We start from the raw sequence: 111,261 nt of genomic DNA, 5'->3' as shown, positions 1-111,261 counted from the left end.
GCGATGTCTTCGAACTTGCGCCAGCGGTCGGAAATATCCTTGTCCTTGGCCAGTGTGTTGGTGATGAGGGTGAAGACCCGCAGATTATTGGTGAAGGTGGTGCTGAGCGCCTGCGCTGCCTTCTTGCGAGTTTCCGGCTCCGGCTCCTGAAGCATATTGAGCGTTACTTCCAGCGAAAGGCTTGCGCCGTCTATGTCGAAGCGCAGGTCGGCCATCGTCTCATCGAACAGGCGGTTGAACGCGCTGGCACTCGTCATCGATTTTTCGAGGAATAGCTGTTCGAGCTGGTCATCGAGCTGGTGCGGCTTGTCCTTACGCAAATCCACCAGCCACGGCCTGTAGTGCCCAGCTAAGGCATCGTTTGCCATGCAGGCATCCATTACGGCGTCGTCGATGCGGTTCAGTTCAAGCGTAAAGAACAGCAGATGGGCGGAAATATCCGTCAGTTTCGCCTGGGCGTCGCCGTAAAGCTTGCCGTTTGCCGGGTTGGAGGTATCTGAAAAATACGTCAGCCCCGCAAAGGAACCGATGCGGCCGATAAGATCGTCCAACGCTTCATATTCCTTGAGAGCAGCGCCGATGCCGTTGGCGCCCGTCGCCTTTGCAGCGTCTTCAAGCTTGCCCTTCCATTTATCCTCGAAAGCCGCCGCCAGCGCCGCCGCCTTCTCAATGTCGCCCTTGTATTCCGGCGAATCGCCCGAGGGATAGAGATCCGAGAGTTTCCAGCCGGGCAGGTCGCCAAGGGCAGGGCCGGAGGTTTCGGCAAGCGAAAATACGGGGTGCGGTGTTGGGCGATTGAGGGTCATCGAACGCGTCCTTGTCGTTATGCCTGCGCAGCATATGGGGCCTTTGTTTCCCGCAGCAATGGATAAAATGCAAGCAAATCTCAAAACTGGATGTTCAAATCTCCCGTGCCAGAGTGCGCCACAAGGGACCGCATGACGCAGGTCCATAAACCGGAAACCGGAGCCAAAAATGACCGCGCATGTTCTCGTGATAGACGATGATCCCGTCCAGCGCCGCCTGCTCAAAAATGCGGTGGAACGTTATGGGCATCTGGCCTTGCTTGCAGAAAACGGCAGGGCGGGGCTGGAGCTGCTCAAGCAATATAGCGGCGAGATCAATGTTGTCGTCCTCGACCTGATGATGCCGGAAATGGATGGCCTCGCCTTCCTGAAAGCCGTTGGCGAACTCGGCACCGACGTCCCGGTCATCGTCCAGACGGGGCAGGGCGGCATCGATACCGTCGTGCAGGCCATGCGCGCCGGCGCCTTCGATTTCGTCGTCAAGCCGGTCTCGCCGGAACGGATCGGCGCCGCCATCTCCAATGCCCTCAAGCTCGACAGGAGAGAGGCAAAGGCCCGCACGGGCAGGCGCGGACGGAGCAATGCCGTGAATTTTACTGATATCGTTTCCGCAAGCCCGGCCATGCTGAGGGTGATAGAACTGGCGCAGCGCGCCGCCCAGTCCAGCATTCCCGTGGTACTGGAAGGCGAATCCGGCGTCGGCAAGGAAATGGTCGCCCGTGCAATCCAGTCGGCTGGCGACAGGGCGAACAAACCATTCATCACCGTCAATTGCGGCGCTATCCCGCACAATCTGGTGGAGAGTATTCTTTTCGGTCACGAGAAGGGCGCTTTTACCGGAGCCACGGAAAAACACGTTGGCAAGTTCATGGAAGCCGATGGCGGAACGCTGTTCCTCGATGAAATCGGTGATCTGCCGCTCGACGTGCAGGTAAAGCTACTGCGGGCGGTTCAGCAGGGCGAAATCGAAACTGTCGGTTCCGCGCGTGTGCAGAAGGTGAATGTCCGCCTGATTTCCGCCACCAACAAGAATCTCATCGAAGAGGTGAAGGAAGGCCGCTTCCGCGAGGACCTGTATTATCGCCTCAACGTCTTTCCTATCACCATTCCGGCGTTGCGCCGGCGCAAGGAGGATATTCCCCATCTGGCACGGGTGTTCGCGGAGCGTTTTTCGGTGGAACAGAAATTGCCAAATCCCGTCGGCCTCGATGCTAGCGCGCTGGCACTGCTAACGGCCTATGACTGGCCGGGCAATATCCGCCAGCTTGAAAATGCGGTCTTCCGCGCCGTCGTGCTGTCGCAGGGCGAGGAACTGGCTGATTCCGATTTTCCGCAAATCGCGCTGCAATTGCCAGAATTCGCAGGTGGGGACGATGCGGGTGAGTCGATCCGGTCGCCGTCTGGATCGTCGCTGAAACTCGCCGCATATTCTCCGCCGCCGCCGGTCGCCGAAAGTCACGCCATTCTGGATGAGGCGTCAGATATTTCCACCACGATATACCGGGGAGGAAACCTGATCTCCAGCATGGACGACTCAGGCAATATCAGGAAGCTGGCCGAGATCGAAGAGGAGCTTATCCGTTTTGCCCTTCGTTTTTATCGCGGGCAGATGAGTCAGGTCGCAAGGAAACTTGGTATCGGCCGCTCGACGCTTTATCGCAAGCTGAAGGACTATGGCATTGATCCGGACGATCCGTTGCGGGATGCGGCCTGATTGCACAAACCGCCTGTTCGACGGCAGATAGCAAGATTCGTTAACTTCTGAGCAAGGATATCCGCTTACCGTCTATAAACCTCTTGTTAGTGGCTGATTCACTATATAGAGGAAGGTTGCATCTGTGTGGCAATTTTGCCATCGTGTCACCGTATTTGACGTTCATTTGAGGCAATGTGACAGAAATTGTCTTCCAGGCGGGGATCGAATTGCCATATCTGCATCGAAATATCGCGCTGTCGACCAAGATCGCGCGCGGCTTGATCAAGGATATATGCACGAAGCTGTCGGCACGCGCTGTCACTTTTGCCTGCTTGATGCTCGCCGCAATGCCATTCGCAGGTGTCTCGGCGACGGAAGCTTTCGCCGAAACGCGCAGTCTCAAACTGTATTATATCCATACACGCGAGAAGGCGGTCATAACCTTCAAGCGCAACGGAAAATACGACCAGAAGGGTCTGCAGGAGCTGAACCGCTTTTTGCGTGACTGGCGTCGTAACCAGCCGACGCGGATGGATCCGCGTCTTTTCGATCTTGTCTGGGAAGTCTACCGCCGCAGTGGCGCGACCGATTACATCAACGTTGTGTCGGCCTTCCGTTCGCCTGAGACTAACGGCCTCCTGCGCACGCGCACCAAGGGCGTGGCGGAAAAAAGCCAGCATATGCTCGGCAAGGCAATGGATTTCTACATTCCGGGCGTGAAGCTTTCCACACTGCGCGAAATCGGCATGCAGATGCAGATTGGCGGCGTAGGTTTCTACCCGACCTCGGGTTCTCCCTTCGTGCACATGGATGTCGGCGGCGTTCGTGCCTGGCCGCGCATGAGCCGTCAGGAACTCGTGCGTATCTTCCCCAAGGGCAATACGCTGCACGTTCCTTCCGATGGCAATCCGCTTCCCGGTTATGAACAGGCCTTGGCTGACTACAAGAAGCGCGTCAATTCCTCTTCCATTCAGGTTGCTTCCAGCGCCGGTGCCGGCCCTGCGTCCTCCGGTGGTGGCGGCAAGCGCAAGACACTGTTGCAGGCGCTCTTTGGCGGAGGCGACGAGGATGAAGATCCCGATAGCATCGCTACGCCGCAGCCCGCAGAACGTCCGGCTGTCGCTCGCCCTGCAACGCCACCGCCTGCTGCACCTGAGCCAGAACCGACGATCGCCGTTGCTTCCGCCCAACCGCTTCCCGGTGTGAGCACTGCGCCGCTGCCCATTGCACGTCCAGCTTTCGGCAACCAGCCTCCGGCCAATACGGGCCTTGCCACCGCGCTTTATTCTCCAGCCCGTAATGCGGCGCAGGATGCACTCCAGGCTGCGACAACACCGACGCCAACCTCTGCTCCGGCCGAGCGTCAGCAGTTTGCCGATCTGGCTGAGGTATCCGTGCCTGTGCCGACGCTTCTTGGGCCGCGTGGCATGCGTGGCGACGCTGAAGGATCGATCCTGACCGCATCCGCAGATGGTGCGACACCCGCAGCGACGGGCGAACTTGCGTCTATTCCGGTGCCGGCCAATCGTCCGGCTGTGGCGGAAGCCCTGCTGGCACAGGCCAATGCTGATCCGGAAGGCGACGAAGATCTCGCCGAAGAGCGGAAAGATACGCTTTCGCCGACTGTGGTTGCTGCTCTGGAACAGAGCGGTCAGGCCGCCCGTTCGCAGATCAATTCCGCTACCGTGCCGACAGCCGCGCCGTTCCCGGCTGCCGTCAACCACAAGGTTACAGTCGCGCCCGCCGAAACGGCTAAGGCTGAGCCAGAGGCAGGTTTCGGTGACGCCTTTGATCTGAAACCTTCCATCAATGGTGGGCTGACGGCCGGCTTACCGACCAAGGGCTCACGCCCGAGCAGGCAGGATGCCGCCGTTTCCCATCAGGCCATGGTCGGCGGTGGTCGTCTGACGCAGGATCTGATCTCTGACTGGGCGCTCAACCAGAACAAGGGCTCGACCGGCCGTTCGGTGAAGGCGCCGCGCGTCGTCGCCAACCGTATGCTCAGCCACGACATGTCGGCTTCCGCCACATCGGCTAGCTTCAAGCCCGGTGCAGCGGCGATCGAGTCCAGCCGTTTCAGCACGCCGGTGAAGATGCACTGAGCCCCGCTTTCTGCAATGCGGCCGAAAGGCCAACAAAAAACCCGCCGGTGACGGCGGGTTTTTTATTATGCTTGATATCGCGATATCAGACGCCGCTCTGGCCGTCCGAACCGATATAGGCGATGCGCACCATGTTGGTCGCGCCCGGGGTGCCGAGCGGCACGCCGGCGGAGATGATGATGCGGTCGCCCGGCTTGCCGAAACCTTCGGACACGACGATGCGACAAGCGCGGTTCACCATATCGTCCAGATCGCTGGCGTCACCGGTAACCACGCAATGCAGGCCCCAGACGACCGACAGGCGGCGTGCGGTCTGGATGATCGGCGAAAGCGCAATGATCGGAACCTGTGGCCGCTCGCGCGCGGCGCGCAGACCCGTTGTGCCGGACGAGGTGTAGGTGACGATCGCGGCGAGCTTCAACGTTTCGGCAATCTGGCGGGCAGCAAGCGAAATGGCGTCTGCACCCGTCGCTTCCGGCTGTGGGCGCTGCGCGTAGATGATGTTGGAATAATAGGGGTCCTGTTCCACCGTGCTGGCGATGGATGCCATGGTCGATACGGCTTCGATCGGATAATCGCCGGAAGCGGACTCGGCCGAGAGCATGATGGCGTCGGCGCCTTCGAATACGGCAGTCGCAACGTCCGAAACTTCCGCACGGGTCGGAACCGGAGCTGTGATCATCGATTCCAGCATCTGTGTGGCAACGACAACCGGCTTGCCGGCACGACGGCAGGCGCGGGTCAGCTGTTTCTGGATGCCCGGAACTGCTTCCAGCGGCATTTCCACGCCGAGATCGCCGCGTGCGACCATCAATGCGTCGGAAAGCTCGATGATTTCTTCGATGCGCTCAATAGCCTGCGGCTTCTCGATCTTGGACATCAGGCCAACGCGACCGCGCGAAATCTTGCGCACTTCGGCCAGGTCTTCCGGGCGCTGAACGAAGGAAAGGGCAACCCAGTCCACTTCGTTGGTTGCAAGAACGGCGTCGAGGTCGACGCGGTCCTTGTCGGTCAGAACGCCGACGCCGAGCAGGGTGTCGGGCAGGCTAATGCCCTTGCGGTCGGAAATCCGGGTGCCCGAAACAACAGTGGTGACGATGCTCTTGCCGTCGCTCTTCTCAGCGCGCAGATGCAGCTTGCCGTCATCGATCAGCAGGCGGTGGCCAGGCTTGACCGCTTCGAGAATTTCAGGATGCGGCAGGAAAACGCGGGTGTTGTCGCCGGGCGTATCGTTATTGTCCAGCGTAAACGTCTGGCCGGGAACGAGATCAACCTTGGTCTCGGCAAATTTACCGACGCGCAGCTTGGGACCCTGCAAGTCGGCCAGAATGCCGATGGGACGGCCGTTACGGCTTTCGACGGAGCGAATACGCTCAATCAGCGTCCGCATCACGTCGTGGCTCGCATGGCTCATGTTGATGCGGAAGAGATCGGCGCCGGCCAGATGCAGCTTTTCGATCATTGCCTCGTCGGAAGAGGCGGGGCCGAGAGTTGCAAGAATTTTGACTTTGCGGTTACGCTTCATCAGTTTTGATTTCCCTGTGTGCCTGGCGTATCGGAAAGCTGGACCATCCAGCTGCCCTGTCTGCCCGTGTCATATTCCTTGAAACCCATTCTCTGGAAGCTGCGGGCATAACAATCGTCTACGCCGGCGATTTTGAACTCGTTTTCCGCCACGCACATGTTGACGTCACCGGTCCAGCGGCCGCCGTGAGCGGCGTCCTCGGCATAAAGATAATAATAACGCGACTGCAACTCACCCTCTATCAGCGTTGCGCAGGTAGAGGAGGGGACCTGCCACCAACCTTCACTGACCCAGCCGTCCTGCGCCCGGTAGCCGATTGCGACCCCCACGAGGTTTTGCGTGCTGTTGCAGACGCGGAAATCCGCATGCGCGGCCTCCACGAAGACAAACGGGGTCAGAAACAATGCCGCTGCGGAGAAAAGACGGGCAAGATGCCGAAAGTGGCGAGGAAGAGCGAGAGATGACTGAGTCACGGCTTCCATCCGGATTCCATGGTTATAATGAACACACTTCTTGGCGTGGCCGCCAAAGAAAGTCAACGCGAGTTTAATCGATTATATTGTTCGTGGGATCGTGAGTGCGATAAGGTAGATGGCTGTTCTGTCGCCGAAACTTGCGCCCGGCCTCAAGCCATGCCATCAAGCTTTTCTCCTCAATCCTGCCCCAGAAAATTATCGATGAACGACTTCATACCCTATGAAATCATAGAAGGCGATTATGACAAAGGCATGGTTCTTCTGGCGGACCATGCCATGAACCTCCTGCCGGCACACTACGGCAAACTTGGCCTTCCGCAAACCGCTTTTCATCGTCACATCGCATTTGATATTGGCATTGAAGGGCTGACGCGCTCTCTTGCGGCCCGCCTCGGCGTGCCGGCCGTGCTTGGACGATTTTCGCGCCTCCTGATCGACCCCAATCGCGGCGAGGACGATCCGACCCTTATCATGAAGATTTCGGACGGGGCGATCATCCCCGGCAACCACCCGATTTCGGATGATGAATGGCAAAGACGGATCGAGTTTTTTCATCGTCCCTATCACAATGCCGTCGATCGCGTGCTCACCGGTGTAGCGCAGTCGTCGGGGGAAGCGCCGCTTGTTCTGTCGCTGCATTCGTACACGCCGTTCTGGAAAGAAACACCGCGTCCCTGGCATGCGGCGGTTCTGTGGGACACGGATAATCGTGCGGTCGATCCGCTTCTGGCGCATCTGCGCGCGACCGGCGACATTCTCGTTGGTGACAACGAACCCTATGACGGGGCGCTGAAGGGCGATACAATGTATCGCCATTGCATGATGAAGGGCATACCGCATGCGCTTCTTGAAGTTCGGCAGGATTTGATCGCGGATGAGGAAGGGATTGCCGAATGGTCGGACCGGCTCGCTCCCATTTTCGCCGCAATGAACGACGATCCCATTTTGCATGAATATGAGCTGTTCACCTCTCGCACCGGCCCCTACTGAGCCTGGAGCTGCCCCATGACGACACCGAATGACAAACAGCAGATTGAATTCGAGGCCGCCGCATTTCGCCGTCTCGTCGAGCATCTTCGCGAGCGTCACGATGTGCAGAACATCGACCTGATGAATCTCGCGGGCTTTTGCCGCAATTGCCTTTCCAACTGGTATGGGGATGCCGCTAACGAGGCCGGCGTTGCACTCACCAAGGAGCAATCCCGGGAAATCGTCTACGGAATGCCCTATGAGGAGTGGAAGGAAAAATATCAGGCGGAGGCGAGCGACGCCCAGAAAGCTGCCTTTGAGCAGAACAAGCCAACGGAATAACCCCCGATCGACGGAAACGACTTGACGTGAGGCCCGTCAGTGGGCAGGTCACAGGCCGGAATTTTTGCTGCCCGGCTGGCGGCGACCGGCGAAGGCTTCGCCTGGATTTAATGAACAAGGCTCACCCGAGCTGCTACCAATGAAGGATGATATGATGGACGAAACGAGCACCACCGAAACCGTCGCCGCCGCCGAACTGCGTCAATTCATCGAGCGCGTCGAGCGTCTCGAAGAGGAAAAGGCCGCCATTCAGGGAGACATCAAGGATGTCATGGGTGAGGCGAAGGGTCGTGGCTACGATACCAAGGCGATCCGCACCATCATCCGCCTGCGCAAGAAGGACGCCAACGAGCGTATCGAGGAAGAAACCATTCTTCAGACCTATATGGCTGCGCTTGGCATGGAATGATCGGTTGACGGTCCCACAATGAAAAATCGCCGCTTTTGCGGCGATTTTTGTTTGGATCGTCTGCGATATTCAGCTGCGAGTGCCAGCCAGCTTTTCAGAAAGGTCAGCGGCCTCTTTGCGGGCGTCCTTGTCCGCGGGATAGAGCGCGAGATAGCGTTCCCAGGCTTTCAGCGCCAGATCGTCACGGCCTGAGGCTTCGAGGATGTTTGCAAGGCTCGCCAATGCCGGAAAATAGCGCGGCTCCTTCTCCAGCGTCAGATTGATATCCGCCATCGCCTTTCGGGTGTCGCCATCCGCAAAATGCACCATGGCGCGGCGATAGGGCGCCTGCACGTAGTCCGGATCGAGTAAAATAGCCTGGTCGAGAAAATCGTAAGCGGCGGCGTTGCGCTTCTCGTCTGCGGCTTCGCCTGCCCATTGCATCAGGAGATTGATTGTCGCGCTGCCGGAATCGTTCCATTCGGAAGCGATCTGGTTGGCAATGCTGCGCGCCTTGACCGCATTCCGCTCTTTTTTCAGCGATGCGAAAAGACTGTCAACTGTCTTTGCAGGTGAAGGCGCAGCCTCCAGGGCTGCGGGAGGCTGACCATCTGCCGCATGACCAAGGGACGCCATTCCTGAAAGCAGGAGGCCCGAAAGCAGGAAACCCTGAGCGACGATGATAGCCGTGCAAAAACGATTTGGGCGCATGGGTTAAAGCTTAACCCGACTGCGCCCAATATCAAATGCAAAGTTCTGCACTGTCAACAAAGTGATCCGCGATGTGATCGCGAACCGCAGTGGCACTCAATCAGCCCTGACGAGCCTTGAAGCGCGGGTTCTGCTTGTTGATGATGTAGACGCGGCCCTTGCGGCGAACCAGGCGGTTATCGCGATGACGGGCCTTAAGCGCTTTAAGCGAATTCTTGATTTTCATTTTACTGGTCCGCAGTTTTGCACGGCTTTTACCGTGCTTATTCAAACAATCAAAAGCGCGCAACGGGGCGCGCTCTTTTCGGTTGGCAGGCAAATACCCGTTTGACCCCTGCCTGTCAACACTTCCAGACGTCTTTGCCTTAAAAGACTGAGGCTTTTCCTGTGTGCAAAAGCTCGGTCACATGGCCCATCTTGCGGCCAGGCCGTGCTTGTGTCTTGCCGTAAAGATGCACGAGACAGTCTTTTTTCGAAAGCCATGCTGGCACATCGTTGATGTCATCGCCGATGAGGTTCGTCATGACGCAATCCGAATGGCGGGCCGTGCTGCCGGGGACAAGACCGGAGACGGCTCGTATATGCTGTTCGAATTGCGAGACCACGCAGGCCGCTTCCGTCCAGTGGCCGGTATTGTGCACGCGCGGCGCCATTTCATTGGCAACGAGCGAACCATCGGTCAGGACGAAAAACTCGATGCCGATCACGCCGACATAGTCGAGCGCAGCCAGAAGCTTTTCCGCCGATTGCACGGCAACCGCCTTCGCCGCATCGGAGAGTGCTGCCGGCACCGTGGATGTATGCAGAATGCCGTTCAGATGAATGTTTTCGGCCGGATCGTAGCAGGTAACGGTGCCATCCCTGAAACGGGCGGCAATGATCGAGATTTCCCGCTCGAAAGCGACGAAGCTTTCGAGGATGAGCGGCACGCCACCGAGTGTTGCGAAGGCGCCTGCGATGTCCTCACCACCCTTGAAAAGCCTCTGGCCCTTGCCGTCATAGCCCATGCGGCGGGTTTTCAGCACACCCTTGCCACCAAAAGCGGCCAATGCCGCCTCCAGTTCTTCCTGATTATCCACGGCGCGGAAATCGGCGGTCGGAATGCCGCAACCGTTGAGGAAGCGTTTCTCCGTCAGCCTATCCTGCGAGGCGCTGAGAGCCTGCGGCGGGGGATAAACGGGAACAGAAGCGCTCAGCGTCTCGGCTGCGGTGACGGGTACGTTCTCGAATTCGTAGGTCACGACATCGCAAAGGCGAGCGAGTTCCGCAAGCGCCGTCTCGTCACCGTATTCCGCGACGATCTGGCTGTTGCAGACCTGCGCCGCCGGACAATCGGCTTGCGGTTCGAGAACGATGATGCGGTGGTTGAGGCGTGCGGCGGCCATTGCCAGCATGCGGCCAAGCTGCCCGCCGCCGATGATGCCGATGGTGAGATTGTTCGTATTCATCGTCATGTTAGAGGCTGTCACTGGGCGCTGTCCATGGGATATTCGGCAACGGCCGCTGACTGGCGCGCGCGCCATGCATCGAGCCGGTCTGCCAGGTCCTCGTCGCCCAGCGCCAGAACCGCAGCTGCCAGAAGTGCGGCATTGATAGCGCCGGCCTTGCCGATGGCAAGCGTTCCGACGGGAATGCCAGCGGGCATCTGGACGATGGAATAGAGGCTGTCCTGCCCGGACATCGTCTTGGATTGTACCGGGACGCCGAAAACCGGCAGCGGGGTCATGGCGGCGGTCATGCCCGGCAGATGGGCGGCGCCGCCGGCACCCGCGATGATGACCTTGAAGCCTTCGTCTTTCGCGCCATTGGCAAAATCATAAAGGCGATCAGGCGTGCGGTGGGCGGAAATGATGCGGGCTTCGTATTCCACGTCCAGCGCATCCAGCGTATCGGCGGCATTCTTCATGGTCTCCCAGTCGGACTGGCTGCCCATGATGATGGCGACGGGGGGTGTCTCTGCTGTCACTTCGCTTCTCCGGCTTACAGCATAGGCGCAAAAATCGATTTTGATTTCTGCAAGGCACGATGCGTAAATTCAATAGATTAGAGCGTCTCTCGTGCATCCGGCAGGAAGCACGGAAGCCACTCTAGGCAATGATATCGGGAATGACCTGATCTTCGATCTGGGTCATCTTGTCCTTGACGGCCAGCTTTTTCTTTTTCATGCGTTGTATTCTCAGCGCATCGCAGTTGGTCTGGATCATCGCGTTGATCGCAGCGTCATAATCCTCATGCTCCTGGCGCAGCCGCGCCAGCGTAAGCCTGATGTCCGCCTGGTCCTGATCGGGCATCTTGTCATCCCCATTTTATGCCAGCCGGAGAGCCTCCGGCGCGTATGTCATCGGTTCTCGAGCCTCTATCATCAAATCGCGGTAACGGGAAGTTATCCCTTGCGACCAAATTGCCCACTTATTGCCTTCATTTCGCCTTCGACAAGACCAACGATCCATGTCACATTGTCGTCGCAAACCTGAAACTCCAGCGATGGAGAGCTGGAGGTAGGCTTAAAAATGGAAGGACGTGCCGCATGACCATTCAGGCTCATATTGCATCGCTCGAAAAGAAACACGGTGCTCTGGAGGAGGAGCTCGAAAGTATTCTTGCTTCCCCGTCCTCTGACGATAGAGAGATCGCCGATCTCAAACGCCGTAAACTGCGCCTGAAGGATGAACTACAGAGGCTTCGCGCCTCCACAAGGCATTGATTGATGCCATTCCCCAGCCTTCGATGAAGGACTGACGGATTCTTTTTCGGCCCTGGCGGTACGTGCGTGCTGCCAGGGCTTTTTAGTGGCCGCCTTGGGTCTAGAAAGGCAGCCCGTCCCACAGCAGTTTCAGCGCCGCGATCAGCGCCATGGTATACATCAGCGGGTAGAACACTGATGGTTTCAGATATTTCACCACCCTTGCGCCGGCAAGCGTCGCCAGCATTGCCACCGGCAACAGGCTGGCCGATGTCTTGAGGTTGGTGGCATCAAGCGCGCCGAGCGCGAAATAGGGAATGAGCTTGATTGCATTCATGATCGCGAAGAAACGCACGCTCATGCCGGTATAGGTCTTGGGATCGAGCTTCAGCGGCAGAACATAGATCTGGAAGGGTGGGCCACCCGCATGGGCCACGAAACTCGCATAACCGGACAGGCTGGACCAGAGTGTTGCAGCCACCGGACGCTGCGGTCTGGCCGGAATCTCCTGCCCTTTGCGGCTTTTGAAGCTCTCCTGGAAATAACGCAGTACGAACAGGATCGTCACCGAGGCGACGACGAGGCGCATGGCGTCTGCCGAGATGAGGCTTGAGGTCGCCCAGCCGAGAGTAATGCCGGCAATCGCGCCCGGAAGCATGATGAGGAGCGTTTGCCGGTGGTTGTGGTGCCGCCAGGCCCATAGCGCCACAAGATCCATCACGATCAGGATCGGCAAGAAGATTGCCGCCGCCTGCACGGGCGGGATGGCAAGCGCCATCAGCGGCACGCCCATCAGTGCCAGCGCACCGCCCAACCCGCCCTTGGAAAGGCCGACAAGCACGACTGCGGGGATGGCGACGAGGAAAAAATGAAAATCGGTCAGCATGGATGAAGGTTGATCCTTTCGCCGGTCCGGTCTATCGGATTTATCATATCAAAACGAGTGCAGATAACGCCGAAAGTGTCTTCTGCCTGAAATGGACGAACCGATGACCAAAGTTGATAACCGTTGCCGCCTTGTTCTGATCGTCCCGCAATTGGACGACGCGCAAAAGCAGGCGACAGAATTGCAAGAAGCACTGCGAGGCGGCGATGTGGCTTCGGTCATCATTCCGCAATATGATCTGGATGACGCCACTTTCCAGAAACGCGCCGAATTGATCGTGCCGATGGTGCAGGAGGCTGGTGCCGCTGCCCTTATCGCGGGCGACAGCCGCGTTGCGAGCCGGGTGAAGGCGGATGGCCTGCATGTGGCGGGCAATGCCGAGGCGCTTGCGGAGGCCGTGGAAAATTTCGCGCCGAAGCTGATCGTTGGCGGTGGCAATGCCGATGATCGGCATAAGGCTCTGGAGATGGGTGAGTCCAATCCGGACTACGTGTTTTTTGGAAAGCTCGAAGGCGACATCAAGCCGGAAGCGCATCCCAAAAATCTGGCACTCGGCGAATGGTGGGCATCGATGATCGAGATTCCATCCATCGTCATGGGCGGCACCGATATCTCGTCGGTGGTTGCCGTGGCCGAAGCCGGCGTGGAATTCGTGGCGATGCGCAGCGGCGTTTTTGACAATGCCTCGGGTGCTGCCCAGGCCGTTTCTGAAATCAACGCGTTGCTTGACGAAAAAGCGCCACGGTTTGACGGTTGATACAGGCGATGTTGATGCGCTCGGTTCACGTCTGCCTTTCTATTTCGCTGCTGGCGCTGTCTTTAGGCGCGCCGGCGGGCGTTGCTTTTGCCCAATCCGGACCGCAAAGCGAAAGCAACGCGCTTTCCCGCCAGTTGGAGGATGAGGCGCAGCCTTCCCGTCAGGGCAGGGTGCAGTCCGAAGAGCAGAAGGACTTGCAACCGTCGCAGGGCGTCAACGTCTATCAGCGCATGGGCGCGGACCTGCCGGCCTTGCCGCCTGAAAAGGAGTTCAAGGGCCGGGTGGATGAGGCCTATGGGCATTTCCAGCGCGGCGAATATGTCCAGGCGCTCGACAAGGCGCTCAACCGTGCGCAGAACGGCGATGCGGCCGCCCAGACGCTGGTGGCGGAAATGATGTCGCGTGGTCTCGGCATCGCCCGCGACGAAAAGACCGCGGCCTTCTGGTACCAGCAGGCGGCACAGGGTGGCGATCCCGTCGCGATGTTCAAATTCGCCCTCATTTTGATGGAGGGCAAGTTCGTTACCCGCGACAAGGCGAAGGCCGACGATTACATGCACCGTGCGGCGGAAGCCGGCAATGCTTCGGCTCAGTTCAACTGGGGGCAGATACTGGTTTCGGAAAATCCCGGCGTAAAGGGATTGCTGATGGCCATGCCGTATTATGAAAAGTCCGCCGAGCAGGGCATTGCCGACGCGCAATATGCGGTGTCGCAGATCTACCACTCGGTCAAGGATGTGCCGGCCGAAAAGAAGGCCAAGGCGCGCGATTGGCTGACGCGGGCCGCAAAGGCAGGCTACGATACCGCGCAGGTCGATCTCGGCATCTGGCTGGTCAACGGTTTTGGCGGCGAGCGAAATCTGGATGAAGGCTTCCGCTGGCTTTACGGTGCTGCGCAGCGCGGCAATGTCGTGGCGCAGAACAAGGTGGCGCATCTTTACATTCAGGCGCTCGGCACACGGCCCGATCCGGTGGAGGCGGCCAAATGGTACGTGCTTTCCCGCCGCGCCGGGCTGAAGGATCCGTCTCTCGAGGATTTTTATCTCGGGATCACCGACGAGCAGCAGAAAAAGGCTATCGAGGCGGCAAATCGTTTCCGTCCGATGTGATGCAAGGCCGGTTGTTCGGCGCCAGCGTGCATGTGCAGGCTTTTTGCCTTGAATTTCCGCGCGTTTTGTGGTCTTGAACCGCAAACTTTCAATTCAAGAAAATAATGACGTTCCTGCCCGGCTAGCTTGCGGGTGGTTCGCAAGCTTTCCAGGAAACAAATTCGATGGCACGTTCAGCCCTTCTCAATGTGATGGTTCAGGCCGCCCTCAAGGCGGGTAAGTCTTTGTCGCGTGACTTCGGTGAAGTGCAGAACCTTCAGGTTTCGGTCAAGGGACCGAGCGATTTCGTATCGCAGGCGGACCTCAAGGCTGAAAAGATCGTGCGCGACGAGCTGATGAAAGCCCGCCCCACCTACGATTTTCTGGGTGAGGAAGGCGGCGAGGAAAAGGGCAGTGATGGTGCGCATCGCTGGATCGTCGACCCGCTGGATGGCACGACCAACTTCCTGCACGGCATTCCGCATTTCGCCGTTTCCATCGCGCTCGAGCGTAACGGAGAAGTCGTAGCCGGCGTGATTTTCAATCCCGCGACCGACGAACTCTACACCGCCGAGCGTGGCGGCGGCGCGTTCCTTAACGATCGTCGTATCCGCGTTGCCGCGCGGAAGGCCTTGACGGATTGCGTCATCGGCTGCGGTGTGCCGCATCTCGGTCGCGGCAATCACGGCAAATTCCTTGTCGAACTTCGCCATGTCATGGGTGAAGCAGCCGGCATCCGCCGCATGGGTGCTGCAGCACTCGACCTTGCCTATGTTGCAGCAGGTCGCCTCGACGGTTTCTGGGAAGCAGAGCTTTCGCCGTGGGATATGGCGGCCGGTCTGGTGCTGATTCGCGAAGCTGGCGGGTTCACCTCCGACGCCAAGGGCGGCGCGGATATCTTCGGCAGCGGCAGTGTTGCTGCCGGAAACGAATATATCCACAAGGCACTTGTGGAAGTTGCCAACCGTCCGATTCCGGGTCGTTGATCGATTTCGGCAGAAAACCTGCCGTTTAATCCAGGTTTTAGGCGCCCGGCGAACTATCGCCGGGCGTTTTTGTTTTTTCGGTCTTCGGTCAAGCCGGCTTTCGTGAAATGCCTGTGACGAAAGACAGGCTTTTCGCTTCAAATCGTCGCAATTTTCAAATAGCGTCCGGTTGATACGTGACCGAAGGGAATGCGAACGTTATGGCGGATTCGGAGTTGCTCGATCTCGGCGTGGAGAAGCCGGTGACCACACGGCAATACAGCCACAAGCTGTCCAGCCCCACACCGTTTCTGTGGACGATGGTTCTGTTTCTGATCCTCGTCGGCTTTCTGGCGGCCATTCTTTACCGGCAGGCGCACACGGCCTTCATGACGAATCCGGGCTTGAACGGCTTCATTCTCGGCGTTCTCGTCATCGGCATCATTCTGGTATTCACCCAGACCATGAGCCTGCGTTCGGAAGTCCGCTGGTTTAACGCATTCCGGGCCGCCGGCAGCGCCGAGAAAGTCGGCCGCGCTCCAAAACTGCTGGCCCCCATGAGCACGTTGATCGGCAAGCGTGGCGAAGTCCGGCTTTCTGCAGTTACGCAGCGGACAATTCTCGATTCCATCGCGACACGCCTTGATGAATCGCGCGATACTTCACGTTATCTTGTCGGCCTTCTGGTGTTTCTCGGCCTGCTCGGCACCTTCTGGGGTCTGATCGGCACCATCGGCGCCATCAGCAATGTCATTCAGTCGCTCGATCCCAGCGCCGGCACCAGCAACGATATTCTAAGCTCGCTCAAGTCCGGTCTCACCGCGCCGCTTTCCGGCATGGGAACGGCGTTTTCCTCGTCGCTCCTCGGCCTTTCAGGCTCGCTGATCCTCGGTTTCCTCGATCTTCAGGCCGGCCGTGCCCAGAACCGTTTTTACACCCAGCTCGAAAACTGGCTGTCGTCGGTGACGGATACGTCGGCGGATGGGCCAAAGGAATTCAACGCTGAACCCGGCGCAATGGTCAGCACTGAGCGCTCGCTCGCCGCCATGACGAGTCTTGCTGAAGGCATTCAAGGTCTGGTCAAGAACATGCGCAGCGAGCAGCAGATGTTGCGTGACTGGATCGAGGCGCAGCAGGAGGAATCGAAATCGCTTCGCCGCACGCTCGACCGGTTGTCGACACGTATCGACGGCGAGACAAAATCCTCCGGACGCACCCGGCACGATAACGGGAGCGAGTAGCCATGGCGCTTGCGCGCAACCGCCGCCGCGACAGGGGTGTGGATTATTGGCCGGGTTTCGTCGATGCGCTGTCGACGCTGCTCATGGCCATCATGTTCCTGCTGACGGTCTTCGTGCTGGCGCAATTTGTTCTGTCGCGGGAAATTAGTGGCAAGGACGAGGTGTTGACCCGCCTCAACAGCCAGATTGCCGAATTGACCGAACTTCTGGCCATGGAAAAGGGCAGCAAGCAGGATATCGAGGACGCGCTGGCGAGCCTGCAATCAACCCTTGCCGCATCTGAAAGCGAGCGCTCACGCCTGCAGTCGCTTCTCGATGCGGGATCGGGCAACAATGCAAGCGCCAATGCCCGGATTGGCAGCCTGACCGGCGAGCTGGATGACCAAAGACAGGCCAATTCCCGCGCCTCCGCACAGATCGAATTGCTCAACCAGCAGATTGCGGCGCTCAGGGCGCAGATCGCATCGGTGGAAGCCGCCCTGCAGGCGTCGGAAGCCAAGGATACCTCATCACAAGTCAAGATCGCCGATCTCGGCCGCCGTCTCAATGTTGCGCTGGCGCAGCGGGTTCAAGAACTCAACCGCTATCGTTCTGATTTTTTTGGGCGTCTGCGTGAAATCCTCTCGGATCGCGAAAACATTCGCATCGTCGGCGACCGCTTTGTCTTCCAGTCCGAAGTGCTCTTTCCATCCGGTGGCAACGACCTCAATCCGCAAGGGCAGGCGGAGATGGAGAAGCTGGCGGCCGCGCTGATCGATCTTGCCAAGGAAATCCCCACCGAGATCAACTGGGTTCTGCGCGTGGATGGCCACACGGACAATGTCCAGCTTTCCGGGTCCGGCCGCTTCCGTGACAATTGGGAACTTTCCTCGGCACGCGCAACCTCCGTGGTGAAGTTCCTGATCTCCAAGGGTGTTTCGGCCAACCGGCTGGTCGCTGCCGGTTTCGGTGAATATCAGCCGATTGCCGAAGGCGACACGCCGGAAGCACGCCAGCAGAACCGCCGTATCGAACTGAAGCTCACCGAGCGTTGACACCTTAAGCCGTATCATAGCGGTTGCCTTGAGCTGCAAGTGAATTTACGTTCGCGTAAACGTAATTCTGTCGCATCTGGGAGGAGCTGATGGAGCGATATGATGTGATCGTTGTCGGCGCGGGGCTTGCCGGTCTGGTCGCAGCGACAGAGGCTGTTGAGCGCGGTTTCAGTGTTTGCCTTGTGGATCAGGAGGGGGAGCAGAACCTTGGCGGGCAGGCCTTCTGGTCGCTGGGTGGTCTTTTTTTTGTTGATAGTCCCGAACAGCGCCGAATGCGGGTGCGCGACAATCTCGATCTTGCAAGGCAGGACTGGTTCGGCTCCGCCGGTTTTGATCGCTTGGAAGATCATTGGCCGCGCCGCTGGGCGGAGGCTTATCTCAATTTCGCCGCAGGCGAGAAACGTGAATGGCTGCATCGGCTGGGCATGCGCTGGTTTCCCGTGGTCGGCTGGGCCGAGCGTGGCGGTGCCCTTGCTCATGGCCACGGCAATTCCGTTCCGCGTTTCCATGTCACCTGGGGCACTGGCCCCGGTGTGCTGGCGCCTTTCGTTGAAAAGGCAAAGATCATGACGGCAAGCGGTCGGCTCACCTTTCGGTTCCGCCACCGCGTCGATCATCTGGATATCACCGACGGCAGGGTGACGGGCATTTCCGGTGTTGTTCTTGCCAGGGATCCGGTGTTGCGCGGGCAACCAAGCAGCCGGGAAGAGAAGGGTGATTTTGTCCTTTCGGCCTCGGCGGTCATCGTCAGTTCCGGTGGCATCGGCGGCAATCAGGAACTGGTGCGGCGCAACTGGCCGTTGGAGCGGCTGGGCAAGCCCCCCGCGACCATGGTCTGTGGCGTGCCTGCGCATGTGGATGGCCGTATGATCGCTATTACGGAAGCAGCGGGCGGAACGGTCATCAATCGCGACCGTATGTGGCATTATACCGAGGGCGTGAAAAATCACGATCCGATCTGGCCGGACCATGGCATTCGTATTTTGCCCGGCCCCTCGTCTTTCTGGTGCGATGCGGATGGAAACCGGCTCGGAGCACCCGCGATGCCGGGCTTCGATACGCTCGGCACGCTTAAGATGCTGGGCGAACGCGGCAGCGGTCACAGCTGGTTCATTCTGACCAAGGCAATCATCAAGAAGGAATTTGCGCTTTCTGGTTCGGAGCAAAATCCGGATCTGACGGGCAAGGATGTGCGGCTACTGCTCAAACGGTTGGGCAAGGAGCCACCGGGGCCAGTGCGGGCTTTCATGGAACGCGGCGAGGATTTCGCCGTCCGTGATACGCTGGAAGAACTCGTGGCGGCGATGAATACCATAAACGGGGACAATCGGCTGAATATTGACCACATCCGCTATCAAATAGAGGCACGAGACCGGGAGATCGAAAACGGTTTCAGCAAGGATGCGCAGGTTACGGCGATCCACGGAGCGCGACGTTATCTTGGTGATCGGTTGATGCGCACTGCAAAACCACATCGGTTGCTAGACCCGACAAAAGGGCCACTGATTGCGGTGCGTCTGCATGTGTTAACGCGCAAGACGCTTGGCGGTTTGCATACGGACCTAGAGGCGAGGGTGCTGGACGCGGCCGGCAACCCTGTTCCGGGCCTTTATGCTGCCGGAGAGGTGGCAGGCTTCGGCGGCGGCGGCATGCACGGATATAATGCGCTGGAGGGCACATTCCTCGGCGGTTGCCTGTTTTCGGGCCGTGTCGCGGGGCGTTGCGTGCTGGCTTAAGCCCACACGGCTCACGCTTGAGCGCGCAGCTCGTCCGGCCCTGTCTGGAATTGCAGCCGGGCAAGTCTCGCGTAAAGGCCGTTCTGGCGGATAAGGCTCTGGTGCGTGCCTTCCTCGATGATACGACCCTCATCCATCACGAGAATGCGGTCGGCCTTCAACACGGTGGCAAGGCGATGGGCAATGACGATGGTGGTGCGGGTTTTCATCAGCTCATCGAGCGCCTTTTGCACCAGCGTTTCGCTTTCGGCGTCCAGTGCGGAGGTCGCTTCGTCAAGAAGCAGGATAGGGGCGTTGCGCAGGATGGCGCGGGCAATGGCGATGCGCTGGCGTTGACCGCCGGAAAGCGTTACGCCGCGCTCGCCCACCTGCGTGTCATAACCATCGTTCAGCCGGGCGATGAAGCTGTCTGCCTGAGCGGCGATAGCGGCCGTGCGCACTTCTTCGCGTGTCGCAGCCGGCCGACCAAATGCGATGTTATCGTGGATGGAGGAGGCAAAGATCGCCACATCCTGTGGAACAATAGACAGTCGCGCGCGCAGATCGGCAAGGCTAACATCGCGGATATCGACGCCATCGATGGTGATGCGGCCCTCCTGCGGATCGTAGAATCGCATCAGCAGCGAAAAGACCGTGCTTTTTCCCGCCCCGGAAGGGCCGACGATGGCGACGGTTTCGCCGGCATTGACCTTGAAGGAGAGGCCGGAGATGATCGGGCCACCGGTTGCGAGTGGATAAATGAAACCGACATTCTCGAATGCCGCTTCGCCGCGCGGCGGCTGAACCATCGAAACGGGTGCTGACGGCTCTGCAACGGGCGAGCGCTCGTTCAGCAGTTCGGAAAGCCGTTCAGCCGCGCCGCCCGCCTGCGCCAGTTCACCCCAGACTTCGGAGAGCTGGCCAAGGCCGCTTGCCGCGATGACCGAATAAAGCACGAACTGGCCAAGCGTACCCGCCGTCATGCCGCCGGACAAAACGCTTTGCGCGCCATACCAGAGAATGCCGACGACGCTGCCGAAAACGAGCGCGATGGCGACGGCGGTGAGGATGGAGCGGGCGCCTATCGCCGCCCGCGCACCCTGATAGGCTGCTTCTACGGAGGCGCCGTAGCGGGCATTCGCAAGCGCCTCGGCGTTAAAGGACTGCACTGTGCGGCTCGCCCCGATAGTTTCCGAGGCATAGGCGGCGGAATTGGCCAATGTGTCTTGCGTATTGCGGGAGCGGGCACGAACCGAGCGCCCGAAAGCAATCAAAGGAAAAACGATGAACGGGATGGCCAGGAGCGCAAGGCCGGAAAGGCCGGGGCTGGTATAGATCATCATCGCCACCGCGCCGCAACACATGATGATGTTACGCAGCGCAACGGAAGCTGAGGAACCGAACGCCGAGCGAATCTGTACGGTATCCGCGGTCAACCGAGAGGTCAGCTCTCCCGAGCGGTTGGCATCGAAAAACTGCTGCGACAGCGTGGTGAGATGAGCAAAGACATCCCGGCGCAGATCGGCAACGACCCTTTCGCCGATGGTCATGACATAATAATAGCGCATGGCGCTGGCGAGAGCGAGAAGGACGGCAATGGCCAGAAGCACGGCGAAGTAGCTGTTGATCATGCCACCGTCCGGCGTCTGGAAACCGTGATCGATGATACGGCGAACGGCAAGCGGCAAGGCGAGTGTCGTGGCGGAAGAAAGCACAAGCGCAAACAGGGCCGCTGCCATCAGGCCGCGATACCGCCTGAGATAGGGAAACAGGCCAAGCAGCGGCTTCAGGTTTCTCTGTTTAGCCGCTTTCTGCTCTTCAATGTCTGCCACGTCCGCTACACTCCTCGTTCCGTGCCGTTTTTCGGCCTTTTGCGGGTGAATTTCCGGCGCGCGGTAAAATTCTAGTCCCTGCGGCTATCTCCTTTCACAAGGGGATAGCAGGCTCTTGTTATCTGGGCGACCTTCATGTATAGGCTCCGCATCGAATTGGGAAGCCATAGCCCATCAGGACTATGGCTTCATTTATTGAAATGGCTCAGTTGACGCAATTGCGGCAAATGGACCGCACGTCACTTAACCAGGAAGATTGTCATGAAGGCTGATATCCATCCCGCTTATCACACGATCAAGGTCGTCATGACCGATGGCACCGAATACGAAACCCGCTCGACCTGGGGTTCGGAAGGCGCAGTCATGAACCTTGAAATCGACCCCAAGTCCCATCCGGCATGGACGGGCGGCAACCAGCAGCTTATGGACCGCGGTGGTCGCGTTTCCAAGTTCAACAAGCGTTTCGGCGGCCTCGGCCTCTAATCCACTTGTGGACGTATCATTTAAAAAAAGCCCGGTTTTACCGGGCTTTTTTGTTGTCTGTCGATCCGGTGAAACGAGCCCATTGTAGGCCAAAACAAAAAAGCAGGCCCATGAGCCTGCTTTTCAAATTGTCCGGATAAGGTCGTCTTTTCTCAGTTGATCGAGAAAGCCGTGCGCAGAAGGTTAAGCTGCGCCTGCACGCTGTTTTCGTTGTCAGGTACCTTGGTGGCTTCGGACGGGCGGTAAATTTCACGGTCGAGAAGGGCAACGCGGTTCTGGAGGCGGAGCGACCGCTCGATGAGGTCACGGAAGGACTCAGGCAGGTCGTTCCAGCCCGGAGCGTTCCGATCGACGTTGAAGCTGTCGAGCCGCACCTTGCTTTTTTCGCTGAGAACCTGATCGCGTGTCATCTCGCCATTGTTGACGGCGCGCTGCAGAAGCAGCCAGGACGCCATCTGCATCAGGCGGGTGGTGAGGCGCATCGATTCTGCCGCGTAAAGGACAGACGCCATGCGCGGCAGAACCTTTGAAGCGGTACGACCGGCTCCATCAAGATAGCTCGCCGTTTCCTCAACCAAGGTCATGCCTTCGGTATAGAGGGTCTTGAACTGGTTGGAAGCAGCCGCGCGACCCGCAAAGCTAATGGTATTTAAAACCTGTTCCGACATTTTCTTTAAATCCCTGCTCACGCACCACACTGTCAGGCAACGACGACCGGTAATATTTTGTTCCGGCCTTTAGTGTTTTCAGGATGGTATCTTTACCTGAAATGCGCAAGGCAATTATTAAAGAAGGGTTAATACCCACAGTTTTACGAAATCCGGTGATCGGTAAAAAAAGAGCCGCGAAAGCGGCTCTCAAGGTAAAACAGGGAGAAAAATCAGACCAATTCGCCGTATGGAGAAGATGCCTGAGGCCCAGAAGAACTGGACATGTATAGTAATCTCTCAGAAAGCTTAATTTTTGGTTAATGGTAAACGAAAGACTGCATCAGAATCGTTAATCTCGTTTGCCTTTGTGGCAGCAGCTTATCGAGTTAAGACTTGGCCGGAGGTTTTGCTGAAGGCCGCCTGTCAGGACCGGAAGAGGTTCTCCGCCGCAAGCCGGCCGGCAGACTTCCTTTTCCTCTCCTCTTCAAGTCGGGTGATTTCCGTTTGAAGAATGTCGATGCGGTTGCTCAGCTCGTCCACCGAAAGAAGGCTGAGATCGCTGCCGATCTCATGCGCTACCGGTTTTTGCGGACGGTCATCGTCCAAGAGGCTCATATGCCTGCTCCTTTTTCAACATGGTCGCCATCGTCCTCGGGATATTGCGGCGCGCGCGGGTCAAGCGCAATGCTTTCCGGTGTCACGAGCGGTGAGGGCGTTGTCGGCATCATCGTCGAGAAATTGTCCTTTTCGGCGTTCGAAAGCGTGGCGCGCTGACGGCTTCTGATGATGGCATAGGCGGTGATCAGCACATGGGCGACGGCTGTCACCAGGAACAGTGCATAGGGGCCGGAATAGGTCATGACCGCACCGCCGAGCGTCGGGCCGATGATGGTGCCGATGCCATAAAGCAGTAGCAATCCACCGGAAACCTTGACGAAGTCTTCCGATGCCGCAAAGTCGTTGGCATGCGCCACGGCGATGGGATAAAGCGCGTTGGCGGCGGCGCCGTAAATGGCGATCATCGGAATGAGCACATAGACATCATGCGGCTGCACGGCCGCCACGGCCAGGCCCGCAACCGCGCCAAGCCCCGCCAGTCCGGCAAGCACATAACGGCGGTCAATCCGGTCCGAAAGGCGGCCTGCTGGAAACTGGGCGAGTGCGCCGACGAAAATCGTGACTGAAACCATGATGGCGATCATGGTCGGATCAAGGCCCGCCCGCGCGCCGAAAACGGCGCCAAGCGTACCGTAAGCACCATTGGCGATGCCGATCATCAGGATACCGACGAAGGAGACCGGCGAATTCCGATAGAGGGCGGGTAAGTCCAGCTTCACCTTTTGCAAGGGCTGGGGACTGGCAGCCTTAGAAAGCGTGGCCGGCAGAATGGCGATGCAATAGATGATGCCGCAGATCATGAACAGCGAGCTATTGCTGATATCGCCCATCGGCACGATCATCTGCCCAGCCACGACGCCAAGCAGCGTTATGGCGATATAGAGCGAAAAGATCATGCCGCGGCTCTCATTGGTCGCGCGCTCGTTCAGCCAGCTCTCGATGATCATGGAAGTGCCGGCGGTGCAGAAGCCTGTAAGCGCGCGGAGCGTAATCCACCAGACATCATCGATAACGAGGCCGGTCATCAGCACGGTCAGGCAGACAAGCGCCACGAAGGAGGCAAATGCCCGCACATGCCCCGCACGGCGCACGATGGCGGGCGCCACAAAACAGCCAATGACGAAGCCTGCCGCCCAGGAGGTGCCGAGAAAGCCCAGAATTTCATTGGAATAGCCTTCCGCCGAACCGCGCATGGGTAGCACGAGACCCTGAAGGCCGTTACCGAGAAAAAGAAACAGAGTGCTGGATAAAAGAGCGAATACGGGTAGAAGATTTCTGCTCATGAAGACACTCTCATGCGTTCGAACGTATGGTCGGCAGGCCATAAGACGGGGGTTACCCGAATGAGTTGCACTCTTCTGGTGAACGGTAAAAATGTCCAGCCTGTGACGATGCAGAAATAAAGAAAAGGCTCAATAAATGACAAAGGCGATCGGCCTTTTTTTACTGCTGGCGATGATTGTGCAGATCATCCGCCCCTTGGGCCTGCCCGGCCTCAAGAAAAGAGGCGATTGCTGGAAGATAGCGGTTGCCGCCTTCGTCATCTGGTCGGCGACGCTGCTTTTGCGCCCATAAAGAAAAAGCCGCCCAAGGGGCGGCTTCAATTTTTTATAAATGCCTGGGGCTATGCCTCAGGCAGCCTTTTCGAGTTCCTGCTTCCAGTTGCCCTTGGCAGCCAGGGTGTTCATCATCGCGCGGTGTGTGAAAGCACGCTGGCCGGCGGCGACATTTTCCTGTTTGCCGCCCCAAGCCTTGAGTGCGGTGTCCTGAAGGGCGCGGCCGTACGAATAGGTCAGCGACCAGGGCAGATCGTAACCGGCATTCATGGCGGAGAGATGCGCCGTCGCCTCTTCGGAGGACTGGCCGCCGGAAAGGAAAGCGATACCGGGAACGGCAGAAGGCACGGTCGCCTTCAGGACCTTCACGGTCTTTTCCGCCACTTCATCAACGGAAGCCTTGCGGGCATTCTTGCCGTCGATGATCATGTTCGGCTTGAGGATCATGCCTTCAAGGTTGACGCGGGCGTCGAACAGATCCGCGAACACGGTCTGGAGAACCCATTGCGTGACTTCCGCACAGCGATCGATATCGTGCGTACCGGGTTCGCCGTCCATCAGCACTTCCGGCTCCACGATCGGCACGATGTCTGCCTGCTGGCAGAGGGCAGCGTAACGGGCGAGCGACTGGGAGTTTGCCTTGATCGAACCCCAGCTCGGACGCTGATCACCGATGGTGATGACGCCGCGCCACTTGGCGAAACGCGCGCCGGCTTCATGGTACTTGCGCAGGCGCTCATATAGGCCGTCAAGGCCTTCGGTGATGAATTCACCCGGGTGGAAAGCCATCGGCTTGGCGCCGATATCCACCTTGATGCCCGGCAGGCTGCCGGCGGCCTTGATGATGTCCACGAATGGCGTACCGTCGGCGGCCTTCTGGAACAAGGTTTCTTCGTAAAGGATGACGCCGGAGATGCACTTCTTCATGGCGTCGTCGGAGCGGAACAGCATTTCGCGATAATCGCGGCGGGCGGTCTCGGTTGATTCCAGGTTGATGCTGTCGAAACGCTTCTTGATCGTTCCTGTGGATTCGTCGGCGGCGAGCAGGCCCTTGCCGTCTGCAACCATTTTGATTGCGATGTCTTCGAGACGTTCGGTCATTTGCTATTCTCCCAAGGCACAATAAATTTCCGATAACAGAAGTTCCAGGGCAGGGAAATGGCATGCTAACTCATTGAAACGATTGAAATCATTTCAATCGTTTGAAACTTTCCTCCCATGCGCACTTACCAAAAAACAAGGCCGGCCAAGCATCGCTTGTCCGGCCTCGTGTCAGGCAAGTGTGGGAAGTCTACTTGGCGGCAGTCAGGATGGCAACGCCCGGCAATTCCTTGCCTTCCATCCATTCGAGGAAGGCGCCGCCTGCCGTCGAGATATAGGTGAAATCGTCCGAGACCCCGGCATGGTTGAGTGCCGCGACCGTATCGCCGCCACCGGCGACGGAGACGAGCTTGCCGGCCTTCGTGCATTCGGCAGCATGTTTTGCGGCAGCAACGGTTGCCGCATCAAAGGGCTCGATTTCGAAGGCGCCAAGCGGGCCGTTCCAGACCAGCGTTTCCGCGCGCGAAATCCAGGCTTTGATGCTTTCGACCGATTTTGGGCCGACATCGAGAACCATGGCGTCAGCGGGAATGGCGTTGATATCGACGATTTCATTTGCCGCACCGGCCTTGAATTCGCGGGCAACCACGCCGTCTTCCGGCAGTACGATCGCACAGCCGGATGTCGCCGCCTCGATCATGATCTGTTTTGCGGTTTCGGCAAGGTCGTGCTCGCACAGGGACTTACCGACTTGTGCGCCACGCGCGGCAAGGAAGGTATTGGCCATGCCACCGCCGATGACGAGGGCATCGACCTTCTTGACGAGGTTCATCAGGAGATCGATCTTGCTGGAAACCTTGGCGCCGCCGACAATGGCGACGACCGGGCGAACAGGCTGGCCAAGGCCTTTTTCCAGCGCCTCAAGCTCGGCCTGCATGGTGCGACCGGCATAGGCGGGCAGATGACGCGCCAAGCCCTCGGTGGAGGCGTGCGCACGGTGCGCGGCAGAGAAGGCGTCGTTCACATAGATATCGCCATTGGCTGCCAGAGCCTCGACGAAGGCGGTGTCATTCTTCTCTTCGCCTTTGTGAAAGCGGGTGTTTTCCAGAAGCAGGATATCGCCATCATTCATTTTCGCGACTGCGTCGGCTGCCGGCGCACCGATGCAATCGGATGCGAAGAAAACGGCGTGATCCAGCACTTCCTCGACCGCAGGCACGATCTGGGAGAGCGACATGTCGGCGACAGGTTCACCCTTGGGGCGACCGAAATGGGCGAGCAGAATGACTTTTGCGCCTTTTTCGGAAAGCTCCAGAATGGTCGGTGCAACCCGCTCGATACGGGTGCTGTCCGTCACTTTGCCATCCGCAACCGGCACGTTGAGATCAACACGGACAAGGACGCGCTTTCCGGCAATATCGTTAAGGTCATCGATGGTCTTGAAGGCGGGCATAGGTCGATCCTGATTTCGTTGCGAGTTCGGGACGGACCATACTATGCCTGATTGCCGACGCAAGCCGGTCAGGCCTCATTTTCTCTTGCCTCGTCTGAAGGCGCGGAAATGCCCTTGCCGGCAGCGGTGGAGCCCGACTGGCGCCGCTGCGCCAGATAAGCGCGCACGCGGCGGAGAATTTCCGAAAAGCTGATAAAGATCGGCAGGCCGATAGCCGGTTCGACCGGCTCAAGCGAAATTCCGATCCCGGTAATCGCCTCATGTTCGTCCAGCGCCCGAACGATGAGAACAATAGAACCGAGGCGCACCCGGTCGGCATAATCTGCCTTGCCAGAAAGGCGCGCCTCGATCAGTTCCGCGATGGTCATGGCATGCTCGTGGGCCGAAATAAGGCCGGGGCCGTAGGCGGCGTCAAGCTCCGTGGCCGGACGCGCGGGAGAGATTGCAAAGATTCCGAAGAAATCGGCGTCGTCATCCGCAACCGGCAGGGCGCTTGCAAACAGCCGGTCGATCAGCCGCGTATAACCGGGCGCGATAAAAAGATAGACGAGATCATTTTCGCGCAGGCGCCCGGCATATTGGTAGCGAATGGATTTGCCATCACGCACGACGAGCGAAGGCATCGCCCAGCGGGGAATTCGCTCGCCCTGCATGATGGCGCTGCCTTTGGCCACGCGGTAGGAAATCAGTTCGTGATTGGCAGTGCCGGGAAGGTCCACTTCCAGTTTGTCGACATCACCCATGCGCGGCGGCACGATCAGCCCGAGCCGTGTTGCCACCGGCTTGATGGTCCAGCCTTGCAGCAGAAGCGACACGAGCACGATGATGAAGGCGGCATTGAAATAGATTTGCGCATCGTCCAGCCCGCCAAGAATGGGCATGATGGCAAGCAGGATGGAAACCGCTCCACGAAGGCCCACCCATGCCACGAAGGAGGTTTCCTGCTGGGTATAGTTGAAGGGCATGAGGCTGAGCCACACCGCCAGCGGGCGGGCGACAAAGATCAGGAAAAGCGCAAGCAGCACGGCCGGAATGGCAATCGCTGGAAATTGCGATGGCGTTGCCAGAAGGCCGAGCATCAGGAACATGATGATCTGGGCAAGCCAGGTCAGCCCTTCATGGAAACGGCGGATGGTCTCCTTGGCAAAAATCCGGCGGTTGCCGGCAACGATGCCCGCCACATAGACCGCAAGAAATCCACTGCCGCCAATAGCGCCGGTGAAGGAGAAGACCAGCAGGGCAAGAGCCAGCACGAAGATCGGCGCCAGCCCGCGGTCGGCAGCGAAACGGTTGACGACTGTTGCGATCATGACGCCGCCGAGCAGGCCGAAGATAACACCGAGACCCATTTCCTCGACGAACAGCAGCAGGAAGCCGGTGTCGATGCCGGCCAGTCCCTGTCCCTTGGCGATGATCTCGACCAGCGCGACGGTGAGGAAAATCGCCATGGGATCATTGGTGCCGGATTCGACCTCAAGCGTTGAGCGGACCTGATCGCGGATATGAATGCCGCCGATGCGCAAGAGAAAGAATACGGCTGCCGCATCCGTAGAGGCGACGATGGCGCCGAGCAGCAGGCCTTCCAGCCACGACAGTCCGAGCAACAGGGCGGCAGCGCCTGCGAAAAACACGGATGTGAGGATGACGCCGACGGTGGCGAGGGCGACGGCGGGCGCTGCCGAAAGCCGGAAAGATTGTATCGACGTACCGAAACCGGAATCGAAAAGGATGACGGCGAGAACGAGCGAGCCGAGCATATAGGCGAGCGGATTGTTGGTGAACTGGATACCGAGGCCATCCACGCCTGCCGCAAGGCCAATCATCAGGAAGAGCAGCAGGAGCGGTGCGCCGAACCGGAAGGCGATGAGGCTTGAGAACGCTGCGACGAGAACCAGAACAGTTGCCACCAGCAACAGAAGATAAAATGATTCCACGTCCACCGCCTCTTTCAAACCGCGCTGGCCGTCGCAATCAATGCCCTGCACGTTTGCAGTCAATGCGCCACGGGTTGCGGTCTGTCAGCGCTGTTGTGGGTGGCGATGAAAGGCGACGCAAGGCGGGGTGTATCGAATGATACGGCAGGGCCGAAGTGCATTGCGCACGACCGTTGTCCCTGTTCTTCTTGTCCGTTTCAAAGTGGACCAGACGAAGGCAGGAAATGGGATTTTTTTCGGCGCCCGGGCGAAACGTTCATGGCGGGCAGCGCTGTGGATGTTCCGCGCAAACAATTCGCGTGCCGGCGTTTCGACGTAACATAGAGACAATGCAGCTACGTTAGTTGTCGCGTCCGAGTTGCTTTCACCATGACCGGAGCGATCGGATGAAACGGAAATCCATTACTATATTCGTTGCCTTGCTGGCGGTCGGCCCAATTGTTTCGGGCTGTTCGAGCACGGAACAGACGGCTGAAAACATGGCCGCCCAACGCGAGCGTTGCCGGGTGTTTGGTTACCCTGAAGGTTCGCGTGATTTCGCTGACTGCATGATGAAGCTTTCCATGCAGCAAAGCGATTTGAGGCAACAGACTTTCGATACGATCTGGAGCGGTAGCAGTTCGGATCAGATTATCATCAACAACAGGAAATAACGGGTTGTGCAGCTCATCAGACTTAGTCGGCTTGGTCTCATGCGCCTCTTGCCGGGCGATGGTTTTCGATCCGAAGCGCCCGCCTTGCTTCAGGAGCGATGCCGGCGGGTCCCTCGTCCGCCGGCAATTTTTTGGCAAAGAAAAACCGGCAGGATTGCGCCTGCCGGTTTTTCTTAATTCGCGAACCGTGGTGCCTGTTCAGATGGTCTTCGCAAATGCGACGGCCGTATCCGACATGCGGTTGGAGAAGCCCCACTCGTTGTCGTACCAGGAAAGAACGCGCACGAACTTGCCTTCCATGACCTTGGTCTGATCGATCGCGAAGATCGAGGAGTGGCTGTCGTGGTTGAAGTCGCGGGAGACCAAAGGCTCTTCGGTGTAGCCGAGAATGCCCTTCAGCTTGCCGTTGGAAGCGGACTTGATTGCTTCGTTGACTTCCTCAACCGTCGTGTCGCGCTTGGCGATGAACTTGAAATCGACGACCGAAACGTTCGGGGTCGGAACGCGGATCGACGTACCGTCCAGCTTGCCCTTGAGGTGCGGCAGAACGAGGCCAACGGCCTTGGCTGCACCCGTCGAGGTCGGGATCATGGAAAGGGCTGCGGCGCGGGCGCGGTACAGATCCTTGTGCATGGTGTCCAGCGTCGGCTGGTCGCCGGTGTAGGAGTGGATCGTCGTCATGAAGCCGTGATCGATGCCAACGACGTCATCGAGAACCTTCACAACTGGCACGAGGCAGTTGGTGGTGCAGGACGCGTTGGAAATGACCAGATGGTCTTTCGTCAGCTGATCGTCGTTGACGCCGAAGACGACCGTGAGGTCAGCGCCGTCAGCAGGAGCGGAAACGATGACGCGCTTCGCGCCTGCCGTCAGGTGGGCAGCGGCCTTGTCGCGGGCGGTGAAGATGCCGGTGCACTCGAGCGCGATGTCGACACCCAGTTCCTTGTGCGGCAGCGTTGCCGGATCGCGAACGGCCGTAACCTTGATCGGCTTGCCGCCGCCAACGATGATCGTGTCGCCTTCGACCTTCACATCTGCCGGGAACTTGCCGTGGATCGAATCGTAGCGCAGCAGGTGGGCGTTGGTTTCAACCGGGCCGAGGTCGTTGATGGCAACGACTTCGATATCGGTGCGGCCGGATTCGACGATGGCACGCAGAACATTGCGGCCGATGCGGCCAAAGCCGTTAATGGCAACTTTTACAGTCATTTATAGTCTCCCGAACAAGATATGTGCTTGGTCTTTGCGGAATGTGAGGGCTTGGGAAGCCCTCATGCAAGTTTTGCCTCGACTGCGGCGACGACAGCTTCCGCCGTGATGCCGAAGTGCTTGAAGAGATCCTTCGCCGGCGCGGACGCACCAAAGGAATGCATGCCGACGAAAGCGCCGTCGGAGCCGATGAAGTAATCCCAGCCCTGGCGGATGGCGGCTTCCACCGCAATTTTGACCGGAGCCTTGCCGATGATGGCGTTGCGGTAGGTTTCCGGCTGCTCCTTGAAGAGCTCGAAGCAGGGAACGGAAACGACGCGGGCGGAAACGCCCTTGTCCTTCAGCGTCGCTGCGGCCTTGAGCGCTACTTCCACTTCCGAACCGGATGCAAAGATCGAAACCTTGGCATCGCTTGCGGATACGAGTTCGTAGGCGCCGTAAGCGGAAAGGTTCTTTTCTTCGTATTCCTTGCGCGAAGGCGCAAGGTTCTGGCGGGTGAGCGCCAGCGCCGAAGGACGATGCTTCTGCTCAAGCGCCAGCTGCCAGCATTCCGCCGTCTCGGTTTCATCCGCCGGGCGGAAGACGAGCAGGTTCGGGATGGCGCGCAGCGCGGCGATCTGCTCCACCGGCTGGTGGGTCGGGCCGTCTTCGCCGACGCCGATGGAATCATGCGTCAGAACGTGGACGACGCGGATGCCCATCAGGGCAGCCAGACGGATCGACGGACGGCAATAGTCCGAGAAGATCAGGAAGCCGCCGGCATAGGGAATGAGACCGCCATGCAGTGCGATACCGTTCATGGCTGCTGCCATGCCGTGTTCGCGGATGCCGTAATGCAGGTAACGGCCGGAGAAATCCGTCGGGGTGATGGACTTCATCTGGCTGGTCTTGGTGTTGTTGGACGGCGTCAGGTCGGCAGAGCCGCCGATCATTTCCGGCAGAATGCCGTTGATGACTTCAAGCGAGTCTTCCGAGGCCTTGCGGGTCGCAACGGTCGGGTTGTTCTCGATGATCTTCTTCTTGAAGGCATCGATCGCGCTGTCGAAGTTGCCGGGCAGATCGCCGGCGAAGCGGCGCTTGAATTCGGCCTTCTTGCCGGCTTCGGTGGCTTCGAGACGGGCTTCCCAGTCCTGACGGGTCTTGGTAGAGCGCAGGCCGGCGAGACGCCATGCATCCAGTACGTCTTCCGGAATGACGAAAGCTTCGGCTTCCCAGTTGAGGCTCTTGCGGGCGGCGGCGATTTCTTCGGCGCCCAGCGGGTTGCCGTGAACCTTGTGGGTGCCCTGCTTGTTTGGTGCGCCGAAACCGATCACGGTCTTGCAGGCGATGAAGGTCGGGCGGTCGGATTTATGTGCAGCTTCGATCGCGGCGGCAATCGCATCCGGATCATGGCCGTCGACGCGTATGGTGTTCCAGTGAACAGCCTGGAAGCGGGCGATCTGGTCGGTGCTGTCGGAAAGGCCAACTTCACCGTCGATGGTGATGTTGTTGTCATCCCAGAACAGAACGAGCTTGTTAAGCTTCAGGTGGCCGGCGAGCGCGATGGCTTCATGGCTGATGCCTTCCATGAGGCAGCCGTCGCCACACAGCACATATGTGAAGTGGTTCTGCAGATCGGAGCCGAATTCTTCTTCCAGCTTGCGTTCGGCGATTGCCATGCCAACGGCGTTGGCGATGCCTTGGCCGAGCGGGCCGGTCGTCGTTTCGATACCGGTCGCGTGGCCATATTCGGGATGGCCGGCGGTCTTGGAGCCGAACTGACGGAAACGCTTGATCTCGTCGATCGTCATGTCCTCGTAGCCCGTCAAATAGAGCAGCGAGTAAAGCAACATCGAACCATGGCCCGCAGACAGCACGAAGCGGTCACGATCCGGCCACAGCGAGCTCTTGGGATCGAACTTCAAAAAGCGGGTGAAAAGAACAGTGGCGACATCAGCTGCGCCCATCGGCAGGCCGGGATGGCCGGAGTTGGCCTTCTCTACTGCATCCATGGCAAGAAAGCGGATTGCATTGGCCATCCGGTCGTGTTTGTCGCGAGAAATCATGGCTTTTCCGTCTGTTTCCGGGTGAAGGGAGATAGTTTTACGCAACTATCCAAAAAGCGGGTTGATCCATAGCAGGTGAGGCAGGCAAGTCAATAAATCCACGGGCAATTGCGGTTCTCTCAAGGATAAAAATCGTTTAGCAAAACGGGTGTCTCGAGAAAAATCGTGCGATATGTGTCGCCGTTTCCTCGTTCATCCACAGAGCAAAACGCCTCAATGCACTGGTTTGATTGACGTGATGATAAATCGGGTAATAACCTCTTGGATGTTGAAAAGGCCTGAAACCGGACGATTCGGCCGGTTACTTGCGAGTTGGAAAAAACGATGTCGGCTGAGAAGACCGTACAATCTGCGGTGACAGAGCTGAGCGCTGCCATCACAAATCTCGAAAATGCCATCGATATGCGTATCGAACGGCAAAGGGAGACGGGCGAAATCGATAACGAGGTCAAGCGGGTCCATGTCGATCGCGCAAGGCTCGCGCACGAGCTGGACCAGGCCGAGTTTCGCGCCAATCGTCTCGAAGAAGTCAACCGCGAGGTTTCCCGCCGTCTGGTGACGGCGATGGAGACGATTCGCGCGGTGCTGGATCGATAGGGAGCGGTTTCATGGCGCAAGTTACTGTTATGATCGACGGCAAGGCCTACCGCATGGCTTGCGAGGCAGGGCAGGAAGAGCACCTGACCGATCTCGCTACCCGTTTTGACCGTTATGTGGGGCATCTAAAGAGCCAGTTCGGCGAAATCGGTGATCTGCGCTTGACCGTCATGTCGGGCATCATGGTGATGGACGAACTTTCCGAGCTCAACCGCAAGATCGAAAAGCTGGAGGGGGAAATAGCGTCCCTTTCTCGCAACCGCGACGGTATGGCCGAACACAAGGCAAGATCGGACGAGATGGTTGCCGTTGCCATCAGCGATCTGGCCGACCGTCTGAACGGTATTACCGAAAAACTCCTGGCGCGGCCAAAGCCTGCGGCGCATTGATCGTCGGCAAAGCTTTCCAGCAACAAAATTCGTTCGCGGCCCTCTGGTGGTTTGGTTGGATACGTCCTATATCTAAGAGGCGTTCTGCGCTTCCCGACAGGAACCACAATCCCTGGGGCCATACTCGATCCAAAGGGAGCTGTCCCTGGCCAGTCCCGTGGGGCTGGACACATGGCGCCCACCTACATTTGTAGGCACCCAGGATCGTAAATCTCCATCGGTCGCCGTGGATCGCACTTGGAGCTTCGGGTCACTCCCCGATTCTTCTTCTGACTCATATAGTGTCGACAGTTATTTTTCATTGCTGCCGGAGACGGCTTTTTTATGCTGCTGTCATTGCAATGGCGGAACAATTCCCTATTATCTCAATTGGTATGTCTGTCATGCCCTTTTTTTGAAAGAGGGCGCTGCGGCCAAAACCGCGACGTGCCGTTCAACAGCCCAAAGAGCTAAACTTGTTTACTGAAATTATGATCGTGGTCCTGCTCACCGTATTGAACGGTGTGCTTGCCATGTCCGAGCTTGCCGTTGTCTCCTCCAGACCGGCGAGGCTCAAGGTGCTTGCCGCGCACGGCAGCAAGGGCGCCACGATGGCGCTCGGTCTTTCCGAAAATCCCGGACGCTTTCTTTCCACGGTGCAGATCGGCATCACGCTGGTCGGCGTTCTCTCCGGTGCGTTTTCCGGTGCCACCCTCGGCGCCCGGTTCACGGCATGGCTGTCGGTGCAGGGCGTCCCCGATCGGGTTGCCGATGCGTTGGGCGTGGGCTCCGTGGTCGTCGCCATCACGTATCTGTCGCTGATCGTCGGCGAACTGGTGCCGAAGCAGATTGCGCTGCGCGATCCGGAAAAGATCGCTGCCCGTGTTGCACCCACTATGGTGATGCTCTCCAAGGTCGGCGCGCCACTGGTCTGGTTTCTCGACAAATCCGGCAAGGCCATCCTTGCGCTTCTCGGCCATAGCGGCACGTCCAATGCATCGGTCACGGATGACGAAATCCGCACGGTTCTGGCGGAAGCTCATAGCGCCGGCGTCATCGAAACCGAGGAATCGGCGATGATCACCAGCGTCATGCGCCTTGCCGACCGTAATGCCCGTGGCCTGATGACGCCGCGCCGCGACGTGGAAGTCGTCGATATTGAAGACAGTGCGGAAGAAATCCGCGTTCAGCTTCGGGAAACGCAGCGTTCCCGCCTGCCCGTGCGCAACGGCGCCTCCGATGAAATTCTGGGCGTGCTTTTCGCCAAGGACGCTTTCGATGCGCTGGCATCCGGCAAGGAGCTGAACGTGCGCGAGCTTCTGCGCGAAGTTCCCGTCGTCTCGGATCTGACGAGCGCTGTCGATGTCATCCAGTCATTGCGCCGTTCCACCGTGCATATGGTGCTGGTCTATGACGAATACGGCCATTTCGAAGGTATCGTCAGCTCTGGCGACGTTCTGGAAGCAATCACAGGTGCCTTCCAGGAAGACAATGACGAGGAGCCGGCGATCGTCGAGCGCGAGGACGGTTCGTTCCTCGTTGCCGGCTGGATGCCCGCCGATGAGTTCGCTTACCGCATGGGCTTCCAGATCGACGAAGACGCCGAGTTCGAGACCGTTGCCGGTCTGGTGCTTGACGAGTTCCGTCGCCTGCCGGAACTGGGCGAACACATCACCCGCAACGGCTGGCGTTTTGAGGTCATAGACCTTGACGGACACCGTATCGACAAGGTGCTCGTGAGCCGGGCTGCCTGATGTCCGGCGACATCGCCGAAAAAGCAAGGCTGCGCGGCGAGAGGCTTGCCGCGCGTGATGCGTTGCCACAAGCCGAGCGTCAGCAAAAAAGCGAGGCGATGACAGCATATGGTGCATCTGCCATTCCGTTCTCGCCAGGTGCCGTTATTGCCGGTTTCATGCCCATTCGCTCAGAGGCCGATATTCGGCCGTTGATGGAGGCACTGCGGACAAGAGGCGGGCGCCTCGCCCTTCCCGTTGTGCTGAACCGGGAGACCATCATTTTCCGCGCCTTTGATGCGGATGCACCGCTGGTGAAGACGGGCTTCGGCACGACCGGTCCGGCGGAGGACGCAGAAGTTCTCGATCCGGATATTCTGCTCGTCCCGCTTTCCGTCTTTGACGGGCAGGGTCAGCGTATCGGTTATGGCGCGGGTCATTATGATCGCGCGATTGCGAGATTGCACGGCAAAGGCCGAGCGCCCGTTCTCATCGGCGTCGCATTTGATTGTCAGGAAGTGCCATCCGTGCCGGCGGAGCCGCATGACGTGCCGCTTCAGGCGGTTCTGACGGAGAGTGGCCTGCGCTGGTTTTCGGCTTAGCCGTTGATGACCGATGGGAAAAAGGCGTTTTAGCACTTTTTAAAAGATGGATTACCCGTTAGAGGGGACGGAATTTAGGAACATGCGCAAGATCGGGGCGGGTGAATGAGGCTTCTTTTTCTCGGAGATATGGTTGGCAAGACCGGACGCACGGCTGTCTGGGACAGGTTGCCCGGGCTTGTTTCCGATCTGAAGCTCGATTTCGTCATCGTTAATGGCGAAAACGCCGCCGGTGGTTTCGGCATCACCGAGGATATCTATCTCGAAACCATCAATGCCGGTGCGGATGTGGTGACGACCGGCAACCATGTCTGGGACCAGAAGGAGGCCGTTTCCTTCTGCGAGCGCCATGACCAGTTCCTGCGGCCAGCCAATTATCCCGATGGTACGCCTGGCAAGGGCTCGGGCATCTTTTACGCCCGCAACGGCGCGCGTGTGCTTGTCGCCAACATCATGGGCCGGGTCTTCATGCATCCGGAACTGGACGATCCCTTCAAATCGGCGGAGAACATTCTCGCTGCCTGCCCGCTGAAGGAGCAGGCCGACGCCATCATCTTCGATTTCCACGCGGAAGCGACGAGCGAAAAACAGTGTTTCGGTCATTTCGTTGATGGGCGCGCAAGCTTCGTCGTCGGCACCCACACCCATGTTCCGACTGCTGACGCCCAGATCTTGAACGGTGGCACGGCCTATATGTCGGACGCCGGCATGTGCGGTGACTACGACAGCTCGCTTGGCATGGAAAAGGAAGAGCCGATCAACCGCTTCATTTCCAAAATGCCGAAGGGCCGTTTCGAAGCCGCCAGTGGACCTGCGACGATCTGCGGCGTCGGCGTCGAGATTTCCGACCGGACCGGCCTTGCGGAAAAGATCGCACCGCTGCGAATTGGCCCGAGGCTCTCCGAAACCCTCCCGTCCTTCTGGGCGTGAGCTTTCGGCTTCTAGCGCTCATCACCCGTTCACAATGACGAGATCGTGAGCGTTCCGCCGCTGTTGGCGCTGGACGCCCTGCAAAACCTGCCTCATCTTCCTTTCTTCGCAAGTTCGAGGGAGTGGCATGATGCTGCGCGTGCTAATGCTTGCAATGGCCGGACTGGTTGCGTGCGCGGGAGCGGCCTTTTCCCAGGCTGGAAGCCGCCCTCCTGTGAGCCAGTGCCAGGCAATCGCCCGCAACATTCCCGGCGTCATGTTCGCCAGCTTCAAACCGGCAGGTGCCCAGCTGGCGCAGGCCACGGCTAAGGAAGAGGTGAAGATCAGCTTCATCGGCCATTCCACCTATCTCATCGAAAGTCCTGGCGGCGTGACGATCGCCACAGATTATAATGGCGTCTATCGCCCACCGGTCACGCCGACAGTGGTGACGATGAACCGGGCGCATATGACGCATTTCACTCTTAGTCCGGATCCGGCCATTCAACATGTGCTGCACGGTTGGAGCGATACGCCCGGAGAAAAGGCCGAGCACAAGCTTCTGGTTGGTGATGTCTATATCCGCAACGTCGCGACTGACATTCGCAACCGCTGGGGCGATTACGAATCCTTTCAGGAAAACGGCAATTCCATTTTCATCTTCGAGGTCGCGGGGCTGTGTATCGGCCATCTCGGCCATCTGCATCACGAACTGACGGACAAGCATTATGCCGAAATTGGTCGTCTGGATGTGCTGATGGTTCCAGTGGATGGTGGTTTGACGATGGGGGCCGACAGCATGAGCCGCGTGGTCAAGCGCCTGCGCTCCGCACTGATCTTGCCCATGCACCGCACTGGGCCTCCGTTGGAGCAGTTTTTGACGATGTTTGGGGAAAGCTTCCAGATCGCCTACGCAAAAGATGCGATCATCCGGGTCTCAATGAGAAACCTTCCCCGCCAGCCGCAGATACTGGTGCCAAAAGGCATATAGTAAAGCGACCGGCGAGGAAAGTCGGGGGAGTCGGTATCTCAGGCGAAGGCGAGGTGCTGGCGAACGCCGACATCAGGCATTTTATCGTCGGACATATTGGCCTTGGCGATTTCCCAGCCGAATTTTAGCGTGCTGTCAGTCGAGGCCCAGATTTCCGCGTCGTCAACATGCAGCGCCAGCATCGTCAGTTGCGGATCGCTCTTACCGTGCTCGTACCAGGCTGCGGTGACGGAGTTCCAGTATTCTTCGATCTTTGTCCTGTCGTCGCGCGCCTCGAGCACACCCGAGAGGCAGGCGTGATAATCATGGTCCTTGCCGACGACACAAAAATGAGCCCGCGAACCCGGCTTCAGCGTTTTGACGAGATCGGTGTCTTTCTTGGAGAAAAACCAGATCGTGTTGGTCTTGGGGTCGGCGTGCGGTGCCATCGGCTGCATATGATTGTGCAGGCCCTCGAGGCCAAGCATGCCGGCATGGACCGAATTGACCTCATCCCAGAGCTGGCGGGCAGGGTTTTCTCTTGCTTCAGTCAGACTGACCATGTGTTTCCTCCGTTGGGTTTGCTGCGGCGACCGGGAGGGTGAAAAATGTCCCGCTCTTCCGCTTTCATTGTCAAAACGAAAAGCGGATAAATCAGTTCCTTATATTCTTGCGGCCAAGAGAAAGCGCTTGCGGGCTTGAACGGCGGGCATATCGCACTTATAAGGCCCGCAATCTCCAAATTAAGACAATCAGGTTTTCCATGGCTGGTCATTCACAGTTCAAGAACATCATGCACCGCAAGGGCAAGCAGGACTCCGTTCGGTCCAAAATGTTTTCCAAGCTTGCGCGTGAAATCACCGTTGCGGCAAAGGCGGGCATGCCCGACCCGAACATGAACGCGCGCCTGCGCCTGGCAATTCAGAACGCCAAGGCCCAGTCCATGCCGAAGGACAATATCGAGCGCGCGATCAAGAAAGCTTCCGGTGCAGACAGCGAAAACTACGATGAGGTCCGTTACGAGGGTTACGGCCCGGGTGGCGTCGCCGTCGTCGTCGAGGCCTTGACCGACAACCGCAACCGCACCGCCTCCAACGTCCGCTCCATCTTCACCAAGGCTGGTGGCGCACTCGGCGAAACCGGATCGGTTTCCTTCTCCTTCGACCGCGTCGGTGAGATCACTTACAAGGCCGAAGTCGGCGATGCCGACAAGGTCATGGAAGCGGCTATCGAAGCTGGTGCCGACGATGTCGAATCTTCTGAGGACGGTCACACCATCATCTGCGGTTTCGAGGCGATGAACGAGGTTTCCAAGGCGCTGGAAGGCGTGCTCGGCGAAGCTGAAAGCGTCAAGGCAATCTGGAAGCCGCAGAACACGGTGCCGGTGGATGAGGAAAAGGCGCAGTCGCTGATGAAGCTCATCGACAATCTCGAAGACGATGACGACGTGCAGAGCGTCTATTCCAACTTCGAAGTTTCGGAAGAAATTCTCGCCAAGCTTTCCGCCTGACGGTTCAGATTTAAAAAAAAGCCCCGGCAGCGTCATCGCTCCGGGGCTTTTTGTTTAGGCGGCCTTCCTGATGGAGGTCCGCACATCGGCGAAGATCTCCACGGATCGCAGCCGTTTTTCGATATTGTGGATCGGCATCGAGACGATCAGTTCGTCGGCCTGCGTTTCGGCGAGGAAGCCGTCGAGGTGGCGTCCGATTGTTTCAGGCGAGCCGACGGCGGCGAAACGCAAGGTATGTTCCACCGAAAAACGCTCCATCTCGTTCCAGTGGTCGTCCATGCTGTAAACCGGCTTGGGGAACGGGACGCGTACATTGCGGCGCAGGTTGACGAATTGCTGCTGTGACGAGGTGAAGAGATATTGCGCCTCCTCGTCGGTATCGGCGCCGACTCCCATCACTCCAACCATCACATAGGGCTTGTCCAGCGTCGCAGAGGGCTGGAAGCGCTCGCGATAGATATGGATCGCCTCCATCAGCATGTCAGGCGCAAAATGCGACGCAAAGGAATAGGGCAGGCCGAGTGCAGCTGCCAGATGCGCGCTATAGGTGCTTGAGCCAAGCAACCAGAGCGGCACGTGCGAATTCATGCCGGGCACGGCAAGGATCGCCTGATCCTGCTGGGGCTGGCCAAGGTATTGCTGGAGCTCGATGATGTCGTGCGGGAAGTTCTCCGCACCGGCATCAAGATTGCGGCGCAGCGCCCTTGCCGTCCGCATATCGGTTCCCGGCGCGCGGCCAAGTCCGAGATCGACCCGGCCAGGCAACAGTGCCGCCAGCGTGCCGAATTGTTCGGCAATGACGAGCGGGGAGTGGTTAGGCAGCATGATGCCGCCTGAACCGACGCGAATATGTTTCGTGGCGGCACCAACATGGGCGATCACGAGCGATGTGGCTGCGCTCGCAATACCGGGCATGCCATGGTGCTCCGCAAGCCAGATGCGGTTGTAACCGTGGTCTTCAGCCTTGATCGCCATGCGGCGAGAATTCTCAAGCGCCTGGCTGACGCTCTCGCCTTCGCCGATTGGCGAAAGGTCGAGAATGGAAAAGGGGATCATCCAACGCTCCTACACAAATTCTGTCTTTGATGCGGATGTAAGGCGCGTGTCCCGATTTACCATAGAAGTCGCGCAGAATTGAAGGATGGTTCAAAAAAATTGGGGCCTCGAAAGAGGCCCCTTTTCATTTTTTTAGCCCGCTCGACGGAATTGCCGGGTTTCGCGATGGTCTGGAGGTTGCCGGTCGGAAGCGAGCACGAATTGTCCGAGCCTGCCGTCCATCTCGCCCGCCTCGGAAGCGAGATTGTGAATGGCCGCCGTCGTCTCCTCCACCATGGCGGCATTTTGCTGCGTCATGGTGTCGAGACTGGTGACGGTGCTGTTGATTTCCGCAAGCGTATGCGCCTCCTCGCGGGTGGATTCCATGATCTCTTCGATGCGGGAACTGATGGTCTGCACGTGCTTGCCGATGCCGGTTAGCGAGGCCCCCGCCTTTTCGACCAGTGCCACGCCGGTGGAAACCTCGTCGGTGGAGCGCTTCAGCAGGCTGGTGATTTCTTTTGCGGCGGCGGCCGAGCGTTGTGCCAGCTCGCGCACCTCCTGCGCCACAACGGCAAAACCCTTGCCGGCCTCGCCCGCACGCGCGGCTTCCACACCTGCGTTCAGGGCGAGAAGGTTGGTCTGGAAGGCGATTTCATCGATAACGCCGATGATCTGGTTGATCTGGCGCGACGAGGTCTGGATCGCTTCCATGGCGGCGATTGTTTGCTCCATGACGTGGCTGGACGCAGTGGCCTGCGTACTGGCGTCGCGGGCGATCCGTGTTGCCTGTTCGGCGCGTTCGATCTGGTCGCGGACGGCTTCGGTGATTGCCTTGATGGCGCTTGCCGTCTCGGTAATGGAGGCGGCCTGCCGTTCGGTGCGCTCAGCGAGCTGGTCTGCACCTACTCGCATTTCCTCCGAGCCGCCGCGAACGGCGGCGGAATTGCCGCCGATGGCCTGCATGGTCTCGCTGAGCCTTGCAAGCGCCGTATTGAAGTTGTGGCGCAGGCTTTCAAGATCGTCTGGGAAGACAGTCTCAATGCGATAGGCGAGATTGCCGCTTGCCAGTCGATCCAGCCCTTCGTCAAGAGAACGCACGACCATTTGCAGCGTGCCGGCCTCGGCCTCTCGTTCCGCAAGATGTGCGCGGCGTGCCATTTCGGCTTCCTCGCGCGTACGGGACGCGGTCGCTTCCATTTCCCTCTGCAAAATGAGTTTTTCGCGGAAACTGCCAAGCGCGCGCGCCATGCGGCCGATCTCGTCCTTGCGGTCCTGATTGCCGATCTCGGCATCGAGACGGCCTGCCGCCACTTCGCCGGTCAGCCCGGCCAGCTTCTCCAGCGGTGCGAACAGGCGCCGTGCAAAAAAGGCGGTTGCCGCGCACATGGCTGCCAGAACGCAAAGGCCGATGACGGCTAGCGTGCCGGCAATCGAAATGGAACCGGCGTTCAACTCGCTGCGCAACATGCTTTCCACCGCGAGGTATTTTTCACCGGCAAACGAAAAGGCGCGGGCATAGGCATTGGCTTCGCCGTCCGGACGGTTGATCTTGGCAATCGTCATACCGGACGTATTGAGTGCTTGTGCATGGAAGCCATAGATTGCCGGATTAAGGCTGACGAGACCGTTTCCGTCCACGCCCAGAACCTTGCCATCGGCGGAAACGATCGCGGATTGTTCGGAGCTGCCGGCGGAGATGCCTTTCGCGAGGATCTGGCTGAAGACCTCTTGTTTGACGCGGAAGAGAACGATGCCCTTGAACGCACCGAATTTGACTACCGGAATACCGAAATAGATGCCGGCCTCTTTAGTCGCGGCGTCGATGCGCAGACCGGAGAAACTCGTCTGCGCCACGTCGTTCACGGCTTTTCCTGCGTTGGTGGCTCCGCGCGCAAAAGCAGCCCCAAGGCCGCTATCCGCCCAGGCGCCACCCGTGACGGTTTCCCCGAAAGCCGGTCCTTTCAGATAGGAGTAATAAACCGTGCCGGCCGGATCGATGAATAGAACATCGCTGAATGGGGTTCCCTTGAGGTAGCCGCCGATATCCGTCTGGGTTTTTTCATGGGTGGAATAATAAAAGCCGCTCGGATTTTCGGGCTTGATGAGCTTTTCTTTCTCTCCGTAGGGGTTTTCCTTGACGAAGACGCGTTGCAGTTCCGCCTTTGCGTCGCCGGAACTCTTCTGCACGGTGCCCCAGCCGCTGCGCATGGAAACTACCGCCATCTGCAGGGATTCGATCTTGGCGATAGAATCCGCCTGCGTTTCAAGCTGCTCAAGGCGTTCCTGCAGCATATCGCCCCTGAAGACGAGAATGCTCTCCATGGATTTCGACGCCTGTTCCTCGAGAACGCCGCTGCTGCTTTGATAGCCGAGAAGCGTGAGAGCCCCGGTCGAGATCGTCATCAGCGCAAGGAAAATCACGAGCACTTTGGTGGATATGGAATGAAAACGGTTCAGCATGGCCGATGCAGCCCTCAATGCCGTATCACTTCCCGCACCATGCATTGATGGCGCCACCGGATGGCTGATATGGCGAAAATATTGCGCTGCGGATCATCATGTCCGCAGCTCCCCTTTTTTGATTTTGTGCGGGAACAATGCGGTACGCGGTTTAAGCAGAGGTAAATGCTGCACTGCAAATTTGATCAATGTTGTCGTTTTGTTCACTTATCGCTGGCAGGGTCGCAGCCGAAAAGATAGGGTGGCTTATGCAAAAGACGATTCGAATCATCGGTATCGACCCCGGGTTGCGGCGCACCGGATGGGGTGTCATCGAAACCTTCGGCAACAGCCTTCGGTTTGTCGCTTCCGGCACTGTGACATCGGATGGTGATATGGATCTCGCCTCCCGCCTGTGCCAGCTGCATGATGGGCTGGCGGATACCGTTCACAGCTATCAGCCCGATGAGGCGGCGGTGGAGCAGACGTTCGTGAACAAGGATGCTGTCGCCACGCTGAAGCTCGGTCAGGCGCGCGGCATTGCCATGCTGGTTCCGGCGAGGGCAGGGTTGCCTGTTTTCGAGTATGCGCCGAACGCGGTCAAAAAAGCCGTCATAGGTGTTGGGCACGGCGAAAAGCAGCAAATCCACATGATGCTGAAAATCCTGATGCCGAAAGCAGAATTCAAGGGTAACGATGCGGCGGACGCCTTGGCGATCGCAATCTGCCACGCCCATAATCGCGGCGGCGACAGGATGGCGCGGCTATTGGCAGCCGGTTGAATATTGAAGTCTCATTGCAGCGGGCGGCATCATGATCGGAAAACTTAAAGGCACCATTGAGGAAATCGGCACGGATTACGTGCTGGTGGATGTGCACGGCGTTTGTTACGTCGCCTATTGCTCGGCGCGCACACTCTCAAAAATAGGTTCCGCTGGTGAAGCGGTCGTCCTCTTCATCGAAACCTATGTGCGCGAAGACCAGTTGAGGCTGTTCGGCTTTTTGTCGGCACTTGAGCGGGAATGGTTCAATCTGCTCCAGAGTGTGCAGGGGGTCGGTTCGAAAGTGGCGCTGGCCGTCTTGTCTACCCTGTCGCCTTCTGAACTCGCCAATGCGATAGCGCTGCAGGACAAGGTGATGATTTCGCGTGCGCCGGGCGTAGGGCCGAAGGTGGCGGTGCGCCTCGTTACCGAGCTTCGCAACAAGGCGCCTGCCTTTGCAGGAGAAGCTTCGGCTTCCATCGGGCTCAAGCAGGAACTTGGCGAGGGTGTCGCCTCCGCGCCGGTGGCGGATGCCGTGTCGGCGCTCACCAATCTCGGCTATTCACGCGATCAGGCCGCAAATGCCGTTGCGGCCGCGCTGAAGAACGGCGGGGAGGGCGGCGACAGTGCCAAACTCATCCGGCTCGGCCTGCGCGAACTTTCACGCTAAGCTGCGCGCAGCAAGCGAACAAAGCCGGGTGCGATGCTGAATTTCGTGAAGCGCCTTCGTGCGACAGTCGTGATATAGCGGCGAAGACCATCTCTTGAACTGGTTAGAACAATGGAATGCCCTCTATGAGCGATGCGGACAGACTGATTTCGGCGGACAAGCGCGGTGAAGATATCGACACCACAATGCGCCCGCAGTCGCTGGACGATTTTACCGGCCAGGCCGAGGCTCGCGCCAATCTCAAGGTGTTTATCGAGGCCGCCAAGAACCGTGGCGAGGCGCTGGACCATGTGTTGTTCGTCGGGCCTCCCGGTCTCGGCAAAACCACGCTGGCGCAGATCATGGCCAAGGAGCTTGGCGTCAACTTCAAGTCCACCTCCGGACCGGTGATCGCCAAGGCTGGCGACCTTGCCGCACTTTTGACCAATCTCGAGGAGCGCGATGTGCTCTTCATCGATGAAATCCATCGTCTCAACCCGGCAGTCGAGGAAATTCTCTATCCGGCGATGGAGGATTTCCAGCTCGACCTCATCATCGGTGAGGGGCCTGCGGCCCGCTCGGTGAAGATCGATCTTTCCAAGTTCACCCTCGTTGCCGCGACCACGCGTCTTGGTTTGCTGACAACGCCGCTGCGCGACCGCTTCGGCATTCCTGTCCGTCTGGCCTTCTACACTGTCGACGAGCTGGAACTGATCGTTCGGCGCGGCGCGCGGCTGATGGGTCTGAACATGACCGACGATGGCGCACGCGAGATAGCAAGGCGTGCACGCGGCACGCCGCGCATCGCCGGACGGCTCTTGCGCCGGGTTCGCGATTTCGCTGAGGTGGCACGGGCGGAAGCCGTCACCCGTGAGATTGCCGACGAAGCGCTGACGCGGTTGCTTGTCGACAAAATGGGTCTCGATCAGCTGGACATGCGCTATCTGACCATGATCGCGGTCAATTTCGGCGGCGGCCCTGTTGGTATCGAGACCATCGCCGCTGGCTTGTCGGAGCCGCGTGATGCGATCGAAGACATCATAGAACCCTACATGATCCAGCAGGGTTTCATCCAGCGCACGCCGCGCGGCCGCGTTCTGACCGGCACTGCCTGGAAACATCTGGGCATGCAGCCGCCTAAAGATCTCGAGGCGGCGCAATTCCGGCTGACGCTGGAAGAGGATTGAGGGAACAAGCCCGGCGCTTTCGCATTTGATTTTCTTTGGTCAGGAAATGATGATGCCTGAATATCGCAAGGGTACGAAGGTTCGCTGGAAATGGGGCAACGGAACCGGCGAAGGAAAAATCGTCGAGACGTTTACTGATGATGTCGAAAAAACGATTTCCGGTTCCACGATAAAGCGCAAGGCCAGCAAGGACGAACCCGCCTATCTTATCGAGCAGGAAGATGGGGCGAAGGTTCTGAAGAGCAAGTCCGAGCTTGAACACGTCGATTGAAAAACGGCGTTATCAGGCGCCATGAGAAGGGACGTCGATGGCCTACGATCCGATGCGGGTTTTCCGCAAACTCGCGCGCAACAACCGGCTGGCTAATTTAAGGCTGCATCAGGCTTGTCTTCAGCTGTTGCAGGAGGAATTCGTGGCCGCTCGCGTCAGCTTCTTTCCAACCCTTCGGGCGACCCTGAACCACATCTACACCGTTGACCTGTTTTATATCGACGCTGTCAAAGGCGGGACGCTCGGCCTTGCCGCTTTTGAAGAAGAAGAGCCTTTCACCACCATGGCGGAGCTGCATGCTGCCCAAGCGAAACTGGACGAAGAACTGATCGATTTTGTCGACATGCTGGATGAGGACGGCCTCGCTGCCATCGTCAATATTCATCGTGGAATACGCATCCAGCAGGATCGCTGCGATGATGTGTTGTCCCATCTCTTCCAGCACCAGACGCATCATCGCGGGCAGGTGCATGCCATGTTGTCCGGCACCATGATCAAGCCGCCACAACTGGATGAATTCATTGTGGGAGACGACGCAAAGGCGAGAAAAGCCGAGATGGATGCGTTAGGGTGGACGGAAACCGATTTGATGTTTCCAGCCAGCAGGTTCAGTTAATGACGCAAGACACCACGGTGCAGGACACCCGTATTCGCATGAAATTCAAGCCGAAACGCATTTTCCAGATGCGCGTTGCGGGGCTGGCGTTTCGGGATGGCCACGTGTTGGTGCACCGCGCGTCCCATGAGAAATTCTGGACCTTTCCGGGTGGCCGCGCCGAAATGGGCGAGCGTTCCGAAGAAACGCTGGCGCGCGAAATGGTCGAGGAACTTGGCGTCGAAGCGAAGGTCGGGCGGCTTCTATGGGCGGTCGAGAATTTTTTCCATTATGAGGGTAAGGAGTGGCACGAACTCGGTTTCTATTACCTGATGGATTTGCCGGAGACCCTTGCCTTTCACCCGACGGATATCATTCACCGCGTTCAGGATGGCGATAACGAGCTCGAGTTTCGCTGGGTCGCCGCGACCCGTGATGCATTGACCGAACTCGATATTCCGCCCTATTTCATCGCGGATGAAATAGAACACCTGCCTGACACCACACGACACCTTGTCTGGTATGACGGCGACCTGGACGCCAAATGACTTCTGCCCCTGAGCGCCATATGATCCGGCTGGACCGCAAGCCGCAGCTGTTCAGCATGCGTGTGGCGGCGTTGATTTTCCACGACAACTATCTTCTCGTCCAGCGTGGCGCCAAGGATAGCTATTGGGCCCTGCCGGGCGGGCGGGCGGAAATCGGTGAAAGCTCCGAGCAGACCATCATCCGCGAGATCGGCGAGGAGCTCGACCGGGATTGCGCCGTCGAGCGTCTTCTCTGGTCGGCGGAGAATTTTTTCGCCTATGATGATTATGCCGCGCATGAACTGGCATTTTATTATCTGGTTTCGCTGCGCCAGCCTTTGCCGTTCCATGAAAGCGATATAGTGCATCGCGTGCTGGATGGCGTCGAGGTGGAGTTCCGCTGGCTGCCCGCGCAGCCTTCCGCGCTGCTGGAACACGATCTCAGACCCCGTTTCATTGCTGAGCGCATCGAGATGCTGCCTCAGCGCCACGAGCATCTTATCGTCCGCGAAGGTCGTTCAGGTGCGGCCGAACTTTCCAAGGAGATATCATGAGCGAGCTTGTGGTTTCGCTTTCCGGCGAACTCATCGAACATGGGCACCGCCTGACGCAGCGGGTCTATTATGAGGACACGGATTTTTCTGGCCTCGTTTATCACGCGCGCTATCTGCATTTTCTCGAGCGCGGTCGAACCGACTACCTGCGTTGCCTCGGCTGCGAGCAAAGCGCACTCCTGACCGCCGACGAGGAGGGTCTCGTTTTCGTCGTCCATCGTATGGAGATCGATTTCAAGAGCCCGGCCCGGATGGATGATGTGTTGACGATCACCACCCTTACCGAAAAGGCCGGGGGCGCAAAAATGGTGCTCAATCAGGAAATCCGGCGCGGCGAAACGCTGCTTGTTGCCGCCAAGGTCATCATCGCCGTCATCAATGCCAATGGCCGGCCAAGGCGCCTTCCGGAGACGGTGGCCGAAAAATTCCTGAAGTAAGTTCGGGGCTGGTCCAGTAAATCCATCAGACGTGGCGCGGTTGTAACACTCCTTTAACCATAATGGTGTCTTACTTTAGCAACTGGCATTTGTGCGGCGCACGCCTTCCTTTCACCAAATTTATTGGCAAGTAAGGCTTACTGGCAAGTATCGGGGTATGGCAAAGGGGTTTGCGGCTGTTGCTGCATAGCTTCGAGCGTTAACACGCGTTTGAATCGCCCGGTCCCGTACCGGGCGTTTGGATTCGGGGATTGGATATTTATGGAACAGGCAGGTTTGGCAGCGGCGACGCACGATGTAAGTCTCTGGGCGCTGTTTATGCAGGCGGGCCTCATCGTGAAGTTCGTGATGATTGGACTTATCGCCGCCTCGGTCTGGACGTGGGCGATCGTCTTCGACAAATACGTAAGCTTCGGCAAGGCAAAGCGCCAGTTCGACCAGTTCGAACAGGTCTTCTGGTCTGGCCAGTCGCTCGAAGAGCTTTACCGCACTCTGGCAGAACGCCAGAATGTTGGTCTCGCGGCAATTTTCGTTTCCGCCATGCGGGAGTGGAAGAAATCATTTGAACGCGGCGCCCGTTCACCCATCGGTCTGCAAATGCGTATCGACCGGGCAATGGACGTGACGATTGCTCGTGAAGGCGAACAATACGAGGCTCGCCTCGGTTCGTTGGCGACGATCGGTTCTGCCGGTCCGTTCATCGGCCTCTTCGGTACGGTCGTTGGTATCATGACCTCGTTCCAGGCGATTGCCGGTTCGAAGTCCACCAACCTTGCGGTCGTGGCGCCGGGTATCGCCGAAGCGCTTCTGGCAACGGCCATCGGTCTTGTCGCGGCTATTCCGGCGGTTATCGCCTACAACAAGTTCACGGCTGATGCGCACAAGCTTTCCGCTCGCATGGAAGGTTTCGCCGACGAGTTCTCCGCGATCCTGTCGCGCCAGATCGATGAAAAACTTCAGACGCGGCAGGCAGCCCAATAAGCGCGCCGCGCAGTAATTTGCCGCAAGGCAAAATGGAGTAGATGTTATGGGTATGTCAGCAGGTGGCAGCAGCGGCGGTTCCGGTGGACGCCGTGGGCGCGGCGGACGTCGCAGGGGCGGCGCGATCAGCGAAATCAACGTGACGCCACTGGTTGACGTCATGCTTGTGCTTCTCATCATTTTCATGGTGGCCGCACCGATGATGACGGTCGGCGTTCCGATCGACCTGCCGCAGACATCTGCCAACGCGCTGAATTCGGATACGCAGCCGATCACGATTTCCGTCAATGCCAATGGCCAGATCCATTTGCAGGAAACGGAAATCCAGGCGGCCGAGGTGGCCGACAAGCTGCAGGCAATCGCCACGACAGGCTATAACGAACGCATCTTCGTGCGCGCGGATTCCGTTGCCGCCTATGGCGTCGTCGCCGACGTGATGGCGCGTATCCAGGCAGCGGGCTTCAAGAATATCGGCCTTGTGACCCAGCAGAAACAGGATAATTGACGTCAGCGATGAAGGGCAGCCTTACCACATCCGCGATCGTGCACGCATCGCTTCTGGCTTTCGCCCTCGTTTCCCTGGGCTCGCCGGAGCCTCTTGACGTGTCGCAGGCTGAGGCACTGCCTGTGGAGCTGGTGCCAATCGAGGAATTGAGCCAGATCCAGCAAGGCGACAAGAACGCGCCGAAGGCGGAAAAGTCGGCCCCGGTTCCGACTACACGTCCGGATATCGTTCCGAACGCTCAGAATGTCGGCAACAACGTGGCCGATATAGAAGCGCCGCCGACGCCTACTACAAAGCCGAACGACAATATCAGTGCGGCCGCTCCGCCAAAGCAGGAAAAGCCGCAGCCGGTTGTCGACACCAAGGCGAATGAGGTGAAGGAAATCGTCAAGGAAGAGACCTCGGCTCCGAAGCCGCAGGAAATGGCCGCCTTGCCGCAGACTAAGCCCGAGATCGCGCCGCAACCGAAGACGGAGCCGCCGCCGCAGGAAACGAAAGCGGAAGAGCCACCCCCGGTGCAACAGGAACCGGCCGAAATTCCCGTGCCGCCGAATGTGCCGCGCCCGAATTCCCGCCCGGAGCCGCCGAAGCCGGAAGTGCCGAAACAGGCTGAGACCAAACCTGCCGAGCAGAAGCCCGCTGAGAAGCCTGCAGAGACCAAGCCCGATCAGGCAAAGTCCACGGACAAGCCTTCCGACAAGAAGCCGGGTGAGAAAAAGCAGGAAACGGCGAAATCCGCTTCGTCGAAGGAAAGCGATTTTAACGCTGACGATGTTGCCGCGCTTTTGAACAAGCAGGCGCCCTCCGGTGGTGGTGCAAAGCGCTCCACCCAGCAGGCATCGCTTGGCGGCAAAAAGACCACGGGCGGTTCGACGCTCAGCCAGACGGAAATGGATGCGCTGCGTGGCGCAATCCAGAAAAACTGGCAGATCATTCCCGGCATGGCGGATGCCTCGGACGTTCGCGTTCGGGTCACCATGAAGCTTGACCGTGATGGATCCATCATCGGCCGACCCGAGATCGAAGCAACGGGTGGTTCCGAGGGAACGCGTCGCGCCCTTTCCGGTGGTGCCTATCGCGCCATCATGCGTTCTGCTCCGTTCACGAACCTTCCTGCCGACAAATATGATGCATGGAACGAAGTCGTAGTGAATTTCGATCCCAGTGAATTGCTATGAATGCTGAAAGGCCTGGCAACATGAAGATATTTTCGCCGATCCGGCTGGTGCTCGCTGTCGCGGCCCTTATGTCGGTTTTCTCCGCACCGGCTTTTGCGCGGGTGGAAATCAACATCAACAAGGGCAACGTCGAACCCTTGCCCATCGCCATCACCGACTTCATCTCGGGTGACGGCATCGGCGCGCAGGTATCGGCCGTAATTGCTGCCGATCTGCAGCGTTCCGGCCTGTTTGCGCCAGTCAACAAGAGTGCCTTCATCGAAAAAATCGCCAACCCGGATCAGCAGCCGCGTTTTGAGGACTGGAAGGTTATCAACGCGCAGGCACTCGTAACGGGCCGCGTGACGCGTGAAAGCGATGGCCGTCTGCGTGCGGAGTTCCGCCTTTGGGATACTTTCGCAGGCCAGCAGATGACCGGGCAGCAGTTCTTCACGCAGCCGGAAAACTGGCGCCGTGTCGCCCACATCATCGCGGACGCCATTTATGAGCGCGTCACCGGTGAAAAGGGCTACTTCGATACCCGCGTCGTTTTCGTCTCCGAAAGCGGCCCGAAGACAGCCCGCAAGCGTCAGCTGTCGATCATGGACCAGGACGGCTTCAACGTCCGTAACCTCACCAATTCGAACGACATCGTCCTGACACCGCGTTTTTCGCCGAACCGTCAGGAAGTCACCTACATGTCGTTTGAAGGCCAGCAGCCGCGCGTTTACCTGCTGCAGCTGGAAACCGGACAGCGCGAAGTGGTCGGTAATTTCCCCGGCATGACATTCTCGCCGCGCTTCTCGCCGGATGGCCAGAAGGTCATCATGAGCCTTCAGCAGGATGGTAACGCCAATATCTACACCATGGACCTGCGCTCACGAACCACGACGCGCCTGACGAACACGTCCGCGATCGATACTGCACCGTCATTCTCCCCGGATGGGCAACGTGTTGCCTTTGAAAGCGACCGTGGCGGCCGTCAGCAGATATACGTGATGAATGCCGATGGTTCAGGACAGCAGCGTATTTCGTTCGGCGACGGGTCGTATTCCACGCCGGTCTGGTCGCCACGCGGCGATCTGATCGCCTTCACAAAGCAATCGGGCGGTAAGTTCTCGATTGGCGTGATGAAAACCGACGGTTCGGGTGAGCGCATTCTGACCAGCGGCTTTCATAATGAAGGCCCAACATGGGCGCCGAACGGCCGTGTGCTGATGTTCTTCCGCCAGAACGCTGGTGCTGGCGGTCCGCAGCTCTATTCGATCGACTTGACCGGCTACAACGAACAGCTGATCAAGACTCCCACCTTCGCTTCAGACCCGGCCTGGTCGCCGCTTCTGGACTGATATTGACTGCCATGACGGCGCCGGCCCAACCGGCGCCGTCATGTTTTTACATATGCCGTACGGGAAACTGCCTCTTTCTTGCCGCAAAGTGTTGTGAGGGAGCAAAAAAGTGGGACGTTTCCTTTCTGTTAACCATAAGCGTTTGTCGGCTATTAACCTCGATCCGTTAGTGTCTGGCAACGTTATTGCAATCCCAAGGAGAGACCGGCGATGAGCCGTACACACACTTCGGCACTCAGCCCGATGCAGAAACTGGCCCGTAATCCGGCTGTTATCGCCATGACGCTCGCTCTTGCTCTCGCAGGCTGCGCGAACAAGAAGAACATGCCGAATAGCGCCGGTGAGCTCGGTCTCGGCGGTGCGGGTTCTGCGACGCCCGGCTCCCAGCAGGACTTCACGGTTAATGTTGGCGACCGCATCTTCTTTGATACGGACTCGACGTCCATCCGTGCAGACGCGCAGCAGACGCTGCAGCGCCAGGCACAGTGGCTTGCCCGTTACCCGAAATACGCCATCACCGTCGAAGGCCATGCCGACGAGCGCGGTACGCGTGAATACAACCTGGCGCTCGGCGCCCGTCGTGCCGCTGCAACCCGTGACTTCCTGGCGTCCCAGGGCGTTCCGGCAAGCCGCATGAAGACGATCTCCTACGGCAAGGAAAAGCCGGTCGCCGTCTGCGATGACATTTCCTGCTGGTCGCAGAACCGCCGCGCTGTGACGGTTCTCGGTGGCGCAGGCATGTAATCGCCTGACGCTTTTGTGATCTCGAATGGAAGGCGGTCTATGGGCCGCCTTTCGTTTTTTTCATAGTTTGGCCGAAGTTAAGTTGCTTTTTCGGTTGATATGGAAAAAATCCGGCTTGCGCCATTCCGGTGCAAATCAGTTAAGGCAGGGCAAATGAGATGAAGAAACTTGTCGTGGCGGGAATGCTGGGGCTTGCAGCCTGCACCGGCTTGAGCGGCACAGCCGTTTCGGGTCCGCTGTTCGGTGCGGGGGGTAGCTTCGGCACGATCAACTCTCAGCAGGTCCCAATTGTGCGGGTTCAGGCCAATGAAGCCTATAAGGTTCAGCAGCTTGAAGAACAGATCCGGCAGCTCAACGGCCGTATCGAAGAAATGAGCTTCCAGCTTTTGCAGATGCAGGAAACGATCCGCAAGGCGCAGGAAGACAATGAATTCCGTTTCCAGGAACTGGAAGGCGGCAAAGGCGCGAGTACCACTGCGCCGAAAAAGAAGGCGGAGGCCACTCCGGCCGCTCCGCCGAGCGACGACGTTGCAACGATCATCGAAACGCCACCTCAGGGTGGCGCTTCCGTTTCGCCGTCCTCTTCCGCGAACGCGCCGACGAGTGCACCGGGAGAGACGACGCTTGGCTCCATCGAGCTTGATTCCAAGGGCATGCCGATCGGTGGCTCATTGAACCAGGGTGCCAACAATTCTTCCGGTAGTCTTCCGGGCGTTACCACCGGCAACGGTGCGCGCAAGACCGATCCGGTCAACACCGCAGCACTCACCAGCGAGGGCGATATCTATCAGGCTGCTTACGGCCATGTTCTTTCCGGCGATTACAAGCTTGCGGAGCAGGGGTTCCAGCAATATCTCCAGGGTTACCCGAAAGGCGCCAAGGCCGCCGATGCCAGCTTCTGGCTGGGCGAGGCACAATATTCGCAGGGCAAGTTCAACGAGGCCGCAAAAACTTTCCTGAACGGCCATCAGACCTATGGCAAGTCTCCGAAAGCACCGGAAATGCTGATGAAGCTCGGCATGTCGCTTGCAGCTCTGGACAACACCGAGACCGCCTGCGCCACGCTGCGCGAAGTGCCGAAGCGTTATCCCAGTGCTTCAAAGACTGTGCTGAACAAGGTTGCCAGCGAACAGAAGCGGCTGAGCTGCTGATCTTGCTCCTGCCATGGCGGCGGTCTTTCCATGCCGGTTGATGTCCGCATTTTGAACGAAAAGACGGTTGCGCCGCTCGCTGCGGCAAGGTCCTTTGTCGAAAATTTTCGCAAACCCGTCCATATTCTCATCGCAATCTCCGGCGGTAGCGATTCCACCGGTCTGTTGCTGGCAATGCATGAGGCGAGGGCGGAGGCAGACCCCGACCGGGTGCGGCTTTCCGCCGTCACGGTTGACCATGCCCTAAGGGCGGAATCCGCTGATGAGGCTCACAAGGTCTCCTTGCTCTGCGCGGAACTCGGTATCCCGCATACCGTGCGCCGATGGGATGACCCCAAACCCGCTTCCGGCATTTCCGAAGCCTCTCGCCTTGCCCGATATAGTCTGATCGCCGGTGTTGCGAGCGACATTGGCGCTGATCTCGTCATGACGGGGCATACTTTTGGCGACCAGCGGGAAACCGTGGCGATGCGTGCCGCCAGAAGCGGCAGCAGCGAAAATCTCGGCCTCGCCGGCATGGCGGATGCTGTATTATACGGTGGACGCCACTGGATCATGCGGCCGTTCCTGACCTGTGAAAGACAGGAGATCCGCGATTTCGTATCATCTCGCTCGCGTGGCTGGTTTGACGACCCGAGTAATGACAACGCGCACTACGAGCGGGTTCGTGTGCGGCAGTCGCTTTCCGACTCTCCGCCGCCGTTTGATGCGCAGGCCGCCGTCAAACGACAGGCATATTCCGAGAAAACCGCCTTTTTCCTCCAACAAAACGCAGAAGTCTTTCACGCCACGCTCGCCAGATTGTCGATTGAAGGCCTGATGCCCGATCTTCCCGAATTTCGGCACGGGCTAGCGGTGCTCATCGCTAATCTCGGTGGAAGGGTCTATTTCCCGGCGGCCAGCAGCATGGATCGGGTGTTGCAGTTTCTCAAAACCAGCGAGAACGGACGGATAACGGTTGGCCGCGTTCTTCTCGATCGCCGAAAGGACGGGCTTTATCTTTTCCGCGAGCACCGGAATATGCCGGAACTGCAAGTCGAGGCTGGTGGGCAGGGCCTCTGGGACGATCGTTTCCTTGTGAAAAACACGTCGGCTTTTCCGGTCAATATTGCGGCGGGCAGGACGGGTGGTATTGTGGATGCGGCAGCGCTTTTTCCAGCGGTGCCGCCAGGGATTGCAAAACAGGCGATGGCGATCCTGCCGCAAATTGCCACGTTGGTTCCCGGTCGAGCCTCTCCGGAAGGTGCCATCAGTATCGTGCCGAGGCTTGCCCCCTTCGATCTTTTTCTGCCGCGCTTCGACCTTGAGTTGGCGAATGCCATCGCGGTTTTATTCGGCCGTGCGGCCTATCCACAGCCGCCGGTTTAAATCCGGCCTCTTTTTCGTGAATTGCCTTGGAATAGTTTTTACACCAAAACGCATCAGATAACGCCCTTTGCCTTGGCAACGGCAGATGTCGTCCTTATGTTAGGGTCGAGTAATAGCGGGCAGCAAACATGTCCGTGTGAGTTCGGGGAGTTCGATGAACCCAAATTTCAGAAATTTCGCCTTGTGGGCCGTGATTGCCCTCTTGCTGATCGCTTTGTTCAGCATGTTCCAGACTTCGCCGACGCAAACGGGTTCGCGGGAAATTCCGTATTCCCAGTTTCTCCGCGATGTGGATTCCGGGCGAGTTCGCGACGTGACCGTCACCGGTAACCGGGTTCTCGGAACCTATACCGAAAACGGCACGGCCTTTCAGACCTATTCCCCAGTAATCGACGACAGCTTGATGGAGCGCTTGCAGAGCAAGAACGTCACCATCGTCGCGCGTCCCGAGAGCGACGGTTCTTCCGGTTTTTTGAGCTATCTCGGCACGCTTTTGCCGATGTTCCTCATCCTCGGCGTCTGGCTGTTCTTCATGCGGCAGATGCAGGGTGGTTCGCGCGGCGCGATGGGCTTTGGCAAGTCAAAGGCCAAGCTTTTGACGGAAGCGCACGGCCGCGTGACGTTTGACGACGTCGCAGGTGTGGACGAAGCCAAGCAGGACCTTGAGGAAATCGTGGAATTCCTGCGCGATCCGCAGAAGTTCCAGCGCCTCGGCGGCAAGATCCCGCGCGGCGTGCTGCTGGTCGGCCCTCCAGGTACTGGTAAGACGCTACTGGCGCGCTCCGTCGCGGGTGAAGCTAATGTGCCGTTCTTCACCATTTCCGGTTCTGACTTCGTGGAAATGTTCGTCGGCGTCGGCGCAAGCCGTGTGCGTGACATGTTCGAGCAGGCCAAGAAGAATGCGCCGTGCATCATCTTCATCGACGAAATCGACGCTGTCGGTCGTCATCGCGGCGCCGGTCTCGGCGGTGGCAATGACGAACGCGAACAGACGCTCAACCAGCTGCTGGTCGAGATGGACGGCTTCGAGGCGAATGAAGGCATTATCCTCATCGCCGCCACCAACCGTCCGGACGTTCTCGATCCCGCGCTTCTGCGTCCCGGCCGTTTCGACCGTCAGGTCGTCGTGCCGAACCCGGATATCGTCGGCCGTGAGCGCATTCTCAAGGTTCACGTTCGCAACGTGCCGCTGGCTCCGAATGTCGATCTCAAGGTTCTGGCCCGTGGCACCCCCGGTTTCTCAGGCGCTGACTTGATGAACCTCGTCAACGAAGCCGCCCTGATGGCTGCTCGCCGTAACAAACGCGTGGTTACCATGCAGGAGTTCGAGGACGCCAAGGACAAGATCATGATGGGTGCGGAACGCCGCTCCTCCGCCATGACCGAAGCGGAAAAGAAACTGACCGCTTACCACGAGGCGGGGCATGCGATTACCGCGCTGAAGGTTGCTTTGGCTGATCCGCTGCACAAGGCGACAATTATTCCGCGCGGCCGTGCACTCGGCATGGTCATGCAGTTGCCTGAAGGTGACCGCTACTCCATGAGTTACAAATGGATGGTGTCGCGTCTGGTGATCATGATGGGTGGCCGCGTTGCCGAGGAGTTGACCTTCGGCAAGGAAAACATCACCTCCGGCGCATCTTCGGATATCGAGCAGGCCACCAAGCTTGCCCGCGCCATGGTAACGCAATGGGGCTTCTCCGACGCTCTCGGCCAGGTCGCCTATGGTGAAAACCAGCAGGAAGTCTTCCTTGGCCATTCCGTCTCGCAGTCCAAGAATGTCTCCGAGGCAACGGCTCAGACGATCGACACCGAAGTCCGCCGCCTGATTGACGAGGCCTATACAGAGGCACGTCGTATCCTGACGGACAATCACGACGGGTTCGTTGCTATTGCCGAGGGTCTTCTGGAATACGAAACCCTCACGGGCGACGAGATCAAGGCTTTGCTGAGGGGCGAGAAGCCGGCCCGCGATCTGGGTGATGATTCTCCTGGCAGCCGTGGCTCGGCTGTTCCGAAAGCAGGCACCAAGAAGGATGGCCCAAGCGAAGTCAAGGGTGACGGCGAAGCCAAGGGCGACGGCGAGGCTGAAGGCGGCATGGAGCCACAGCCGCACTGATTGCCTGATCAAGACGACTATTGAAAAAGGCCATCCGGTTTTCCGGGTGGCCTTTTCAGTTTGGTAACAAGATATAAGCCATTTTTGCTGTAATTTACGTGCTGTTTATCGTGGTTTGTGGCATTTAGCCAAAAACGCTTCCGGTAGTTTTATGCTATGCCGGAATGCCCGAAAGATTTGGAGTTCAAATGGCACGCCGTTATTTCGGAACCGATGGTATCCGCGGACAATCGAACGTCTTCCCCATGACGCCGGATCTGGCGATGCGTGTGGGCATTGCGGTCGGAACGATCTTCCGCCGGGGCCATCATCGCCATCGTGTCGTGATCGGCAAGGATACCCGGCTTTCGGGCTACATGCTAGAAAACGCGCTGGTCGCAGGTTTCACCGCGGCAGGCCTTGATGTCTTCCTGCTCGGGCCCATTCCAACCCCCGCTGTTGCCATGCTGACCCGCTCGCTGCGGGCCGATATCGGCGTAATGATCTCGGCGTCGCACAACCCATTTTCCGATAATGGAATCAAGCTTTTCGGACCCGACGGATACAAGCTTTCCGACGAGCTTGAGCTGGAAATCGAAGATCTTCTCGACAAGGATCTCTATGCCCAGCTCGCCAAGCCGAGCGAGATAGGACGCGCCAAGCGCGTGGATGGCGATATCTACCGCTATATCGAATTCGTCAAACGTACCCTGCCGCGTGATGTGACGCTGAGCGGGCTCAGGATTGCCATCGACTGTGCCAATGGCGCTGCCTACAAGGTGGCTCCCGCAGCACTCTGGGAACTGGGCGCCGAAGTCGTTACCATCGGCAACGAGCCGAACGGCATCAATATCAATCTCGAATGCGGCTCCACCCACCCGGAAGCCCTGCAGAAAAAGGTGCATGAGGTGCGGGCCGATATCGGCATCGCGCTCGATGGCGATGCGGACCGTGTCATCATCGTCGACGAACGCGGCGAGATCGTCGACGGCGACCAGCTCATGGCGGTGATTGCCGACAGCTGGGCTTCCGACAATACCCTGCGTGGTGGCGGCATTGTCGCAACCGTGATGTCCAATCTCGGTCTTGAGCGTTTCCTTGGCGACAAGGGTCTCACCCTTGCTCGCACCAAGGTGGGCGACCGTTATGTTGTCGAACATATGCGCAACCACAATTTCAACGTCGGCGGTGAGCAGTCCGGCCACATCGTATTGTCGGATTACGGCACGACTGGCGATGGGCTGGTGGCAGCTTTGCAGGTTCTCGCCAAGGTCAAACGTTCGGGCCTCACCGTCAGCGAGGTTTGCCGCAAATTCGAGCCGGTGCCGCAGCTTTTGAAGAACGTGCGTATTTCCGGCGGCAAGCCATTGGAAAATCCGATCGTGCAGCAGGCGATCGCCGATGCGGAAAGCGCATTGGCCAATAATGGCCGCCTCGTCATCCGCCCTTCCGGGACGGAGCCTTTGATCCGCGTCATGGCGGAGGGCGACGATAGTGCGAAGGTGGAGCAGATCGTCAACGATCTCGTCGGGGTCATCACCAATGCCCGCTCGGCTGCATAAATTGCGCCACCAAATGTGAAAAGAAAAAGCCGGCTTTCGAGTCGGCTTTTTCTTTGAGTATTGCCTAATAAATATAGTGAATGATCGTGGTTAATCGGGACTTAACCATTTTACGCCAATCTCCGTGACTGAACAGTTCACTGGCATTTGCTGCCGCAACGGCAGGTGCCTCTTCTGGAGTGGAAGTCATGAAAAACGCTTTGGCCGGCATTCTGGCCGTTCTGATGACCGGCACGAGCGCCTTCGCTGCCGATCTTTATCAAGCTGAACCTGCGCCTGCCTATGTCGAGGCACCCGAAGTGCAGATCACGCAGGCAAGTGGTTGGTATCTGCGCGGCGACGTCGGTTATTCCTTCAACAAGCTTCGTGGCGCCAACTATTATCAGGGTGGACCGGGTGGTTATCTCGCCGATTTCGATACGGCTAATGTCAAGGATAGCTACATCGTCGGCGCCGGTGTCGGTTATCAGTTCAACAACTATTTCCGCAGTGACGTAACCTTCGATTACATGGGTAAATCGGATTTCCGCGGGTCTACCATCGGCGGCTGTGGTTCCGTGCCCGGTCCCTGCGTTTCAGCGGATCTCAGCTCACTTAGAGCATATACGCTGATGGCAAACGCCTATGTCGATCTTGGTACCTATGGCCGCATCACGCCTTATGTTGGCGGCGGTATCGGCGGCTCCTACGTCAAATGGGATAAGCTGCGCAATACTTCGTGCAGCACCAACGGCCTTGGCTGCGACCCGACCACCGAACATGGCGGCAGAGGCAAGTGGCGCTTCGCCTATGCCCTGATGGCCGGTGCATCGATCGATGTTACCTGTAATCTGAAGGCAGATGTCGGTTACCGCTTCCGCCAGATCAACAAGGGCGACATGTTCGATTTTGCGAATGGTGGCGGTCCTGGCCGCGACAAGGGTCTGTATTCGCATGAGGTTCGCGTCGGTGGCCGTTATGTCTTTAACGGCTGCGATACCGCGCAATACATGCCGCCTGCCGATATTCCGCTGCAGCCTGCCGTTTATAAATAAACGTCACGCCCGACTGTTAGCTTCAAGCCGCTCGCATCCTCCTCCGGTGCGGGCGGTTTTTGTTTTCAGCGGTATCCAATTCGTCGCATGACGCATATGGACTAAAATTCTCATGCGTAGCGACATATTCCGCTTGACGGAGGCCGGTGAGAGGAATAGCAACGGCGTCAGGACACCTCTCCCTAACGAGAGGCGCCTATCTGAAAGGGTAGTCAAATGACAGATATAGTGAAGCCGGACCTCCGTCCGGGTAATACGCATTTTTCTTCTGGTCCCTGCTCGAAGCGTCCCGGTTGGTCGCTAGATGCTCTCTCCGATGCACCGCTCGGTCGCTCGCATCGCGCCAAGGTTGGCAAAGCCAAGCTGAAGCAGGCCATCGATCTCACCCGTGAAATTCTCAATGTTCCCGCCGATTATCGCATCGGTATTGTTCCCGCGTCCGACACCGGCGCCGTTGAAATGGCCCTTTGGTCGCTGCTCGGTGAACGCGGCGTCGATATGCTTGCCTGGGAAAGCTTCGGTGCCGGCTGGGTTACCGATGTCGTCAAGCAGCTGAAGCTGAAGGACGTACGCAAGTTGGAGGCCGATTACGGCCTGCTGCCGAACCTGGCAGAAGTCGATTTCGACCGCGATGTGGTTTTCACCTGGAACGGCACCACCTCCGGTGTCCGCGTTCCCAATGCCGATTTCATTCCTGCTGACCGCAAGGGTCTGACGATCTGCGATGCCACATCGGCGGCCTTCGCGCAGGATATGGACTTTGCAAAGCTCGACGTCGTCACCTTCTCTTGGCAGAAGGTTCTGGGCGGCGAGGGTGGCCACGGCGTCATCATCCTTTCGCCGCGCGCTGTCGAGCGTCTGCTGAGCTACGCGCCGGCATGGCCGCTGCCGAAAATCTTCCGCATGGTCTCCGGCGGCAAGCTCATCGAAGGCATCTTCACTGGCGAAACCATCAACACCCCGTCCATGCTCTGCGTTGAGGATTATATCGACGCGCTGCTGTGGGCGAAGAACCTTGGTGGCCTGAAGGCGCTGATTGGCCGTGCCGATGCCAATGCCAAGGTCATCTACGACTTTATCGAGAAGAACGACTGGATCGCCAACCTGGCCGTCAAGCCGGAAACCCGCTCCAACACCTCCGTCTGCCTGAAGATCGTCGATCCCGACGTACAGGCGCTGGATGCTGCTGCGCAGGCGGATTTCGCCAAGGGCATCGTTGCCCTGCTTGAAAAGGAAAATGTCGCCCTCGATATCGGCGCTTACCGTGACGCACCGTCCGGTCTGCGCATCTGGGCCGGCGCAACAATCGAGACGGCCGATATGGAAGCCGTCATGCCCTGGCTGGCCTGGGCCTACCAGACGCAGAAGGCAACACTTTCCAAGGCTGCCGCCTGATTTTGATACCGGCCCTGCGTTGATGCAGGGCCGCCGATTTCCCGCTTTTAAAACTGCACCGTTTTTCAAGGAGCCCCTGAACCATGGCACCTCGCGTACTCGTATCCGACGAACTGTCGGAAACCGCCGTCCAGATTTTCCGTGATCGTGGCGTCGAAGTCGATTTCCAGCCGAAACTCGGCAAGGACAAGGACAAGCTGGCTGAAATCATCGGCAATTACGATGGTCTTGCCATTCGTTCCGCCACGAAGGCGACCGAAAAGCTGATCGAAGCGGCGACCAATCTCAAGGTCATCGGCCGCGCCGGCATCGGCGTCGATAACGTCGATATCCCGGCCGCTTCGCGCCGCGGTATCATCGTCATGAACACGCCGTTCGGCAACTCTATCACCACTGCCGAACATGCGATTGCGCTGATGTTCGCGGTCGCTCGTCAGCTTCCGGCTGCCGATAGCTCCACGCAGGCGGGTAAGTGGGAAAAGTCGAAATTCATGGGTGTCGAAATCACCGGCAAGACGCTCGGCGTCATCGGTGCCGGCAACATCGGCTCCATCGTCTGCTCGCGCGCACTTGGCCTTAAGATGCACGTTCTGGCCTACGATCCCTTCCTGTCGCCGGAGCGCGCGCAGGAAATGGGCGTGACGAAGGTTGAGCTGGACGAGCTGTTGGCGCAGGCCGATTTCATCACCCTGCATGTGCCGATGACCGACAAGACACGCGGCATCCTCAATGCCGAAAACCTTGCCAAGACCAAGAAGGGCGTACGTATCGTCAACTGCGCCCGTGGCGGTCTGGTGGATGAGGCGGCTCTTGCCGACGCCATCAAGTCCGGCCATGTCGCCGGTGCAGGCTTTGACGTTTTCGAAGTCGAGCCCGCCACCGAAAGCCCGCTTTTTGGTCTTCCCAATGTCGTCTGCACGCCGCATCTCGGCGCTTCGACCACGGAAGCACAGGAAAACGTTGCACTTCAGGTTGCCGAGCAGATGTCGGATTATCTGGTCAAGGGTGCCGTCTCCAACGCCATCAACATGCCATCGATCACGGCGGAAGAAGCACCGCGCCTGAAGCCCTTCATCCGTCTGGCGGATGTCCTCGGCTCCTTCGTCGGTCAGGTGCAGGAAAGCGCCACCAAGGAAATCGAAATCCTTTATGATGGTGCAACCGCCAACATGAACACCAAGGCGTTGACCAGCGCGTTGCTGGCGGGCCTTATCCGCAGCCAGGTTGCGGATGTGAACATGGTTTCCGCGCCTGTTATGATCAAGGAAAAGGGTGTTATCCTGTCCGAGGTCAAGCGTGACAAGACCGGCGTTTACGACGGTTACATCAAGTTGACGGTCAAGACTGAAAACCAGGTTCGCTCGGTTGCTGGTACGGTGTTCTCGGATGGCAAGCCGCGCTTCATCCAGATCAAGAACATCAACATGGATGCGGATGTTGGATCGCACATGATCTACATCACCAACACCGACGTTCCCGGCATGATCGGCTTCATGGGCACCACGCTTGGTGAGGCTGGCGTCAACATTGCCAACTTCCAGCTCGGTCGTGAAAAGGAAGGCGGCGACGCCATCGCGCTTCTTTATGTCGATGGTCCGGTTTCCGAAGACGTGCTGGACAAGCTGCGCGCCAACCCGGCAATCCGCCAGGTCAGGCCGCTGACATTCAACATCGACTGATACCTATCGTTCCTCCCAAGGGGACAATAAGGGCCGGTGCAGGGGAAACCCTGTGCCGGTTTTTTTGTTTCTGAACCGCCGGTTTCACCGAAATGTGTGCGTGTTTCTCTCTCTGGTTGCATATCACGAAAAATTTAAGGCGGGCATACTAAAAATGATGATCATGAGTTGCTATATCGCGTGCTGATATGCCGCTCATGGGAGGGTGGCCAACAGGAGATAGTGATGTTTGCTGCCTTTCGGCGCTTCAAAGGTTTGTTCGCAGTCGCCGCGCTTGGTATCGCGGTATCTTTCGTAGCCGTCGATATGGCGGAAGCACGCCGTGCGAGCGGCGGTTTCGGTAGCCGCGGCACAAGGACGTTTTCCGCGCCGCCGTCGACCAGCACCGCCCCCGGCCAGACCGCGCCGATCAACCGCAGCATGACTCCTAACACCCAGCAAAACCAGACGACGCCCGGTGCTGCACAGCCGGCGCGTCCCGGTGCGCAGGCACCGCAGCAGAGCCGTGGCCTGTTTGGCGGCATGATGGGTGGCTTGATGGGCGGACTGCTGATGGGTGGCCTGTTCGGCATGCTCATGGGCGGCGGTTTCGGCGGTATGGCCGGTTTCTTCGGTATGTTGCTGCAGGTGGCGCTGATTGGCCTTCTGGTCATGTTCGCCATGCGTTTCTTCGCATCGCGCCGTCAGGGCCAGCCGGCTTTCGGTGGCGCAGGCGGATCGCAGCGCACGGATCATTCCGGCTCCTCCTTTAATGGCGGCCCGCAGGCAGGTCCTTCCGCATCCTCGTTCAAGATTCCGAAGATCGGCGCGCTTGCCGGTGCTGCGGGCGGCGCAGCCGCGGCCACTGCCGCAACCGCAAAGCCGGTGGCACATGCCAATGCAATGTCCGAAGGTGACGAAATTGGCATTACCCAGAGCGATCTCGAAGTCTTCCAGAAAATGCTGCAGGATGTTCAGGCTGCCTATGGGGCAGAAGATTACGGCACGTTGCGCAAGCTGACGACGCCGGAAGCCATGTCCTATCTTGCTGAGGAACTGAGCGACAACGCGACGAGCGGCGTGAAAAACGACGTGCGCGACGTAACGCTGCTGCAGGGCGACGTTGCCGAAGCCTGGCACGAAGAGGGCCAGGACTATGCAACGGTAGCTATGCGCTACTCTGCCATCGACATTATGCGCGACCGCACCTCCGGCAAGGTGATCGAAGGGGACGAGCAGCATCCGTCCGAAGCGGTGGAAATGTGGACCTTCGTGCGCCGTGGCGGTAACGACAACTGGCAGGTCGCCGCCATTCAGGCCGCTGCCTGAGACGACGCGTAGTCTTGTCCGAACGAAACAGCCCGGAGGTTTTACCAACCTCCGGGCTTTTGCGTGCCGCGATGCGTGATGCCGCGACATTGTCTTTCGTCGATAATTCAGTGATCGCGGTGGCAGATCGCAACTCTCCAAAAAAATGACTGATAAATCTAACGGGTGATATCTGTATCGTCCCGCGAGTGGCTGTCCGCGTTTTCCCTGCCATGCAGGGGTTTGCGCCCTCTTCGTCGAGGTGTGGCGCTGGCGCATAGCTCTTTTGCTCCACGGAATTGCCGTTTTTCATTCATCCGGTGTTCAGTCCGTGCATCCTAACCAGCATGCGTACACGTCAATGTTACTTTTCGCGCCGGTTCTAAACCGCTTTGGGAAGGGAACCACAGGCGCAAAACAGCGTTGACAATCCAATTCCCGGCCCGCCTCCCGCAAGCCGGGCTGGGTGGCCGGGCAATGCACGGCCCGCGAGAACGGAGAGCTATCGAGATGAAACGCTTTGACCTGATCGACGGGATGCGTGGTTACTTCCTCGTCTTCATGCTGATCAACCATCTGGTGTTTGCAGGCGGTTTCTGGCTGGTGGAAATCAATCACCGCCAGTTTGCCTTCGTGGAAGACGCGCAGGGCTTCGTCTTTCTGTCCGGTCTGCTGATCGGCATGGTCTATGCCCGCAAGATGATGAAATATGGCTATGATGCCGGCAAACAGATGATCTGGAACCGGGCGATGGAGCTCTATCGCTATGCGATGGGTCTCGTCATCGCCGTGCTGTTCTTCCGCATGGTCATCCCGCATGCGCCGTACATCTGGTACAACTGGCTGGGCATGACGTCGTTCGACGATCCGCTGCGTCTGGCGGCGATTGCGACATTCCTCTTCCAGCCGACATTCATGGATATTCTGCCGCAGTACATTGTTTACATGCTGTTCGCACCCGTCCTCGTTAAACTCTGCCTCGACGGCAAATGGGCTTATGTCATGGCAGGCTCGCTGCTGGTCTGGATGGCCGGCCAGCTCGGTCTTCAGCAGATCGTGACGACGCCGCTCAATGAACTCGTCAAGGGTGCCGACGAGCAGGGTATCCGTGTCAGCTTCAATCTGCTCGGCTGGCAGCTGGTGTTCTACTCGGCGCTGGTGCTGGGCGCGATGACGGCGCAGAACCGCATTCCGTGGAAGGCGATCTTCTCACCGCAACAAACGTGGCTTCCGAAGGCGGCACTTCTCATCTGCCTGTTTTTCATGCCGCTTCGTATCGCAACCGCCTGGGGCCTGATGCCGGAATTCGTGATGGGCAAGTTCTCCACCATGGAAATCCGCGCCGATTTCGGCCCGGTCTACCTCATCAATTTCCTTGCTGTTGGTGTGGGTCTCACTTGGCTGGTGATCGCCGGTCCGAAGCATCACCGCCCGATCGTTCGCTCGATTGCGGAGGGCGTGATCTGGGTGCTCTCGCTGAAATTCCTGCAGCTGCTCGGCCGCCATTCGCTTCAGGTCTATGTCTGGCACGTGGCTATCGTCTATGGCGTCTATTATCTGGATGGCCGTACGGCCGAACTTTCGCAGGTCAGCAAGACGCTGATCGCCCTTACCGCAATAGGCTTGCTGGCTTTGCCGGCCCTGTGGAGGGAGCGCGACAAGTGGATTGGCAGCAGCGGCCAGAAGACGGCGGGCGCTTAACAACCGGTCACCACCTCACTCTGATGGCTTTACGGGGCGGATTTCCGCCCCGTACTTGCGTGCGCGGCCATTCCTTTCTATATGCAGCCCTTAAATCTGCATGATGGCGAGGCAGGACAGTCTTTTTCGACTAAGGCTTCCCGCAGCGGATGACCGACAGGCGGCGGGGCCTTTACCCCCGTTATGACTGACGATGGGAAAAAACGTGAATACGCTCGATTTTGACAAGAGGCCGGAAGACACCCGGATCGTTGTCGCCATGTCCGGTGGCGTCGATTCTTCGGTTGTGGCCGGTATCCTCAAGCGCGAGGGTTATGACGTCCTCGGCATAACTCTCCAGCTTTACGACCACGGTGCGGCTGTGCACCGCGCCGGCTCCTGCTGTGCGGGACAGGATATTGACGATGCGCGCAGGGTCTGCGAAACGCTCGGCATTCCCCACTATGTGCTGGATTATGAAGCGCGGTTCCGCGAAACCGTCATCAATCCCTTTGCCGAAGCCTATGCGATGGGTGAAACACCGATCCCCTGCGTTGCCTGCAACCAGACGGTAAAATTCGCCGATCTGCTCGCCACTGCTCAGGAACTCGGCGCAGATGCGCTGGCGACCGGCCACTACATCCGCTCGCGTCCTAATCCCGTTCCCGGCCAACCGGGACGCCGCGCGCTCTATCGCCCGATCGATAGTGATCGTGACCAGAGCTGGTTCCTGTTTGCAACGACGCAGGAGCAGATCGACTATCTGCGGTTTCCGCTCGGCGGTCTCTCCAAGGCCGAAACACGCGCGCTGGCGGAAGACATGGGTCTCGTCGTCGCCAAGAAGGCCGACAGTCAGGACATCTGTTTCGTGCCGCAGGGCAAATATACCGATATCATCAACAAGCTGAAGCCGAATGCGGCGTTGGCGGGCGATATCGTCCATCTGGACGGGCGCGTACTCGGCCGCCATGACGGTATCGTGCATTATACCATCGGTCAGCGCCGGGGTATTGGTGTCGCGACTGGAGAGCCGCTTTATGTCGTGCATCTCGATGCGCGTGGCCGCAGGGTGATCGTCGGTCCGCGGGAGGCGCTGGAGACCCGCCGTGTCTATCTGCGCGACATGAACTGGCTTGGCGATGGCGCGCTTGCGGACGAGGCCCGGCAGGGCTTTGCCTGCTTCGCCAAGGTGCGCTCCACCCGCCCGCCAACCGAAGCGATGTTGCATGCCGATGAAAACGGCATCTACGTGGATTTGATGACCGGCGAGGCGGGTGTCGCTCCCGGTCAGGCCTGCGTGCTCTATTCTGCACCGGGCGCTGATGCCCGCGTTTACGGTGGTGGTTTCATCGAACGTTCGGAACGCTCGGTGGACGCCGAGGCTTCGCTGAAGGCGCTTTTGGAAAAGCCGGTTGCTGCCTGAAACAATTCGGTTTTCACCGCCGTGTGGAAAGCGAATTTTTTGCGCGTCATGCGCTTGACACTTTGGGGAGCGGCACCTTATAAGCCGCTCATCCTGATGGAGCGGACGGTCACATGGCTGTCACGTTTTCCCTGTGGCGGGGTAGCTCAGGTGGTTAGAGCAGCGGAATCATAATCCGCGTGTCGGGGGTTCAAGTCCCTCTCCCGCTACCATTCATCTTCAATGAGAAAAGCAAAGTTTGCGTCGTCTTCTGGACGTACGTTGAGAATTTGCGGCATTCCTCGCACTTGCCTGTGGCTGGCCGGACGCCAAAAAAAGGGAAACCCGCTTGCCGTATCGAAACAGCCAGCGGGTCTCAACCTTTACCCCCTCCCACAAGGGCGAGCGAACAAAAGCACATCAAATGAATTATGACAAGATCAAGGCGACCATATTGTTGCGGTAGAAGACTCTGTTTGCCAGTTTAGCGGCGGATGGCAGAGAGTAACCACTTCCGTATGCCGCTCGTAAGGGGAGCGGTAAGACACGATATTCTCGTTGCAGCGTAAGGGCGCGCCGGCAGCATACACATTTGCAACGGCACGTGGATGATGGTGCACTTTGTATTTCGGGGCCGTTTCTCTTCCGTAAGTGATCATGTCGGCAGCGAAAGAAGCAGCCGGGATGGACAGGACGGCAAATACGGCAACCACACAAGTTCGTCTGAGATTTATGGACATGAGCTATCCCCTCGCGTTGAACAACGCAGGAAAACGCGATGCGCCCGGAAGCTGTTCCCTGTGCCAAATGGTATTTTCACGGGGTGACAAAAAAATGCCCGCTCGCGGCGGGCAATTCAGAGGGGAACTGAGGTTAGGAGCCTCGCGTCAAGAACGGATATCCTCGCCATAAGTTCCGCCTGATTACATGTCGTCCGATAAAAATCATGCACGCCAAGCCGACAGACCGGGAGCGGCGTCTTCATAAGCAATCGAAATAACGCAAATAACTGTGTCCTGGGAAATTTTGGAGCGGGCGAAGGGATTTGAACCCTCGACCCCAACCTTGGCAAGGTTGTGCTCTACCCCTGAGCTACACCCGCTCAAATCCATCGGTCCGGGGTAGTACGCTGAACCGTGGGCCACCGCAATGCGGCGACGGGCGCTATATCGCTCAATCGATTTTGGAATGCAACAGGGAAATGACAAAAACGCGAAAATTTCTTTGAGAAATGCGACAAGCGGCGGAAATGATTGGGAATTTTCGCGCCGTCGCTTTTTCACGCGTTGCCAAGCCGCGGTTGCCCCCTTAATCATGACGGAGAGGATATCGGAATCGGCAAAGGCAGGCGGCAGGATATGGCGGAAAATTCTCCGAAGACGGCAGCGGACTTGTTCGCGTTTCTGGACGGGCTCGGCATCGAGCATAAGACAAAACAGCATGAGCCGGTCTACACCGTTGCCGAATCCCAGTCGTTGCGTGATCTAATCCCGGGCGGCCACACGAAGAACCTTTTTGTGAAGGACAAGAAGGATCAATATTTCGTTCTGACCGTTGAGGAGAACGCGGTCGTCGATCTGAAAAGCGTTCACAAGACGATTGGCGCGGCAAGCCGCGTATCCTTCGGCAGGCCGGAAAAAATGCTTGAATATCTGGGTGTCGTGCCGGGATCTGTCACGGTTTTCGGCGCCATCAACGACACCGGTGGGCAGGTCACCTTCGTACTCGACAGCGATCTTCTGGAAAACGAGCTTATCAACGGTCATCCGCTTTCCAACGACCAGACGACGACGATAGGAAACAAAGACCTCATTCGCTTCCTGGAGGCGACCGGCCACACGCCGCTTGTCTTGAAAGTCAGCGAGTGAGATACGATCTTTGCTTCAACCAAGACAATACGACAGAGATTACGGGAGACCGGCATGAGCGGCACGAACAATCCTTACGGCAGTTCCTATGGCGGGCAGATGTCCGGCAACGCGCAATATAGCGGGGAGCTGAACGGCGCGTCTTCCGGTCACATCAAGGACACCACAACGGCGGCCTTCTCCAAGGATGTTCTCGAGGAATCGCGCCACCAGCCGGTTCTGGTGGATTTCTGGGCACCGTGGTGCGGCCCGTGCAAGCAGCTTACGCCGGTTCTCGAAAAGGCAGTAAACGAGGCGAATGGCCGCGTGAAGCTTGTGAAACTGAATATCGACGATCACCCGTCTATTCCAGGCCAACTCGGCATCCAGTCCATTCCCGCCATCGTCGCTTTCCTGGATGGCAGGCCGGTGGACGGCTTCATGGGCGCGGTACCGGAAAGCCAGATCAAGCAGTTCATCGACAAGATCGCCGGACCTGATGCGGGTGATCCGAAAGCTGAGATCGAAGCGGTTCTGGCAGAGGCAAAGCAGCTTCTGGCGGATGGCGATCATAATGGCGCGGCACAATTGTTCGGCGCGGTTATGCAGGCCGATCCCGAAAACGCCGCCGCAATCGCTGGTATTGCCGAATGCATGATTGCCGTTGGACAATATGAACGGGCAAGCGAACTCCTCTCGTCCCTGCCGGCGGAAGTGGCCGCAGATGCTGGCATTCAGCTCGTTTCGAAAAAGATCGCGCAATATGAAGAAGCCCGCAAGATTGGCGACCCGGTGGCGCTGGAACGTGATCTCGCGCTCGATCCCGATAATTACGAGGCGCGTGTGAAGCTTGCCAAGGTCCTCAATGCTCAAGGGCGGCGGGATGAGGCAGCGGATCATCTGCTCTATGTCATGCGCAAGGACAGGACCTTTGATGATGACGGCGCGCGCCGCCAGCTTCTGGAGTTTTTCGAGGCCTGGGGCTTCAAGGATCCGGCAAGTGTGGCCGGGCGCCGGAAGCTTTCGGCAATCTTGTTTTCGTAATGCGGGCATATCCCGGCCATGGCGGTTGATCCGCCGGCCGGGCAGCGGTGAACAGGGGGCTTGATCCCATGCATGTCGGAAATGCGAGATATGTGAAGAACAACGATTTGCCGGAAACTGTGCCGGTATTTCCATTGTCGGGCGCGTTGCTTTTGCCGGAAGGCCACCTGCCGCTCAATGTCTTCGAGCCTAGATACCTCGCCATGATCGATATGGCACTGGCCGGCCACCGGGTCATTGGCATGGTGCAGCCGGCCCTTCACGTCATTGAGGGGGGGCATGATGGTGGTGCTTTGAGCGCTGTCGGATGTCTTGGTCGCATCACTTCCTTTTCGGAAACCGGGGATGGGCGTTATGTCATTTCGCTCACTGGCATCTGCCGCTTCCGCCTGCTGGAAGAGGTGGATGTGGGCAAACCCTATCGCAGTTTCCGGCACGCGCCCTTCATCGCCGATCTTTCCGGCGAGTATGATGAGGACGCTGTGGACCGCGAAAATCTGCTGCGGGTATTCCGTGCGTTTCTGGATGCGAACCAGCTGGAAGCCGATTGGGAAAGCGTGGAGCGCGCAGGCAATCGTGTCCTCGTCAATTCGCTTTCCATGATGTCTCCCTTTGGTCCCGCCGAAAAGCAGGCGCTGCTGGAAGCGCCTGACCTGAGGACGCGGGCCGAAACATTGATCGCCATCACAGAGATCGTTCTTGCCCAGGGCTCGGGCGAGGCCGGTACTGTGCTGCAGTAGGATCGCCGCCATGGACGACAGGATGAGCAATGCCGATCCCAAGCTGCTCGAGCTGCTGGTCTGCCCCTTGACGAAGGGACGTCTTTCCTACGATCGCGCCCGCAACGAGCTTGTGTCCGAAAGCGCAGGGCTCGCCTACCCGATCCGCGACGGGGTGCCGATCATGCTGATTTCCGAAGCGCGCAAATTAGAAGACTAGCGTTAGCCCTGCCTGCCGCTCTCTCCACAGTGTCACGTCGCAAATTGACGATGATGCGTTGACAACCGTGCGTGGATTTGACCAGAGTCCCGCCCGACATGTCTGTTGCGGGGAGAAAACTGATGTCGTTGCGCGCGCTCGTCCGGATCTCGTTGATTGCGGTCTCAACCGCCATTACTTTTATTCCAGCTGTGGCGGCGGAACCTTCCCGCAAGGTGGTTACCACCAAAAATGGCGATTATTTCGGGTTCGATCTCAGAACCGAGCAGAATGTCTCGCTTGAGCAGTGCGGCGAGATTTGCGTCGGCGATACCGCCTGCAAGGCGTTCACCTACAATCCCAAGGTGCAATGGTGTTTCCTTAAATCGGATTTCAATCAGCTCAATGCCTTCCCCGGTGCCGTCGCCGGCAAGATCGTGCAGGTTGTCGCTGAAGCCGATATCGGTGCACCGCAGCGTCTTTCTTTCGTGACTGATAGCCTGCAGCAGGAAGCGCGCCGGCTGAAATCGGGCCTTGCGGCAAGCGCGGAGCAGGAGAGCCAGGGACTGGAGAACCTGCTGCAAACGGCAAGGCAGCAGGCGGCAGCCGACGCGATCGAAACCTACAAGGCGGCTCTTGCGATTTCGCCCGATGACGGTGCTCTCTGGGCCGAATTTTCGCAAAGGGCGGCGCAGGTTACCGACAATTACGCGATTGCGGGCCAGGCCGCTTCCGCTGCCATCAATGCCTATCAGTTGAGCCGCACGGTCAGTGCCCGCACCGAGGCGTTGAACCGGCTGGCCCAGGCTTTCGAAAAGACCCAGAATTATCGCGCGGCGCTTAATGCCTATAAGGAGAGCCTCACACTTTCCGATAATGCGCAGACGAAGGCGGCCTATGCCGATCTGCGCACGCGCCAGGGATTCCGCGTCATCAACAATACGATTGATACGGATAGTGTCAGCCCGCGCGCATGCGTGCAGTTTTCCGAACCGCTGGTGAAGAACGGTGTCGATTATTCCTCTTTCGTCACATTGGATGGTGCTGCACCCAAGGCGATCGAGTCGAAGGGCAGTGAGATTTGCGTCGAGGGGCTGACCCATGGTCAGCGTTACAAGATTGCGTTCCGCGCCGGCCTGCCGTCCTCGGTGGAAGAACCGCTGGAAAAGCAGGTCGATCTCGATATCTACGTGCGTGACCGTGCAGCGAGTGTCCGCTTCACCGGCGAGAACTTCGTGCTGCCGGGCACGGCGCGGCGCGGCATTCCCATCGTTTCGGTCAATGCCGAAAAGGCCGATCTGAAGCTTTACCGTGTTGGCGACCGTAACATCACGTCGGTCTTGGCAAACTCGCAGTTTTTGACGCAGATGGACGGTTACAACGCCGACCGTATTGAAAACGAGATCGGCGAGCTGGTCTGGCAGGGTTCGATAGACATTCAGCCGGATCTCAACAAGGACGTAGTGACGAGCTTCCCGGTGGACGAAGCCTTGCCAGAGCGGAAGCCCGGCATCTATGTGCTGACCGCCGTACCGCCCGGCACCGCACCGGAGACATGGGATTCGCGCGCCACACAGTGGTTCCTCGTTTCCGATACGGGCATCACCACCTATGCCGGCACCGATGGCCTGAACGTATTCGTGCGCTCACTCGGCAGCGCCGCACCGCTTGGCGGGGTGGATTTGCAATTGCTCGCCAAGAACAACGAAGTGCTCGGCACGGCAAAGACGGATGCAGACGGCAGGGCAGTATTTTCGGCAGGCCTGATGCGTGGCACAGCGGCGCAGGCGCCCGCCATCCTCACAGCGCGCAACGGCGACAAGGACTACGTCTTTCTGGACATGACGCGCGCCGGTTTCGATCTTTCCGACCGTGGCGTGACTGGCCGCGCGGCCCCCGGCGCCATCGACGTGTTCAGCTGGACAGAGCGCGGCATCTACCGCGCCGGCGAGACCGTGCACGCGGCAGCGCTGGCCCGTGATGTTGACGGCAAGGCGATCGAGGATCTGCCGCTGACCTTTATCTTCTCGCGTCCTGATGGCGTCGAGGACCGGCGTTTCGTGAGTGACGGCAAGGCGCTCGGCGGCCATGCGGTCGATCTGCCCTTGCAGGCGAATGCCATGCGCGGCACCTGGACGCTGCGCATTCATACCGATCCGAAAACGGCTGCGATCAGCGAAAAGAGCTTTCTGGTCGATGATTTCGTGCCTGATCGCACCGAATTTGATCTTTCCAGCAAGGTGAAACAGATCGAGCCGGGTGCGGAAACGGCAATCGACGTCGATGGCCGTTATCTCTACGGCGCGCCCGCAGCCGGCCTGACGCTGGAAGGCGAGGTCGCCGTCAAGCCGACCCGCACGAGTACCGACTTCGAGGGTTATTTCTTCGGTCTGGCCGATGAGGAAAGCGAAGAGGAAAATCGCACCGCGCTTGCCGATCTGCCGGCGCTGGACGAAGAAGGCAAGGCAAGCTTCAATGTCGATCTGACGGATTTGCCTTCCACCACGCAGCTGCTTTCCGCCAACATCACTGTTCGGATGCGCGAGGCCGGTGGCCGCGCCGTCGAACGATCTCTGACGCTGCCGGTGAAGGCGCAAGCACCTGTCATCGGCATCAAACCGCAGTTTTCGGGTGATCTCGCCCAGAATTCCGTTGGCCGTTTCCACATTATCGGCGTGACAGCTGATGGCGCGAAACAGGCGATGAGTGGCCTCAGCTGGAAGCTCATCAAGGTAGAGCGAAACTATCAATGGTATCGTCAGGGTAACTCCTGGCGGTACGAACCGGTGGAATATACCAAACAGACCGAAACCGGCACGGTTTCCGTCGATGCCAATGGCGGTGAGATTTCCGTGCCTGTCACCTGGGGCCGCTACAGGCTGGAAGTGGAAGGTGCCGGCAATGGCGCACCGGTTTCGAGCGTCGAATTCGATGCTGGTTTCTACGTCGAGGCAAGCTCGACAGAGACGCCGGATGCGCTGGAAATCGCGCTGGACAAACAAAACTACAAGATCGGCGATACCGCAAAACTCAAGGTATCGTCGCGTTTTGCCGGTCAGCTGATGGTCACGTCAGGTTCGGAAAAGCTGATTTCCGTGCAGAATGCTGAGATCGGTGAGGATGGCGGCGAGATCGACATTCCCGTTACCGAGGAATGGGGCGCGGGGGCGTATGTGACGGCCACGCTGTTCCGTCCGGGCGATGCGCGGGAAAGCCGCATGCCGATGCGCGCCATAGGCATCAAGTGGCTTGCCGTCGATCCCGCCGAGCGCAAGCTTGCGGTAACGCTAGGCGCGCCGCAGAAGACGCTGCCGCGTCAGCCGCTTGAAATTCCGATCAGTGTCGCCGGCGCGGGCGTGGGCGAAAAGGCCTATGTCATCGTCGCGGCTGTGGATGTCGGCATATTGAACCTCACCCGCTATGAACCGCCGAAGCCGGATGAATGGTATTTCGGTCAGCGACGGCTGGGGCTGGAAATCCGCGACCTCTATGGCCGCCTGATCGACGGTTCGCTTGGCGCCACCGGTCGCCTGAGAACGGGCGGTGATGGCGGGGGCGCAGCACTGCAGGGCAGCCCGCCCACCGAAAAGCTCGTGGCCTTCTTCTCGGGACCTGTCGAACTTGACGCAGACGGCAAGGCGACGGTGAGCTTCGATATTCCTCAGTTCAACGGCACGGCCCGCATCATGGCTGTCGCCTGGACGAAGACGGGCGTGGGACATGCGGTCTCCGATGCCGTCATTCGAGATCCCGTGGTGGTGACGGCCAGTGCACCGAAGTTCCTCGCGCCCGGCGATGTCTCGCAATTGCGGCTCGATATCGCCAATACCGATGGTGAGGCCGGCGACTACCGGCTGGATGTGACCAGCAACACGGCACTTACGGTCGATCAGGGTGAGATGTCGCAGACCCTGGCACTGCAAAAGGGCGGGAAGTCGTCGCTGACCGTGCCGTTGACAGGCGAACAGCCGGGCAATGGCGCAATCACCATCAAGGTCTCCAATGCCGCCGGTCTTTCGCTGGAGCAGGTATTGAATGTTCCCGTGCGTCCAGCCGTTCTGCCGGTCACGACGCGGCGTGAAATCAAGATCGCGCCCAATAGCAGCCTGACGATCAATGGCGACCTTCTGGCCGATAGCATGCTTCTCGGTTCGTCCGTCGCCGTCAACGTCACACGCTCGCCAGCCTTCGATATTCCGGCGCTGGTGATGATGCTCGACAAATATCCTTACGGCTGCGCCGAGCAGACGACGAGCCGCGCTTTGCCGCTGCTTTATCTCTCGGAAATGACCAAGGATAGCGGCATTGCCGAGGACCCGGATACCCGCCGCCGCGTGCAGGAGGCGATCTACCGGGTGCTGTCCTTCCAGTCGAGTTCCGGCAGTTTCGGCCTCTGGTCTCCCGGTTACGGAGATCTGTGGCTGGATGCCTATATCAGCGACTTCCTGACCCGTGCGCGCGAGCAGGGTTACGATGTTCCCGAACAGGCGATGGTGCAGGCTTTGAGCAACCTGCAAAACGGTCTTTCCTACGATAGCAACGTCAAGGATCGCGGCAACGAGATCGCCTATTCGCTTTACGTTCTGGCGCGCAACCGCAAGGCGGCGATCAACGATCTCAGATATTATGCGGATACGGCGCTTGCCGATTTCCCCACACCGCTTGCCAAGGCGCAGGTTGCCGCAGCCCTTTCGCTTTATGGAGATCAGGCACGCGCGAAGACTGTGTTCGGTGCCTCGCTCGATATGGCGAGCCGTGCCACCAAGGTTAGCTTCGCAAGGGCGGATTACGGTTCCGCCCTGCGTGATGGCGCAGCGACGCTGGCGCTTGCGGCGGAAAGCCGTCCGGTTCCTGCCGTCGTGCCGCAACTTGCAGGTGCCGTGGCGAAGGAATGGGAAAAGAAACCCTATACCAGCACCCAGGAACAGGCATGGATGCTGCTTGCCGCCCGCGCCGTCAAAGGTGAGGACAAGGATATCCGTCTTGATGTGAACGGCGATTTGCAGACCGGTGGTTTCGGCAAGCGGATGACCGGCGACGAATTGCTGGCGGCACCCTTGAAGATCGCCAACGCGTCGGCTGATCCGGTCACGGCGGTGGTCACCACGGTCGCGCCCCCGGCACAACCGCTTGCCGCCGGTGGCGAGGGGTTCACCATTACCCGTACCTATTATTCCATGGATGGCGAGGAGGTGAACGCGAGCGAGGTGGTGCAGAACGAGCGTTACGTGGCGGTGCTGAATGTCACTCCTAAAAATGACTGGCAAGCACGCATTCTCGTGACTGACCTTCTGCCTTCCGGTTTCGAGATCGACAATCCGAGCCTCGTCAATTCTGCCGCCCTTTCGAATTTCGACTGGTTGCCGGAAACCGAAGCTGCGCATACCGAATTCCGCTACGACCGGTTCGTTGCGGCCTTCGACCGCACGGCTGGCGACAGCTCGGAAATCACGCTGGCCTATGTGGTCCGGGCCGTCACCCCGGGCACTTATGATCATCCGGCGGCCTCGGTCGAGGATATGTACCGGCCGCAATTTTCCGCCCGCACGGCAACGGGCCGCATGGAGGTGCGTTCGGCAACCCCATGAGGCGAAAAAAGGCGATCATCGTCGGCATCGTGTCGGCCGCTCTGCTTGTAGGCGGTGCTGCCTTCGGTCTCGATGCGCTGGACAGGGCCTATCCGCCACCGCTGGAGGCTGCGCAGCAGCGGTCCTTCGAGGTGCTGGATAGAGACGGGCGGTTGCTGCGCGCATTTGCGACACCTGATGGCCGCTGGCGGCTGAAAACCAGCGCTGCAGAAGTCGATCCGCAGTTCCTGCGCATGCTGATCGCTTATGAGGACCAGCGTTTTTACGACCATCACGGCATTGACCCTTGGGCGCTGCTGCGCTCCGCCTGGCAATTGGCAAGCAACGGCCGGATCGTCTCCGGCGCCTCGACGCTTTCCATGCAGGTGGCGCGGCTGATCGAACCGCGCACCGACCGGTCGTTTTCGGCGAAATTTCTGCAGGGATTGCGAGCGCTCCAGATCGAAAGACGGCTCGACAAGGCGGAAATCCTCGATCTTTATCTGAATATCGCGCCTTATGGCGGCAATCTTGAGGGTGTTCGTGCCGCAAGCCTCGCCTGGTTTGGCAAGGAGCCCGCCCGGCTCGACACGGCGGAGGCGGCTCTTCTGGTTGCGCTGCCGCAATTGCCGGAGAAACGCCGACCGGACCGCTTTCCGGATGCGGCAAGGCAGGCGCGGGAGAGGGTTTTGCAGCGCCTTGCCGTAGAACGCGTGGTGGGTGAAGGGGAAGCAGAGCGGGCCACCCTTGCAGCCGTTCCCGCCAACCGGCGTGATCTGCCGGCCTATGCACCGCATATGGCGGCTGCCGCACGCGTGAAGTTTCCCAATGCCACCGAGGCGCACTCGACGCTCAGATTGCCGATCCAGCGGGAACTGGAAGCCGTTGCCCGCCATGCAGCGGAAAAGCTGACAGAAAAGGTCTCCGTCGCCATCGTCATGGCCGACGCGCAGACCGGTGATATTGTGGCTGAAGTTGGTTCCGCGGATTATCTCGATACTGCAAGGCGCGGTTTCGTGGAGATGAGCCGCGCCGTGCGCTCGCCGGGCTCCACCCTCAAGCCGTTCATCTATGGCCTTGCCTTTGAAAATGGTCTCATCGGGCAGGAAACCATCATCGAGGATCGCCCGGCGGATTTTTCCGGTTACCGCCCGCGTAATTTCGATATGCATTATCAGGGTGATGTCAGCATCAGGCAGGCACTGCAACTGTCGCTCAATGTGCCCGCCGTAAAGCTTCTGGATGCTGTCAGTCCGTCTGCGCTGATGGTGCGTTTCCGCCGCGTGGGCGTGAAGCTCGTGCTTCCCACCACCGAGGCGCCGGGGCTTGCCATTGCGCTAGGAGGTGCTGGTATTTCGCTGGTTGATCTGGTGCAGCTTTATGCGGGCCTTGCCGGCGGCGGCGACCCTGTGCGGCTGGGGGACGGTGTGCGCTCCGCGCCGCAACGGCTTGCCGGAGATCGGCTGTTTGCCGACGCTGCGATCTGGAACGTCTCCGACATTCTGTCCGGTGTGCTGCCGCCACTCGGCATGAAGCAGCGCGGCATCGCCTATAAGACCGGCACTAGCTACGGTTACCGTGATGCCTGGTCGGTAGGTTATGACGGGCGGCATGTCATCGGCGTGTGGGTCGGTCGTGCCGATAACGGCGCCGTCCCGGGCATTGCCGGTTATGCGACGGCAGCCCCGATCCTCTTCGAGGCTTTCGAGAAATCCGGCATAGCTATCACGCCAATGCCTGCTGCACCTTCTGGCGTCGCGCGGGTGGCCGTGAGTGACCTTCCCGCCAACCAGCGGCGTTTCACATTGACCGCAAGCGGCCTGCTTTCGGCCTCAAGGCGCGAAAGCGCGCCGCGCATCGTCTATCCACCGGAAGGGGCTAGGGTGGAGCTCTCCAGCCAGTCAGGCATTTCGCCGCTAGTGCTGAAGCTGCAAGGCGGCCGCGCGCCCTTCCGCTGGCTCGCCAACGGCAGGCCTCTCCCGGATGCTTCGCTCCGCCGCAACAGCGAATGGCGACCGGAAGGGCAGGGGTTTTCAACGCTGACCGTGATCGACGCCGATGGCCGCGCTTCGAGCGTGCGCGTTTTCATCGAGTGAATTTTTGACGGCTTGCGCACCACGCGGCTGAACGCCGCGTCGCAGGCAGCTTCTTGCCCGCGTCAGAGAAGTTCATTTGCAGAGACCTGACGCAACGTGGAAGGAGGAACGGCGATCACGCAACGTCGAGTGAATGACGATCGATACGCTCCTGAAGTGCGGCCACAACCGCATGCAGGAATTCTCGGCATCGAGGGTCGACGGTCTTCTCCAGTGTCATTTCCAGCCGGCTGCGGATCTTGTCCATGAACCCAACATGATCGAAGCTGTCGGCGGCGATATTTACCTCGACTTCTTCCATATAGTGCAACAGGTGCGGTTCCAGTGCGAGATTTGGGTCCATCCGGTATCGGGTGGCCATCTGCTCTGCAAGCGTTCCCATCTGTACGTATGGGCCATATTCGTTGATCATTCTGTCTCCTTCATCGGGTGTGAGCATCTTAGATAGGTGCTGTTTGTGGATGCACGAGATGTGTTTGCGATCAAACGCGCAAAAGACCGGAGCTAATTGGTAAAACGAACGTGACCAATCGATGCGGTCGCCGTTCGAAAATACCGGTGTGCACGCTGACCGAAACGGGACAGCTATTATGTTTGTCTAGGACTAGAGCCGCATGGCGAGCAGTGAAGCGGCTCACGACATTCCGCTCTTTTCTATATTATTGTTTTAAACTGAATTTACAGGAAAATGGTGTCCACGAGAGGATTCGAACCTCCGACCCCAGGATTCATACCACTTCGGCTTTAGCCGCCGCCCATCTCCATTGGATAGGACGTTCGTGGTCTGGACTGTCCCTTCACCATGAGCCTTTCGGCTTTTAGGTGCTGCCCATCCAGTCTCTACACCTTCACCGGATTTCTCCGGAGCTTGGCTCGGGATTGGCATGCTGGAAGACCAGCGAAGCTTTCCCCGACTTTGAGCAGATCGATTGCGTCGTTTCCGGGCGCAACCCCCAATTTGTCTTAGGAATCCTGTGCTCTATCCTGCTGAGCTACGTGGACACTGAATTGCTCTTTAACCTGCCGTAGCCGGCGGATCAACCGCGTTCTTTATCGCGGTCGATCTGTTCCTCTGCTTTCTTTGCGTCCCGGCAGTCAGTTCGTCAGGCGTTGCTCGGCAAGTTTCACCCAATAGGAAATGCCGTAGGCGATGGCGTCGTCGTTGAAATCGTATCCAGGGTTGTGAAGGCCGGCCGAATCGCCGTTGCCGATGAAGATGAAGGCACCCGGCCTTTCCTTCAACATGAAGGAAAAATCCTCGCCCGCCATGGAAGGGTCGACATCGGGGTCGACGTTCTTTTCACCAGCTACATCGCGGGCGACGCGGATGGCGTGGTCGGTCTCGTCCGCATGGTTGAAGGTCACCGGGCAATAACGCTCATAGACGACCTCGGCTTCCGCTCCATTTGCTAGCGCTATGCCTTCCGCCATCTGCTTGATGCGATCCTGCGCGAGATCACGCACCGTCTCGTCCAGACTACGCACCGTGCCGGCAATCAACGCGTCGTTGGGAATGATGTTGTGGCTCGAGCCGGCATGAAAGCGGGTGACGGACACGACCACGGATCGGATCGGATCTGCATTGCGCGAGGCGATCATCTGCAGATTGCCGACGATCTGTGCACCGATGGTGATCGGGTCGATCGTGCGGTGCGGCTGGGCTGCATGGCCGCCACGACCTTTGACAGTGATCGAGAACTTGTCCGGTGCCGCCATGATACCGCCCTTGCGGATGGCGAACGAGCCGAGCGGAATACCCGGCATATTGTGCATGCCGTAGACCTCATCGATGCCGAACCGCTCCATCAGGCCGTCCTCGACCATGGCGAGCGCACCCGCGCCGCCTTCTTCGGCGGGCTGGAAGATGACCGCGATGGACCCGGTGAAATTGCGGGTTTCCGCGAGATATTTGGCGGCGCCAAGCAGCATGGCGGTGTGGCCGTCGTGGCCGCAGGCATGCATGGCGCCTGCGGTTTTGGAAGCCCAGGGTTTGCCGGTTTCCTCAAGGATGGGAAGAGCATCCATATCCGCCCTAAAGCCGATGGTGCGATTGCCCGGAATATTGCCTCTGATGATGCCGACCACGCCCGTGCGGCCAAGACCGGTCACGATTTCGTCAACGCCGAAAGATTTCAGCTTGTCCGCAACGAAAGCTGCGGTGTTGTCGACATCATACAAAATCTCGGGATTTTCATGCAGGTGACGCCGCCATTCGCTGACTTCCTGCTGAAGTTCGGCGGCTCTGTTCAAAATCGGCATTCGTTCATTCCTGGGTTCATCGGTGCGGCATGGCGTAAAAGCCTATCCTCCGCGGTGGATAGTGCGCCGCATAATTGACGTAATCAATGTACTTTGCCATTGCTAGGACATATATGGTGAATATTGCCATTCCCTGACTGAAGACGGGAATTCGAGGATAAGCCTTGCCACAGAATCTTAAATCGCCAAACGCCGCCCGGCGGCTCTCCGCAGCCATTGCCATCATGACCGCCGGCCTTGTTGCCGCTGCACCCGTGGCGAATGCCAATCCGAAAATGGTGGTGGATGTCAAAACCGGCAAGGTGATTTCCCACCAGGAAGCGTTCCGCAAGTGGTATCCGGCCTCGCTGACCAAGCTGATGACCGCCTATATCGCCTTTTCGCAGATGAAGGCCGGCAAGCTCAGCCCGCAGACGGAAGTGGTGATGAGCAAGAAGGCCGCCGACCAGCCGGCCTCGAAAATGTATTTCAAGCCCGGCCAGAAACTGACGATGGACAGCGCGCTGAAGCTGCTGCTCATCAAATCCGCCAATGATATCGCCGTGGCGATTGCCGAAACCATCGGCGGCACCAGCGATAATTTCGTGGCGCAGATGAATGCGCAGGCACAGCGGCTGGGCATGAGCTCCACCCGTTACATCAACGCCAACGGCCTGCCCGGCAAGGGCCAATATACGACGGCGCGTGACCTTGCGCTTCTGGCGTTGATCATCAAGCGGGAATTCCCGGAATATGCCCATTATTTCTCGCTGGAAGGTGTCACCACCGGCAAGAAGGACTACGCCAACTTCAATATGCTTGTTGGCCGCTTTGATGGCGCAGATGGCATGAAGACCGGCTTCATCTGCGCATCCGGTTTCAACCAGGTGTCCTCCGCCGTGCGCAACGGCCGTTCGGTCATAACTGTGGTGCTGGGGGCAGATAGCCTTGCCGGGCGAACCGACCAGTCCGCTGATCTGCTGCAGATGGGACTGACGGCGCCCTCGGGCCAAGGCGTTTCACTCGCCTCGCTGGCACCCTATGGCGATACCGCCGAGGTAAACGACATCAGTGCCGAAATCTGCAATCCGAAGGCAGCCAAGGTGCGCAGCGAAAGCCGCGACGAGACCGGCCGCATGGTCATCCATTCGCCCTACGTTACGGAAATGACCCGTCCGCCGGAATATTCTTTCGCGGGTCTCATTCCCGGCAGTGAGACGGTGGCGGTCAACACCGCCAAGGGTGCAAGCGCCAAGGGACAAGTGGCCAACGTGCCGATTCCCATCCCGCGTCCGACATTCTGATTTCGCCTAACCGCACTCTTTATGGATGAGGGCGCGCGCGAAGCCTGAACGCTGCGCGGAATGTGTATTCGCAGCTTCGGTTTGTTATGATATTACAGTGTCGCTCGTGGCCTTCAGGCCCCGGGCGATTTTTTGTGATTACTGCGCGGTTCCGGATCTAATCTCGTCCAACGATCTGCCGGAGCGGCCATCAACATACAGGCAAGACATGTCTCGCGATCGCATACCGGTTTCCATCATCACCGGATTTCTCGGCGCCGGAAAATCGACGCTGCTCAACCGGCTTCTCAAAGACCCCGATATGAGCGACGCCGCGATCATCATCAATGAATTCGGCGATGTCAGCATCGACCATATGCTGGTTGAAAGTGCAGGCGAGGGCATCATCGAACTGGCGGAAGGCTGCCTTTGCTGCACCGTTCGCGGCGAGCTGGTGGATACTCTGGCGGAACTGATGGACGGCATCCAGACCGGCAAGCTGAAGCCGGTGAAGCGTGTCGTGATCGAAACCACTGGTCTTGCTGATCCCGCTCCCGTCATGCAGTCTGTCATGGGCAACCCGGTGATTGCGCAGAATTTCGTTCTGAACGGCATCATTACGGTTGTGGATGCCGTGAACGGCCTGTCCACACTCGATAATCACGAGGAAGCGGTGAAGCAGGCGGCGGTGGCCGACCGGCTGGTGATGACGAAGCGCGCGCTTGCTGATGCTTCCACAATTTCCACGCTGACGGCCCGCCTTCAGGCGCTAAACCCGCGCGCGACGATCGAGGATGGTGACCGGGCCGACTGGAGTGCTGCCGCACTGCTGGATAACGGTCTTTACGATCCCGGCAGCAAAAATGCCGATGTCGGCCGCTGGCTGGGGGAAGAGGCGGAACACGATCACCACGACCACGACCACGATCATGACCACCACCATCATGGCGACCACGATGGCCACCATCACCACCACGATGTGAACCGGCACGACGCGTCGATCCGTTCCTTCTCGATCATTCACGACCAGCCGATAGCCCCGATGGCGATCGACATGTTCGTGGACTTGCTGCGTTCGGCGCATGGGGAAAAGTTGTTGCGGATGAAGGCCGTCGTCAAGCTGTCGGACAATCCGGACCGACCCCTTGTGCTGCACGGGGTACAGAACATTTTCCACACACCCGAGCGCCTCGCGGCATGGCCGGACCCGTCTGACCAGCGCACGCGCATGGTGCTGATTACCAAGGATTTGCCGGAGGCGTTCGTGCAGGACCTGTTTGCTGCGTTCACCGGCACGCCGGGCATCGACCGTCCGGACAGGCAGGCGATGACGGACAATCCGCTGGCGGTTTCGGGGTTGAGGTTTTAGGTCGCAAAACGGTGGTTGAAACCCGCGGGCGGGGCACCCCTTTACCTTGTCGAGTATCTCACACTCGAGGGGGAGATCGAGTGGAGTATTCTCGGCAGCGAGGGTAATTACGCTCCCTTCACGATCCTGAATCGGTGTCCTTTGGTCAACGTCGTAGTTTCAACCAGGCTATGCCCATCCTGGTTGCACATATGGGCAATATCGATAACCGCCAGCGGGTCGGTCGTCTCTACAACAAGAACATCGCCCGCTTGCAGGCCAGCGAGTTTTTTACGGCTTCTTAAAACCGGAAGGGGGCATTTAAGCCCCCTCAAGTCGAAAACTATGTCAGCCGTGTCGGTCATTCCTTGGCCCAGAACTTCCAGAACGGCTTCTTTTCCGGCGCTTCCACTGGCGGTGCTGCGGAAAAAGCGAGCGGGTTCATGGCCGGCACAGGGACCTGGGCGGCAGTTCCGTTCTGACCGGGCCCCGAAGCCGCAGGCGTAGCAGCGGCAACCATTGTCGGGGCCGCCGGGGCAGGGTTCGATTGCGGAGCTGCGGGCTGGGTTGCCGAAGGATGCGGGGTCCGCAGAGAAGACGCGGTTGCGGTGGTCGCCGGCGAAGACGAGGTCACCTGCTGCGCCTTCTTCTCCATCAGCGCGGCATATTCCGTTTCCTTCATCAGCTTGCCGGCCTTCAGCGCTGAGCCGGTCGGAGCATAAGCGGGTTCGCGGCCCTTGCGCTTTTCGGCAACCAGCGCTTTGCGCTCCGCCTCGCTCGGGTCGTACCAGGCCATCCCGTCATATTTCTTCATCGCCTTTTCATAGGCGAGATCATAGGTCTTTTCGTAGCTCGAAAGCGCGCTCACCAGTGCCGGCGGCGTGCTCATGGCGGGGCATTGCGCAGATGCGTTGAACGTGCCGCCTTCGGTCTGCTGGTTGAAGACATATTTCTTCTCGCAGACATTCACTTCTGGCGGGCGTTTCGTGACTTCGAAATTGTCGTAACCGACCTTCAGCATCTTCCAGAAATTGAGATGTTCGCTCTGGCGGTGGCGGGCCATGTTTTCCGCGGTCATACGGAAGGGAAAGGCCTGCAGCTGAACGGTCTTCTGGCCACCCTTGAAGGCGTCGCGGGCGAAACCGTAGATTTCAAGGATCTGCGCGTCCGTCATCGAATAGCAGCCGGATGACGAGCAGGCGCCATGGATCATCAGGTTGGTGCCGTTGCGGCCGTTGGCGGCATCGTAGCGGTTCGGAAAGCCGGTGTTGATGGCAAGGTAATATTTAGAGTTGGGATTGAGGTGCGCGGGCGTCAGGTTGTAGAAACCTTCCGGCGCCTGCCGGTCGCCCTCTTTCACCTTGGGGCCGAGTTTGCCGGACCAGGCGCAAATCTGGTATTCGGCAATCTTGTCGAAGCGGTTGTCGCGCTTGGCCTTCCAGATTTCCAACGCGCCTTCTTCCTTGAAGATGCGGATCATGATCGGCGAGGTGCGATCCATGTTCTTCTTGTCAATCTCGGCAAGAATGGACGGAGAAAGCGGGTAATCAACCTTGTTTTTAACGTGAGAGACGTCGCGTTCGACGGTTTCGAGCGTATCGTTGCAGCCGCTGAGAATGAGCGCGGTGCAGGCGAGAAGTGCAAAATGTGTCAAACGCATGATCTGATCCGAAAGACGATGGCACGGGCGACGGAGTTCTACACCGTCCCGCGTGTATTTTAAATACGGTATTAACCGTTTACATCTTCTTAACTCAAATCGGACCCGCCCCTGCGGCCGCCGATACATCTGTTGATGTGACCGGACTATGGCCGAGTTGGGGCGAGATTCAAGGAAAATAAGGCTGGAGCTAGATTGTTTTGGCTTTTCTTCGATCCACCAAAAAAATCTAACTCCCTCTTTTTGCGCATTTTCCGGACGTAAACCGCTGCGCACTTTTACTGGAAACGCTCTAAAGGTTTCTGCCGATATCCAGGAATTTCTGGCGGCGTTCGGCGCGCAGCTGCGTGCCCGAACGCTGCGAAAGATCGGCGAGCGCCTTGGCGATAACGTCGCCGGTGGCACCAATCACGGCCGCCGGATCACGATGCGCGCCGCCCATCGGCTCGGGAATGATGCCGTCGATGACGCCAAGCGACTTCAGATCTTCCGAGGTGATTTTCATGTTGGTTGCGGCTTCCTTGGCGCGGGTCGAATCGCGCCAGAGAATGGAAGCGGCACCTTCCGGCGAAATCACCGAATAGATCGCATGTTCGAGCATGTAGACACGGTTGCCCGTGGCGATCGCGATTGCGCCGCCCGAGCCGCCTTCGCCGATGACGACGGAGACGATCGGCACCTTGACGTTGAGGCACATTTCGGTCGAGCGGGCGATGGCTTCTGCCTGACCGCGCTCTTCTGCGCCGACACCGGGATAGGCACCAGCGGTATCGATGAGGGTCACGACCGGCAGCGAGAAGCGGTCAGCCAGTTCCAGCACGCGGATCGCCTTGCGGTAACCTTCCGGGCGCGGGCTTCCGAAATTGTGCTTCAGGCGGCTTTTGGTGTCATTGCCCTTTTCCTGGCCGATAATGGCGACGGGCTGGCCATTAAAGCGGGCAAGGCCTGCCTGAATGGCAGCGTCTTCGGAAAATTTGCGGTCGCCTGCAAGCGGCGTGAAATCCGTGAACAGCGCCTTGGCGTAATCGACGAAATGCGGGCGCTGCGGATGGCGCGCGACCTGCGTTTTCTGCCAGGCGTTCAGCTTGGAATAGATATCCTGCATCGCGTCATTGACGCGTGATTCCAGGCGATTGATCTCCTCCGAGGTGTCTATGCTCTCGTCTTCATCGGCAAGCTTCTTCAGCTCGATGATCTTGCCTTCAAGGTCCGAGATAGGTTTTTCGAAGTCGAGATAATTGTGCATGAGATCCGTTTCCGATCGTTTTGCGCAAGGTTTGAGCCGGATTATCCGGCGGTTCCGGTCGCTCTAATCAAGGTTTTTGCCCTGTTTGGCAAGGGGGTGATGTGTTTGTACCAGCTCTTGCAGGCGTTCTTCCAGCACATGTGTATAGATTTGTGTCGTGGAAATGTCGGAATGGCCGAGCAGTTCCTGCACGGCGCGCAGGTCGGCGCCGTTCTGCAGAAGGTGGCTGGCAAAGGCGTGGCGTAGGACATGCGGTGACACCGCCGAGGGATTGAGGCCCGCTCGAATGGCAATGTCCTTCAGGTCGCGGGCAAAAACCTGTCGCGGCAGATGACCTTCCTTGCTGTTTGAAGGAAACAGCCACGGACTTTCCGGACTGTCAGCCTTTTTGGGGGACGCGGGCGTCCTGCTTTTCTCAGGTACGAGCGACTTCCTGGCCGCGTCGTATTTTTCCATCGCCTCGATGGCCGCGCGAGACAGCAGCACCATACGGTCCTTGTTGCCCTTGCCGCGGATCATCAGGAAGCGTCCCTCCTGGCGCAAAACCTTGACCGGCAGCGAAACGAGTTCGCTGACGCGCATGCCGGTCGCGTAGAGAAGTTCGAGCAGGAGATGCATGCGGATGCGGGCAAGCTGGCCGGGGCCGGTTAAGGCGGCCTCTTCAGCAGCGATGCCAAGAAGTTTTGTCACGTCCGCGACGCTCATCGTCTTGGGCAGGGTGAGGCCCTTCTTGGGCGCATCGATGGTACCGGTCGGGTCGTCGCCGCGAAGTCCTTCAGAATAGAGGAACCGGTAGAATTGCCGCATGGAAGACAGGCGTCTTGCCTGCGACGTGGCTGCAAAGCCCTGAGTGGAAAGATGGGTCAGATAGGCCGACAGGTCTGCCGTTGCGGCTTCCATCAAGGATTGGCCTCGGCCACCGAGAAATTCACGCAGATCGGAAAGGTCGCGTTCGTAAGAAGAGAGCGTATTGGCGGCGGCACCCCGTTCGGCGCTCATCATTTCCAGAAAACTTTCGAGTCGCGCGCCGTCCCGCCCGCTCATCTCTTTGCTACTCATGGGGTGCGCCTTGCCGGCTCCGCCGACGGCGGGTTCAGCCGCTCGGAAGGAATGCGCACCGTCACCTCGCGATCATTGGGCTTGACGAACATGACCAGCAGCACCATGCCGCCATAGATCAGCCCCGCGATGGTTGCCAGTATCATCGTGAAGCGGAAGAGGGTTGGCATGGCGGCTCCGTGAGGGTGGCAGTCTGAATGTATATGCGGTGCAGCGAAAGCGGCGACAAGATCAAAAAGCGGTAGTCCGCTGCTGCCGCATGCGGCGATGAATGTAATTCAACGCAATTCAGTCAGCAATTTGGCTTGACGCTTCGTAAACATTTGCAGATATCCATGCCAAACGGGCTTTCAATTTTATGAATGAAAAGAATTTATCTGTCCCGGTCACACTCGGGGAGCAAGCGCGGGCCAAGCTCGCCGGCCGCAACGTCGTCTTTGTCGGACTGATGGGGGCTGGAAAGTCCGCGATCGGTCGCATGGTCGCCCAGCAGCTCAAGGTCTCCTTCATCGACACGGATGTCGAAATCGAGCGTGTTTCCCGCATGACGATAGCCGAACTTTTCGCCACCTATGGCGAGGAGGAGTTCCGGGCGCTGGAAACGCGGGTCGTCAAGCGGCTGCTGCGCGGTGGCCCCAAGGTCATTTCTACCGGCGGCGGCGCCTTCATCAACGACAATACCCGCCGGCACATCACGCGCGGCAGTGTGTCGCTGTGGCTGAAGGCCGATATCGAGGTTTTGTGGGAAAGGGTCAACAAGCGCGATCATCGCCCGCTTCTCAAGACCGAAAACCCCAAGGCCACGCTGGCGGCTCTGATGGAGAAACGTTATCCGATCTATGCGGAAGCGGATCTGACCATCGAATCCCGCGATGTCCGCAAGGAGATCATCGTGACCGAAGTGCTGGCCGCCATCGCCGGCCTTGAACAGAAAGACTGAGCATCATGACGCCTTCCGAAATCCACACCGACGAACGTCTTGTCCATGTGCCGCTCGGTGAGCGCGCTTACGACATTCTGATCGGGCCTGGCCTGATCGGCAGGGCGGGCGGCGAGATTTCGTCGCGGCTGAAGGGCAGGCGTGCCGCTATCATCACTGACGAGCATGTTGCACCGCTTTACCTCGAAGGCCTGATGGACGGCCTGCAGACGGATGGCATCGAAGCCGTTTCGCTGACCTTGCCCGCAGGCGAGAAGACCAAGAGCTTCGAACATCTGGTCACTGTTTGCGATGCCGTTCTCTCCGCACGGGTGGAGCGCAACGATGCGGTGATTGCACTTGGCGGCGGTGTTATCGGCGATCTCGCCGGTTTTGCGGCGGGCATCGTGCGTCGCGGCGTGCGTTTCGTGCAGATACCGACCTCGCTTCTGTCGCAGGTGGATTCCTCCGTCGGCGGCAAGACGGGCATCAATACCCGCCAAGGCAAGAACCTTGTCGGCGTTTTCCATCAGCCCGATCTGGTGCTGGCCGATACGGCGGTGCTCGATACGCTGAGCGAGCGCGAATTCCGCGCCGGTTACGCCGAGGTGGTGAAATACGGCTTGATCGACAAGCCGGACTTCTTCTTCTGGCTGGAAAAGAACTGGGATGAAATCCGCACCGGCGGTCCCGCCCGCATCCAGGCGATTGCCACAAGCTGCCAGGCGAAGGCCGATGTGGTGGTGGCCGACGAGAAGGAAAACGGCGTACGCGCCCTTCTGAACCTCGGCCACACATTCGGCCACGCGCTGGAGGCAGCAACGAATTATGACAGCAAGCGGCTGGTGCACGGCGAAGGTGTCGCCATCGGCATGGTGCTGGCGCACCAGTTTTCCGCCCGCCTCAACCTTGCAAGCCCTGATGATGCCGCGCGCGTCGAAGCGCACCTCAAGGCGGTTGGTCTGCCAGTGTCAATGAAGGATATTCCAGGTGAACTGCCGCCGGTCGAGATGCTGATGGCGGCAATTGCGCAGGACAAGAAGGTCAAAGGCGGCAAGCTCACCTTCATCCTCACTCACGGCATCGGCCAGTCCTTCGTGGCCGACGATGTCGCGACGTCCGAGGTGCAGTCTTTCCTGTCGGAAAAGCATCCCGGCTGAGGCTTAAGGCGCGCGTTGCCTAGAACCGCGTCGGCTCCCCCGGCGCCGCCGCCTCGATGGCGAGGGCATGCAGCCCGGCGTCGAGTTCCGGTTTCAAAAGTGCATTGATCGCCCGGTGGCGCTCAATGCGTGACTTGCCTGCGAAGCTTTCAGACACTATCTGAACACGCATATGCGTCTCGCCGGTGCCGGTTATGTCCGGCTGATGGCCGGCATGCATCTGGCTTTCATCGATCACCACCAGGCGTTCCGGCGAAAAGCTCTGCCGAAGCTTTGTTTCTATGCGTTCTCGCAGGGACATGCGATGGGCTCCAATCCTGTTGGCTGGTCTTTAAAAGGGGCTACCTAAAAGCCTGCAACATTCCGCTTTGTCAATTCTTGTTGTGCGCCTTTTCGCACCCCATAATCAGGGCATCATGAAACTGGATTCGAAATATTTCGACCGCATCCGTACACGCAGAAAAAGGGACAGGGAACCTGAGGTTCAGGCCCCGACCTGCCAGTGGGACGGATGCGACAAGCCGGGCGCTCACCGTGCACCTGTCGGCCGCAATGCCGAGGGGCAATTCTTCCTGTTCTGTTTCGAGCATGTGAAGGAATACAATAAGGGCTATAATTATTTCTCTGGCCTGTCTGACACCGAGATCGCCCGTTACCAGAAGGAAGCGATCACCGGCCATCGTCCCACCTGGACGGTTGGCGTGAACAAGACTGCGCGCGACAGCCCGCTGCACTCCACGCTGCGTTCCGGCGCGGCGGGCGCGGCCAATGCCCGCATCCGCGATCCTTTTGGCTTCACGAATGGTTTTGCAAACGGGGCAAAGGCCGGCGGCCAGCGCCTGCAGCAGGACCGCAAGTTGAAGACGCTGGAGGCGAAAGCCTTCGATACGCTCGGCCTTTCTGCGGGTGCAAAGCAGGAAGAGATAAAAAGGCGCTATAAGGAGCTTGTCAAAAAGCACCATCCTGATGCTAATGGTGGCGATCGCGGCTCGGAAGAACGTTTTCGGGCTGTTGTTCAAGCATATCAATTGTTAAAGCAGTCAGGTTTCTGCTAAGCCAACGTTCGTGTTTACCGCCTGATTGATGATGTGGCCGGGTGGCCGCCGCCCGCCTTGGAGACGTGATGAGCAAAATCGACCTTGATATTTCCAACCTGCCCGACACGACGGTGTCCGTGCGGGAGGTTTTCGGCATTGATACGGATCTGCGGGTTCCCGCCTATTCGCAGGGCGACGCCTATGTGCCCGACCTTGATCCCGACTATCTTTTCGACCGCGATACGACGCTCGCTATTCTTGCCGGTTTTGCTCACAACCGACGCGTCATGGTTTCCGGCTTTCACGGCACGGGCAAGTCCACCCATATTGAGCAGGTAGCTGCCCGCCTGAACTGGCCCTGCGTGCGCGTCAATCTTGACAGCCACGTCAGCCGTATCGACCTCGTCGGCAAGGACGCCATCGTCCTTAAAGACGGCAAGCAGGTCACCGAATTCAAGGACGGCATTTTGCCCTGGGCTTACCAGCACAATGTCGCGCTGGTCTTCGACGAATACGATGCCGGTCGCCCGGACGTGATGTTCGTCATCCAGCGCGTGCTGGAATCCTCGGGCCGCCTGACGCTGCTCGACCAGAGCCGCGTTATCCGTCCTCACCCCGCCTTCCGCATTTTTGCGACCGCCAACACGGTCGGCCTCGGCGACACGACGGGACTTTACCACGGCACGCAGCAGATCAACCAGGCGCAGATGGACCGCTGGTCCATCGTCACCACGCTGAACTACCTGCCGCATGAGCAGGAAGTGAACATCATTGCCGCAAAGGTAAAGAGCCTCAACAATCCGAAGGGTCGCGAAACCGTCTCCAAGATGGTGCGTGTGGCCGATCTTACCCGTTCGGCCTTCGTCAACGGCGACCTTTCCACGGTCATGAGCCCGCGTACCGTCATTACCTGGGCGGAAAATGCGGAAATCTTTGGCGATCTCGCCTTTGCGTTCCGCGTGACCTTCCTCAACAAGTGCGACGAACTGGAGCGCACGCTGGTTGCCGAACAATATCAGCGGGCTTTCGGCGTCGAGCTGAAGGAAAGTGCTGCGAACATCGTTCTCAGCGCCTGATCTTCCCCGGCTTGTCCGGAGAACATCACCGATGACTTGAAGACGCCGGCGGGCCGCGCATCCTTGGATGGGCGGCTCCGAAGCGTCGACAACTGACAGGAAAGACAATGGCAGCGCGCGGCGACAATTCCAGAGCAAAACCGGGTACGGCGGTCGATACCGAACCGTTGCGTCAGGCGATTGCCGGATGTGTGCGATCGGTTGCCGGCGATGCAGAGGTTGAGGTCGTTTTCGCCAATGAGCGGCCTGGCCTTGCCGGAGAGCGCATGCGCCTGCCGGAAATTTCCAAGAAACCCACCGCGCAGGAAATCGCCGTCACCCGTGGCCTTGGCGATTCCATGGCGCTTCGCCTTGCCTGCCATGACGCTGACACCCATGCGGTGATGTCGCCGCAGGGTGCCGAGGCGCGGTTGATCTTTGACGCTGTTGAGCAGGCGCGGGTGGAATCCATCGGTGCACTGCGCATGCCGGGCATGGCCTCCAACATTCAGGCCATGAACACGGAAAAATATGCCAAGGCGAATTTTTCGGGCATCAACACCAAGGACGATGCACCGCTTGCCGAAGCCGTCGCCCTTTTGGTGCGCGAGAAGCTTACCGGTGAAAAGCCACCGGCCAGTGCCGGCAAGGTTCTCGACCTGTGGCGCGACTTCATCGAGGACAAGGCCGCCGGCGACCTGAGCGACCTTTCCAAGGTGATTGGCGACCAGAAGGCTTTTTCGCGGCTGGTGCGCAAGATGCTGACCTCCATGCAGATGGCGGAGGAATTCGGCGACGACGATAACGAGCCGGAAAGCCAGGAGGCAGAATCCGACGAGGAGCAGCCGCGCACTAACGAGACCGAAGAAGAACAGGTCGAGGAAGAAGCCGGTTCCGATGCGACGCCCGCTGATGAAAGCGAGGCCTCGCAGGAGGAGATGGAAGAAGGCGAGATGGACGGCGCCGAGATGTCGGACGAGGAAATGTCCGACGATCTCGATGAGGATTCCGAGACGCCTGGCGAGACCCGCCGCCCCAACAGCCCCTTCGACGATTTCAACGAGAAGGTCGACTACCGCATATTCACCCAGGAATTCGACGAGGAAATCCACGCCGAGGAACTGTGCGACGAGGCGGAGCTTGACCGCCTGCGCGCGTTTCTCGACAAACAGCTCGCCCATCTTCAGGGCGCCGTCGGACGTCTGGCGAACCGGCTGCAACGCCGCCTGATGGCGCAGCAGAACCGTTCGTGGGATTTCGATCTGGAAGAGGGCTATCTCGATCCGGCTCGCCTCGTGCGGCTTATCATCGATCCCATGCAGCCGCTCTCCTTCAAGAAGGAGCGCGACACCAAGTTCCGCGACACGGTGGTTTCGCTCGTCATCGACAATTCGGGTTCGATGCGTGGCCGCCCGATCACGGTTGCGGCCACCTGCGCCGATATTCTTGCGCGTACGCTGGAACGGTCGGGTGTGAAGGTGGAGATTCTCGGCTTCACCACCAAGGCGTGGAAGGGCGGTCAGTCGCGCGAGCAATGGCTGGCCAGCGGCAAACCCGGCTCGCCGGGTCGGCTTAATGATTTGCGCCATATCATCTACAAGTCGGCGGATGCACCCTGGCGGCGTGCACGGCGCAATCTTGGCCTGATGATGCGTGAAGGCCTGCTGAAGGAAAACATTGACGGCGAAGCGCTGATGTGGGCGCATAACCGCCTCATCGGTCGCCCCGAGCAGCGCAAGATCATGATGATGATTTCGGACGGTGCGCCGGTGGACGATTCGACGCTGTCGGTCAATGCGGGCAATTATCTGGAGCGGCACCTGCGCGCCGTTATCGAACAGATCGAGACACGTTCGCCGGTGGAGCTTCTGGCGATCGGTATCGGCCATGATGTGACGCGTTATTACCGTCGCGCCGTGACGATCGTGGATGCGGACGAACTGGCTGGCGCGATGACCGAACAGCTTGCTGCTCTCTTCGAGGATACCAATACCGCCAGCTCGTCCCGCAAGGTTCGCCGTGCGGGATAAGCGGGGCCGGGCTTTTCTTTCCTGTAAATCGCTGGCGATGGCTGCAGTTCTTGCGGTCGCAGCGCTTGTTCCGGTTCCCATTGGCGCATCGACCATCGATGTTCCGGTCAGCGTCCGTCTGTTGTCAGGCTTCGAGGTCGGCACCAGCGCCAGGCGTTTCGGCAAGCTGGAATTTATCGGCGGCATGGTGATGAGCACGCCGGAAAAACTATTCGGTGCCATATCCTCCATCCGCTTTCGCCCAAACGGGCAGGAATTCGTTGCTGTGCTGGATACCGGCCACTGGCTCACGGGCAAGATCGCACGCGGCCCGTCGGGCGCGCTGTCCGGGTTGGCTGACGTGCGTATCACTGCCATGCTGGATGCCAGCGGCCGTGAACCTTCCCGCAAGATGGAAATGGATGCGGAAGGTCTGGCGCTGCGGGATGGCAAGGTATTCGTCAGCTACGAGCAGCGGCACAGGATCGATGCCTATCCCGATCCGGGGTTCGAGACCTCAAAGCCGCTCAGCCGCCTGCCTCATCTCATTCCCAACAGCGAACTACGCCACAATGGCGGCATGGAGGCCCTTGCGGTCTCGCCGGCCGATTCGCCGTTTGGCGGTGCCCTTGTCGTGGTGGCTGAGAAAAGCATCGATGCCGACGGCAATCTTCTTGCCGCCATACTGGAAGGCCCGTTGAAGGGCACATTCGCGGTCACCCATCACCCCTCATTCGACGTGACGGACGGTGCTTTCCTGCCCAATGGCGACCTGCTGCTTCTGGAGCGCCGCTTCAATTTCGCTGAAGGGGTGGGGATGCGCATCCGCCGCATCAAGGCTGCCGATATCAGGCCGGGCGCGGTGGTGGATGGCGAAATCCTGCTGGAAGCGGGCATGGTCTACCAGATCGATAATATGGAAGGCATGGATGTGGTGAAGGGGCCTGATGGTTCCACGCGTCTCATCATCGTTTCCGATGACAATCACTCATTTCTCCAGCGCAATCTGATGTTGGAATTCAAGCTGGTGGAGTGAGGGTTCACACCTGCTGCGCCGCCTTGTAGGCAGCCATCAGATCCTCGACGGGAATGCCGTCGATCTTCATCCCTGTCATTCGGCATCCTGTTATCTGCGCGCCGGACAGGTTGGCGTTGCTCAGTTTCAGACCGGAAAGATTAACATCGTTGATCGACCAGCCGGACATGTTGCTGTCAGTAAATGACGCGCCGGAAAAGTTGATCTGGTTGAAGCTGGTTCCGGCGAGATTGACGTCGTTGAACACCGTACCCGACAGATTGACGTCGTTGAAGGTGGAGCCTGAAAGCGTGGCGCTGGCGGCCTCCACAATATCGATAACGTCATTGATCTGCATATCGGCCTGCCTCTGATCTGTGCCACGGACCGCAGACTGCAACGCAGTCGGCTGGTTTGCAAGCGCGATTCGATCCACGCTCCCACCCCAGCCTTAAACCTGGATGACAAAGGTGTCAGCCCGATTTGGCGACCTTTGGCATCGGCTTCAGCGTGTTCATCAGTGCGCCGTAGGGCAGGAGCATCACGAGGCCAACGAGGATCTTCACCGAGAGGTCGCCGAGCGCCCAGGAAATCCAGCGCGGTGCCTCCAGAGCGAAGATGCCGAGCACGGGGGCATTTTCAATGGCGAAGGCATCGTTGGGACCGACGAAGGAGAAACTCGCAGCAAAGGCGATGGAGAAGAACAGCGCGGTATCCAGCACCGAACCCAGCATGGAGCCGGCAAGAGGTGCGTGCCACCAGCGCTGGCGGCGCAGGCGGTTGAATACGGAAATATCGAGCAGCTGGCCAATCAGATAGGCGGTGCCGGAGGCAACGGCGATACGCGGGATCGAGGTCCAGAAGGACAGTGTGACACCAACAATAAAACCGGCAAGTACGACGCGGCGCGCGACTGACGGGCCGAACTGGCGGTTTGTAAGGTCTGTGACGAGGAAGGCGACCGGATAGGTAAAGGCACCCCAGGTCAAAAGATCGCCGAGATTGACGCCGAACAGCGATCCGGAAAGCGGGTATTGCACCAGAATATTGGACGCGACGACCACCAGTGTCATCAGCAGAACGTAAATGAGCGTGTAGCGCAGGTAGGGCATTTTTTTATCCTGGGTGATGCCACCAGTTGGAGCCGAATTAGAACAAGCAAAAGGCTTGAGCGGCAAAAGCCATTCAAGCCTTCTGAATATCAGTGATGTCGAAACCGCTAATTAAGCAGCTTCGGCCGTCTTCTTGGCGATCTGGCGGCGCAGGAGACGAGCGCGCATGCTCAGTTCGTTTTCGCCGGACTTCAGAAGGAAGGCATCGAGGCCGCCACGATGTTCAACGGAGCGCAGAGCTGCTGCGGAAACACGCAGGCGGAAACGCTGGCCGAGAGCATCGGAGATCAACGTAACCTGGCAGAGGTTCGGAAGGAACCGGCGCTTGGTCTTGTTGTTGGCGTGGCTGACGTTGTTGCCCGTCTGGACGCCCTTGCCGGTCAATTCGCATACACGGGACATGGGTACACCTATTTCGTTTGTCTGTTTCACCACTGGCTCGCCACCGGCAAAACCGTGGTGGCAATCCAACTGGCCATGATTGGAAAGTTGCGGTTCTATAGTCAGACGGGACTTAACAGTCAAGCCGCTCGCGAGCAAATGAAAGGAAATTCCGGCGTTTTCAACCGGCATCCGCTTTTTTATTGCCACAAGTCGGCGTATATGATCGCCCCATAAGGCCGCTTCCGCGCCTCTTTTAAGGTGATATCCAAATGATTGCCAGAGGAAAAAGCATTTTCATGGCTGTGACAATGGCGTTTGCAGGCGTATCTCCCTCGCTCGCCGCCGAAGCCCGCCATACAAGCGAATACAGCATCAATCTCGGTATTCTACCAATTGCCAAGGCGAGTTTTTCGACTCGCATGAACGGCCCGAACTACTCGATTTCCGGTTCCTTCAGCTCAGCAGGGCTTGCAAGCGTTCTGGCGGATATTTCCGGCAAGACGACGATTTCGGGTGCCAAACGCGGCCATCGGCTGCAGGCGAACACATATTCGCTTGTTTACAAGGACGGCAAGCGGGTGCGGACCTATGATGTGGTCTATCGTAACGGCAACGTCACATCGACGACGGTGAAACCGGAGCCGAAGGCGCGGCCTGACAATTGGGTGAATGTGAAGGACGGCGACCTGCGCTCCGTCCTCGATCCAATCTCTGGCCTCATCATTCCCGCCGGCGGCCGCATCTGCCCGTCGCGCCTGCCGATCTATGACGGCGAATCGCGGCTGGATCTGGTGTTGAGCCCCAGCGGCACCAAGCCCTTCAAGACGAATGGCTTCAGCGGCGATGCCGTGGTCTGCAAGGCGCGTTACGTGCCGAAGTCGGGTTATCGCCAGGGGCGCAAGGATATCGAATACCTGAAATCAATTTCCATGGAGATCTGGTTCGCCAAATCCGACAATATGGATGTCTATGCCCCGGTCTACGCCGTCATTCCGACGCGGGTAGGCCAAGTCTACATCACCGCCACCAAATATGGCGGTTGATGCAGTTACGGCGTATCACCCGGCGACCAGCCGGGTTCGGCCATCACGAAGCTTGAAAAGGCGAAACCCGGCGAGACGGTGCAGCCGACGAGGGTGAAGTCGCCGAGGCTTTCGGCCGATTGCCAGCAATTGGCAGGCACGATCACCTGCGGGCGCTCGCCTTCCAGAATGTCGGGGCCGAGGGTAAAAGTCTGTACCTCCCTGCCATCTTCGGAAAGATGCAGGGTGATCGGAGCGCCGGCATAATAGTGCCAGACCTCCACCGCATCGGTGACGCGATGCCAGTGCGAGCGCGTCCCCTTTTCCAGAAGATAATAGATCGCCGTCGAATGGCCGCGCTCACCACCTGCCTTGTCGCGAAATGTCTGGTGGTAAAAGCCGCCCTCAGGGTGCGGCTCCAGTTCCAGTTCGCGAATGATCGCTGCCGAAGACAGATCGGCGCCCATCAGAAATTGTCCTTGCGTGTGCGGATTTCGGCAAAGACTTCGGCATCGGTTGCGCCTTCAAGGCCAAGATGACTGCGGATGCCGGCATCGGCCACCCGCATATAAGGGTTGGTCTGTTTTTCCAGCCCGATGGTGGTGGGAATGGTGAATTCATTCGCCTGCCGCGCCTTTTCGACGCTTTCGGCGCGCTCGATTAGAGCCGCGTTATCAGGATCGACGGTGAGCGCGAAACGGGCATTCGAAAGTGTATATTCGTGGCCGAAATAGACTTTTGTGTCATCCGGCAGCGCCATTAACTTCTGGAAAGAGTGCCACATATCTGTTGCCGTACGTTCAAACAGGCGACCGCAACCCATGGCGAAAAGCGTATCGGCAGCAAACAGAAGGCCGTCATCGGGAAGGTAGTAGCAGATATGCCCCGCCGTATGACCGGGTGTGGCAATGACCTGAACGCGCCGTCCGGCAAATTCGAACTCGTCGCCATCGGCCTGGGAACGGTCGAGACCGGGGATCGCAATCGCCTCATCATGTGGGCCATGTATTTCGCACTGGAATTTGTCCTTCAGCGCCAGATTGGCTTCCACATGGTCCTGATGGTGGTGGGTGGTGAAGATATGCGTGAGCTTCCAGCCATGCCCATGAAGAGCCTGCAGGATGGGGCCTTCCTCCGGCGCATCGATCGCGGCGGTCGCCCCGCTTTCTGGATCGTGCAGCAGAACGCCAAAATTATCACTGCGGCAAAGAAAGACGTCTATTTCCAAAGGTTTCATCGTGGTCCTCTCCATTTGCCGGCCTTAGCCGGCGCATTTGTCCGCCTGAATTTCAATGTAGGCGCAGACGCCTTGAAGTCCAACCGCCTGATGCTACATTCTCGCCCATGAACACCGATATCGTCGATCTGCGCGAATTCTATCATTCCCCGCTTGGCCGCTCGGCCGAGCAGGCGATCACCATGGCGCTTTCATCGCTCTGGCCGCCTTTGCCGGAGGAAAGGCTGGTCGGCCTCGGTTACGCCGTGCCGTTTCTGGAGCGGTTCCGTCATGACACGGAGCGCACCTTTGCCTTCATGCCGGCGGGGCAGGGAGCGGTGAACTGGCCGGCAGGCGAGCTTTCCTCCACGGCGCTGGTGTTTGACGAGGAGCTGCCGCTACCCGATTCGTCGATAGACCGGGTGTTGATGGTGCATGCTCTGGAATTTGCCGAAAATCCGCGCGAAACCCTGAAAGAACTCTGGCGGGTGCTGGCGCCCGGCGGGCGTCTGGTGATCGTGGTGCCGAACAGGCGTGGGGTCTGGGCACGCATGGAACACACACCTTTCGGCTCGGGCCGGCCCTATTCGCGCGGGCAGTTGACGGCGCTTCTGCGCGAGACCAATTTTACGCCGGGGGCAAGCGCCGAAGCGCTATTCTTTCCGCCCACCACCAGCCGCCCGGTACTGAAATTCCGCCGATACCTTGAGCTTACCGGCCGCAGGCTCTGGCCGCTGTTTTCCGGCGTTATCGTGGTTGAGGCACAGAAACGTCTCTATCAGGGATTGCCCGTTACCCAGCGCGCCTCACGCCGGGTTTTCGTGCCGGTCCTGGCGCCTCAGGGTGTGCCCACCACCCGCACCGCCGCAAAGCACGGAAAGCCGCGCTGACCCTCGACAAAGGGGCCATTCCGGTCTAATGCCTCCGGCATTGCTTTTGCCGGGCTCCCCGGCGCATTTCCGAAGGTCGATCAAATGAGTGCAGAGCTTAGCCAACCTCTTCCGCGTCCGGGTATTCTGGATATCGCCGCTTATGTTCCCGGCAAGGAACACGTGGATGGCGTCGCGAAGGTTTATAAGCTTTCCTCCAACGAAACGCCGCTCGGGCCAAGCCCGAAGGCGATCGAGGCATTCGCCGCCACCGCCAGCCATCTGGAAATCTATCCCGACGGACAGGCGATTGCGCTGCGTCAGGCGATTGCAGACGTGCATGGCCTCAACATAGCGAATATCATGTGCGGTAACGGCTCGGATGAGCTTCTTGGCCTGCTCTGCCACGTCTATCTGGGTACGGGCGATGAGGCGATCATCACCGAACACGGTTTCCTCGTCTACAAGATCCAGATCATGGGTGCGGGCGCAACGCCGGTGACGGTGAAGGAAAAGGATTGCGCCGTCGATGTGGACGCCATTCTTGCCGCCGTCACGCCAAGGACGAAGATGGTTTTCATCGCCAATCCCGGCAATCCCACCGGCACCTATGTTCCGGTCGCGGAAATCCGCCGCCTTCAGGCTGGTCTGCCGAAACATGTCGTGCTCGTGCTTGATGCGGCTTATGCCGAATATGTACGCAAGAACGACTACGAGGCCGGTCTCGAGCTGGTGTCTGGGAACCGCAACGTGGTCATGACGCGCACCTTCTCCAAGGTTTACGGTCTGGCCGCACTGCGCGTCGGCTGGATGTATGGTCCGGCCGCCATCATCGATGCGCTGAACCGGGTGCGTGGTCCGTTCAACATGAGCGCGCCGGCGATCGCAGCGGGTGCCGCGGCCATCCGCGATCAGGCATTCCTGGAAAAGGCGATCTCTCACAACACGCTCTGGCTGGAGAAACTCACGACGGTCTTCACCGGTCTCGGCCTCAAGGTCACGCCATCAGTCACCAACTTTGTCCTCATCCATTTCCCGGACCAGGATGGCAAGCGTGCACCAGATGCGGACGAGTTCCTGAGCCGCCGCGGTTATATCCTGCGTGCCGTGCGCGGTTACGGTTTCCCCAATGCCTTGCGTATGACGGTTGGTTCGGAAGAAGCCAATCTTGGCGTCATCGCCGCGCTCACCGAGTTCATGGGGCAGGCGTAATGGGCGAGATCATGTTTGAGCGCATCGCGCTTGTTGGCATCGGCCTGATCGGCTCGTCTATTGCGCGCGACATCAAGGAACTGGGTCTTGCCCGGCATGTCACGATTTCCACCCGCAGCGCGGAAACGCTGAAGCGGGCAGAGGAACTGGCGCTTGGAAGCGAGTATACGACATCCGCCGCGCAGGCCGTCAGGGATGCTGATCTTGTCATCGTTTCAGTGCCGGTCGGTTCATCCGGGGCGGTTGCCGAGCAGATCGCGCCGCATCTGAAGCCCGGGGCCATCGTCACCGATGTCGGCTCTACCAAGGCCTCTGTCATCGCGCAGATGGCGCCGCATATGCCTGACAATGTGCATTTCATTCCCGGACATCCGCTGGCGGGTACGGAAAAATCCGGCCCGGATGCCGGTTTTTCCGGTCTTTTCCGCGAGCGCTGGTGCATCTTCACGCCGCTGCCGGGCACGGATGCGGAGGCGCTGGAAAGGCTCAAGGATTTCTGGCGGGCGCTCGGCTCGCGTGTGGATGAAATGGATGCCGAACACCACGACAAGGTTCTGGCGATCGTCTCGCATCTGCCGCACATCATCGCCTACAACATCGTCGGCACGGCGGACGATCTGGAGACGGTAACCGAGTCGGAAGTCATCAAATATTCCGCTTCCGGCTTCCGAGATTTCACGCGTCTCGCCGCCTCGGACCCCACAATGTGGCGCGATGTCTGCCTGCACAACAAGGATGCCATCCTCGAAATGCTGGCACGGTTCTCGGAAGACCTTGCTTCGCTGCAAAGGGCGATCCGCTGGGGGGAGGGCGACAAGTTGTTCGAACTGTTTTCCCGCACACGCTCCATCCGCCGCTCCATCATCGAGGCCGGTCAGGACGTCGATACGCCTGACTTTGGGCGTCACGCGCTGGATCAGAAGAAGTAGGGCGCTGAAGTGATATTGATATCGGCGGCGACGGATGACGATATCGAATGGCTGCTGCGGGAAGACAAATGGATCGATGAGGATTGGTTGCGGCGTTGCGTCGGACGCCGCGAATATCTCGTCGCGAAAGAAGATACGATTCTAGTCGGTTTTCTGCGGTTCTCGATGTTCTGGGGTAAGATCCCCTACATGGACATGATCCGCGTCGTTCCCGAGTTTCGGGGACATGGCGTCGGCGCAACGCTTACAGTTTTTTGGGAAACTCTGATGCGTGAGCAGGGTGCCTCACTGGTGATGACGTCCAGCCAGCAGGACGAGCGGGAACCGCAGATGTGGCATCGTCGCAATGGATACAAAGAAGCCGGCATCCTGCATCTTTCAAAAATTCAGGATGCCGCTGAGGTGTTTTTTACAAAAGCTCTCTGTTAAATCGGCGGGATCTTCCCCAGCGGAATGAAACCGCTGACGGTGGCGCGGCCGCGATCCACCACGAGGTCGACGGACGCCCTGTCGCCGCCGCCGGCGAGTGCGCGGAGCATTTTGCGGGCGGTATCGATGGTGGATTGCAGCTGCGGAAACGCCTGCTTGGCATTGTCCGACCAGGCGTCGAGCTTTTCGATCTCCAGCTTGAACTGGCCGGAGAGATATCCCTCGTTATCGAAGGAGAAGGGGCCGCTGATACGCATGGTGCGGCCTTCGCCGATATCAGCTACCAGCCGGCGAAGCTCGCCGCTCGCACCGTAAAGCCCGGCCGTATCGCTGCCGTCTACCATGCCCGCCTTCCCGGCAAGGGTGACATCGGCGATGGCGTTGAGGCGCGGCAGAAGTTGCGGCCAGTCCTTTATGACGGTTGACGAGTCGGTCAACGTTATCGCGCCGTCTAGATCGGCGCCGTTCTGGCGCAGATGCATTTCCGTCTTGGCGGCATCGAAATCGATCGTCTGGCCAGTAACGGTGGAAACCGCCTGAGCCTTCAGGCCGTCGATGACAAGCGAGGTGCGGTCGATACCCCTAAGCTTGGTGACGATGCTCGACTGCATGTTCTGCCAGAGGGCTGAAACCGTCAGACCATGCGCGGTGCGGATTTCAGCCGGTGCATCCAGTTCCCAGACAATGTGGCCGGGATTGTAGACCTGCGCTGCGGAACGCAATTCTCCGAACGAGGCTGAAACGCCATTCTGCTTGTCGTCCACCGTTACCTTGGAGCAGAAAAGGCCGATGCGGAACGGATAACCCTTGAAGGCAATGTCGCCGCATTCGCCGCTGACGTTTCTGGCCTGCGAAGGCGAGATGACGTTCAGAACCGTCTGCTTCAGCTTGTCGGCGGCATAAAACCACCCGGCCGTGTAAAGTCCGATAACCAGCACGACGGCGATACCAAGCCAGAGGAATTTTTTGACCGTGCCGGATTGGCTTGACGATGCCATATTGATCTCCGATGAACAGACTTCAGATAAATTCGATTTGGCTTGGGATATGGACGATTTTTGGGTCTTTGGCTACGGTTCGTTGATGTGGAACCCGGGCTTTGCCTTTGAGGAAAGGCAGCAGGCGCGGCTGCACGGTTATCGACGCTCCCTCTGCATCAGTTCAAATGTGTACCGCGGCACTGAGGAGAAGCCCGGCCTTGTTCTCGGTCTGGAGCGCGGCGGCTCCTGCCTCGGCGTTGCCTTTCGCGTGCGCGGAGCGGACCATGGTCCGGTCATGGCCTATCTGCGCGAGCGCGAGCTGGTAACGAATGTCTACAAGGAACGCGTCGTTGCCATTGCGCTCGCCGATGGCACGCGCGGCAGTGCCGTGACCTATGTGGCCGATCCCGCCCACGAGCAGTATATTGGTGGTCTGGGTGTCGCGGAAGCGGCTACGATCGTGGCTGCCGCATCGGGCCGGTCCGGCCCGAATACCGATTACGTCTTCAATACCGTGCAGCATCTGCAGGATATGGGTATTCGCGACACGCTGCTGGAAAGCATTGCCGCCAGTGTCGGCACGATCGCGGTTTAGCCGGCGGGAGTGTCTTGCCCCTGAAGTTCTGCGATACGCTTCACGGCAGTCGGTGGCAGCGGCAGGTGCGGATTGTTGCGCGCGGTCTCCAGCAGCAACTCGTCGCTCGCCTTTTCCGTCACCTCGATCAATGTCTTGAAAAACACGTCCGGGTCCAGTCCCGGCTCGATGGCCGGCAAGATCCGCACCTTGAAATGGCCGGGATAACGCATTGTCGAGCGGCGTGGCCAGAAGAGGCCTGGATGCATGGCGACCGGAATGACGGGGACTTTGAGGTCGCGGTAAAGACGTGCGATGCCATAACGATATTCGGGCTCAGCGCCCGGTGGCCGGCGTGTGCCTTCGGGATAGATTATGAGTTCGCGGCCAGCCGCCATCTCCTCTCTCGCCCGCTCCATGACCTTCAGCATCACCTTGCCGCGCGCGGCGCGGTTGACCGGGATCATGCGCTGCTTCATCGCATACCAGCCGAACAGCGGGATCCACAAAAGCTCGCGCTTCAGAATATAGACCGGATCGGGAAGGTTGGGCAGCAGCGCATAGGTGTCCCAGAAGGACTGGTGTTTGGGGGCGAAGATACAGCCGGTTTCGGGAATGTTTTCCAGCCCCTCGATCTCGAAGGTGGTGCCGACAATGGTCTTCATCAGCCAATGGTTGGATCGCGCCCAGTTCTTGGGGATTTCATAGGCTATTCTGCGCGGCAGGATGAAATAGATCGGCGTGAGCACGATCATGCGGACAATCAGATTGAGATAAAACAGCGTATTGAAAAGAAAAGAGCGCAGCTTGAGCATCGACAGACTTCCCGGGTTGCAGCCGTTCCGAAGCTCAGGCGCGCCTCGATGCCGGATGCCGATGCCAGACGCCTACACGAAAACAAGGCTCCGCAGCAAGCGTGTTCTCTCCGTTCTTCCATTCACGGGGAGGAGGTTGCCGCCTTGATCGTGGGGTGATCGGCGCCCGCCTTGCGCAGACCGTCGCCCTTGCCGAGCCCGGTCAGGTCTCGTCCTGCTGCAATCACGAATTTCATGTATTCGTAGAGCATGGTTCGGACCACATCCGGCTCCGCGAACCAGTTGGTGCGGGCAAGGTCGGCGCTGATAACGGGATAGGCGATGAATTGGGTCTGCGGGCTGGCATTGTGCAATTCATGCAGGCTGCGATGCATATGGTAATTGTTGGTGACGACGACGATGGAGGAATAACCGTGGTCGCGTATCCAGCTCGCCGCCTCATTGGCGTTGCCGATGGTGTCTATGGCCTTGTAGCCCATGTCCACGCAGCAAGAAAACATGTCCGAAGAGCCTTGCGTCATCTTACGGATTTGCGTGCGGGTGGTGGCCGGATTGACGCCGGAAATCAGTAGGCGCTTGCCAACGCCGTCTCGCAGCAGGCCGACCGCCTGTTCGATGCGCTGATAACCGCCGGTCAGAACGATGATCGCGTCGCCCTTGGCGCCTTCGGGCGGACGCATGGAGGCGACCGAATCTGCGAACCACAAAAAACCGCCGGAAAAAGCCCCGAGAGTAATGACGCAAAGCAGGATGAGACCGCGAATAAAACGGCGCAGGCGACTTCGCCGCGACAACAGGCCCTTTTTTGCCTGTCGCGTGGTCGTCTGCTCCTGATCATGGTCCGTCCGACTCACAAACATTCCTCCTGAATACTCGCCGATTAAGGCAAGGAACAGGCATTTTTGTCCACCGTCCGCAAGTTACATCCGGCGTGTGAAGGGTGCAGTTTCCTCGCGAGATCAGGGAGACGGCGTCACGATGCGACACCGTCGCTTTTCGACGGATCGGAGCGGACGCGATCGATATCGTCGATCGTGCGGATGACGGTCACACGCGCGGTGATCGTGGTGAGCAGCGCGATGATGATCATCGTCGTGGCGATGCCGATATAACCACTGAGGCCAACGGAAAAGGAGCCGAAAAGCGCACTTGCCTGATCGCTTTGCGGCGTTGCAACCGTGCTCGATTGCCAGAAACCGGCGGCAAGGAAAACCACCGCGGCAAGGGCGCTGCCCGCTGCCGCACCTTTCAGGCTGATCTTCAGGAAGTGCTTCTGGAATTCCCGCGCGACGAAGCTGCTTTCGGCGCCGACGAAATGCAGCACCTCGACGATGTGCCGGTTGCCGGAAAGCGCGCCGCGCGTTGCAAACACCACCGTCAGCACCATGGCGGTGAAGACGAGGATCAGGACCCCGACGCCGATCATGACAGTGGTCCTGGCCATGGAGACGAGCCTGTCGACCCATGTACGGTGGTCATCCAGAAACGCCTGTGGAATTTCAGCTTTCAGCATATCGCGCATGGCCTGAAAATCGGGCGGGTGGTTTTCATCGATGGTAATCACGACGAGGCGCGGCACCGGCAGTTCGGAAAGATCGAGGCCACTGCCGAGCCACGGCTCCAGAAGACGCGCGGTGGCGGCGTCATCGAGGATCGTGCCATCCCGCGTGCCGACGAAAGTGAGCGCCAGAGAACGTGCCTTGGTGAGCGCTGCATTCATGTCCAGCCCGTCCTCGGGTTTGATCTGAATGGTGATTTCGCGGGAAATCTGGCTCTGCCAGGTGGCGGCGGTGGCACGCACCATGGAAACGGCACCAAGCGTCAGGCAGGCGAGAAAGGCCATGATGGCGATCACCACCATCAGCGCGTTGCCCTGAATGTTGGAGGGCGGCAGAATGGGTGCCATCGGGCGGATACGCATCGGCGGCCGCTTCGGTGCGGTCGCCTCTGGTCTTAACTGTTTGCGGTTGATCTCATTCATAGATGTCGAGCCGCCCTTCGGTGAGGATCATCCGGCGTGCGTCGATCTGGTCCATCAGGCCGAAATCATGGGTGGCGATGACCACAGCGGTACCCAGCCGGTTGAGCTCCAGAAAGAGGTTGAGAAGGCGCTTGGCCATCGGCGGGTCGACGTTGCCGGTCGGCTCGTCGGCCAGCAAGATTTCCGGCTGGTCCATCAATGCACGGGCAATGGCGGCGCGTTGCTTTTCCCCACCGGAGAGGATGGCCGGAAGCACATTGATGCGCTCGCCAAGCCCGACCCATTTCAAAAGCTCGATGACGTCGTTGCGGTAGGCGCTTTCTTCCTTGCCGCGCACACGCAGCGGCAGGGCGACATTCTCATAGGTCGTCAGATGATCGAGCAGCCGGAAATCCTGAAAGACGATGCCGACGCGGCGGCGCAGCATGGGCAGCTCGCTGCGCGGAATGCGCGACACATCGCGGTTGAACATGCGGATATTGCCGCGTGTGGGCTGCAGCGACATCAGCAGCAGGCGCAGGAACGTGGTTTTGCCGGCACCGGAAGGGCCGGTCAGAAACTGGAACGAACCCTTGGGAATGTCGAAGGTCATGTCCCTCAGGATTTCGGGGCCCATGCCGTAACGCAACCCGACATTTTCGAAATGGATCAACGGACTTCCAGTCTCTTCGTTTCGTGGTGGTTCGCAAACCGCTGGCGCGTGAGGCCCGGATGCGCCGTTTAACCCGGTTCCGGTGGCCTATGCGAGCCGTTTTTGCGAAGCATTAACCAATTAAATTTAAAACTTGGCAGGATTCGTTGCAATGCCCAGTTTTGCGGGCCGGAAAACCTCACCCAAGGAATTCTATGGCTATGTTCCGTTCATCTCGCCGGCAAGCGGCATTCGATTTCGACCTCCTGATGCCGGAAGCGCCAGTGCGCCGTACGGCGCGGGCAACCCACACCGGCCCCGATGTGGTAGACGCTGAATTTGTCACCATCAAGGAAAACCGTGTCCGTCAGCCCGGAAACGATAATCGCGGCGCGATGCGCCGGCAGATGGAAAAACCGCCCGTCACCGCCAGTGCTCTTGGTTACGCGTTCATCGGCTGGGTGGACCGCAAATTGTCGCGCCTGTCTGTGGATGCCTATTCGGCGTTGGTTGCGGCGCTCGTCATTTTTGTTTTCATCTGCTCAGGCGGCCTGTCGGTGGTCGTGCCGGAAAAGCCGGTCGTTGCGGCCGCAAACCCGCTTGCCATTTCCCATGTCACCATCACGCCGCAGGAGGCTGGCGGCATGGATGTCCTGCTCATCAACGGCATTGTGGAGAACAACGGTGCCGCTCTGGAAGAGGTGCCGGCACTTCGCGCCGACCTCTTCGTTGCCAAGGGGCAACTGGTCGCCAGCATGGTCATTGAACCGCCGGTCAGGCAGATGCAGCCCGGTTTCAGCCACGGATTTTCGGCAAAGTTGCGGCATCCCGGTGGAAAAACGCCTGAGATCAAGCTTTCCTTCGTCGAAGCGGGTGCTTCCGAACGTTGACTGTGCTAACGCGTGGTCTTCGTATTTTTACTGAAAGGTAAAATCGGCAAGGCGCAGCACAGGAGAAAGAATGCCCGTCGTCCGTGGAAAAAACATTGAGCCGCTTTACACCGCCGAGCAGATTGCCGAGCGCAATCGCGACATGGCCAAGCATATAGCGAGCGGCCCGACCAAGGATTTGCTGGTCATCGCCGTGCTCAAGGGATCGTTCATTTTCGCGGCCGATCTCATCCGCGCGCTGCATGACAGCGGCCTTGCCCCCGAAGTCGAATTCATCACGCTTTCGAGCTACGGTGCCGGCACCGTTTCGCAAGGGGTGAAGATCGTCAAGGATATCGACAGCGACGTGAAGGACCGCGATGTTCTTCTGATCGACGATATTCTCGAATCCGGCCGCACGCTGCGTTTCGCCAAGGAACTGCTTTACGAACGCGGCGCCCGTCACGTCACCATCGCCGTGCTGCTCGACAAGAAGGTCAAGCGCAAGGAAGATCTGGAGGCCGACTATGTCGGTTTCGAATGTCCCGATTATTTCGTCGTGGGTTACGGCATGGATGTGGCTTACGCCTTCCGCGAACTACCCTTCGTAGGCGTCGTCACGGGCGACGCCTGACGATTTCGTCCGTGCCGGGATTGGACATGCCGGAGACGCCTCATTAACCATTCACCCAGCGAAACCCTGGGTGTTTACCTCTTGAAAAGAGGAGCCTGCGATGTTGCTCACGGCTGGAAATGATGCCCAGGAGCAATGATTAATGGCGAAGATTCTGATTACCGAAGATGAGGATGCATTGCGGGCTTTCGTTGCCCGTGCGCTGCGTCTCGACGGTCACGAGACCCATGAGGCGGCAGACGGCGAGCAGGGGCTGGAGAAGCTTCAGGAAACCAATTTCGATCTCCTTCTTTCGGATATCCGCATGCCGGTCATGGATGGCATCGAGCTGGCGCACCGCGCCGCCGAACGCTTCCCGGCCATGCGCATCCTGTTGATGACGGGTTATGCCGAACAGCGCGAACGTGCTGATGATCTGGCAGAAAAGATCGTGGACGTGGTTTCAAAACCTTTTGCGCTTCCGGATATCCGCAAAGCCGTTGCGCGGGCGCTCGCGGCCTGAGCGATAAGGCTACAGAGATTTGAGAAAGGGCGGCCCTTTGGGCCGCCTTTTTTGTTGCGGAGTCGTCAACTCTCTCCGCCGTCATGCTCGGGACAAGGCCGAGGATGACGTTGAGTGTTTGATAAGCTGGCCTTTCCTCAAAAATGCGCGAGGTTAAACACGCCCGATCGCTAGGAATGGCGGCCTCCATCCTCACCGTATATCCAGCAACCGCTCCAGATAACGCCGCTCGATTTCACCCGGCGGGTTGTTGCCGAGTTTTTCGCGGATAGCCTCGAGAATTTCGCGGGCGCGCTGCACGTCGATCTCATCAGGCACCTTCACCTGGTCGCCGAAATCGGGGCCGGTTGTGCTGCGCGGGCGGCCGAGTGGATCGCGGCCGTTCTGTCCGCCTTGGCCCGCCATGCCTTCCTGCCCCTGTCCGGGCTGCTGTCCCTGCTGGCGCATGGCCTGCATGATCTGGCCCATCATATCCTGCGCGCCCTGTCGCAGCGCGTTCAGCGCATTGCCCTGACCTTCGACCGCCTGTTCGCCCTGGCTTTTGCCGAGTGCTTCGCCGGCGCCTTCCATTTCCTGCTGCGCCTTGCCGAAGTTTTCGCCCGGCTCCATGCCGAGATCACGAAGGCCCTGCTGCAATTCGCCCAGCTGCTTGCCCAGCGCGTCCTGCTGCGCCCTCAGATTTTTCAGCGCCTCGCGCAATTGTTCGGCGGTCATCTGCTCGCTCGGCTGCCCGCCTTGCTGGCCGTTTTCGCCCTGCTGGCCCTGCTGGCCCTGTTGCGGTGGTTCACCGTTTTCACCCGTCTGCGGGTTCTGGCCTTCGCCGCCATCCTGCGGGTCGCCGCGCTGCATGCGGTCACGCAGCGCCTGATCGAGCTTGAAGGTCTCGTCCATCAGCTTCTGCTGCTGTTGCAGAATTTCACCCAGCTTGTCGATCTGCTGGCGCATCTTGCTGCTTTGCTGCTGCCCCTGCTGGCCCTGACGTTGCGGCCGACCCGCCTGCAGGTTGTTCATCATGCGTTGCAGCTGCGAGAGCATTTCCTGTGCTGCGTCACGGTTGCCGGAGCGCGCTAGGTTTTCGATCTGGTTCATCATGTTTTCCAGATCGCGCTGCCGCAAGACGTTTTGTGCCTGCTGGTTCATGTTGGCTTGCGGCGCATTCTGCATGCGCTGCGCAAGCTCGCTCATGAACTGCTGCATCGCCTCACGCAGTTCCTGCATCAGCTTGGCGACTTCCTCATCGGAGGCATTGCGCTGAAGCGCCCCGGAAAGCGCTGTCTGCGCATCACGCAGGCGTTTTTCCGCCTGCGAAAGATCACCATCCTCGATGCCGAGCGCGATCTCCCAGAGATAATCGGCGGTGTTCTTCAGCATCTCCTCATTATAGGCGAGCCGCATGCGGGTCTGCGCCGATTGCAGCAGGAGATAGTGCGTGGTGTTGGGAATGGTTTCTTCCGGACGCAGACCAACCGCCTCGTTATAGGCGATCGCCTTTGGCATCTGGCGCGTGTCGAGCGAGAATATCTGCCGCTGTTCCGCAACCGAAGCCGCCAGCGGTTCAGAGAAATTGCGGCCCGGCAGCACCATTTCATGCGCGGGGCTGCGGCCGGTCTGGCCGGCACCGTCTGTTGCCACCAGCGTGATGCGCACGCGCTTACCTGCCATGGGATGTTCGGTCAGGTTGCGGCTGGTCAGCCCCTTGATCTCGCGGTTGTTCTGCCGCGGCAGGTCGAGCTTGAATTCCGGCGGCGGGTAAAGTGCTGTTGCACTCTCCGCAACGCCAAGCGGCTCGATGATGGCGTGGGCTTCCTTGATGCCATAGTCGTCCTTGGCGGTGAAACCCACCTCCAGCGCACCATTGACGGCGCGGCGCGGCATGTTGTCGAAGCCGATGCTCGGTGGCTGGTCAGGAATGACGTTGAACACCCATTGTTCGCCATTGGCGGTGATCATGCCGCTTTCGGTTACATCCATGGCAAAGGTGCGCGGCGTGACAGGTTGATCCGGCGGGCGTTTTTCTGTCTGTGCCGCCACATCGCCACTTGCGCTGTCGGCGCGCGCCGCTTCGGGGGCAAGCTTCTGCAGGGCGCCGGCGGTCTCAGGCTCGAAGGTCACTTCCTCGCCGCCATCGCCACCGGTCATGCGGATCGTCAGTTTGGAGGATTGCGGCACGGACACCGCGTCGTGGCCTGTCGCATCGCGCCCTG

The 111,261-nt window shown here is 58.8% G+C and carries 108 protein-coding genes, 2 tRNA genes and 1 other RNA gene (2 of these 111 cut by a window edge); 70 read left to right on the top strand and 41 right to left on the bottom strand.

What is annotated here, in order from left to right; genetic code table 11:
* Positions 1-806, bottom strand: the start of a protein-coding gene (locus tag ACQZ6D_RS12145) for a M3 family oligoendopeptidase (RefSeq protein ID WP_035199679.1). Its footprint begins 1,045 nt before the window's first position; only the first 806 of its 1,851 coding nucleotides appear in the window; its start codon is at positions 804-806; its stop codon lies off the left edge, out of view.
* Between the two features lie 169 nt (positions 807-975).
* Between ACQZ6D_RS12145 and ACQZ6D_RS12140 the strand changes: the two genes are divergently transcribed.
* Positions 976-2,520 (top strand): sigma-54-dependent transcriptional regulator, encoded by a 1,545-nt coding sequence (locus ACQZ6D_RS12140; protein ID WP_035199677.1) that lies wholly within the window; start codon positions 976-978, stop codon positions 2,518-2,520.
* A gap of 176 nt (positions 2,521-2,696) precedes the next feature.
* Complete coding sequence (locus ACQZ6D_RS12135; RefSeq protein WP_003511441.1) at positions 2,697-4,604, top strand: DUF882 domain-containing protein; 1,908 nt, start codon at positions 2,697-2,699, stop codon at positions 4,602-4,604.
* Between the two features lie 85 nt (positions 4,605-4,689).
* Here ACQZ6D_RS12135 and pyk read toward each other — a convergent pair whose 3' ends face one another.
* Positions 4,690-6,129 (bottom strand): pyruvate kinase, encoded by a 1,440-nt coding sequence (gene pyk / locus ACQZ6D_RS12130; RefSeq protein ID WP_003511440.1) that lies wholly within the window; start codon positions 6,127-6,129, stop codon positions 4,690-4,692.
* Entirely contained in the window at positions 6,129-6,533 is a 405-nt protein-coding gene (locus ACQZ6D_RS12125) for a DUF1036 domain-containing protein (protein ID WP_370647635.1), read from the bottom strand. The genes pyk and ACQZ6D_RS12125 overlap by 1 nt, the downstream gene beginning before the upstream one ends.
* A 273-nt stretch (positions 6,534-6,806) precedes the next feature.
* On the opposite strand from ACQZ6D_RS12125, the gene ACQZ6D_RS12120 reads away from it, so the two are divergent.
* From ACQZ6D_RS12120 to ACQZ6D_RS12110, 3 genes are all read left to right on the top strand, one after another.
* Entirely contained in the window at positions 6,807-7,595 is a 789-nt protein-coding gene (locus ACQZ6D_RS12120) for an N-formylglutamate amidohydrolase (protein WP_035199675.1), read from the top strand.
* A 15-nt stretch (positions 7,596-7,610) separates the two neighbouring features.
* Positions 7,611-7,916, top strand: a complete 306-nt coding sequence (locus ACQZ6D_RS12115; RefSeq protein ID WP_035199673.1) for a DUF1244 domain-containing protein — start codon at positions 7,611-7,613, stop codon at positions 7,914-7,916.
* A 151-nt stretch (positions 7,917-8,067) separates the two neighbouring features.
* Complete coding sequence (locus ACQZ6D_RS12110; RefSeq protein WP_006314683.1) at positions 8,068-8,325, top strand: DUF2312 domain-containing protein; 258 nt, start codon at positions 8,068-8,070, stop codon at positions 8,323-8,325.
* Between the two features lie 69 nt (positions 8,326-8,394).
* Here ACQZ6D_RS12110 and ACQZ6D_RS12105 read toward each other — a convergent pair whose 3' ends face one another.
* From ACQZ6D_RS12105 to ACQZ6D_RS12085, 5 genes are all read right to left on the bottom strand, one after another.
* Entirely contained in the window at positions 8,395-9,015 is a 621-nt protein-coding gene (locus ACQZ6D_RS12105; protein WP_003511434.1) for a tetratricopeptide repeat protein, read from the bottom strand.
* A 100-nt stretch (positions 9,016-9,115) separates the two neighbouring features.
* Complete coding sequence (ykgO, locus tag ACQZ6D_RS12100; RefSeq protein WP_003497670.1) at positions 9,116-9,241, bottom strand: type B 50S ribosomal protein L36; 126 nt, start codon at positions 9,239-9,241, stop codon at positions 9,116-9,118.
* A 139-nt stretch (positions 9,242-9,380) separates the two neighbouring features.
* The gene (locus tag ACQZ6D_RS12095) at positions 9,381-10,469 is read right to left on the bottom strand and encodes a 5-(carboxyamino)imidazole ribonucleotide synthase (protein ID WP_448729986.1); all 1,089 of its coding nucleotides are present in this window, start codon (positions 10,467-10,469) and stop codon (positions 9,381-9,383) included.
* Positions 10,470-10,480: 11 nt separating this feature from the next.
* A complete protein-coding gene (gene purE / locus ACQZ6D_RS12090; RefSeq protein ID WP_034501985.1) occupies positions 10,481-10,948 on the bottom strand; it encodes a 5-(carboxyamino)imidazole ribonucleotide mutase in 468 nt (155 codons plus the stop codon).
* Positions 10,949-11,102: 154 nt separating this feature from the next.
* Complete coding sequence (locus ACQZ6D_RS12085) at positions 11,103-11,306, bottom strand: YdcH family protein (protein WP_003511431.1); 204 nt, start codon at positions 11,304-11,306, stop codon at positions 11,103-11,105.
* Positions 11,307-11,542: 236 nt separating this feature from the next.
* On the opposite strand from ACQZ6D_RS12085, the gene ACQZ6D_RS12080 reads away from it, so the two are divergent.
* On the top strand, positions 11,543-11,719 hold the full coding sequence (locus ACQZ6D_RS12080; RefSeq protein WP_003511430.1) for a YdcH family protein: 177 nt from the start codon (positions 11,543-11,545) through the stop codon (positions 11,717-11,719).
* 100 nt (positions 11,720-11,819) lie between these two features.
* Here ACQZ6D_RS12080 and ACQZ6D_RS12075 read toward each other — a convergent pair whose 3' ends face one another.
* Positions 11,820-12,584: a sulfite exporter TauE/SafE family protein gene (locus ACQZ6D_RS12075; protein WP_003511429.1), complete on the bottom strand. Its 765-nt coding sequence runs from the start codon at positions 12,582-12,584 to the stop codon at positions 11,820-11,822.
* 103 nt (positions 12,585-12,687) lie between these two features.
* Between ACQZ6D_RS12075 and ACQZ6D_RS12070 the strand changes: the two genes are divergently transcribed.
* The 6 genes from ACQZ6D_RS12070 (at position 12,688) to ACQZ6D_RS12045 (ending at position 19,405) form a co-directional block, all read left to right on the top strand.
* A complete protein-coding gene (locus tag ACQZ6D_RS12070) occupies positions 12,688-13,341 on the top strand; it encodes a thiamine phosphate synthase (RefSeq protein ID WP_003511427.1) in 654 nt (217 codons plus the stop codon).
* 8 nt (positions 13,342-13,349) lie between these two features.
* Entirely contained in the window at positions 13,350-14,450 is a 1,101-nt protein-coding gene (locus ACQZ6D_RS12065) for a tetratricopeptide repeat protein (protein WP_019564913.1), read from the top strand.
* Between the two features lie 164 nt (positions 14,451-14,614).
* On the top strand, positions 14,615-15,415 hold the full coding sequence (locus tag ACQZ6D_RS12060) for an inositol monophosphatase family protein (protein ID WP_003511424.1): 801 nt from the start codon (positions 14,615-14,617) through the stop codon (positions 15,413-15,415).
* A 200-nt stretch (positions 15,416-15,615) separates the two neighbouring features.
* Positions 15,616-16,635 carry a hypothetical protein gene (locus tag ACQZ6D_RS12055; protein WP_035199661.1) on the top strand — a complete coding sequence of 340 codons (1,020 nt, stop codon included), beginning with the start codon at positions 15,616-15,618 and terminating at the stop codon, positions 16,633-16,635.
* Between the two features lie 2 nt (positions 16,636-16,637).
* Positions 16,638-17,669 (top strand): peptidoglycan -binding protein, encoded by a 1,032-nt coding sequence (locus ACQZ6D_RS12050; protein WP_035199659.1) that lies wholly within the window; start codon positions 16,638-16,640, stop codon positions 17,667-17,669.
* 89 nt (positions 17,670-17,758) lie between these two features.
* Positions 17,759-19,405, top strand: a complete 1,647-nt coding sequence (locus ACQZ6D_RS12045) for an FAD-binding dehydrogenase (protein ID WP_448729956.1) — start codon at positions 17,759-17,761, stop codon at positions 19,403-19,405.
* Positions 19,406-19,416: 11 nt separating this feature from the next.
* Here ACQZ6D_RS12045 and ACQZ6D_RS12040 read toward each other — a convergent pair whose 3' ends face one another.
* Positions 19,417-21,216 (bottom strand): ABC transporter transmembrane domain-containing protein, encoded by a 1,800-nt coding sequence (locus tag ACQZ6D_RS12040; protein WP_013761837.1) that lies wholly within the window; start codon positions 21,214-21,216, stop codon positions 19,417-19,419.
* Between the two features lie 261 nt (positions 21,217-21,477).
* Here ACQZ6D_RS12040 and rpmE point away from each other — a divergent pair, with 261 nt between their 5' ends.
* A complete protein-coding gene (rpmE, locus tag ACQZ6D_RS12035; protein WP_003506183.1) occupies positions 21,478-21,699 on the top strand; it encodes a 50S ribosomal protein L31 in 222 nt (73 codons plus the stop codon).
* A gap of 152 nt (positions 21,700-21,851) precedes the next feature.
* Here the strand turns inward: rpmE and rcdA are convergent, their stop codons facing one another.
* The 3 genes from rcdA to ACQZ6D_RS12020 all read right to left on the bottom strand — a co-directional run bounded on the left by rcdA (position 21,852) and on the right by ACQZ6D_RS12020 (position 24,250).
* Complete coding sequence (gene rcdA / locus ACQZ6D_RS12030) at positions 21,852-22,367, bottom strand: protease adaptor protein RcdA (RefSeq protein WP_003511419.1); 516 nt, start codon at positions 22,365-22,367, stop codon at positions 21,852-21,854.
* Between the two features lie 405 nt (positions 22,368-22,772).
* A complete protein-coding gene (locus ACQZ6D_RS12025) occupies positions 22,773-22,964 on the bottom strand; it encodes a DUF1192 domain-containing protein (RefSeq protein ID WP_003511418.1) in 192 nt (63 codons plus the stop codon).
* Entirely contained in the window at positions 22,961-24,250 is a 1,290-nt protein-coding gene (locus tag ACQZ6D_RS12020; protein WP_003511417.1) for an MFS transporter, read from the bottom strand. The genes ACQZ6D_RS12025 and ACQZ6D_RS12020 overlap by 4 nt, the downstream gene beginning before the upstream one ends.
* A gap of 136 nt (positions 24,251-24,386) precedes the next feature.
* Here ACQZ6D_RS12020 and ACQZ6D_RS12015 point away from each other — a divergent pair, with 136 nt between their 5' ends.
* Positions 24,387-24,542 (top strand): hypothetical protein, encoded by a 156-nt coding sequence (locus tag ACQZ6D_RS12015; RefSeq protein ID WP_013761835.1) that lies wholly within the window; start codon positions 24,387-24,389, stop codon positions 24,540-24,542.
* A 56-nt stretch (positions 24,543-24,598) separates the two neighbouring features.
* Here ACQZ6D_RS12015 and ACQZ6D_RS12010 read toward each other — a convergent pair whose 3' ends face one another.
* From ACQZ6D_RS12010 to ACQZ6D_RS12000, 3 genes are all read right to left on the bottom strand, one after another.
* Positions 24,599-25,624 (bottom strand): class I fructose-bisphosphate aldolase, encoded by a 1,026-nt coding sequence (locus ACQZ6D_RS12010; RefSeq protein ID WP_003511414.1) that lies wholly within the window; start codon positions 25,622-25,624, stop codon positions 24,599-24,601.
* A gap of 190 nt (positions 25,625-25,814) precedes the next feature.
* Positions 25,815-27,017: a phosphoglycerate kinase gene (locus ACQZ6D_RS12005; protein WP_003511413.1), complete on the bottom strand. Its 1,203-nt coding sequence runs from the start codon at positions 27,015-27,017 to the stop codon at positions 25,815-25,817.
* A 68-nt stretch (positions 27,018-27,085) separates the two neighbouring features.
* Positions 27,086-28,951 carry a potassium/proton antiporter gene (locus ACQZ6D_RS12000; RefSeq protein ID WP_076845581.1) on the bottom strand — a complete coding sequence of 622 codons (1,866 nt, stop codon included), beginning with the start codon at positions 28,949-28,951 and terminating at the stop codon, positions 27,086-27,088.
* A 386-nt stretch (positions 28,952-29,337) separates the two neighbouring features.
* Here ACQZ6D_RS12000 and ACQZ6D_RS11995 point away from each other — a divergent pair, with 386 nt between their 5' ends.
* Positions 29,338-29,604 carry a hypothetical protein gene (locus tag ACQZ6D_RS11995; RefSeq protein ID WP_111788889.1) on the top strand — a complete coding sequence of 89 codons (267 nt, stop codon included), beginning with the start codon at positions 29,338-29,340 and terminating at the stop codon, positions 29,602-29,604.
* A 198-nt stretch (positions 29,605-29,802) separates the two neighbouring features.
* Here the strand turns inward: ACQZ6D_RS11995 and gap are convergent, their stop codons facing one another.
* Positions 29,803-30,813, bottom strand: a complete 1,011-nt coding sequence (gene gap, locus ACQZ6D_RS11990; RefSeq protein WP_003511409.1) for a type I glyceraldehyde-3-phosphate dehydrogenase — start codon at positions 30,811-30,813, stop codon at positions 29,803-29,805.
* Positions 30,814-30,875: 62 nt separating this feature from the next.
* A complete protein-coding gene (gene tkt, locus ACQZ6D_RS11985) occupies positions 30,876-32,858 on the bottom strand; it encodes a transketolase (protein WP_019564906.1) in 1,983 nt (660 codons plus the stop codon).
* A 324-nt stretch (positions 32,859-33,182) separates the two neighbouring features.
* On the opposite strand from tkt, the gene ACQZ6D_RS11980 reads away from it, so the two are divergent.
* From ACQZ6D_RS11980 to ACQZ6D_RS11950, 7 genes are all read left to right on the top strand, one after another.
* Complete coding sequence (locus tag ACQZ6D_RS11980; RefSeq protein WP_003511407.1) at positions 33,183-33,455, top strand: DUF4164 domain-containing protein; 273 nt, start codon at positions 33,183-33,185, stop codon at positions 33,453-33,455.
* A gap of 11 nt (positions 33,456-33,466) precedes the next feature.
* The gene (locus tag ACQZ6D_RS11975) at positions 33,467-33,844 is read left to right on the top strand and encodes a cell division protein ZapA (protein ID WP_003511406.1); all 378 of its coding nucleotides are present in this window, start codon (positions 33,467-33,469) and stop codon (positions 33,842-33,844) included.
* Between the two features lie 78 nt (positions 33,845-33,922).
* Positions 33,923-34,081: non-coding RNA, 6S RNA (ssrS, locus tag ACQZ6D_RS11970), on the top strand.
* A gap of 233 nt (positions 34,082-34,314) precedes the next feature.
* Positions 34,315-35,577: a hemolysin family protein gene (locus tag ACQZ6D_RS11965; protein WP_003511405.1), complete on the top strand. Its 1,263-nt coding sequence runs from the start codon at positions 34,315-34,317 to the stop codon at positions 35,575-35,577.
* A complete protein-coding gene (locus tag ACQZ6D_RS11960) occupies positions 35,577-36,158 on the top strand; it encodes a 5-formyltetrahydrofolate cyclo-ligase (protein WP_448729955.1) in 582 nt (193 codons plus the stop codon). The genes ACQZ6D_RS11965 and ACQZ6D_RS11960 overlap by 1 nt, the downstream gene beginning before the upstream one ends.
* 105 nt (positions 36,159-36,263) lie before the next feature.
* On the top strand, positions 36,264-37,088 hold the full coding sequence (locus ACQZ6D_RS11955) for a TIGR00282 family metallophosphoesterase (protein ID WP_013761826.1): 825 nt from the start codon (positions 36,264-36,266) through the stop codon (positions 37,086-37,088).
* A gap of 127 nt (positions 37,089-37,215) precedes the next feature.
* Positions 37,216-38,058 (top strand): MBL fold metallo-hydrolase, encoded by an 843-nt coding sequence (locus ACQZ6D_RS11950; protein WP_448729954.1) that lies wholly within the window; start codon positions 37,216-37,218, stop codon positions 38,056-38,058.
* Positions 38,059-38,096: 38 nt separating this feature from the next.
* On the opposite strand, the gene ACQZ6D_RS11945 is transcribed toward ACQZ6D_RS11950, so the two are convergent.
* A complete protein-coding gene (locus ACQZ6D_RS11945; RefSeq protein ID WP_003511401.1) occupies positions 38,097-38,600 on the bottom strand; it encodes a pyridoxamine 5'-phosphate oxidase family protein in 504 nt (167 codons plus the stop codon).
* Between the two features lie 200 nt (positions 38,601-38,800).
* Between ACQZ6D_RS11945 and ACQZ6D_RS11940 the strand changes: the two genes are divergently transcribed.
* The gene (locus tag ACQZ6D_RS11940) at positions 38,801-39,547 is read left to right on the top strand and encodes a YebC/PmpR family DNA-binding transcriptional regulator (protein ID WP_003497595.1); all 747 of its coding nucleotides are present in this window, start codon (positions 38,801-38,803) and stop codon (positions 39,545-39,547) included.
* 54 nt (positions 39,548-39,601) lie between these two features.
* On the opposite strand, the gene ACQZ6D_RS11935 is transcribed toward ACQZ6D_RS11940, so the two are convergent.
* Together ACQZ6D_RS11935 and ACQZ6D_RS11930 are read right to left on the bottom strand one after the other, a co-directional pair.
* Positions 39,602-40,603 (bottom strand): LLM class flavin-dependent oxidoreductase, encoded by a 1,002-nt coding sequence (locus tag ACQZ6D_RS11935; RefSeq protein ID WP_076845444.1) that lies wholly within the window; start codon positions 40,601-40,603, stop codon positions 39,602-39,604.
* A 132-nt stretch (positions 40,604-40,735) separates the two neighbouring features.
* Positions 40,736-43,045: a methyl-accepting chemotaxis protein gene (locus tag ACQZ6D_RS11930; protein WP_112682431.1), complete on the bottom strand. Its 2,310-nt coding sequence runs from the start codon at positions 43,043-43,045 to the stop codon at positions 40,736-40,738.
* A 248-nt stretch (positions 43,046-43,293) separates the two neighbouring features.
* On the opposite strand from ACQZ6D_RS11930, the gene ruvC reads away from it, so the two are divergent.
* The 24 genes from ruvC (at position 43,294) to ACQZ6D_RS11810 (ending at position 67,630) form a co-directional block, all read left to right on the top strand.
* The gene (ruvC, locus tag ACQZ6D_RS11925; protein WP_003511398.1) at positions 43,294-43,806 is read left to right on the top strand and encodes a crossover junction endodeoxyribonuclease RuvC; all 513 of its coding nucleotides are present in this window, start codon (positions 43,294-43,296) and stop codon (positions 43,804-43,806) included.
* Between the two features lie 31 nt (positions 43,807-43,837).
* Positions 43,838-44,455: a Holliday junction branch migration protein RuvA gene (ruvA, locus tag ACQZ6D_RS11920; protein ID WP_003511397.1), complete on the top strand. Its 618-nt coding sequence runs from the start codon at positions 43,838-43,840 to the stop codon at positions 44,453-44,455.
* A gap of 125 nt (positions 44,456-44,580) precedes the next feature.
* The gene (ruvB, locus tag ACQZ6D_RS11915; protein ID WP_003511396.1) at positions 44,581-45,621 is read left to right on the top strand and encodes a Holliday junction branch migration DNA helicase RuvB; all 1,041 of its coding nucleotides are present in this window, start codon (positions 44,581-44,583) and stop codon (positions 45,619-45,621) included.
* Between the two features lie 52 nt (positions 45,622-45,673).
* Entirely contained in the window at positions 45,674-45,892 is a 219-nt protein-coding gene (locus tag ACQZ6D_RS11910) for a hypervirulence associated TUDOR domain-containing protein (protein ID WP_076845583.1), read from the top strand.
* Between the two features lie 37 nt (positions 45,893-45,929).
* A complete protein-coding gene (locus tag ACQZ6D_RS11905; RefSeq protein WP_076845446.1) occupies positions 45,930-46,508 on the top strand; it encodes a DinB family protein in 579 nt (192 codons plus the stop codon).
* Positions 46,508-47,035: an NUDIX hydrolase gene (locus tag ACQZ6D_RS11900; protein ID WP_076845447.1), complete on the top strand. Its 528-nt coding sequence runs from the start codon at positions 46,508-46,510 to the stop codon at positions 47,033-47,035. The genes ACQZ6D_RS11905 and ACQZ6D_RS11900 overlap by 1 nt, the downstream gene beginning before the upstream one ends.
* Positions 47,032-47,568: an NUDIX hydrolase gene (locus ACQZ6D_RS11895; RefSeq protein ID WP_076845448.1), complete on the top strand. Its 537-nt coding sequence runs from the start codon at positions 47,032-47,034 to the stop codon at positions 47,566-47,568. The genes ACQZ6D_RS11900 and ACQZ6D_RS11895 overlap by 4 nt, the downstream gene beginning before the upstream one ends.
* Positions 47,565-48,005, top strand: a complete 441-nt coding sequence (gene ybgC, locus ACQZ6D_RS11890; protein ID WP_003511391.1) for a tol-pal system-associated acyl-CoA thioesterase — start codon at positions 47,565-47,567, stop codon at positions 48,003-48,005. Before ACQZ6D_RS11895 ends, ybgC begins: the two co-directional genes overlap by 4 nt.
* A gap of 261 nt (positions 48,006-48,266) precedes the next feature.
* On the top strand, positions 48,267-48,986 hold the full coding sequence (gene tolQ / locus ACQZ6D_RS11885) for a protein TolQ (protein WP_003511390.1): 720 nt from the start codon (positions 48,267-48,269) through the stop codon (positions 48,984-48,986).
* Between the two features lie 46 nt (positions 48,987-49,032).
* Positions 49,033-49,491 carry a protein TolR gene (gene tolR / locus ACQZ6D_RS11880; RefSeq protein WP_003511389.1) on the top strand — a complete coding sequence of 153 codons (459 nt, stop codon included), beginning with the start codon at positions 49,033-49,035 and terminating at the stop codon, positions 49,489-49,491.
* 8 nt (positions 49,492-49,499) lie between these two features.
* Complete coding sequence (locus ACQZ6D_RS11875) at positions 49,500-50,669, top strand: hypothetical protein (protein ID WP_013761817.1); 1,170 nt, start codon at positions 49,500-49,502, stop codon at positions 50,667-50,669.
* Between the two features lie 20 nt (positions 50,670-50,689).
* The gene (tolB, locus tag ACQZ6D_RS11870; protein WP_003511387.1) at positions 50,690-51,997 is read left to right on the top strand and encodes a Tol-Pal system beta propeller repeat protein TolB; all 1,308 of its coding nucleotides are present in this window, start codon (positions 50,690-50,692) and stop codon (positions 51,995-51,997) included.
* A gap of 210 nt (positions 51,998-52,207) precedes the next feature.
* Positions 52,208-52,741 carry a peptidoglycan-associated lipoprotein Pal gene (gene pal / locus ACQZ6D_RS11865; RefSeq protein WP_003511386.1) on the top strand — a complete coding sequence of 178 codons (534 nt, stop codon included), beginning with the start codon at positions 52,208-52,210 and terminating at the stop codon, positions 52,739-52,741.
* Positions 52,742-52,899: 158 nt separating this feature from the next.
* Positions 52,900-53,892 carry a tol-pal system protein YbgF gene (gene ybgF, locus ACQZ6D_RS11860; RefSeq protein WP_162632837.1) on the top strand — a complete coding sequence of 331 codons (993 nt, stop codon included), beginning with the start codon at positions 52,900-52,902 and terminating at the stop codon, positions 53,890-53,892.
* Positions 53,893-53,922: 30 nt separating this feature from the next.
* A complete protein-coding gene (gene tilS, locus ACQZ6D_RS11855) occupies positions 53,923-55,260 on the top strand; it encodes a tRNA lysidine(34) synthetase TilS (protein WP_448729953.1) in 1,338 nt (445 codons plus the stop codon).
* Positions 55,261-55,414: 154 nt separating this feature from the next.
* Complete coding sequence (gene ftsH, locus ACQZ6D_RS11850) at positions 55,415-57,379, top strand: ATP-dependent zinc metalloprotease FtsH (protein WP_013761814.1); 1,965 nt, start codon at positions 55,415-55,417, stop codon at positions 57,377-57,379.
* Between the two features lie 188 nt (positions 57,380-57,567).
* The gene (gene glmM, locus ACQZ6D_RS11845) at positions 57,568-58,920 is read left to right on the top strand and encodes a phosphoglucosamine mutase (RefSeq protein WP_003511381.1); all 1,353 of its coding nucleotides are present in this window, start codon (positions 57,568-57,570) and stop codon (positions 58,918-58,920) included.
* Positions 58,921-59,108: 188 nt separating this feature from the next.
* Positions 59,109-59,954 (top strand): outer membrane protein, encoded by an 846-nt coding sequence (locus ACQZ6D_RS11840; RefSeq protein WP_003511380.1) that lies wholly within the window; start codon positions 59,109-59,111, stop codon positions 59,952-59,954.
* 216 nt (positions 59,955-60,170) lie between these two features.
* Positions 60,171-61,349 (top strand): phosphoserine transaminase, encoded by a 1,179-nt coding sequence (locus ACQZ6D_RS11835; protein ID WP_003511379.1) that lies wholly within the window; start codon positions 60,171-60,173, stop codon positions 61,347-61,349.
* Positions 61,350-61,432: 83 nt separating this feature from the next.
* A complete protein-coding gene (gene serA / locus ACQZ6D_RS11830) occupies positions 61,433-63,028 on the top strand; it encodes a phosphoglycerate dehydrogenase (RefSeq protein ID WP_003511378.1) in 1,596 nt (531 codons plus the stop codon).
* A gap of 225 nt (positions 63,029-63,253) precedes the next feature.
* A complete protein-coding gene (locus ACQZ6D_RS11825) occupies positions 63,254-64,336 on the top strand; it encodes a Tim44 domain-containing protein (protein WP_111795487.1) in 1,083 nt (360 codons plus the stop codon).
* Positions 64,337-64,825: 489 nt separating this feature from the next.
* Entirely contained in the window at positions 64,826-66,016 is a 1,191-nt protein-coding gene (locus tag ACQZ6D_RS11820; RefSeq protein WP_003511376.1) for an OpgC family protein, read from the top strand.
* Positions 66,017-66,221: 205 nt separating this feature from the next.
* Positions 66,222-67,418, top strand: coding sequence for a tRNA 2-thiouridine(34) synthase MnmA (mnmA, locus tag ACQZ6D_RS11815; protein ID WP_111809733.1), 1,197 nt, complete (start codon positions 66,222-66,224; stop codon positions 67,416-67,418).
* Positions 67,419-67,553: 135 nt separating this feature from the next.
* Positions 67,554-67,630, top strand: a tRNA-Met gene (locus ACQZ6D_RS11810).
* 794 nt (positions 67,631-68,424) lie between these two features.
* Here the strand turns inward: ACQZ6D_RS11810 and ACQZ6D_RS11805 are convergent.
* Positions 68,425-68,499, bottom strand: a tRNA-Gly gene (locus ACQZ6D_RS11805).
* Positions 68,500-68,755: 256 nt separating this feature from the next.
* Here ACQZ6D_RS11805 and ACQZ6D_RS11800 point away from each other — a divergent pair.
* From ACQZ6D_RS11800 to pbpC, 6 genes are all read left to right on the top strand, one after another.
* Positions 68,756-69,265 (top strand): prolyl-tRNA synthetase associated domain-containing protein, encoded by a 510-nt coding sequence (locus tag ACQZ6D_RS11800; protein WP_013761810.1) that lies wholly within the window; start codon positions 68,756-68,758, stop codon positions 69,263-69,265.
* Positions 69,266-69,319: 54 nt separating this feature from the next.
* A complete protein-coding gene (gene trxA / locus ACQZ6D_RS11795) occupies positions 69,320-70,288 on the top strand; it encodes a thioredoxin (RefSeq protein WP_003511373.1) in 969 nt (322 codons plus the stop codon).
* Between the two features lie 68 nt (positions 70,289-70,356).
* Positions 70,357-71,028, top strand: a complete 672-nt coding sequence (locus ACQZ6D_RS11790; protein WP_013761808.1) for an LON peptidase substrate-binding domain-containing protein — start codon at positions 70,357-70,359, stop codon at positions 71,026-71,028.
* Between the two features lie 10 nt (positions 71,029-71,038).
* Positions 71,039-71,227: a Trm112 family protein gene (locus ACQZ6D_RS11785; RefSeq protein ID WP_003511371.1), complete on the top strand. Its 189-nt coding sequence runs from the start codon at positions 71,039-71,041 to the stop codon at positions 71,225-71,227.
* A 122-nt stretch (positions 71,228-71,349) separates the two neighbouring features.
* Positions 71,350-76,794, top strand: a complete 5,445-nt coding sequence (locus ACQZ6D_RS11780) for an alpha-2-macroglobulin family protein (RefSeq protein ID WP_448729952.1) — start codon at positions 71,350-71,352, stop codon at positions 76,792-76,794.
* On the top strand, positions 76,791-78,869 hold the full coding sequence (gene pbpC / locus ACQZ6D_RS11775) for a penicillin-binding protein 1C (protein ID WP_025595399.1): 2,079 nt from the start codon (positions 76,791-76,793) through the stop codon (positions 78,867-78,869). Before ACQZ6D_RS11780 ends, pbpC begins: the two co-directional genes overlap by 4 nt.
* Positions 78,870-78,984: 115 nt before the next feature.
* Here the strand turns inward: pbpC and ACQZ6D_RS11770 are convergent, their stop codons facing one another.
* Together ACQZ6D_RS11770 and ACQZ6D_RS11765 are read right to left on the bottom strand one after the other, a co-directional pair.
* Positions 78,985-79,281, bottom strand: a complete 297-nt coding sequence (locus ACQZ6D_RS11770; RefSeq protein ID WP_025595400.1) for a hypothetical protein — start codon at positions 79,279-79,281, stop codon at positions 78,985-78,987.
* A 683-nt stretch (positions 79,282-79,964) separates the two neighbouring features.
* On the bottom strand, positions 79,965-81,128 hold the full coding sequence (locus tag ACQZ6D_RS11765; RefSeq protein ID WP_019564885.1) for a M20 aminoacylase family protein: 1,164 nt from the start codon (positions 81,126-81,128) through the stop codon (positions 79,965-79,967).
* 224 nt (positions 81,129-81,352) lie between these two features.
* Between ACQZ6D_RS11765 and ACQZ6D_RS11760 the strand changes: the two genes are divergently transcribed.
* Both ACQZ6D_RS11760 and ACQZ6D_RS11755 read left to right on the top strand, forming a co-directional pair.
* A complete protein-coding gene (locus ACQZ6D_RS11760) occupies positions 81,353-82,411 on the top strand; it encodes a D-alanyl-D-alanine carboxypeptidase family protein (protein ID WP_051365542.1) in 1,059 nt (352 codons plus the stop codon).
* 208 nt (positions 82,412-82,619) lie between these two features.
* Positions 82,620-83,759, top strand: coding sequence for a CobW family GTP-binding protein (locus ACQZ6D_RS11755; protein WP_111803396.1), 1,140 nt, complete (start codon positions 82,620-82,622; stop codon positions 83,757-83,759).
* Positions 83,760-83,866: 107 nt separating this feature from the next.
* Here the strand turns inward: ACQZ6D_RS11755 and ACQZ6D_RS11750 are convergent, their stop codons facing one another.
* The 5 genes from ACQZ6D_RS11750 to ACQZ6D_RS11730 all read right to left on the bottom strand — a co-directional run bounded on the left by ACQZ6D_RS11750 (position 83,867) and on the right by ACQZ6D_RS11730 (position 87,873).
* Positions 83,867-84,103 (bottom strand): sulfurtransferase TusA family protein, encoded by a 237-nt coding sequence (locus ACQZ6D_RS11750; protein WP_003511363.1) that lies wholly within the window; start codon positions 84,101-84,103, stop codon positions 83,867-83,869.
* Positions 84,100-85,398 (bottom strand): L,D-transpeptidase family protein, encoded by a 1,299-nt coding sequence (locus ACQZ6D_RS11745; RefSeq protein ID WP_111803397.1) that lies wholly within the window; start codon positions 85,396-85,398, stop codon positions 84,100-84,102. The genes ACQZ6D_RS11750 and ACQZ6D_RS11745 overlap by 4 nt, the downstream gene beginning before the upstream one ends.
* A gap of 292 nt (positions 85,399-85,690) precedes the next feature.
* Complete coding sequence (locus ACQZ6D_RS11740) at positions 85,691-86,644, bottom strand: acetyl-CoA carboxylase carboxyltransferase subunit alpha (protein ID WP_003511360.1); 954 nt, start codon at positions 86,642-86,644, stop codon at positions 85,691-85,693.
* Positions 86,645-86,707: 63 nt separating this feature from the next.
* Positions 86,708-87,688: a site-specific tyrosine recombinase XerD gene (xerD, locus tag ACQZ6D_RS11735; protein ID WP_003511359.1), complete on the bottom strand. Its 981-nt coding sequence runs from the start codon at positions 87,686-87,688 to the stop codon at positions 86,708-86,710.
* Positions 87,689-87,699: 11 nt separating this feature from the next.
* Positions 87,700-87,873, bottom strand: coding sequence for a hypothetical protein (locus ACQZ6D_RS11730; protein ID WP_003511358.1), 174 nt, complete (start codon positions 87,871-87,873; stop codon positions 87,700-87,702).
* A gap of 188 nt (positions 87,874-88,061) precedes the next feature.
* Between ACQZ6D_RS11730 and ACQZ6D_RS11725 the strand changes: the two genes are divergently transcribed.
* Together ACQZ6D_RS11725 and aroB are read left to right on the top strand one after the other, a co-directional pair.
* Positions 88,062-88,643, top strand: a complete 582-nt coding sequence (locus tag ACQZ6D_RS11725) for a shikimate kinase (protein WP_003511357.1) — start codon at positions 88,062-88,064, stop codon at positions 88,641-88,643.
* 5 nt (positions 88,644-88,648) lie between these two features.
* Positions 88,649-89,782, top strand: coding sequence for a 3-dehydroquinate synthase (gene aroB, locus ACQZ6D_RS11720; protein WP_003511355.1), 1,134 nt, complete (start codon positions 88,649-88,651; stop codon positions 89,780-89,782).
* Positions 89,783-89,801: 19 nt separating this feature from the next.
* On the opposite strand, the gene ACQZ6D_RS11715 is transcribed toward aroB, so the two are convergent.
* Positions 89,802-90,083 carry a BolA family protein gene (locus tag ACQZ6D_RS11715; RefSeq protein ID WP_019564879.1) on the bottom strand — a complete coding sequence of 94 codons (282 nt, stop codon included), beginning with the start codon at positions 90,081-90,083 and terminating at the stop codon, positions 89,802-89,804.
* Positions 90,084-90,198: 115 nt separating this feature from the next.
* Between ACQZ6D_RS11715 and ACQZ6D_RS11710 the strand changes: the two genes are divergently transcribed.
* From ACQZ6D_RS11710 to ACQZ6D_RS11695, 4 genes are all read left to right on the top strand, one after another.
* Positions 90,199-90,837 carry a J domain-containing protein gene (locus ACQZ6D_RS11710; RefSeq protein WP_013761799.1) on the top strand — a complete coding sequence of 213 codons (639 nt, stop codon included), beginning with the start codon at positions 90,199-90,201 and terminating at the stop codon, positions 90,835-90,837.
* A 68-nt stretch (positions 90,838-90,905) separates the two neighbouring features.
* Complete coding sequence (cobS, locus tag ACQZ6D_RS11705; protein ID WP_003511352.1) at positions 90,906-91,895, top strand: cobaltochelatase subunit CobS; 990 nt, start codon at positions 90,906-90,908, stop codon at positions 91,893-91,895.
* Between the two features lie 107 nt (positions 91,896-92,002).
* The gene (cobT, locus tag ACQZ6D_RS11700; protein ID WP_013761798.1) at positions 92,003-93,904 is read left to right on the top strand and encodes a cobaltochelatase subunit CobT; all 1,902 of its coding nucleotides are present in this window, start codon (positions 92,003-92,005) and stop codon (positions 93,902-93,904) included.
* Positions 93,905-93,941: 37 nt separating this feature from the next.
* Positions 93,942-94,919 (top strand): esterase-like activity of phytase family protein, encoded by a 978-nt coding sequence (locus ACQZ6D_RS11695; RefSeq protein WP_029658859.1) that lies wholly within the window; start codon positions 93,942-93,944, stop codon positions 94,917-94,919.
* 4 nt (positions 94,920-94,923) lie between these two features.
* Here the strand turns inward: ACQZ6D_RS11695 and ACQZ6D_RS11690 are convergent, their stop codons facing one another.
* The 3 genes from ACQZ6D_RS11690 to rpmB form a co-directional block, all read right to left on the bottom strand.
* Positions 94,924-95,256: a pentapeptide repeat-containing protein gene (locus ACQZ6D_RS11690; RefSeq protein WP_448729985.1), complete on the bottom strand. Its 333-nt coding sequence runs from the start codon at positions 95,254-95,256 to the stop codon at positions 94,924-94,926.
* 115 nt (positions 95,257-95,371) lie between these two features.
* Entirely contained in the window at positions 95,372-96,010 is a 639-nt protein-coding gene (locus ACQZ6D_RS11685) for a queuosine precursor transporter (RefSeq protein WP_003511348.1), read from the bottom strand.
* 111 nt (positions 96,011-96,121) lie between these two features.
* Positions 96,122-96,412 (bottom strand): 50S ribosomal protein L28, encoded by a 291-nt coding sequence (rpmB, locus tag ACQZ6D_RS11680; protein WP_003509888.1) that lies wholly within the window; start codon positions 96,410-96,412, stop codon positions 96,122-96,124.
* Positions 96,413-96,663: 251 nt separating this feature from the next.
* On the opposite strand from rpmB, the gene ACQZ6D_RS11675 reads away from it, so the two are divergent.
* The gene (locus ACQZ6D_RS11675) at positions 96,664-97,437 is read left to right on the top strand and encodes a DUF3108 domain-containing protein (RefSeq protein ID WP_013761795.1); all 774 of its coding nucleotides are present in this window, start codon (positions 96,664-96,666) and stop codon (positions 97,435-97,437) included.
* A 5-nt stretch (positions 97,438-97,442) separates the two neighbouring features.
* Here ACQZ6D_RS11675 and ACQZ6D_RS11670 read toward each other — a convergent pair whose 3' ends face one another.
* On the bottom strand, positions 97,443-97,883 hold the full coding sequence (locus tag ACQZ6D_RS11670) for a cupin domain-containing protein (RefSeq protein WP_013761794.1): 441 nt from the start codon (positions 97,881-97,883) through the stop codon (positions 97,443-97,445).
* On the bottom strand, positions 97,883-98,653 hold the full coding sequence (gene gloB, locus ACQZ6D_RS11665; RefSeq protein ID WP_003511345.1) for a hydroxyacylglutathione hydrolase: 771 nt from the start codon (positions 98,651-98,653) through the stop codon (positions 97,883-97,885). The genes ACQZ6D_RS11670 and gloB overlap by 1 nt, the downstream gene beginning before the upstream one ends.
* A 107-nt stretch (positions 98,654-98,760) precedes the next feature.
* Between gloB and ACQZ6D_RS11660 the strand changes: the two genes are divergently transcribed.
* The 4 genes from ACQZ6D_RS11660 (at position 98,761) to ACQZ6D_RS11645 (ending at position 102,071) form a co-directional block, all read left to right on the top strand.
* Positions 98,761-99,522, top strand: coding sequence for a class I SAM-dependent methyltransferase (locus ACQZ6D_RS11660; RefSeq protein WP_003511344.1), 762 nt, complete (start codon positions 98,761-98,763; stop codon positions 99,520-99,522).
* Positions 99,523-99,606: 84 nt separating this feature from the next.
* Positions 99,607-100,713: a histidinol-phosphate transaminase gene (gene hisC / locus ACQZ6D_RS11655; protein WP_003511343.1), complete on the top strand. Its 1,107-nt coding sequence runs from the start codon at positions 99,607-99,609 to the stop codon at positions 100,711-100,713.
* Positions 100,713-101,642 (top strand): prephenate/arogenate dehydrogenase family protein, encoded by a 930-nt coding sequence (locus ACQZ6D_RS11650; protein WP_003511341.1) that lies wholly within the window; start codon positions 100,713-100,715, stop codon positions 101,640-101,642. The genes hisC and ACQZ6D_RS11650 overlap by 1 nt, the downstream gene beginning before the upstream one ends.
* A gap of 9 nt (positions 101,643-101,651) precedes the next feature.
* The gene (locus ACQZ6D_RS11645; RefSeq protein ID WP_013761790.1) at positions 101,652-102,071 is read left to right on the top strand and encodes a GNAT family N-acetyltransferase; all 420 of its coding nucleotides are present in this window, start codon (positions 101,652-101,654) and stop codon (positions 102,069-102,071) included.
* On the opposite strand, the gene ACQZ6D_RS11640 is transcribed toward ACQZ6D_RS11645, so the two are convergent.
* Positions 102,068-103,069 (bottom strand): DUF2125 domain-containing protein, encoded by a 1,002-nt coding sequence (locus ACQZ6D_RS11640; RefSeq protein WP_013761789.1) that lies wholly within the window; start codon positions 103,067-103,069, stop codon positions 102,068-102,070. The genes ACQZ6D_RS11645 and ACQZ6D_RS11640 overlap by 4 nt on opposite strands.
* Positions 103,070-103,118: 49 nt before the next feature.
* Here ACQZ6D_RS11640 and ACQZ6D_RS11635 point away from each other — a divergent pair, with 49 nt between their 5' ends.
* Positions 103,119-103,646 (top strand): gamma-glutamylcyclotransferase, encoded by a 528-nt coding sequence (locus tag ACQZ6D_RS11635; protein WP_013761788.1) that lies wholly within the window; start codon positions 103,119-103,121, stop codon positions 103,644-103,646.
* Here the strand turns inward: ACQZ6D_RS11635 and ACQZ6D_RS11630 are convergent.
* From ACQZ6D_RS11630 to ftsE, 4 genes are all read right to left on the bottom strand, one after another.
* Entirely contained in the window at positions 103,643-104,440 is a 798-nt protein-coding gene (locus tag ACQZ6D_RS11630; RefSeq protein ID WP_025595414.1) for a lysophospholipid acyltransferase family protein, read from the bottom strand. The two genes, ACQZ6D_RS11635 and ACQZ6D_RS11630, sit on opposite strands and share 4 nt — an antisense overlap.
* A gap of 122 nt (positions 104,441-104,562) precedes the next feature.
* Positions 104,563-105,300, bottom strand: coding sequence for a YdcF family protein (locus ACQZ6D_RS11625; protein WP_003511336.1), 738 nt, complete (start codon positions 105,298-105,300; stop codon positions 104,563-104,565).
* 113 nt (positions 105,301-105,413) lie between these two features.
* Positions 105,414-106,421 carry a cell division protein FtsX gene (locus tag ACQZ6D_RS11620; protein ID WP_448729951.1) on the bottom strand — a complete coding sequence of 336 codons (1,008 nt, stop codon included), beginning with the start codon at positions 106,419-106,421 and terminating at the stop codon, positions 105,414-105,416.
* Entirely contained in the window at positions 106,414-107,073 is a 660-nt protein-coding gene (gene ftsE, locus ACQZ6D_RS11615) for a cell division ATP-binding protein FtsE (RefSeq protein WP_003511334.1), read from the bottom strand. Before ftsE ends, ACQZ6D_RS11620 begins: the two co-directional genes overlap by 8 nt.
* 200 nt (positions 107,074-107,273) lie before the next feature.
* Between ftsE and ACQZ6D_RS11610 the strand changes: the two genes are divergently transcribed.
* From ACQZ6D_RS11610 to ACQZ6D_RS11600, 3 genes are all read left to right on the top strand, one after another.
* Entirely contained in the window at positions 107,274-107,942 is a 669-nt protein-coding gene (locus ACQZ6D_RS11610) for a hypothetical protein (RefSeq protein WP_111842186.1), read from the top strand.
* Positions 107,943-108,012: 70 nt separating this feature from the next.
* The gene (gene hpt / locus ACQZ6D_RS11605) at positions 108,013-108,555 is read left to right on the top strand and encodes a hypoxanthine phosphoribosyltransferase (protein WP_003511330.1); all 543 of its coding nucleotides are present in this window, start codon (positions 108,013-108,015) and stop codon (positions 108,553-108,555) included.
* Positions 108,556-108,697: 142 nt separating this feature from the next.
* Positions 108,698-109,057: a response regulator gene (locus ACQZ6D_RS11600; RefSeq protein WP_003511329.1), complete on the top strand. Its 360-nt coding sequence runs from the start codon at positions 108,698-108,700 to the stop codon at positions 109,055-109,057.
* Positions 109,058-109,249: 192 nt separating this feature from the next.
* On the opposite strand, the gene ACQZ6D_RS11595 is transcribed toward ACQZ6D_RS11600, so the two are convergent.
* A protein-coding gene (locus ACQZ6D_RS11595) for a TIGR02302 family protein (RefSeq protein WP_448729950.1) crosses the window boundary here: on the bottom strand, positions 109,250-111,261 show its 3' portion. The gene runs 682 nt beyond the window's last position; the window shows 2,012 of its 2,694 coding nt (coding positions 683-2,694); its start codon lies beyond the right edge, outside the window; its stop codon occupies positions 109,250-109,252.

The organism is Agrobacterium sp. 22-3639C2 (assembly GCF_053522105.1).
This window is presented reverse-complemented; position numbering and strand designations above follow the sequence as displayed.

Excerpts from the sequence above, each read along its gene's own strand:
- ACQZ6D_RS12120 (WP_035199675.1), top strand. The coding sequence starts at position 6,807 with ATGAACGACTTCATACCCTATGAAATCATAGAAGGCGATTATGACAAA.
- ACQZ6D_RS12015 (WP_013761835.1), top strand. The coding sequence starts at position 24,387 with ATGACAAAGGCGATCGGCCTTTTTTTACTGCTGGCGATGATTGTGCAG.
- ACQZ6D_RS11785 (WP_003511371.1), top strand. The coding sequence starts at position 71,039 with ATGGACGACAGGATGAGCAATGCCGATCCCAAGCTGCTCGAGCTGCTG.
- ACQZ6D_RS11610 (WP_111842186.1), top strand. The coding sequence starts at position 107,274 with ATGTTCCGTTCATCTCGCCGGCAAGCGGCATTCGATTTCGACCTCCTG.
- ruvC (WP_003511398.1), top strand. The coding sequence starts at position 43,294 with ATGCAAAAGACGATTCGAATCATCGGTATCGACCCCGGGTTGCGGCGC.
- ACQZ6D_RS11780 (WP_448729952.1), top strand. The coding sequence starts at position 71,350 with ATGTCGTTGCGCGCGCTCGTCCGGATCTCGTTGATTGCGGTCTCAACC.
- ACQZ6D_RS11690 (WP_448729985.1), bottom strand. The coding sequence starts at position 95,256 with ATGCAGATCAATGACGTTATCGATATTGTGGAGGCCGCCAGCGCCACG.
- tilS (WP_448729953.1), top strand. The coding sequence starts at position 53,923 with ATGCCGGTTGATGTCCGCATTTTGAACGAAAAGACGGTTGCGCCGCTC.
- xerD (WP_003511359.1), bottom strand. The coding sequence starts at position 87,688 with ATGAGCGGGCGGGACGGCGCGCGACTCGAAAGTTTTCTGGAAATGATG.
- pbpC (WP_025595399.1), top strand. The coding sequence starts at position 76,791 with ATGAGGCGAAAAAAGGCGATCATCGTCGGCATCGTGTCGGCCGCTCTG.
- ACQZ6D_RS11825 (WP_111795487.1), top strand. The coding sequence starts at position 63,254 with ATGTTTGCTGCCTTTCGGCGCTTCAAAGGTTTGTTCGCAGTCGCCGCG.
- tolR (WP_003511389.1), top strand. The coding sequence starts at position 49,033 with ATGGGTATGTCAGCAGGTGGCAGCAGCGGCGGTTCCGGTGGACGCCGT.
- ACQZ6D_RS11635 (WP_013761788.1), top strand. The coding sequence starts at position 103,119 with ATGGACGATTTTTGGGTCTTTGGCTACGGTTCGTTGATGTGGAACCCG.
- rpmB (WP_003509888.1), bottom strand. The coding sequence starts at position 96,412 with ATGTCCCGTGTATGCGAATTGACCGGCAAGGGCGTCCAGACGGGCAAC.
- ACQZ6D_RS11905 (WP_076845446.1), top strand. The coding sequence starts at position 45,930 with ATGGCCTACGATCCGATGCGGGTTTTCCGCAAACTCGCGCGCAACAAC.
- ACQZ6D_RS11745 (WP_111803397.1), bottom strand. The coding sequence starts at position 85,398 with ATGCGTTTGACACATTTTGCACTTCTCGCCTGCACCGCGCTCATTCTC.
- ACQZ6D_RS11600 (WP_003511329.1), top strand. The coding sequence starts at position 108,698 with ATGGCGAAGATTCTGATTACCGAAGATGAGGATGCATTGCGGGCTTTC.
- gloB (WP_003511345.1), bottom strand. The coding sequence starts at position 98,653 with ATGAAACCTTTGGAAATAGACGTCTTTCTTTGCCGCAGTGATAATTTT.
- purE (WP_034501985.1), bottom strand. The coding sequence starts at position 10,948 with ATGGGCAGCCAGTCCGACTGGGAGACCATGAAGAATGCCGCCGATACG.
- ACQZ6D_RS12025 (WP_003511418.1), bottom strand. The coding sequence starts at position 22,964 with ATGAGCCTCTTGGACGATGACCGTCCGCAAAAACCGGTAGCGCATGAG.
- ACQZ6D_RS11765 (WP_019564885.1), bottom strand. The coding sequence starts at position 81,128 with ATGCCGATTTTGAACAGAGCCGCCGAACTTCAGCAGGAAGTCAGCGAA.
- ACQZ6D_RS11650 (WP_003511341.1), top strand. The coding sequence starts at position 100,713 with ATGGGCGAGATCATGTTTGAGCGCATCGCGCTTGTTGGCATCGGCCTG.
- ruvA (WP_003511397.1), top strand. The coding sequence starts at position 43,838 with ATGATCGGAAAACTTAAAGGCACCATTGAGGAAATCGGCACGGATTAC.
- ACQZ6D_RS11725 (WP_003511357.1), top strand. The coding sequence starts at position 88,062 with ATGAATGAAAAGAATTTATCTGTCCCGGTCACACTCGGGGAGCAAGCG.
- ACQZ6D_RS11660 (WP_003511344.1), top strand. The coding sequence starts at position 98,761 with ATGAACACCGATATCGTCGATCTGCGCGAATTCTATCATTCCCCGCTT.
- ACQZ6D_RS12060 (WP_003511424.1), top strand. The coding sequence starts at position 14,615 with ATGGCACGTTCAGCCCTTCTCAATGTGATGGTTCAGGCCGCCCTCAAG.
- tolB (WP_003511387.1), top strand. The coding sequence starts at position 50,690 with ATGAAGATATTTTCGCCGATCCGGCTGGTGCTCGCTGTCGCGGCCCTT.
- ykgO (WP_003497670.1), bottom strand. The coding sequence starts at position 9,241 with ATGAAAATCAAGAATTCGCTTAAAGCGCTTAAGGCCCGTCATCGCGAT.
- ACQZ6D_RS12105 (WP_003511434.1), bottom strand. The coding sequence starts at position 9,015 with ATGCGCCCAAATCGTTTTTGCACGGCTATCATCGTCGCTCAGGGTTTC.
- pyk (WP_003511440.1), bottom strand. The coding sequence starts at position 6,129 with ATGAAGCGTAACCGCAAAGTCAAAATTCTTGCAACTCTCGGCCCCGCC.
- ACQZ6D_RS11620 (WP_448729951.1), bottom strand. The coding sequence starts at position 106,421 with ATGAATGAGATCAACCGCAAACAGTTAAGACCAGAGGCGACCGCACCG.
- ACQZ6D_RS12085 (WP_003511431.1), bottom strand. The coding sequence starts at position 11,306 with ATGCCCGATCAGGACCAGGCGGACATCAGGCTTACGCTGGCGCGGCTG.
- ACQZ6D_RS11715 (WP_019564879.1), bottom strand. The coding sequence starts at position 90,083 with ATGTCCCTGCGAGAACGCATAGAAACAAAGCTTCGGCAGAGCTTTTCG.
- ACQZ6D_RS12075 (WP_003511429.1), bottom strand. The coding sequence starts at position 12,584 with ATGCTGACCGATTTTCATTTTTTCCTCGTCGCCATCCCCGCAGTCGTG.
- ACQZ6D_RS11640 (WP_013761789.1), bottom strand. The coding sequence starts at position 103,069 with ATGGCATCGTCAAGCCAATCCGGCACGGTCAAAAAATTCCTCTGGCTT.
- cobT (WP_013761798.1), top strand. The coding sequence starts at position 92,003 with ATGGCAGCGCGCGGCGACAATTCCAGAGCAAAACCGGGTACGGCGGTC.
- ACQZ6D_RS11770 (WP_025595400.1), bottom strand. The coding sequence starts at position 79,281 with ATGATCAACGAATATGGCCCATACGTACAGATGGGAACGCTTGCAGAG.
- trxA (WP_003511373.1), top strand. The coding sequence starts at position 69,320 with ATGAGCGGCACGAACAATCCTTACGGCAGTTCCTATGGCGGGCAGATG.
- ACQZ6D_RS11710 (WP_013761799.1), top strand. The coding sequence starts at position 90,199 with ATGAAACTGGATTCGAAATATTTCGACCGCATCCGTACACGCAGAAAA.
- hpt (WP_003511330.1), top strand. The coding sequence starts at position 108,013 with ATGCCCGTCGTCCGTGGAAAAAACATTGAGCCGCTTTACACCGCCGAG.
- ACQZ6D_RS12070 (WP_003511427.1), top strand. The coding sequence starts at position 12,688 with ATGACCAAAGTTGATAACCGTTGCCGCCTTGTTCTGATCGTCCCGCAA.
- ACQZ6D_RS11945 (WP_003511401.1), bottom strand. The coding sequence starts at position 38,600 with ATGGTCAGTCTGACTGAAGCAAGAGAAAACCCTGCCCGCCAGCTCTGG.
- gap (WP_003511409.1), bottom strand. The coding sequence starts at position 30,813 with ATGACTGTAAAAGTTGCCATTAACGGCTTTGGCCGCATCGGCCGCAAT.
- ACQZ6D_RS11895 (WP_076845448.1), top strand. The coding sequence starts at position 47,032 with ATGACTTCTGCCCCTGAGCGCCATATGATCCGGCTGGACCGCAAGCCG.
- ybgF (WP_162632837.1), top strand. The coding sequence starts at position 52,900 with ATGAAGAAACTTGTCGTGGCGGGAATGCTGGGGCTTGCAGCCTGCACC.
- ACQZ6D_RS12010 (WP_003511414.1), bottom strand. The coding sequence starts at position 25,624 with ATGACCGAACGTCTCGAAGACATCGCAATCAAAATGGTTGCAGACGGC.
- rcdA (WP_003511419.1), bottom strand. The coding sequence starts at position 22,367 with ATGTCGGAACAGGTTTTAAATACCATTAGCTTTGCGGGTCGCGCGGCT.
- ACQZ6D_RS11950 (WP_448729954.1), top strand. The coding sequence starts at position 37,216 with ATGATGCTGCGCGTGCTAATGCTTGCAATGGCCGGACTGGTTGCGTGC.
- ACQZ6D_RS12115 (WP_035199673.1), top strand. The coding sequence starts at position 7,611 with ATGACGACACCGAATGACAAACAGCAGATTGAATTCGAGGCCGCCGCA.
- ruvB (WP_003511396.1), top strand. The coding sequence starts at position 44,581 with ATGAGCGATGCGGACAGACTGATTTCGGCGGACAAGCGCGGTGAAGAT.
- ACQZ6D_RS11875 (WP_013761817.1), top strand. The coding sequence starts at position 49,500 with ATGAAGGGCAGCCTTACCACATCCGCGATCGTGCACGCATCGCTTCTG.
- ACQZ6D_RS11800 (WP_013761810.1), top strand. The coding sequence starts at position 68,756 with ATGGCGGAAAATTCTCCGAAGACGGCAGCGGACTTGTTCGCGTTTCTG.
- ACQZ6D_RS12050 (WP_035199659.1), top strand. The coding sequence starts at position 16,638 with ATGGCGCTTGCGCGCAACCGCCGCCGCGACAGGGGTGTGGATTATTGG.
- ACQZ6D_RS11930 (WP_112682431.1), bottom strand. The coding sequence starts at position 43,045 with ATGCTGAACCGTTTTCATTCCATATCCACCAAAGTGCTCGTGATTTTC.
- ACQZ6D_RS12055 (WP_035199661.1), top strand. The coding sequence starts at position 15,616 with ATGGCGGATTCGGAGTTGCTCGATCTCGGCGTGGAGAAGCCGGTGACC.
- ACQZ6D_RS12020 (WP_003511417.1), bottom strand. The coding sequence starts at position 24,250 with ATGAGCAGAAATCTTCTACCCGTATTCGCTCTTTTATCCAGCACTCTG.
- hisC (WP_003511343.1), top strand. The coding sequence starts at position 99,607 with ATGAGTGCAGAGCTTAGCCAACCTCTTCCGCGTCCGGGTATTCTGGAT.
- cobS (WP_003511352.1), top strand. The coding sequence starts at position 90,906 with ATGAGCAAAATCGACCTTGATATTTCCAACCTGCCCGACACGACGGTG.
- tolQ (WP_003511390.1), top strand. The coding sequence starts at position 48,267 with ATGGAACAGGCAGGTTTGGCAGCGGCGACGCACGATGTAAGTCTCTGG.
- ACQZ6D_RS11675 (WP_013761795.1), top strand. The coding sequence starts at position 96,664 with ATGATTGCCAGAGGAAAAAGCATTTTCATGGCTGTGACAATGGCGTTT.
- tkt (WP_019564906.1), bottom strand. The coding sequence starts at position 32,858 with ATGATTTCTCGCGACAAACACGACCGGATGGCCAATGCAATCCGCTTT.
- ACQZ6D_RS11625 (WP_003511336.1), bottom strand. The coding sequence starts at position 105,300 with ATGTTTGTGAGTCGGACGGACCATGATCAGGAGCAGACGACCACGCGA.
- ftsH (WP_013761814.1), top strand. The coding sequence starts at position 55,415 with ATGAACCCAAATTTCAGAAATTTCGCCTTGTGGGCCGTGATTGCCCTC.
- ACQZ6D_RS11695 (WP_029658859.1), top strand. The coding sequence starts at position 93,942 with ATGGCTGCAGTTCTTGCGGTCGCAGCGCTTGTTCCGGTTCCCATTGGC.
- ACQZ6D_RS11980 (WP_003511407.1), top strand. The coding sequence starts at position 33,183 with ATGTCGGCTGAGAAGACCGTACAATCTGCGGTGACAGAGCTGAGCGCT.
- pal (WP_003511386.1), top strand. The coding sequence starts at position 52,208 with ATGAGCCGTACACACACTTCGGCACTCAGCCCGATGCAGAAACTGGCC.
- ACQZ6D_RS11740 (WP_003511360.1), bottom strand. The coding sequence starts at position 86,644 with ATGCACAATTATCTCGACTTCGAAAAACCTATCTCGGACCTTGAAGGC.
- ACQZ6D_RS11910 (WP_076845583.1), top strand. The coding sequence starts at position 45,674 with ATGCCTGAATATCGCAAGGGTACGAAGGTTCGCTGGAAATGGGGCAAC.
- ACQZ6D_RS11840 (WP_003511380.1), top strand. The coding sequence starts at position 59,109 with ATGAAAAACGCTTTGGCCGGCATTCTGGCCGTTCTGATGACCGGCACG.
- ACQZ6D_RS11960 (WP_448729955.1), top strand. The coding sequence starts at position 35,577 with ATGTCCGGCGACATCGCCGAAAAAGCAAGGCTGCGCGGCGAGAGGCTT.
- ACQZ6D_RS12140 (WP_035199677.1), top strand. The coding sequence starts at position 976 with ATGACCGCGCATGTTCTCGTGATAGACGATGATCCCGTCCAGCGCCGC.
- ACQZ6D_RS12045 (WP_448729956.1), top strand. The coding sequence starts at position 17,759 with ATGGAGCGATATGATGTGATCGTTGTCGGCGCGGGGCTTGCCGGTCTG.
- serA (WP_003511378.1), top strand. The coding sequence starts at position 61,433 with ATGGCACCTCGCGTACTCGTATCCGACGAACTGTCGGAAACCGCCGTC.
- ACQZ6D_RS11955 (WP_013761826.1), top strand. The coding sequence starts at position 36,264 with ATGAGGCTTCTTTTTCTCGGAGATATGGTTGGCAAGACCGGACGCACG.
- ACQZ6D_RS11965 (WP_003511405.1), top strand. The coding sequence starts at position 34,315 with ATGATCGTGGTCCTGCTCACCGTATTGAACGGTGTGCTTGCCATGTCC.
- aroB (WP_003511355.1), top strand. The coding sequence starts at position 88,649 with ATGACGCCTTCCGAAATCCACACCGACGAACGTCTTGTCCATGTGCCG.
- ACQZ6D_RS11835 (WP_003511379.1), top strand. The coding sequence starts at position 60,171 with ATGACAGATATAGTGAAGCCGGACCTCCGTCCGGGTAATACGCATTTT.
- ACQZ6D_RS11995 (WP_111788889.1), top strand. The coding sequence starts at position 29,338 with ATGAAACGGAAATCCATTACTATATTCGTTGCCTTGCTGGCGGTCGGC.
- glmM (WP_003511381.1), top strand. The coding sequence starts at position 57,568 with ATGGCACGCCGTTATTTCGGAACCGATGGTATCCGCGGACAATCGAAC.
- ACQZ6D_RS11730 (WP_003511358.1), bottom strand. The coding sequence starts at position 87,873 with ATGCCAACCCTCTTCCGCTTCACGATGATACTGGCAACCATCGCGGGG.
- ACQZ6D_RS11750 (WP_003511363.1), bottom strand. The coding sequence starts at position 84,103 with ATGACCGACACGGCTGACATAGTTTTCGACTTGAGGGGGCTTAAATGC.
- ACQZ6D_RS11900 (WP_076845447.1), top strand. The coding sequence starts at position 46,508 with ATGACGCAAGACACCACGGTGCAGGACACCCGTATTCGCATGAAATTC.
- ACQZ6D_RS12005 (WP_003511413.1), bottom strand. The coding sequence starts at position 27,017 with ATGCCCGCCTTCAAGACCATCGATGACCTTAACGATATTGCCGGAAAG.
- ACQZ6D_RS11685 (WP_003511348.1), bottom strand. The coding sequence starts at position 96,010 with ATGCCCTACCTGCGCTACACGCTCATTTACGTTCTGCTGATGACACTG.
- ACQZ6D_RS12095 (WP_448729986.1), bottom strand. The coding sequence starts at position 10,469 with ATGACGATGAATACGAACAATCTCACCATCGGCATCATCGGCGGCGGG.
- ACQZ6D_RS11630 (WP_025595414.1), bottom strand. The coding sequence starts at position 104,440 with ATGCTCAAGCTGCGCTCTTTTCTTTTCAATACGCTGTTTTATCTCAAT.
- ACQZ6D_RS11820 (WP_003511376.1), top strand. The coding sequence starts at position 64,826 with ATGAAACGCTTTGACCTGATCGACGGGATGCGTGGTTACTTCCTCGTC.
- ACQZ6D_RS11975 (WP_003511406.1), top strand. The coding sequence starts at position 33,467 with ATGGCGCAAGTTACTGTTATGATCGACGGCAAGGCCTACCGCATGGCT.
- ACQZ6D_RS11940 (WP_003497595.1), top strand. The coding sequence starts at position 38,801 with ATGGCTGGTCATTCACAGTTCAAGAACATCATGCACCGCAAGGGCAAG.
- ACQZ6D_RS11670 (WP_013761794.1), bottom strand. The coding sequence starts at position 97,883 with ATGGGCGCCGATCTGTCTTCGGCAGCGATCATTCGCGAACTGGAACTG.
- ACQZ6D_RS11760 (WP_051365542.1), top strand. The coding sequence starts at position 81,353 with ATGACCGCCGGCCTTGTTGCCGCTGCACCCGTGGCGAATGCCAATCCG.
- rpmE (WP_003506183.1), top strand. The coding sequence starts at position 21,478 with ATGAAGGCTGATATCCATCCCGCTTATCACACGATCAAGGTCGTCATG.
- ACQZ6D_RS12080 (WP_003511430.1), top strand. The coding sequence starts at position 11,543 with ATGACCATTCAGGCTCATATTGCATCGCTCGAAAAGAAACACGGTGCT.
- ybgC (WP_003511391.1), top strand. The coding sequence starts at position 47,565 with ATGAGCGAGCTTGTGGTTTCGCTTTCCGGCGAACTCATCGAACATGGG.
- ACQZ6D_RS12110 (WP_006314683.1), top strand. The coding sequence starts at position 8,068 with ATGATGGACGAAACGAGCACCACCGAAACCGTCGCCGCCGCCGAACTG.
- ACQZ6D_RS11790 (WP_013761808.1), top strand. The coding sequence starts at position 70,357 with ATGCATGTCGGAAATGCGAGATATGTGAAGAACAACGATTTGCCGGAA.
- ACQZ6D_RS12065 (WP_019564913.1), top strand. The coding sequence starts at position 13,350 with ATGTTGATGCGCTCGGTTCACGTCTGCCTTTCTATTTCGCTGCTGGCG.
- ACQZ6D_RS11755 (WP_111803396.1), top strand. The coding sequence starts at position 82,620 with ATGTCTCGCGATCGCATACCGGTTTCCATCATCACCGGATTTCTCGGC.
- ACQZ6D_RS11935 (WP_076845444.1), bottom strand. The coding sequence starts at position 40,603 with ATGATCCCCTTTTCCATTCTCGACCTTTCGCCAATCGGCGAAGGCGAG.